Below are 115,343 nucleotides of genomic sequence, written 5' to 3'. Positions count from 1 at the left end.
CGCCCATCTCGATATCCTTGATCGCCTTGCGCAACAGTTTGGCAATCTCCCGCTCAAGATTACGAACGCCGGATTCCCGGGTATAGTGCTGGATCAGCTTGCGAAGTGCCTCATCGTCAACTTTCCACTCTCCAGCTTTGACGCCGTGGTCTTTTAGCTGCTTGGGAATAAGGTGACGAATGGCAATCTGAAGCTTTTCATCTTCGGTATATCCGGGAATACGAATGATCTCCATCCGGTCCAGCAAAGGCTGCGGCATTCGAAGTGAGTTCGCAGTCGTCACAAACATCACATCCGAGAGATCGTAATCAACTTCCAGATAATGGTCATTGAACGTGTTGTTCTGCTCTGGATCAAGCACCTCAAGCAAGGCAGAAGACGGATCGCCACGCCAGTCATTCCCAAGCTTGTCAATCTCATCAAGCAAGAAAAGCGGGTTTGAAGACTTGGCCTTCTTCATCCCCTGAATCACCTTGCCTGGCATCGAACCAATATAGGTCCGGCGATGTCCGCGAACTTCGGATTCATCCCGTACACCACCAAGGCTCATTCGAACAAAGTTCCGGCCGGTCGCCTGGGCTATGGATTTTCCAAGAGAGGTTTTACCGACACCCGGAGGTCCTACCAGGCAAAGAATAGGGCCCTTGACCTTCTGCATCCGCTGCTGCACAGCAAGATACTCAAGGATACGTTCTTTAACCTTCTCCAGACCGAAATGTTCTTTATCCAGAACCAGCCCGGCATTGGGAATATCTTTCTTGATCTTTGTACGCTTTTTCCAGGGAATCGAAAGCATCCAGTCGAGATAGTTCCGAACAACGGTCGCCTCGGCTGACATTGGACTCATATTGCGGAGTTTTTTCAACTCGGCAGTCGCCTTTTCCTTGGCTTCCTTGGTCAGCTTGGTTTTGGCGATCTTCTCCTCGATCTCCGCCAGCTCATCACGCCCGTCTTCCCCCTCGCCCAGCTCTTTCTGAATCGCCTTGAGCTGTTCATTGAGGTAATACTCGCGCTGGGTCTTCTCCATCTGGCGCTTCACGCGGTTACGGATACGCTTTTCAACCTGCAACACCCCGATCTCGCCTTCCATGAAGCCGTAGATCTTCTCCAGCCGCTCGGCAATCGTCGCGCACTCAAGCAGTTCCTGCTTCTCGGCAATCTTCAGTGTCAGATGCGAAGCGACTGTGTCTGCCAGCTTGCCAGATTCATCAATCTGATTGATCGAGACAAGAACCTCGGGTGGAATTTTCTTGTTGAGCTTGATGTATTGCTCAAACTGCGAAACCACACTGCGAGAAAGCGCATCGAGTTCCTTCTCATCGCCCTCGCTATCATCAAGCGGAACAGCTTCTGCCTGGAAAAACTCGTCATTTTCCGAAAATTTGGTAATGCGGGCCCGTTTGGCCCCCTCCACCAGAACCTTTACAGTACCGTCCGGCAGCTTCAGAAGCTGAAGCACAGTTCCTATAGTACCAACACTATAGATATCAGACGGGCTTGGATCATCCTGTGATGCGTTTTTCTGTGTAACAAGCAGAATCTGCTTGTCATCTTTCATCACGTCTTCCAGTGCCCGGACCGATTTATCGCGGCCAACAAAAAGAGGCACAATCATATGTGGGAAAACCACAATGTCGCGCAGGGGGAGAACGGGATAAACATCACCGTGAGAAATTTCTAACATGTATCCTCACAAGCACACTGGCTTAAAAGCAGGTTCGGGGGATGAAACAATCACCCCCCAATAAAACAAAACAAATGATAGATATGAAACCTTCCTTTATCTTCAAGTCCCGACGAACGGCACCCATGAAGACAAATCAGGAATCTGTTCCGGTATCTTCCTTGCTGTCGCCATAGATGTGAAGCGGCTTGGCTTTACCCACAACAACCTCACTATTAATGACGATTTCCTCGACGCCCTTCAAACCAGGGAGCTCATACATCGTATCGAGAAGGATACTTTCCATGATCGAGCGCAGTCCGCGTGCTCCGGTTTTCCGATCGATTGCCTTCTTTGCAATCTCGAGCAAAGCCCCATCCGAGAAGCTAAGATTTACATTCTCCATTTCAAAGAGGCGCTTGTACTGCTTGACCAGCGCGTTCTTTGGCTGAGAGAGAATTTCGATCAGAGCATCAGCATCCAGATCTTCCAGAGTAGCAACAACAGGCAACCTTCCGACAAACTCGGGGATCAACCCGAACTTGAGCAGATCTTCCGGCTCGATTTCCCGCAGGATATCGCCCATACGACGCTCGTCAGGTCCCTGAACATCAGCACCAAATCCAATTGACGATCCCTTGCCGCGTGTCGAGATAATCTTGTCGAGACCTGCAAAGGCTCCACCACAGATAAAGAGAATGTTCGTGGTGTCGACCTGGAGAAACTCCTGTTGCGGATGCTTGCGCCCCCCCTGAGGAGGAACAGAGGCAACAGTCCCTTCCATAATCTTCAGAAGCGCCTGCTGGACACCTTCCCCCGAAACATCCCGGGTAATCGAAGGGTTATCAGACTTCCTGCTGATCTTGTCGACCTCGTCAATGTAAACAATACCCCTTTGGGCACGTTCAACATTATAATCCGCAGACTGCAGCAGCTTGAGAATAATGTTTTCAACATCTTCTCCAACATAACCTGCTTCTGTCAGGGTCGTTGCATCTGCCATGGTAAAGGGCACATCAAGAATACGGGCAAGCGTCTGGGCCAAAAGCGTTTTACCGCAACCCGTCGGACCAACCAGCATGATGTTTGACTTTGCCAGTTCCACATCGCCAGTTTTATTCCCGTGCGCCAGTCGCTTGTAGTGGTTATGCACCGCGACCGAGAGAACTTTTTTGGCGTGCGTCTGACCAATGACATAATCATTTAACACATCACAGATATCCTGAGGCGACGGCACGCCGTCACCTGATTTTACCAGTGATGATTTATGTTCTTCACGAATGATATCCATACAAAGTTCGACACACTCGTCACAAATAAAGACGGTGGGTCCCGCAATAAGCTTGCGAACTTCATGCTGGCTCTTGCCACAGAAGGAACAGTAGAGAGTATTTTTCGAGTCGTTACCGCTCGATTTTGACATTACGTTTGAGCCTCGAAATCAATTCCCAACAAGGGTATGTTGACAGACAGATCCGACCCACACAATGGTAAATTGTCCATAATCAAAGCAAATTTCGGATTAAAACCCTTCACATTCGCCTTCTTTCCCAAAGGATAACAAACCTTCGTTAATGAACTCTTCCCAAGAGGGAATTCACCATGCTGCGTATCGGATCCGCACTTATCAGGATGAAGAACCTTCACTCTCCACATCAGCCTTCCGGTGTGAAACCACCTCATCAATCAGACCGAATGCCAAAGCTTCTTCCGGAGACATGAAGTTATCACGCTCCATACCAGCCTCGATTTTCTCAATCGGCTGTCCTGTGTGTTTGGCGTACAGGTCATTCAGACGGGATCGCGTCTTGATGATTTCCTTGGCATGGATCTCAATATCTGTTGCCTGCCCCTGGAAGCCGCCAGATGGCTGATGGATCATCACTTTGGCGTTTGGCAGGGCAAAACGTTTGCCCTTGGCCCCGGCCATCAGCAGAAGAGAACCAGCAGAAGCGGCCTGACCGACACAAACGGTCGACACCTGCGGCTTGATGTACTGCATCGTGTCATACATGGCCAAGCCAGCCGTCACAACGCCACCGGGAGAGTTGATGTAGAAGGAAATATCTTTTTTGGGGTTCTCGGACTCCAGAAACAGCAACTGAGCGCAAATCAGACTCGCTACCTGATCATGAACCTGACCAGTCAGAAAAATAATACGCTCTTTTAGAAGCCGGGAGTAAATATCGTAAGAACGTTCCCCTCTGCTCGTTTGCTCAACGACCATGGGGACAAGTGTATTCATAAATATATCGCGGGGATCACTCATGGCTTCCTCTTAGAAATACGCGTGTCTTGGACAACTTAACTCTATGTCTCAGAAAGTAATATGGGTTGCGCGATAGATTCGCACAACCCATACAAACACGTTAGCTTTCAAAAGCAGAATTCTTATGCTTCCGCGTCAGCCTTGGCTTTCTTCGCAGCAGGCTTTTTAGCCGGAGCTTTTTTTGCCGCTGCTTTCTTTGCAGGTTTTTCTTCTGAAGTCGAAACACCTTCAGCTTCAAAGGCCTTGCGCAGCTCGTCAGGAGACATTGATTTCTCGGTTACCTTGGCGAGATCTACAATGTAATTGACAACCTTGTCTTCAAAGACAGGAGCACGCAGATTGGCAATTGCCTGTGGGTTCTTCTGATAGAATTCAAAGACAGCCTGCTCTTGACCAGGATAGTTACGGGCTTCCTGCAGCAGTGCAGAGTTCAGCTCATCCTGCGTCACTTCAATCTGGTTCTTTGTGCCAACTTCGGACAACAACAGACCAAGGCGCACACGACGAACGGCAATCGCCTGATATTCTGCCTTCAACTCGTCATCTGATTTGGCAGCATCTTCTTCATCAAGCTTGCCCTGATCCTTGTCGGATTCAATCTGGCGCCAGATGCCTTCAAATTCAGACTCAACCATTGATTCAGGAACGCCAAAATCATGGCTTTCAGCAAGCTTGTCGAGCAAATCACGCTTCAGACGGGAATGTGCTACGCGGTCATATTCACCTTTAATCTGCTCGGCAACACGGGCTTTGAGCTTCTCAAGGTTTTCTTCGCCAAGCTTTTCGGCAAGGGCATCATCGATTTCAGCAGCAGCTGTTTCTTCGATATCCTTGACCTTCACTTCGAAAATCGCGTCTTTACCAGACAGTTTTTCGTTACCATAACCCTCTGGGAAGGTCACATTAACAGTCACGTCATCATCGACGTTCGCACCGACAACCTGGTCTTCAAAACCGGGAATGAACTGGCCGGAACCAAGCTCAAGCTTGAAATCATCCCCAGCCATGCCAGGAAGTGCTTCACCACCGACAGTTCCCTTGAAATCAATGGTAACAATGTCGCCTTCGCGCGCCTTGCGTTTGCGCTTAAGGGCCACGGTAGTCTTGTGGTTTGCTGCGATCCGCTCCAGCGCCTCATCAACTTCAGACGCAGGAACCTCAACAGAGATTTTTTCCAACTTCAGTGTCGAGAAATCCATTGGCTCAACATCAGGAATGATCTCGAAAGCGATTGTGTACTCAAGATCTTTTCCTTCATCGAAGGAAGTCACTTCGATTTTTGGCTGCATTGCTGGACGCAGGCTGCGCTCGGAAATAATATTCTGGGAAGTTTCATTCACCAGTGCTTCAAGCACTTCACCCATTACGGATTTCCCGTAACGCTGTTTGAGCATTGTCATGGGTACTTTACCTGGACGGAACCCAGGGAGCTTAACTTGTGAGCTCAACTCAACCAGACGGCTATCGATTTTTGCGTCGATGTCCGTGGCGGGTACGACCACCGTGAATTCGCGTTTCAGATTGTCCGCGTTAGTCTCAGTTACCTGCATTTGCCGGCGACGCCTTTCATAATATTCATGGCAATAACCTGAAAGGCGCAAAAGCAAGCTGCCCGGGCAGCGCTGGCCTTCCAGGGTCTTAACAATAATTTTCGAATGGTGCGGGAGAGAGGACTTGAACCTCCACGCCTCTCGGCGCCAGAACCTAAATCTGGTGCGTCTACCAATTCCGCCACACCCGCGCTCTTTTCGATTTTGGGGGTTTAATACATCCCCGCAGACTGCGCAACCAAGACTTTTCAGTTTTCAGACATTTTTTTCTGATTACTGGCCTCAAGAAAAGAAATTCAATTCGATATCTATATTTATCAGTATGTTAACAGGAATATCAAATGTAGCCGTCAGTTCTGACCAAAGACTTCCTGCAACAGCTCCGTTGTTCTGGCCGCCGGATTCTGGCGAATCTGCTCTTCCTCTTTTGCCAGGTAATAAAACAACCCTTCAAGAGCCTTTCCCACTGTATAGTCAGTCAAATCATCGGTAATGTCCGGTACAAAAGGAATAGTTTTATAATCCGAAATCATTGCGTTGTAAGTCTTTAGGGCCCCTACGTCGACCAGACTTTCACTGACAACCGGCTTGAATTTCTCAGTAAGTAACGGTGTCATTTTTTGCTGAAAATACCGGGTTGCTGCATCCTTTTCCCCTTCGTAAATGCGCTGAACATCTTCCATCGTCATTGCTGAAATCGCTTCAACAAAAAGAGACTGAGCCTCAAGGGCTGCCTTTTCCGCCCCCTGATTGAGCTTGGCTTCAAGTTCATCAGCCATTGCGCCTTGCCCAATAGCCTGCAAAGCCGTTTTGACGGTCTGAAGATTTTGAGGAAGAGGAATGTGAATAGCAGGGTCTGCAGTATAACCACCGACCTGACTGATCTGGTCGACAACTTTCCCGGAACCGATACGCAATGCTTCTTTGAGACCAGATGATACTTTTTCAGAGGAAAGTTTTGCCCCACTCTGTTCTGCCCCTGTATCCCCAGTGAAAAGCTTAAGCCCCTGATCAAGAAGATTTCCCTGCGCCAGGGCGATCTGAAATGTCAGTAAAGAGAAAAACGGAAAAAGTATAAATCCACGCAGCATGAACCCCTCCTGATAGTCAACATGAGAGGATCAGACACCCCTCTTTGTTCAGGAGGGATAGCGACTTTCCACAACAAGCGAAAGGTATCTGTTAAAAACAGAGGTTTCCCGGGTATGGGGTGGCTTTCTCGCACCGATTCAAGCAAGAGAGGATAGGATTGAAGGCTGACTTAAACGGCCTGGCGATAGCGCTCGGAGAAACTTGATATTCCAAGTGTCCGGTAATCCTCAAAGCCGGTCAGATGGTCCCCGTCCACAGAAATGGAGAAATGCACATGGGGTATACCAAAGGTATCCACTTGAACCTTCAAGACCTTTGCCGTCTCGATGACCCGATGAGGACCAATATAACGGTAACTTCCACCGACTTTTACCTCGTCAGAATTACGCCTTACCTTACGGATGCTATCTATAAATGACATGACTTTACCTGTAGCAACAAACACACTTCATCAAAACGTTGCACCAAGAATGACAGAAAGCAATTAATTAAAAGTAAATAGAAAGATCAAATACTTGGGAATTTTTCTATTAATACAAACCACAACTAACACGAGACAATAAGAAGTATTATTTATTAAAAAATCCGGCAGATACTTCTTTTATGGCAAAAACCAGATCTTCTGCGAGCATCCCCCTGCCGGCAAATTTGGCGGCCTCACCATGAAACCAGACAGCGGCAGCAGCAGCCTCGAATGCAGGCACCCCCTGGGCCAGTAATCCGCAAACCATTCCCGCCAGAACATCACCGGTTCCCCCTTTTGCCAGCCAGAAGGGGGCATTAGTGTTGATCACCAGACGTCCGTCTGGTGCCGCAATCAGACTGTCCGCCCCCTTGAGCACAACAATACAGCCTGCTCGCCGGGCTGCAGTTCGAATGTTTTCGATTCTACTCTGCTTCAGATCCGGGAAAAGCTTTCTGAACTCACCATCATGTGGAGTAAGAACTGTTTTACTGTGGCAAAGCGCAAATAATTCGTCAGGATCTTCTGAAAAAATGCTCAAGGCATCAGCGTCCAGCACGACAGCCCGATCCGGATCGGCAGCAGAAGAACGCACTTCGGCAATAACCTCTCCTGAACTTCCGGCCCCTGGCCCGACAAGAACCGCATTTTTCCGCTTATCCATCAAAAGCGTTTCCAGCGCGCCACTTTGCTCCCTCCCCTCAACAATCAGACTTGGAGAGGTCAGGGCATAAATCTGCCTGTCTGCCAAAGGACAGGAGACCGTGACAAGCCCGGCTCCCACACGGAGCGCTGCCAAAGCAGCAAGGCGTGCTGCACCGGACATCTCACCCCCATAGATTACCGCATGCCCGAAATGATATTTATGCTTATCAAAACTGACGTCCGGCAATACCCGCTGCCATAGAGCTGGAGAGTTCTCGGCCACTTTCGGCTCCAGGGTATCAAGGCAGCTTTTATCTATCCCGATATCAGCCAGGATCATCTCACCACAATGTGCTCTTGCTGGAAAAAGCAGATGTCCGGTTTTTTTTCTGAAGAATGTCACCGTCCTGGAGGCCACAAATGCACCCGCACCAATCACTTGCCCTGTATCTCCGCTAATGCCGCTTGGCATATCAACCGAGACGACTTCTTTGCCAACCGACCAGGCAGCAAAATCACGGAATCGTTTTTCCAAAGGTCGCGACAACCCTGCACCGAACAAGGCATCAACAACCAACGCACTTTCATTAAAATCCTGCTGGCTCAGAGAATAAAGAATGCTCCCAGACCAACGCTCAGCCATAAAAGATGCATCGCCGCTCAACTTCTCCTGCTCAATCGACAGAAATAGCTTCACCTCCCGGCCACTTTCTTTAAGAAGCCTGGCTGCGACAAAACCGTCTCCACCGTTATTGCCAGGACCACATAATACAAGAACCTGCCCCTCGCAGCGGCAGGACTGCACAACCTCTGCCACTGCTGCCCCGGCCCGTTCCATCAGCGTCCTTCCAGAAACTCCGCCCTGAATCGCAAAACGATCCGCAAGATACATTTCCTCCACAGAAAGAAGCGGTGTTTTGTTCCAGCTCATTTTCAAGGTTCCTGATTACGGTAGGAGAACTATATTACGGTCGGGAAACTATAATGCGTGTATCATGCGCCACGGAATACAAGCCCTGGATCTCTATCATATTCTATCGACGGGGATTTGGCTTTGGTTTTGCTGCAACATCACGATCGTTCCCCCCGTATCGGCGAGGATTGCGCAAAGGAATAGGCGCCATCTCGTCCAGAGAGGCAATCTCCTGCTCCCCGGCCATCTTCTCCGTAATCGTCATGGCAGGCTGATCCGATGCGGTAGAGTGGCCAGGGCTTACAGCAGGACTGCCTGACAATACCTTAGCGGCTGCATCATCCAAAGCGGTATCAGCCCCAGCCACTGAAACAGTTGTTTCAGATTCTCGCTGCAAGACAGTAAGCTTTTCGCCGCCATCCTGTAGAGCAGGCAGATTTTTTTCTTTGGGTTTTATCTTGTCTACCAGCGCCAGACGGTCAAGCATCTGCTTTGCCCTGGAATCCCCGGATTCAAGAGCAAGCTGATACCATTTCTCCGCCTGTTTCTGATCAGGAGGAACAGTTATTCCCAGTCTGTACACCTCACCGAGGGCAAACTGGGCGCCAGATTCATTGCCGTTCGCAGACTGGTGGAACCAGAATACTGCCTGGGTTAAATTCCGCGGAACTCCCTCGCCCCGTAAATAGGCCAACCCCAGATTATATTGCGCCATGGCATGATCAGCCTGCGCAGCTTTTTGCCAGTATTCAACCGCCTTTTCTTGACTTGGAGCAAGCCCCTTCCCCTGGGCATAAAGCCGCCCCAGATTATTCAAGGCAGCCACAACATTCTGATCCGCTGCCTTTTGATACCAGTGGATCGCTTCCTGATAGTGCGGCGTCACATCCGCTCCCTCAGTTTCAAAAAGCTTCCCCAGGCTGTACTGCGCACGGGCATCTCCCGCCTCAGCCAAGGGCAGCCAATAGGCGGTCGCCGCAGACAAGTCACCACTTTCGTAAGCACCTACCCCCTTCAAATATTCATCAGACATGGCCGAAGAAAAGGTAAAGAGAATAATACCGCATGCTGATGCGATGCCTAAAAGGGCCTGTTTCATTGCTTCATACTCTGATAAAACGAACTGCTTCATCAGAGTTTATATGCAGAAACAATATGGCTCAACCAAGGCCTTATTTAATCTACAGCCGGTTTTAATCTACAATCGGCTTATTTAATCTGTGCCGGAATATCCTTGTCAGGATATAGCGCAAGGCAAGTGTACTGCAGAAGCTTCTCTCGATCGCCGGAAGACATGATCACACGCACGCCGATCTGATCCCCTCTGTGCCACATAACCTCTCCCTTGAATTCTCCAGCGATCGAATGGGTCAGGGTTACCTGCTCACCAACTTCGGCAAATTCATCATTACTCTTGAGGCAGAACCCGCCAAAAGAAAGGTCAGCGATCGTCGTAATGACCACCTTCCCTTCCCGGTCGACCACTTTCAAAGAGATGGGATCAGAAGCAGGAAACCGGGGAGCCATTCGACGTTCTTCGGCTGAAAGCCCGTTGTTTTCCATTACCCTTAGCCTTTTCAAAACGATATTGATCCCCAGCAGGATAAATCGAAACTGACTAAATAGTCGTTAACCAGAACCGTCAGGCAATCTGCCAATTCTGACGACCACCATAAAACCCCGCAATAAAACAGGGAAACGGGATATCTGATACAAAAAAACGCGGCGCCTGAGGCTGCCGCGTTTTTTAGAAATCATGGGGTGGCTGAGGGGACTTGAACCCCCGACCCCCGGTACCACAAACCGGTGCTCTAACCAACTGAGCTACAGCCACCATAAGATCATTGCTCACCGAAACAAGTTCGGCTGATGAGCGCGTTTTATACACAACAGACAAAGGCGTCAAGCACAACTGCGCTCCAGTTTTAAAATTCTTGATTACTGGCTTTTTCCAATAGAGATCAGCCAGAAAGAATCGAAAACCCAGGCCCGCTTGATGATGAACCACAAAACCCTTCAAGACCCAAAACATAACGTCAATGAGCTGCTATTCGAATCCTGACCTGTCTTTAACAGAACGACCCAACCTTGATCAGCTGATGACGATCGAGCCAACCCGTGTCTTCTGCACAAAAATAATCATACCGCCTATTTATTCTACATATTATGTCTATTTTTTAAGCACCCGGCGCGTAACAGGCTTATAAAGCTGATAATTTCCGGAAAAGAAAAGTTGGCATACATCCTGCAGTACTATGTACAAAATAGAAATGGACGAAAGAGCCACCCCCTCTTGCTGCTGGAGCATTCGGACAGATGAAAAAGATCGAAGCGATCATTAAACCCTTTAAACTCGATGAAGTGAAGGAAGCTCTTCATGAAGTCGGAATCAAAGGGATCACCGTAACCGAAGCCAAAGGTTTTGGACGACAGAAAGGCCACACAGAACTCTATCGCGGTGCCGAATATGTTGTCGACTTTCTTCCAAAGGTCAAAGTTGAAATCGTTATCGAAGACGAACTTGCAGAACGTGCCACAGAAGCCATCCAACAGGCTGCACAGACAGGTCGTATCGGTGACGGCAAGATTTTCGTCAGCACAATTGACGAAGCCATCCGTATCCGGACAGGGGAACGCGGCAGAGATGCCATCTGATCCTGCCTCCTGAATCATCAAAAAAATACCTATCAAAACAAAGGAAAGAGTTTATGTCTGACGTGCAGAGCGTCCTTGACATGATCAAGGAAAACGAAGTCGAGTTTGTTGATTACCGGTTTACTGACCCACGCGGTAAATGGCACCACATGACCATGTGTGCATCCGCTGTTGGCGAAGATGAACTGGATGAAGGGATCCTGTTCGACGGTTCCTCCATCGAAGGCTGGAGAGCGATCAACGAATCAGACATGATCATCAAGCCTGACCTTACCTCCGCCGTGATGGATCCTTTCTCTGCACAGGCACAGATCATTCTTACCTGTACTGTGTACGAGCCCGATTCAGGCCAGCTTTACAACCGTGATCCTCGCGCAACTGCTGTTCGTGCAGAAGCCTATCTGCAGTCAACCGGCATTGGTGATACTGTATATTTTGGCCCGGAAGCCGAATTCTTTGTTTTCGATAACGTTCAGTTCGACACCAACAGCCATCACAGTTTCTTCAAGCTGGATGACGAAGAGTCACCACACATGAACCGTGCAGAGCAGGATGGTGGCAATTGTGGTCACCGCCCGCGCGTCAAAGGCGGCTATGTTCCAGTAGGCCCTGTAGATACAGGGATCGACTTGCGTGCAGAAATGGTTACTGTCCTGAAAGCCATGGGCGTTACTGCTGAAAAACACCACCACGAAGTTGCTCCTTCTCAGCACGAACTTGGTGTGAAGTTCAATACGCTTGTGCGCGCCGCTGACGAAATGCAGATCTACAAATATGTGGTTCACAACGTTGCCCACGCCTATGGCAAGACCGCAACCTTTATGCCAAAGCCGATCTCCGGCGATAACGGCTCAGGCATGCACTGTCACCAATCGATCTGGAAAGACGGCAAGGCAATGTTTGCTGGCGAAGGCTATGCCGGTCTTTCTGAAACCTGCCTCTATTACATTGGCGGCGTTATCAAACATGCCAAGGCCCTGAACGCCTTCACCAACCCTTCAACAAACAGCTACAAGCGTCTGGTTCCCGGGTTTGAAGCTCCTGTTCTGCTGGCCTATTCAGCAAGAAACCGGTCTGCTTCCTGTCGTATTCCACACGGTTCGAACCCAAAAACCAAACGTGTTGAAGTGCGTTTCCCTGATCCCGTAGCCAACCCGTATCTGGCCTTCTCTTCCCTGCTGATGGCTGGCCTGGACGGTATCCGCAACAAGATCCACCCGGGCGAAGCCATGGACAAAGATCTCTATGATCTCCCGGCAGAAGAACTCAAGGACATTCCAACTGTTTGCGGTTCTCTGCGCGAAGCTCTCGAAGCTCTCGAAGCTGATCACGAGTTCCTTTTGGCCGGCGATGTCTTCTCCAAAGACCAGATTGATGCCTACATCAACCTGAAATGGCACGAAGTACAGCGCTTTGAAATGGCGCCACACCCGATCGAATTCGATATGTATTACAGCGCTTAAGACTGTTTGACTGATTACTTTCGGTTTCTGTAACACCCCTGCAAGGCACAGAAACCAGAGTATCAAGAAACTATAAAGCCCCCCGAAGCGTTCGGGGGGCTTTTTTCTGTTGTCGAGCACTCCCCTTGTACAGGCGACTTCTGCCAACCACAAAACAAGGGGTTGGCCCTATCAAGGCCAACCCCTTTTTATTCAGGCAGACAAGGGAGCCAGGCTTCCTTGAGAAGTAATTAGCCATACGGTCCTTTGAGCCCGAGCTTTTCAACCAGCGTGATGTAGCGGTTGCTGCTCAGGGTTAGCTGGGCACCATAGCGCTCGACCAGATCCTGACGACGATCAGCATCCTTGGTTACAGACAAGGCACCCCAGATTGCAACCATGTCTTCGGTCAGCTTGCGAAGTTCTGCGGCGGCCTCATCATCAGCGGCAACAGCAACAAGAGCATTTGGCGTAACTTTACCAACCCCGTTCACCGTTGTTGCCCCGGCATCACTATAGCCTGCTGGCAGATCACCCTTGAGGTTCATTACAGACTTGAACTGGATCACATCAAAAATCTGATCAACAGCCTGTTTTGCTCCCTGGACACGGGACATGTGTTCAGTATCCGCTGCGGCATGCGGCAGGAGCTCAAGCTTGTCCCCATGGCGTTCAACCAGATCAAGATATGGAACCATTGGCCCGCTCAGGCTACCATTTTCTGCATTTTTGAACAGATCTGCATCAATCGCAGCGTAACGAACCTTGCCGGAAGTCAGGGCCGCATCAAGTGCAGGTACATTAATCACTTCACCGCGGTCATAGTTCACGATGACAGCCCCGTCATTGAGCATCGAGAGAACAGATTCTCCGACCAGACTGTCATTGGCAAATTTGCCAGTTGCAGCATTTAAAGCGCCAAGCCCTGTATGCGGGCTGAGAACATCCGCTCCCTTGGCGGCTTCTTCTGCAGTTTCCGCATAGATAAAGCCTTCTGATTCAATCCAGGCTTTGTGGTGTGGACGGGCATGAATTGCCACTTCCATACCAAAAGCCTTGCCCAGATGCGCAAGCTCACGCCCGATATTACCATAGCCAATCACAGCCAGACGCTTGCCTTCAAGCTTCTCTGTCGGGAACTTGCAAAGATCCTTACCGGTATCGAAATCACCCGCAATAACCAGCTTGTGCATTTCGTTCACAGGCAGATCAGGCATCACTTTCAACAGGGCCTTCATCGCCATCTGGGCTGTCGCCCGACTGTTAAAGCTCGGTGTGTTCATCAAAGGTGCCTCACCGCCGACACCGTTACCACCGCCCCAGGAATCAGATCCCATATTGCCTGTACCTGCGCCGATACGCACACCACCATGCTTGAAAACAGACGCTTTTGGCAGGAAAGTCGCTGCAACGATCGTTGCATCATACTGCCCCTTGTCAGTCTGTGGCAGCAGTTCTTCTTCCCTGCTCAGGTCTGGCTGATAAGAGAAGTGAATTTTGCCAGATTCAAGCTTGGCATCAGGGGCAATAGGTCCCTCATGAAACACACCGCCTTTGGCTTCGATATACCGACGCACTTCAGAGTGATCCGGCTTGCCTTGAGCATCGAATTTCAATCCGACCAGATCCGCAACGAGCACTTTATAGGCCTTGTCCGGATCATCCTGACGCACTTTGACATTGGCACTGGTTGCGGCAGCGGCTTCGAAAGTCACGCCCTGCTCGGCAAGAATCTCTTCCAGAACAACGATCTTGGCCCGGTGATAGGCATACTCAAGGTTCTCGAGCAGCGCCACAACATCAGCCGCAGGGCGAATTCCGCCAATCCAGGCACGATAATCACCCGGTGTTCCCGGAAAAGCATTCACATAGCGCGCAACATCAAGACCTTTTTCATGCTCACCATTAGGGTGTGTCAGGCCTTCATATCCAAGTATCTGCTTGGAACGGGCAATGATTCGGGCGTGCAGCTCCGGATCAGCCGTATTGCCTTCAGTGACCTTGAGCAATGTAACCGCAGCCCCGCGGTTATCCGGATCAGCGACACCGAGCTCCAATGTTGGATTGTTATCAATCCACTCATTGATCTTTTTCCGGTTTTCAATAGAGCGTTTGTTCATTTCCCGGACAGAACCAATTGATTTTTCGGCCCGGAGCAGCCCGAATGTTGTCTCGGCAAAAGCAAGCGTGGAATAGGTATTGATAATACCTCCCAACATCTTGTGCTCGGCCGGATCATATACGGGTCCGAGAGCAAAGGTTTTCTCACTGCTCAAAGGATGTCTGGCATCCTTGGGAACAGCGATCTTCAACTGACGTGGAATGGCCCAGGAAGGATCTTTCTGGTTCGCATCGATCAATGCCATTGCTTGCGGGGTATAGGATGCAATGAAATAGCCGGAAATCCCACCGATTGCCTTCTGGAACGGCATGAACATACAGCACTTGTCAAGAACAGCGGAAACAACCTCTTCAGCCCAGGGCATGGCGCCCAGCATGGAAGTACTGTCGATGATTGCATGATGTTCTGCCGGATTGCGATCAATCCATTCGAGCAGGTTTTTAATTTCGGATTCTTTGTAAGTCGTCGCCCCCGTGGTCTCATGACCAACACCGACAAAAATCTTGGTCCCCAGCGCCACCAGTTCGTCAGCTGTCGGAATAGAGCCCTCGCCATCGCTAAAGCTGATACGATTTACATCGCCTTTTGCTGCGAACTGCTGCAACTCGAGGATCTGGGATCCCCAGGACTGACGGAAAAACCCACCAGCTTTGGCTTCTTCGGATTCAGGACGAGGCGTATCAACATACAACCGCTGGCTCTCGTCATTGGCATTCATCAAATGCAGAATGGAAACCGTAAAACCGCTGTGGCCGCCCCCCAGGCCAATAGCCATCTTGTTTTTCTTCGGGAATTCGAAATAGCGATGAATTTCACGGGCCATGTCCAGCAACACCTTGTCGGCAGGGTATCCCCGGTGCATGCTGCGACCAATTTCCGAAGTGGTGAAACTGCCGATACGATTGCCGCGATCATCAACCTTGGCGTAGTTGCTTTCCAGCCAACTGTCGAACTGAAAACGCAGACGGCGACCATCTACCTCATCAGAGGTCATGTCTGTAATCGGCCCTACACCAAAGAACTGGTTCGATGTCCTTTTGGGTGCTCCGTTCGCTGTAATTACCATTGACGCTGCGCGTTGGGCCTTAAGGTCATCAATCGTAGGCATGGCTTTAGTTCCCCTGTATTTTCATTGGCTTTTGTGGTGTGGCCTGTAGGTATATAAGACCCCTTGTTCTGTTCCTAATCCAAGAAACAAAACACCTGATCCGCTATTGAAATCAATCGAGATCTAGGTTCTTTTTCGACAACATTTCAGCTGCAGAAAAACCTGGGTAATCCCGATGCCTCTATCCAGGCTGTTCAATGAATATATATACTTCCCAGTCGCACGCCGGATGTCGCTGAAAGCGCAGCCTAATGTGGCAAATACGACCAAGCCCTCTTAAAAATGGCGCAGTTCTGGGTGTTTCACCCATATTTTGGCCACAACCACGACAGAGCAACCGGGCTATTCAGATCAGCAATCTGCAAACAAATAATGCAAGACCAGACTTGATGTCGCTCTATTTTCAGCTTGTTAGCAGGCGACAGAAAGTCTTGATCTTCACCTTGAAATTTTATCAGGCAATCTTCTTGTTCCACAGAGGATCAAGACATTTTAACCCTGTGACAAGGTCTCGGTATCAAGACCGGCAGTAAAATAAAGTCGCACAAGATCAGGCAGGCTCCTCGCTTCAAGCTTTTCCATTATTCTGGCCCGGTGAACCTCAACTGTACGGGTACTGATGCTCAGTTCATAGGCAATGATCTTGTTCTGCAGTCCCTGAACCAGTTTTTTAAGCACCTCGGTTTCTCGCGGTGTCAGCTTTGCCAGAATTTCCTCGGCATTCTGACGCTGGTTAGCTTCTTTTTCATGGCTCAGGCTATCCTGTAAAGCCTCAGAGACCACAGAAATGATTTCCGTATCCGAGAAAGGTTTTTCAACAAAACCGAAAGCCCCCGCCTTCATTGTTTCGACGGCTTTGGGGATATCACCATGTCCGGAAATCATTACAACAGAAAGACTGCTGTTGGCCTCGCGAATTTTTTTGAGCACCTCGACCCCGTTCATCCCCGGCATACGGATATCCAGCAAGACACATCCCGATGTCGCCAAAAGATCTTCGGCAAGAAATTCCTCACCGGAAGAAAAGGTGCTGGTCGCGGCCCCTAATCCCGAAGATTGTAGAAGCATCTGCGTAGATTCACGTACAGCATCATCGTCATCAACAATGTATATATACATCTATCAACCTTTTACATTTCACATTGCCCTGTAAATCAAACAACCGGGTAACTCAAACAACCGGGTGGATCAAATAACCGGGCCATTCAGATGACGGGAAATACTCCCGACCTGCCAAAGGGCTTGATCATACAGGGCTTCCTGCAGCCAACGAAACCTGTGTACAAGAATGTGTTGCTTCTATTTACTCTGCTATACAACACATGAAAACGTTGCATGGTACTAAGCACATGACAAGGTAGATCAAAAGGTATTTCAGTTCAATCTCATGAGGAAGAACAACCCAGCTCTTGCGTTCCTAATGCGACATCTGACATTGAGCCGCTTTCTGGTTCTTATCGTCATGACGACGGTCTTTGTCCGCTTTTATGATCCCTGGCCATTGCAACTCTTGCGCCTGAATATCCTCGACAGCTATCAGCAAATCAGCCCCAGACAAACAACTTCTGATCAGATCGTTCTGGTACAGATCGATGAAAAAAGTCTGATGACCCTCGGGCAGTGGCCCTGGCCCAGAGATCTCCTGACAGAACTGATTGAGCAGATCATCAGGCAGAAACCGAAAGCTTTGGGGATAGACATCCTCTTTCCCGAAGCGGACAGAAGTTCACCGGAACAAATCGCCCTTTCAAATCAGCACCTGCCAGATAATTTGAAACAGCAACTGGCTCTCGTCCCTTCCAATGATCAGAAATTAGCAATCAGCATTACAGGGCATCCGGTTGTTCTCAGCCTGGCTGCAGGATTTGGTCCGGAAAGTAACATCCCCTCTCCCAACCTGAACAAAATGGTCATGATTGGCAAAGATGGTCGAAGAGTACTCCCGGCAGTCAGTAATCTCCTGCGCAATATCCCTCTTCTGGACGAAGCCGCTACGGGCCAGGGGATCTCCAACCTAGCTCCAGACCAGGATGGGCTGATCCGGAAAATTCCACTGCTCTATAACATCAATCACAGCCTGATCCCCTCATTTGAAACAGAAATACTTCGCGTTGCCTCCGGGACTGTATTCGGGGAAACCCTTATGACAGAATCCGAGGTTAAAAAAGTCAGGATTGGCCCCTACAACATTCCAACAGATCAACATGGCCATGCCTGGATCCATTTTACGCCAAACAGCAACATCCAACATGTTTCAGCCTGGCAGGTTCTCGCTGGAGAAACAGCGGACAACCTCTTTTCGGACAAGATTGTTCTGCTTGGCGTGACGGCAGTGGGCATTGCCGATTATACACTCTCTCCTACCGGCGAAAATCTGTCCGGCCTGTCTTTTCACGCTCAGGCTCTCGACAGCATTCTGACCAATTCCCTGCTCGTCAGCACGCCAGCCGTTATGGCAATTGAACTGGGATTGTTCCTTGTGATCGGTCTTTCATTGATTTTTATTGCCCTGCGTTACAGTGCACTGGAACTGACAGTCACCTTCGCCGTTCTTGGCTGGACGACGGTATTGCTTTCCTGGGGCGGATTTTATTTTCACGGCTTCCTCATTGACCCGACACTGCCCTTTTTACTTATCCTGGTAATGTTTCTCGTATCAGCCACGTCAGGGTTCATTACGGAACAGCGCCAACGGCACTTTGATGCTCTCGAAGCCGCCAAACGCGAACGCGAAAAGGAATCCCGTATTCGTCGGCTGCAAAATGAACTCATGCACACCATTGGTAAAAGTTCCGTCCAGAAACTCTCCTCCTCAATTGCGCATGAGATGAACCAGCCTATGGCAGCGATTTGCAATTACACAAACACTGCCAAAAGACTTCTTGAAAATGCTCAAGCTGATCCAGAAACACTAAAACCGGAATTGCTTAAAACAGTGCTCGAAAAAATTCTGGCTCAAGCCCACCGGGGCAACGACATTCTCAAGAGCATCAGAGAAGTCGCCGAAACCGGCAGCACGACAGTCAGGGCCGTTGATATCAACCAGATTATCCAGGAAGAGATTGAGCTCATTCGTGATGTCGGAAGCAGTGATCTGGTGACACTGTATTTCGAAAGAACCCCTGAACTTCCTGCAGCCAGCGCAAACGAAATCCAGTTGCACCAGGTCGTGATGAATCTGATCCGTAATGCCATGCAGGCCATTATGGAAAGTGGTCAACAGGGGAATATAACCGTTCGAACAAGTCTGACAGAAAACGACATGATCCTGGTTTCCATCAGAGACACAGGACCTGGCCTGAGCAAGGCTGAAATAAAGAACCTTTTCAAACCCTTCTATACCACCAAGATGCACGGGATGGGTCTGGGACTCTCGATTTGCCGCTCAATCATCGAGGCTCTTGGCGGGTCACTCTGGGTGGAAAAGAACAATGAAGTGGATCAGAAAGATAAAAGGGGAGCCGTCTTTCTCTTCACCCTCCCCCTCGATCAGGAAAAAAGCTGATCACTTTTCCCCACTGTATTTTGGCACGATGTGTTTTTATCTCAGAACCATTACGACCCGACGGTTCAAAGCCCGCTGGTCAAGCCCTTCGTCAGCCGCAAGCGGACTGTCTTCACCAAGAGATTTGATATCGATCAAAGAAGAAGGAATCCCATTATCAACCAGCTTCTGACGCAACGTATCTGCCCGCTTCAAGCCAAGCTCACGGTTATACTCAATTGAACCGGTTGAATCGGTATGCCCGATCAGACTTATATCCACCGTCTCACGCGTTTTGATGTTTTCCAGAACCCGGGTAAAGATCACATCAGAATCTCCGGTAAGTTCTGTGCTATCAAAGCCAAAAAAGAAAATGAAGTTCAGAGGTTTGGGAGGCTGCGCCGCTTCGGTTTCCGCAGTCAGCTTTGCCACGGTCTCCGCTTTGAGCTCTCGCGCCTTCTTTGGTGCTTTTTGACGGGGAACTTCGACCACAGAATTGGCCGCCACAAGTGTGGCTTCTCCCTGGGCATTGCTGACACTGGCTTGCCCGACAGTCCCGTCTTCTTCAGCCAAGAGGATAACATAGTTCCCACGAGGGGCCGAACAGGCTGCCAACAATAACAATGACAGGGGAAACAGGAACCTGATAAGGGGTTTATCTAACATCGTAAGCCTCTTCCTTGTCCGTTATTGCTCTGCGTTGATGAACAGTCTTGTCCCGCGGACAGTCACTGTTCCTGCTGGCGTGGTGATCCTCAACTCTTCCTCGGGTTTTTTGGTCAACTTGGCGATCAACCCGGAAATGTAGAGCAAGGTTCCTTCAAACAACTCAACAGCAAAAGCCAGTTGATTATTATCCGGATCGAACTCGAAATTTTCCAATCTCAGCTGACTGCTGCTACCAAGGGAAATCAGGGTATTGTCTCGGAAGGAAACCCCCAAAGAGGACTCTTTACTGGTTTTCAGTATATCTGCTTTGAACAGAGGATCTCCGAGGTTAAGAGGCCGTTCTTCACCTTGCTGTATTGCAATGCAGGTACCGTTGACCACCTTGACGTAAGCGATCGGGCTCTCTTCCGCGCGTACTGAAAAGCAAAACATGTTTGCCAAAATCAAAGCGAAAAGAAAAGAACAGGATATCTGTATTTTCCGGGAAGCTATCGCGGAAGATTTTACAGAGGATGTCACTGACAACACCCTGGATAACATACACGATAAGATCATAGTATCAGAACCTCGGGTTTTGAGTACAGTCGTCTACGATAGTCTAAAATATGTCAAATTTCTTCTTCTGATTGCACCATCAACAGGATCGCGACAACAAACTGGATTATAGTGATACCAAACAGGGAGAAGGCTTTACAACAGAAGAGATCGATTTTCTGTTCGGTTATATCAATTAGATCAATTGTTTATTTTTTTAACTACAACTCCAGTGATTACCTGTTGAAGAGATATTCTGTTCCAGTTCGATGGGAAGAATACAGATTTTCCTGCAAGGTTTACTGGTTGGTGTATTGGCTGGTTTACTGGCAAAAATCCGTCCTGCCTGATCCAGACGTCAGGAGAATAAGGGATTTTAGCAATGATTATCAGAATATTTCCAAATATATCGATTTGGCGTATACTCCTGCCTGCACTTTGCGGCAAAAAGTGTAAAAATTACCAAAATAGCAGCCGAAATATATGGGAAAAGTGGCTTTGGCTGGTCTCTGCTTCAGGGTCGACACCCCACAGATAACCCTGGGAGATAACCCTGGGCATGTTCAAAGAAACCGTTGCCTCAAGAAAAAACACCTATAACGCTACTCACTGAAATAATTTTAAAGACTTACGTGTAAATCAGTGTTATTGGCTTTAGAGTTAATATTTTATTAACCATACTTGCGCCGGGATCACCTGATGTATATCCCCCCTCTTTACACTAGGACGGGAACATTGATTACCCCAGAGCCCCCGCCGAACAGGGGACTGGCTTTCAAGGCTGCAAAAGAGACGGTACTGGAAATACAGGCCACAGACAAATCGTCGAACAGCACAAAAAAACTCCTGCCTCCACCTTCAGATGGGCGTGGCAGTCGGGTTGATATTCTGGTTTAAAAAACAGGGGGCGAGAAAGACTGCCTGGTTATTTATCCGATACGATTATCCCGCAAAAAATCGTCCGTACAACCACCTCTGCCTGAGAAGACTTATATGAAATCCCTCCAGCCTCCGTGAAGGTATCAGGAAAACCACCAGCCAGATTAGGGGGTGAACAAGGTGGGAATATAAGATCCAGATGTTAGATACAACAAAAGCGCGGTCTAAAAGAGCCGCGCCTTTGTTGTATGCCCGCTGTCTTGCAATCAAGACTCAGGCAGCTATAGCTTAAGCAGCAATACCCTCGCGCCAAGCTGTCGAGGACTTGCAGGTTTTGCAAATGCGCTCACCAGGCCATTCGCTCACGAATTTTTCCCGGCACTTCAGGCAGTTACGCTTCTTTTTTTCATACACCCGGTCAGAAACCGGCTTTGTATTGGACTGATCGCTCATTCATCCCTCCGTAGGATCCGGCAACTTACGCCTCTACGAATTGTCGTCAGGGTCATACAGACACAATTCTCATTCCTTCCGAAGAAGAAACAGCCTCCAGGCCCTATCAAGAGCCAACACAAACGATACACAACTCCGACAGAGCAGCGACGTGTAAAACCGAAGAGGATGTGACTAGAAATCCTTTTCGGTTACATATCCGGCTGCGTCAGTGATTGTAGCGATTCCGACAGTAGACCACAAAAACAGCATGCAGATCAATACGGAACGGAGACACACCAAAGGCGCTTTGTGCAATGCACAACTATTAAATAAGGGATGTTGGAAAAAAAATCAACTGCAGTCCTGTTATATCTGCCATGTCTTTTTCAATCCGGGCACAGGATTTTATTCCAGAACAACAATTTTCTCAATGCCACCAAGGCCATGGACCTTGTCATGCGCACGAACAATTACCTGCGTGACCCCTTGGGGTAAAACCACGCCAGACAGAGAGCGGGTAAAGGGTTGCTCGTTCTCATGAGGATGGTGTAGCACACGTGTGCCAAGAACCAAGCCCTCTGGTGAAACTATTTCCCATTTGTCTGCATAGTGGTCCCAGCCTGTGTCATCATGTCGCACAGAAACATTGAATCGCCAGCTGCCTCCCTTCTCTTTTACAGCTTCAACAGACAGCACATCCGCTTCTCCTGCCATAGCGGTTATGGGAAGTACCGGGGCAAAGATAAAAGAAGACAACAGAGAAGCAGTAAAAACAATCAGGTTCCGGCGGTTCAATCTACTCTCCTTTTTCCCCTCAGTCCGCTGGCTTATCCAGCTCTGATGACCTGACAACACTACCTGCCTGATGCCAGAGGTCAAACCGGGATCATCTTGTAATAATCATGCCTTTGCGCAAACCGCTCAAAAAAACGGAGGAAGACAGGTAGCAAAGACCAGCGGCCCCACCTCAAACTGCCGGGATCTGTCCTGGATTGGGCTCCAAAATACAACTAGAATATAACCAGAATATAAGGGGGGGATAGAGAGGGGTACAGAAACAGGAATCGGGGCCAAAATGTAGGCGGGCACCTGGTCAGGAATCTGGCTCTCCCCTCCCGGATAGCGACCTGGTTATCGATGCCACCCTTCTGGCAGAATAAATGATCTATCCCCCACAAGAGCATCTTGCCTTCCTTTTCTCGCCACCACATAATGCGCCCTATGTCAGACCTATTTCAATCCGCCCCACAGACCGATTCCCCCGTTGAATACTCAGCCAAGGATATCGAGGTCCTCGAAGGACTAGAGCCCGTTCGCCATCGCCCCGGTATGTATATCGGCGGCAACGATGAACGCGCCATGCATCACCTTGCCGCCGAGGTGCTCGACAACTCCATGGATGAAGCGGTTGCCGGGCATGCGACCCGAATCGATATCGACCTTGCCGCGGATAACGTCATCACCATCCGCGACAACGGCCGCGGTATTCCGGTTGATCCGCACCCGAAGTACAAAGACAAATCCGCGCTCGAAGTCATCCTGACCACGCTGCATTCCGGGGCCAAGTTCACCCAGAACGCCTACGCGACATCGGGGGGACTGCACGGCGTCGGGATTTCAGTGGTCAATGCCCTGTCCGATGCCATGTCGGTGGAGGTTGCCCGTGACCGCAAGGTCTTCAAACAGGACTACAGCCGCGGTCATCCCGTGACCAAGCTGGAGCTGATCGGCAATACCAACAACCGTCGCGGCACCAGCATCACCTTCCATCCGGATGAAGAGATCTTCGAGGAAGGCAGTCATTTCCGCCCGGCCCGCCTGTATAAAATGGCACGATCCAAGGCCTATCTCTATCGCGGTGTCCAGATCCGCTGGACCTGTGACCCGGCACTGGTCGAGGGCACAAAGACACCCTCGAACGAAACCATACACTTTCCCAACGGCCTGAAGGACTTCATCACGGGTGAGCTGGGCAGCCGTACGGCGATCACCGCCGACAGCTTTGCCGGCGAAGCCAGCTTTCCCGATAACGAAGGCCGGGTCGAATGGGCGATCTGCTGGCCGCGCGACGAAGACGGCTTTGTCAATTCCTACTGCAACACCATCCCGACCCACGACGGCGGCAGCCACGAAAGCGGCATGCGCAGCGGGTTGTTACGCGGCCTCAAGTCTTATGGCGAACTGACCGGAAACAAGAAAGCGGCCCAGATCACCGCCGATGACCTGATCAATGGCGCGATTGCCGTGCTCTCGACCTTTATCCGCGACCCGCAGTTCCAGGGACAGACCAAGGACCGTCTTGCCACCCCGCTGGCGGCAAAGCTGGTCGAGGCCTCGATCAAGGATCACTTTGATCTCTGGCTCTCCAGCAACCCGGAAAGCTCGCGCGTCCTGCTGGAGCGGATTATCGAACGCTCCGAAGAACGCCTGCGCCGACGCATGGACAAGGAAACCAGCCGCAAGACCGCGACGCGCAAGGTTCGCCTGCCCGGCAAGCTGGCCGATTGCAGCAGTGGCAAGTCAACTGACACCGAAATCTTTCTGGTCGAGGGTGATTCCGCGGGTGGCTCAGCCAAACAGGCCCGCGATCGGAAAACCCAGGCAATTCTGCCCCTGCGCGGCAAGATCCTCAACGTGGCCTCAGCCACGGCGGACAAGATCAAGGCCAACCAGGAAATCGCCGACATCATCCAGGCGCTGGGCTGTGGCACCAAAGGCCAGTTTGACAAGGACAAGCTGCGCTATGAGCGCGTTATCATCATGACCGATGCGGATGTCGACGGCGCGCATATTGCCTCGCTGCTGATGACCTTCTTCTATCAGGAAATGCCCGGCCTGATTGAAAGCGGCCATCTCTATCTGGCCATGCCACCGCTCTATCGCCTGACCCAGGGCAGCAAAACCGTCTATGCCATGGACGATCAGGACCGCGAGCGGCTGGAAAAAACCCATTTCGCCGGACGGGGCAAGATCGATGTCAGCCGTTTTAAAGGTCTGGGCGAGATGCCACCGCGCCAGCTCAAGGAAACCACCATGGACCCGGCCAAGCGCACCCTGCTGCGTGTGACCATCCATCACAAGGATGACTTTGACCCGGCAGAAAGCCAGCGCGACGCCGCCGACCGGGTCAACTGTCTGATGGGCAAAAAGCCGGAACTGCGTTTCAACTTTATTCAGGAAAACGCCAGGTTCGTCTCCAACATCGATATCTAGACGCCCCTGATTTCAAACCGAAAACGGACCAGAGATATCCTTCTCTGGTCCGTTTTTTTGTATCGGCTCTGAGGCCTTCCTACGCAGCAAAGCTGTCCAGATGATCCTGCGTCAGCTTGACCAGCCGGGTCTTTTCCGCCGGGGAAATAAAACTGGCCTCAACCGCGTTCAGGGTAAACTGGGCGATCTCGACATGGCTCATCGGGTGAGCCTTGGCGACGGCCAGGAAATTGGCGTTCATATAACCGCCGAAATAGGCCGGGTCGTCGGAATTGATTGTGACACAGAGCCCCTGGCGCAACAGCTCGACAATGTTGTGATCTTCCATCCGCGCGAACACCTTGAGCCGGGTATTGGACAGCGGACAGACCGTCAGCGGCGTGCGATCGGCAATCAGCTTTTGCACCAGATCGGCATCATCAACACAGCGCACCCCGTGATCAATCCGAGTCACCCCCAACAGCTCAAGCGCACCGTGGATGTTACTGGCGGGGCCTTCCTCGCCGGCATGGGCCACGGTCAGGAAGCCCAGCTCAAGCGCCCGGGCAAAAACCCGCTGGAATTTTTCCGGCGGATGGCCAACTTCGGATGAATCCAGCCCGACGCCGATAATCTTGTCCCGGTGCGGCAGCGCCTGCTCCAGCGTCTCCAGCGCGGCGGCCTCATCCAGATGGCGCAGGAAACACAGGATCAGCTGACTGGTAATGCCCAGCTCTGCCCGCCCCTGTTCCAGCGCGCGGTGGATCCCGCCGATAACAGTGTCAAAGGCAATGCCCCGGTCGGTGTGAGTCTGAGGATCAAAAAACACCTCGACATGCAGCACGTTATCGGCCTGACAACGCAGCAGATAGGCCCAGGTCAGATCATAGAAATCCTGCTCCTGGATCAGCACATTGGCGCCTTGATAATAGATGTCGAGGAAAGACTGCAGATTGTGAAAATCATAGGCCGCGCGCACTTCATCGGGCGAGGAAAAGGGGATCTCGACCCCGTTGCGCTTTGCCAGCGCGAACATCAGTTCCGGCTCCAGCGAGCCTTCAAGATGCAGATGCAGCTCGACCTTGGGCAGCTTTTCAATAAACTCTTTTGTGGGAATATCTGTCATGGACTTGCTCTTAACTTGTGTTGATCGAAATCAAGAGCTTTTCAGTCTGCGCGACCCGAATAAAACCATTATCTTAACAACATTCAGGCATACAAAGAGAAAAGCACTTAACGGGCTTTGCTCTTCGTAATCAGAATTTATCGGATCCTGGTAGAAACCCCCGAACCATATTATCGGGGTTATACGAAGTGAAGAAACCGATCCGGCACGCACCGGACTGACCTCAGTCCCCTGTTATATCCCTTTGTCGGACAAAGTTCAAGCAACCCGAAGCCTCCCCCTTCTGCCTGAACTCCAACCACCCCGAACCAGTCCTGAATCAGCCCTCTCTTCAGCGATCGATATGGGTTGCGATGATCACATGGGTCTGGACCCGCCTGACCAGGTCATGGGCGCTGAATTTCTCGGTCACCTCCTGCAGGCGTACGATCGTTGGCACCTGCACGATCAGCGTGGCGTCCAGCTCCCCCGTGGTTGACCAGAACTTCCGGATCTCCGGCATATGGCCAAAGGCCGCCTTGATCTTGCTGCAAAAGGCCCCCGTCAGGGTCAGCATGACCACGGCCTTGATTGTGCTTTGGGGTTCAACGGCTCCGGTACGGATGGTGTAGCCCTCAATCACCCCATCCCGTTCCAGCCGGGCGATTCGCTGGCGAACCGCTGTTGGCGACAGGCTGATGTTTCGGGCCAGTTCACTGATCGCGGTGCGGGAATCAGCTTCCAGTATCGACAGTATTTTTTGATCGCGATCATCAAGCTGATTTTTGGCCATTATGCGGAATCGAACCTTGCCCTGGTGGATATGACATCTTTGCGCAAAACAATGGCGCGATCGCCATATTGAGGAAAGACCTTATTTTCCGGATCATAGTCACCAGTTAACAACCAGGGAAACCCCGCTATGACAGATACAACAGACACGCCCCCGCCAGTCCTCCTGCTTATCGATTGGCAAAAGGGCTTCAGGGACTGGGACTACTGGGGTGGAAACCGCAACAATCCCGCCGCCGAACAGCACGCCGCCGCCCTGTTGGATCACTGGCGCGCCAAAGGCTGGCCCGTCGCCCATGCCCTGCATCACAGCCTCAGCCCGGACAGCCTGTTGCGACAGGAAAAACCCAGCGGAGCAATCATTCCGGAACTGGCACCTTTTGGCGAGGAAGCGGTTTTTGTCAAACGTCAGAACAGCGCCTTTGTCGGCACCGATCTGGATGGATTTTTGCGCCGCGCACAGGCCCCGCAACTGGTGATCGCCGGACTGACAACCAATCACTGTGTTTCAACCACGGTCCGGATGGCAGGCAACATGGATTATAAAGTGCGTCTGGTCGGCGATGCCTGTGCGACCTTCGACCGGACCGGGCCAGACGGCACCCTCTATGAGGCCGCCCTGGTCCATGCCATGTCTTTGTCAGATCTGCACAACGAATTCTGTCAGGTTGTCGCGACAAAGGATCTTTTGACGCCCTGAGGCCCCAATAGCGATAGGGATAGGGACAGGCCTCCCCTCTCCCCGACCGAAAAATCTCCAGAAACTGGAAATGGCGGCCCGGATATCGAGCCGCCATTCTTTCAAAAAGCTTCAACAGCGGGTTACTTAACGAACCACAGGGATCAACAGCCCCCTGTTCCTGCGCCCTGCCTGTCTTTTTGGCGAACGCTGGGCCGGTTACACCCCGCCATCCTAACCGGCACCATGTCCGCCGCTATAGGGTGATGGCTTCGACGGCGTCCAGCCCTCCAGCCGCCCGTCCAGAGGGCGGAACACCTCGACCTTCATCGGGTAACAGGTCGCGGCATCTCCCGAATGGGATGATCCACAATCCCCGCCCGGACAGGCCGACATGCCGCCCAGCAGATCGGTTTCGGCAAAAAATTCCAGATAATCCCCCGGTCGCACCGGGCTGGCTTTCATAAAGTACTGATGCGTGTCTTTGGTAAAGCCGGTGCACATAAAGACATTCAGCACATCATGGACCAGCAGCTCTGCCTCATCCATCGGCAGGGAACAATGCGCCGCCAGGGCGCGGGTCAGATTGGAATGACAGCAATAGTGATAATCCTTCCCCTGCAGCACCGCATGGGTATAGGGATCACAGCGCGTGCCGATCACATCGTGTACCGCACCGCCAAATTCATCAAAACCATACCAGTCCAGCGTGTCACGGGTTACCGTGGCCAGCGGACGCAGATGCGGCAGCGTACTCCAGAGCCGATCTCCGGTGCTGATATGGGTGCCGTGCAGCGCCCGGGTCTTGCCACTGAAAAAGCGCTCGGTCAGATCGTGACGGTTCCAGAAATTCAGATCACCAACCTGCGGTCCTTCAATCGAGACAATACGGACAAAGTGCCCCGCAGGCACCTCGAAACACCGGGCATCCCGCGGTGGAATATAGGTCTCCGCCACCAGTTCCATCCCCTCCCGCGCCCGGTCAAAAAACGCAGGGTCAAAAGCAGGCAAGGTCGTATTGGGATAACAGATCACCGGCGCAACCGCCTTGCGGGCTTCAGCATCTTTCGGGGCGGGATGGTCGTGGATGATTTTCATAAGCCTGTCCTGGAGTTCATTTTTGTTTATCCGGACTGTGACTGAAACTTTCTCGCCGGGCAAGAAACAGTTCTCCGGAAAATCAGACAACGTTCTGACCAGAAGCCCACACTTCTCCGGGTCTCTGGTTTTCCGCGCCTCTGGTTTTCCGGGCCTCTGGTTCTCATGTCTTCCGGGGTCTCAGGTCCTCTGTATCACGACGACACTCCCATTGCGATCACACACTCCCATTCGATCAGAGTGAAAGCGGTGTTCTACTTGGACATCACCGCCCCTTTATAGAGAGCCTTTACATCAATATCCTGCTCAGAAGCACTTTGCCCGTCGATGGTCAGAACTGTTCCTGTCTGCCGGATCCAGTTGTCCTCGATCCGCCCGGAAGTCCCTGCCCCCCAGAAAAGATTATAGGCAATCAGGCTTGGGAAATTATAGGATGATTTCTTGATATAGGTCATCAGGCCAAACAGTGTGACATCTTCTATCCGTGTATCCCTGATTTTAACAACACTGCCGTCTTTGGAAGCCGCGGCAACGCCCACAGATTTTACAAAGCCGCCAATCACATTGACTGTCGAATTCTCTCCCGCGGAAATGGCCTTGTCGCGGACCCCAGTGATTCGCGGGTTCTCGATCCTGCTTTTGGTTCCCGAAAGATCAATCGCATCCCCCCCGATTGTATCAAATTCACTTACAATGATATTGCCGTGAGAAAAATCACTGTCCAGAGCATCCGAACGCATGTTTTCAAATCGGGTGTTCGTCAGGGAAAATCCGGAATTTATGATATTCAGCCCGTCCTCGGCCTCAGAGTTCTTAAAAGCGGTGTTTGTAACCTTCAGCGCTGATTGATAAAACGTCACAGCCCCAGTCAATGTAAGGTATCCGTCTGCGAAAGCCGTAGTATCTGCAATGACAACATTGTCCAGCTCGGACAGGCTGTCAGCGTTATAGACATATATTCCTTTCCAAAGCTGTCCTTTTTGCCCTTGCAAAACAATCGGCGCATCTGGGGTGCCCACAGCAGTCACGGCTCCCTTCACCAGCAGATAGCTATCTGGAGAAAACCGAACCGTGGTTCCCGGTGAGATCATCAGCGGCCCGCCAAGATTAACAGGATAATCAAGCAAATGGACACCTGGTTTAATCTCAAGCACACCGTTCCTGTCGTTAAAAATCTCCGGACTCAGATTGGCAAAATATCCAGAACTGTTTGATAGATTCCCGACCCACAAAGGCTGTTTGATTATCTTTAGATAACTCAAGATCCCATAGTTCCGTATGGCTTCAAGCATCGTCGCCCCTGAAACCGGGGCAGAAAACCCTCTGGAAACAATCGCGGTAAATATAAGAACGGCAGAAAAGCCGGACAGAACGAAGAGTCTGTTGAGTTTCCGTTTTTTAATCATCTCCACTTGGCTTCCCCTCGTGATGTGCTGACGCCTTGTCTCGGGGGGGACGTTAAGCCACTCCGGTTATCACCAACGTGGCTGAAATCTAAATTTTTGTTCATGTTGTTTATTCATCATTTCCCCGTGTTACTATCCGCGCAGCACAAACCGTCACGAAACGCTTCCATTCAGGAAGATCCGTCCGTTACCACCCCAGATATTGATGAAATGAAGTTCAGAAATGCGGGCGCTAATAATAGAAGATGACCTCGAAGTCGCCGACTTTGTATCCCAGGCCCTGAGTGAATCCGGCTTTATCACCGACAGCGTCCACGATGGCCGCGAAGGCCTCTATATGGCTGCGAACGAGAATTATGACATTATCATTCTCGATCGAATGCTTCCCGGTAAGGACGGCCTGTCTGTCTTGCGGACTCTTCGCGCCACCGGAATCACGACCCCGGTCCTGTTACTTTCGGCATTGGGAGAAGTCCGCCACAGAATTGACGGCCTGCATTCCGGTGGGGACGACTATATGGTCAAGCCCTTTTCGGTGGCCGAACTGATCGCCCGGGTTCATGTGCTGCTCAAAAGAACCTTGCCGTCCGGCGGAGAAACAGAACTGACTGTCGGGGATCTGAAAATTGACCTGCTTTCACGCAGGGCCACCCGCGCGGGCAGGATAATTGACCTCAAACCCAAAGAATATAAATTGCTGGAATTCATGATGCGACACGCAGGACAGGTCGTAACGCGGACAATTTTGCTAGAACAGGTCTGGGATTACAATTTTGCACCGCAGACAAATGTCATTGATGTTCATATCAGCAGATTACGCAATAAAATAGACAAGGGCTTCACCATCGAACTCCTTCATACAATCCGTGGCGCAGGGTATTGTATCCGTGAAGATTAAGCTCCCGCATCTCTCCCTCTCGCTTAAATTCGCCCTGAGTATCGGGGGCGTCTTTTTCCTGATCAATTTTATTTTTGAGGGGGTCATTTCTGAAACCTCGGAACACTTTATGGAAAAGGAAATCGACAGCCGGCTTCAAGCAAAAATAAATGATATGAACGAAGTTTATGAACTGGGCGGCATAAAGCTGCTCCAGGCTCTGATTGACCGCCGCGCAAAACAGGAGCTTTCGGATTCAAGGATCTATCTCTTGACCGATCAGACCTACAACAAGCTCTCTGGAAATATCGCCTTCTGGCCAGAAAAAGTACCGAAAATACCTGGTTTTACCGAGGTTGAAGACGACCATCTGAACCCTGTTGAGTTCCGTTTTTTGAGCATGACCCTCGGCGGTCAGTATCACCTGCTGCTCGGCCTGGATACCAGCAAGGAAGAAGAGCTCGAAGATCAGGTCTTTCTGTTTTTTCTGGGTGCTCTGCTCCTGAGTATTTCAGGCGGCACCATTGCCGGAATTATCCTTCATCGCGGCCTGAAAAAACGGCTCTCCCTGATCAACGTCACCTGTTCTGAGATCATGATCGGGCGCTTTTCCAAACGTATTCCTGTCTCCCGGACCAGTGATGAAATCGACGTCATGGCCCATACGCTCAACTCCATGCTTGATCGCGTGGAAAGCCTGATGGACGGGATCCGCCATGTCACTGATAACATCGCCCACGATTTGCGCACACCTTTAACCCGACTGCATGGCCGTCTCGAACGGCTGGTTTCCTTGACCGAAGAGGGCAAGAACCGAAGACTTGTCGAGGCCGCAATCGCCGAAGTCGACCAGCTGCTCGTTACCTTTTCTGCCCTTCTAGGCATTACGCGGCTGGAAACAGGAGAACAGGAAACAAACTTTGCACCAATGCCACTGGGAACGCTGATAGCGGATGCCATCGATATCTATGAACCCATTGCCGAAGACAGGGGACAAAGCATAATCCTGAATGATCACACAAATGATAATGCGGGATATGGCAACATACTCGGGGATCGCGATCTAATAACCCAGTGCTTTAGCAACCTGATCGACAATGCCTTGAAATACGGCCCGGCCAACAGCAAAATCACCATTGATCTTTTCTCCGGTGAAACTGATATAAAAATCGTGGTTCACGACGAAGGCTCAGGCATTCCCGAAGACGAACAATCCAACGTTCTTGAACGTTTTTACCGCGTTGAATCAAGCAGAAACCTCCCGGGCAACGGCCTCGGGCTGTCACTGGTCGCAGCTGTCGTCCGCCTTCACAACGGCCAGCTCAAACTGGAAAACAAAAACGGCTTTCAGGTGATAATCTCCCTGCCAAAACAATAGTCTTTATCAATCCGGATTTCGACCAGCTGATTGATCACCAGCACAACCGTTATACAGCTTCAGCTTCATTTGGGGCAGCATGGTCAGGGTTGGTTTTCATACGGATAAATAAAATATCCAGAATATCAAAGAAAATCATATCAAAGACGCGAAGGCAACTTTGGCTTTGAATTGATCGCTGAAATTTCGACGTTTAGCCTTTTCTGTATCCCTGATTTCATCACGGGATACACCTTAACAGACTGTCCGAGTTTCTAGTATCACTTCAGTTAAAGGACAAAGACCTAAAAAAGGCCAAAGTGATAAAGATTGGGCTGATGAACTTATGAATGACAGATATGGGAAAGGGAATTATTCAAAAGGACCAGCCTCAGAACATAATCGAATTAAAAAATATGGTGATAGGTCTTTCCAATAAATACGAAGAAGAAATTGTCATTATAAAAGTGAGATCAATGATGAAAGAGTTATATATCGTTTATCACGTTGAAGAGGTAGATGAATATCCTGAAAACCTTAAAACTTTAGGAGTGTTTGATAGTAAGGAAAAGGCTGAAGCAGCAATACAAGTATTGAAAATTATGCCGGAATTCGCCGGTCGAGAGGAGGAATTTACTATCGGGGATACTGATCTTAATGCGACTTATTGGCTGAAAGGGTATAGCTCGGCTTTATAAGGCAATGACTTGGTTTTTTGGAGATTTTTTGATGACAACTCTTTATATGCTTTTACACGAATGGTATCCAGAAAAGGGCTACAAAAGTAAAACTCTTATTGGTGTTTATGAATCCCGGACTGAAGTTGAAAAAGGCTTGGGTCTGGTTAAAAATCAACCGGGATTTTCAGACACACCTGATGGCTTTTATGTAAAGACCTATAAGTTGAATGAAATCGCAATTGATAAGGGAGAAATAGTTCTTTAAAGGAGTGCTAAAAATTATGTGTCATTTCAGTAAACTATACAAAACAGGAATGATGCATGTCTGAAATATTTTATTTTTATTTTGAATTTATTGTTAATTCCAAGGGGGCTGTTACCCACCAACGATTTATTCCTGGAGGTGTAATAACAGGATCGCCTAACCAGTCGGTGCCTTAGGAAGAAGTCATGGATGAATTTCTAATAAAACTTTCTTATCGGTATGTAAGCAAGAAATGTAAACTTACCTGGCAGGAAATAATTTTTGCTATCCAATGCAATATTTTCACACCTTATTCTGCTGTAGAGCATGGCGTTTCGCTACTTTTAGCTGATGAGGAGTATTCTGGTTCACTATGTGAATTAGCCTCTCTTAGTGAAGAGGAATCACTACTTAACAATGGAAGTATGGTTTATCCGTTGGTCGATGATTTGATTGCTTCTGAAGAAAAACAGCGGTTGGATTTTATTCGTTCTAAGTGGTTATACTTAACACTTCTTTGGGTGTACGAAAACAAGGATAGGTATAATGATCCTTTAGAAATTGTAGATGAAGTATATGCAGACTTTGATTATCCGCGAAGTATCGAAGCATTTGTAACGTATATGTATTCAGATGAGTCTGATATAGAAAACAAAGAAAGAACGACTAATCATCTTTATGAGAAATGGTCTATGTATCTACAAAACCAAAGTAAGATATTTGATGGAACTTCCGGGGATTAGGTAGTCGTACAAACTGGATAGAGAAGAAAAACAATTTAAGGAGTTAGATCTCCTAGTTTACTCTAGTGTACAGAGATGTAACTGGTAGTATCCGAGCTTCCGTGCAAGGGACCAATTTATGTGTAGAGAGCTTGTAATCGGCTGACAGTTGCCGCTTCTGGCGTAGGGTAATTTAAGCTGCTTTTTTAGATTTTTCCTCCTTTGATTTATTTGGCGGGGTGACCGTCGCAAGCAGCTCGATGGCACCAAATATTTTTAGCGGTGAAAGGATCTTCCTATATAAAACCACCCCTGAATTGGGTGATATACTGGCATTTAAAGGAAAACCAGGTTTTACCTATGCAAAAAGATTGGTTGCTGTGGATGGGGATGAAATATGCTTCAATATAGTAGATTTCATAAGAAATGGTAACCCGGAAAAAACACACCTCGGTGAATTCGAAAACTCGTCCGTTACTTTCAAAATGTATCAAGAATCAGCAGACCAACATTTTTTATTATACGATATACGGACCTCCGTCAGAACAAAGTATGAGTTGCTCTAAAGTCCCCTCAGACGAACTCTTTTTTGTTGGCGACAACAGGTCTCGATCGATTGATAGCAGATTCGAAACTTTTCCAAGAAAACTTGAAAACGATACTTATTATAAACTGTCTTTATATTATTTATTCGGATGACTTAACCAGATTATTCCAATCTGTAAAATAGAAAGAATAAAATAATCAATGATAGATTGCATCTGGATTCCGAACATCAGCCTTGGCCCGTTCAAATTAGGTGAAAAAATTTCTTATTACGAAAGCACGATGGGTATTCTTTTAGATCCTGATCTGGAAGAAGAGTACAATGTACCAAATTCGGAAATTTTCCTATCCTCTGAAAATGGCCTCATTGATATGATTTATAGCTATGAAACTTGCTTCTATAAAGGTACCAATATTATTGGTTTAAGTATCCAAAGTGTGCCGAGATTACTTGGCTGTAATGCGGATGAAGTGGGTAGTGGAGTAGAATATGATGACGGTGATATTCAATATCCCTATGAATTTGAAGATCTAGGCCTAAGGCTCTGGGTAAGAGATAACCGTGTAGTGTCAGCCGCCGTAACTTGTTATCCAGATGATTAATTTGTCTGTATAGAGACCGTAATTTACTGACAGTCAACCGCCCTCTATAAACTCTCCTTTCATTATTATTTCTTCTTGTTACTTATTGATTTAGCGACATAAATTTCTAGGAACTTAATGGTTGTTATAGCCTGAATACCAACAGCTTATTACAAAGGATACAGCCCCCAATATACCTCTGTATTTTCTGTACAGAAAAACCCCTCAAATTTCTCGTTTTGTAAAAACGTTTCAAGCCGTTCTCTTGATGAACAAAGAAAAGTACAATGACTATCCCAATGGGTGGCAATTAAGAATTGGTGATCATGGGTGAAATAACGGGCATGTGGCGGGGCGATTATTTCATCAGCTTTGATAACATCTTCTATTTTATGCAGTTTTCTTTCCAAACCGAATTCATCACCTACCCATAACCACCGATAGCCAAGCTTCTTCATAAGAGTTTCAAATACCAGATTTTCAATGATTACCGACAAATCTCCTGGTTCTGGTGGAATCAGGTTATTCTGGTCACAATAATTCTCGATAACTTCCGCATAAACGGAGTTAGACCTCTCAGGATTTAACGCCCCTATAAGGGTTCTTAGCCCAGTATCAACTTCAGACAGGCTTTTTAAACCGCAGGCACAAAGCACCTCGTTCCATGAACAGGGTTCACAATCAGCAATGATTTCCTTCTTCTTTGGCCATGTATCAGGATAAAAAAGATCGGGGCTGATGGTTCTTGGGCGCATGAAAGGGTGTAGGAGAATAAACACCGCTTCAAATTGACCTCTATAATATTCCAGAACCTTTCCGCCCACCGGACAGGAAGCATAAAGTTCTGGAGCGGGAACAAAATCTCTATCCATTAATTTTCACCTCTTCCTTAAAGAATGCGAATGGAGGTTTAATTTCAGGCCAGTTTCTCATTTGAACAAAGTAATTCTAAAATGGTGGTTCAAATAAAAAGGAAACCCTTATCTATGCCAGCCCCAGTTATTTTTTTGAAGCAAGGACCATAGGCATGTTTGATGATTTAGTGCGATACGAATTTGCAGATAATGTGGTTGAAGCGTTTTTTTATGATTCAACGGCTAAAGTAATCGAATTGTATTATGATTATATTTATGAAGATGAGACTATAGAAAAGCCTTGCAAGCTGGTAATCCGCAATTGGAAAGATGCCCGAAGTAAGCAGTACGGTATAGGAGTTTATAAATCCTTAGAAGCTCATTTGGGAATCATTGACATGATTTTAAATGTAGAGGTCCAAGGTAATAGGGTAGAAATGTTTGTTACTATGCTTGGTGGACGGGATATCATACTGGTTTTTACGTCACCAGAGGTGAAATTAGACTTTGAAAATTTAAAACGCTGAGACAATTAGGAACCAGAATAGCGTCTGTAATCAGTTAATAGTCATCTCCCCCACAAACTCCCCCTGATATAGCCGCTTTTTGGTCACATATGACCTCGTTTTCGGCATAAAGCGCTTCCATCCTCTCCCTGTTGAACAATCAAAAATCCAACCAACAGGGCCGTGTCATGGGTATCTCTCGCTGCGTTTTTCCGTCCGTCTTTGCTGCATCAGGTGTCAACTCCGGGGTGCTTTCGCCCCGATTAACAGGCTTGCTCTCAGGCCTGTTGCTGACAGCGGCTCTCACCCTTCCCGCGACTGCCGTACAGGCCTCAACGCCCCAACTCCCCGCCCAATCCGTGGCGGCGGCACAGGTCAAGGCGGGCGAAGCCACCCGGGGCTCGTTGCTGTTGCAAGGGACAGAAGAAGGCATGATGGTCGAGGCACCGCAGCTGGCGACCTCGGTCGAAATCGACATCAACGGCCCGATCGCCCGGACCAAGGTCACACAGCGGTTTCGCAACCCGACCAACGGCTGGGTCGAAGGCAAATACGTCTTTCCCCTGCCCGAACAGTCGGCGGTGGACAGCCTGAAAATGCAGATCGGCAATCGCTTTATCGAAGGCCAGATCAAACCGCGCGCGGAAGCGCAAAAAATCTATGAAGAGGCCAAGCGCGAGGGCAAAAAAGCCGCGCTGGTGGAACAGCAGCGGCCCAATCTTTTCACCAATGCGGTTGCCAATATCGGCCCCGGGGAAATTGTGGTGGTCCAGATCGAATATCAGGAAACCATCAAACAGTCCGACGGGGAATTTTCCCTGCGGTATCCCATGGTCGTCGCCCCGCGTTATATCCCCAAGGCCCCGCTGGTCGAGACCGTTTCTTTTGGCCAGGAAAAAAACCCGGATACCCCCGATATCCCAAACAACACAGATAACCCAAATAACCAGTGGGGCAGCGTAAATCCAGATCCCGTCCCTGATGCGGCAAAGATCACCGCCCCTGTGCTCGACCCGCGCCTGTCTGCACCAACAAACCCGGTGTTGCTGAACATCCATCTCGCCGCAGGTTTTCCCCTGGGTGAAATCAAAAGCCCCTTTCATGGCGTGACCATAGATTATGACACCCGGGATACAGCCCGTATCAAGCTCAACGACGCGGTGGTGCCCGCTGACCGGGATTTTGAGCTGACCTGGCGGGCAGACAAGGGCGCAAGCCCGCGCGCCGCACTCTTTACCCAAGGCAGTGATCATCTGGCCCCGAACGGCGATCAGGGCGATTTTCTGCTCGCCTTTATCACACCACCTGATTTGGCAAAACTATCGGTCCTGCAGGGCGAGACACCTGTCAAACCGGCGCGCGAGATTATCTTTGTCATCGACAACTCCGGCTCCATGGCCGGACCTTCCATGGTTCAGGCCAAAGACAGCCTGCTCTTTGCCCTTGATCGCCTGAGCCCGCAGGACCGCTTTAATATCATCCGTTTTGATAACACCTATTCTGTTCTCTTTGGCTCTGCCGTCGCCGCCTCTGCCGAAAACCTTGATCAGGCCCGGCGCTTTGTTTCTGCTCTGCAGGCCGAGGGCGGGACGGAAATGCTGCCCGCGCTCAAGGCCGCCTTGCAAGACAGCGATGCGACCAACAGCGATATCCTACGACAGGTGGTCTTCCTGACCGACGGGGCCATCGGTAACGAACAGCAGATGTTCGATACCATTGTCAAACAGCGCGGTCGCTCGCGCATCTTTACCGTCGGCATTGGCTCGGCCCCTAACAGCCACTTCATGTCCCGCGCCTCGGAAATGGGTCAGGGCAGCTTCACCCATATCGGCTCGGAACAACAGGTGCGCGAGCGCATGGCTGCACTTTTTACCAAACTGGAAAATCTGGTCATGACTGACCTGAAGCTGACCTGGGAAGGCCCGACCGCCGCAGCCCGTCACTATGAATTGAGCCCCGCTGTCCTGCCCGATCTCTATAGCGGCGAGCCTCTGGTTATTGCCGCCCGACACAAAACAGGGAAGGAAGACGGGTCCGGCGCTGCACCAGAATACGGTTCAAATTATGGACCAGACGATTTTATGGTCCTTTCCGGTCGCTTTGACGACCAGCCCTGGTCTGTCCGCCTGCCCCTCTCCGGCGCAACCGAGGCCAAAGGCATCGACAAGCTCTGGGCACGGCGCAAGATCGCCGACTACGAGGGGCAGATGTTTCTCAGCAACGATCCGGCAGCGCTGGATCAGCTGATCACCCGCACCGCGCTCGACTTCCACCTGATCAGCCGCCTGACCAGTCTGGTCGCCGTCGATGTTACCCCCAGCCGTCCCGGAGGAGCAGAACTCACCAGCAAGGAAATTCCGCTGAACCTGCCCGCAGGCTGGGATTTCGACAAGGTCTTTGGCCCGCTCGACAACAGACCCGCCCGCTCCGGGGAAACCGGAGGCCCCGCCCCGGCAAATGACAATAACAACAACGGCTTTGAAAACGATCAGGCCGCCCTCTCCCTGATCGCCAGCAGTCCGGTACGCGTGACCAGCCAGAGCGGTGGCAAGAAAGCCATTCCTCTGCCCGCCACAGCAACCGATGCGGAAATCAGAATGCTGATCGGTCTTCTGCTGCTGATCTCAAGCCTGGTGTTCTGGCTGCTCCGCCATCGGCTGGACCTCCTCAGCCGCAAACCGGCCTTTTCCATGACAAAAGCGGTTGGCATCAGAAAGACAGGTGAAACCCAGACCCGGTCCCAGACCCAGCCCCGGACAGGGACAGGGACAGGGACAGGGACAGGAACAGGAGGCCCCTTCTCTTGAGCGGCAGCAGCTTTATGAAAGCCTCCCGACAAAATCAGCGCCAAAACCAGAACCTGAATCAGGCGCCTGACAACAGGAAAAAATGGCTAGGCCTCTGGGCGGGCAAAGCCCTTCCCGCACGGCTCCGCCGTCAGGTTGTGAACCTTCTGCTGTTGGGGGCTTTTCTCGCCGGGGCGATCCTGCTCGGGCAGGGCCTCTATATCAAGGCCAAGGCCGGGTTGGCGCAGGTGCTGTTACAGCAGGCCTGGAACGAGACCCTGCACAGTGGTCACCCGGCCAAAGCCTGGCCCTGGGCGGATACCTTCCCGGTGGCCAGTATCGAAATTCCGGCGATCTCCAGCGGAAAAACCATCGTTCTGAACGGCAGCAGTGGCGAGGCACTGGCCTTCGGTCCGGGGCATCTGGGCAACTCTGCCAGCCCCGGCGAGTTTGGCACCGCCATCTTTGCCGCGCACCGCGATACCCACTTTGCCTATCTCGAACAGGTCAGCAAGGGTGACATCATCACCGTGACCAACAGCCGGGGCCAACGCTTTGACTATGCCGTGGATCAACTTCGCGTCGCGCCCTGGGATGCCTCCGCACTCTATAGCGACGACTACGAGCGCCGGATTGCCCTGGTCACCTGCTGGCCCTTCGACGCCCTGGAACCCGGCCCCTTGCGCTATATCGTCGAAGGACATCTGGTCAATGAACTGTGATTCACAGCTATCAGATTGATGCAAAACCCCCTGTTTTTTTTGGCAGGGGGTTTTTGTTGGTCTAATCTTGCTGTTTGGTTTCTGTTTGTTCACTGTTTAATTCTGGAACGATCAGAGAATCTTGCAGCTTTTTTTGACGTCTGACCTTTGCCAAAATCTTGCGAACTGCTCTTCACAGTTATATTTTTATATTCAATGGATTGATCGAAATACTTAACGTAAAATATCAGAATAATTTCAACCAGTTTTTCAGCGTTTTGTTCACCAGATCAGGCGCTTCAAGATTGGCCAGATGACCACAACTTTCGACAACCAGCAATTCTGACCCGGTAATCCCGGCCTGTATTTCCTCGGCGCAGTCCAGCGGGGTAATCAGGTCCTGACGGCCACAGATGATCTGGGTCGGGCATTTGATGTTGCCCAGCACATCCAGATGGCTTTCGCGTTTGAGGATCGCCGTCTGCTGACGGACAAAGGCCTCCTGCCCCACCTCCTCGGCCATCTGGTATATCGGGCCGGTCAGGCTTTCATCCGTCATGCGGTCCGGGTGGATCAGCAGTGGCATCAGGTGCGGCGTCACCCCTTTGAACCGCCCCTTGTCCGCCAGTGCCAGCAGGCCGCGACGGCGGCGTTGCTGTTCAGCGCTGTCGGCCCGGGCCTTGGTATCGATCAGCGCCAGCCGCTTTACCCGCTCCGGGGCCTGTCGCATGATTTCCAGCGCGACATAGCCGCCCATGGACAGGCCGACCAGATTGAACTTGCCCCTGATCTGCTGCAACACCGAAAGCGCCAGTTCGGGAATGCTGTCCTGCCGCGTCAGATCCGGCACGTTACAGACATAGTCCTCCCCCAGGAAATTGATCTGGGGTCGCCAAAGCCGCTGGTTGCACAGCAGGCCGGGCAGGAAAACAAGGCGCTCTTTATCGGGCATGTTTTTTAACAGTCATTTTTCAGAAGATTGTAGACACAGAGAATATCCCTTCAAGAACGGCGTCCCCCGCTCCTGATCAGAAACATGTCCCGGTATCAGAAACTCATCCCGGTTCAGGCCAGGTTTGGGTTCGGTCCGGGTTTGATCAGGCTTCAGGGTTCAGTCTGCCTTGAGCAACTGCGACAGCGTTTTGAACGCGGGTGTTCCCGCCTCGCGCAGCAGCTCGAACAGCACCATCTCGGCAGAAACCACATCAGCGCCGGAGCGGATCATCCGCTCAAGCGCCAGCTGTTTGTTTTCCGGCGTGCGCGATCCGATCGCATCGGCCACAACAAAGACATCAAAGCGCTCGTCCAGCAGCTCCAGCACCGTTTGCTGGACACAGACATGGGCTTCAATGCCGATGATGATCACCTGCTGACGCCCGCTTTGTTTGAGCTGCGCCATAAAGGGGCTGCAGCCGACCGAGCTGAAAGACAGCTTCTCGAACACATCTCCCGGCGCATAGTATGTCTTCAGCCGCTCGATGGTATGGCCCAGACCGCGCGGGTACTGTTCGGTCACCAGCACAGGCACGTTCAGCTCACAGGCACTTTTCAACACCAGCTCGCTCGCCTTGAGCAGCGATTCCAGTTCATGGATAGCAGGCGCCAGTTTCTCCTGAACATCGATCACCACCACCAGGGCCTTTTGTGCATCAATCAACATCTTTTATCCCGCCTGCTGCTGTTAGATTATCCATTTGTCCTTAAAGCTTACCTGCGAAGAAAACAAACTTAATTCCAGCAAAGAAACCCTACCCAAGTAGAATAACAATAGATTTTACCCGAAAATCAAAGCAGAAATTGACTTTTTCAAAGCTTTACGTATTATGCGCACGTCGCTTCGGGAATTGTTGTGCAGATCACCTGCCTTCCCGCTGCTTTTATAGACTAACGCTCTTGCGTGCTAAGGAATACATGAGCTTTTCTGATCTTGGATTAAATCCAAAGCTCCTGCAGGCCATCGAGGAAGTCGGTTACACGACACCTACGCCTATTCAGGAACAAGCTATCCCCTACGTATTGATGGGTCGTGATGTTTTGGGCTGTGCCCAGACCGGAACCGGGAAAACCGCTTCTTTCACCCTGCCAATGATTGAAATGCTGTCCAGTGGTCGGGCGCGGGCAAGAATGCCGCGCTCCCTGATCCTGACACCTACCCGCGAACTTGCCGCACAGATTTCGGAAAACTTCGAAAACTATGGCAAGCACAGCAAGCTGACCAAAGCTTTGCTGATCGGCGGGTCGTCTTTTGCCGACCAGATCAAACTGCTGGAACGCGGCGTTGATGTTCTCATCGCCACGCCGGGCCGTCTGCTTGATCTGTTTGAACGCGGCAAGATTATGCTGGTCGACACCAAACTTCTGGTGATTGACGAAGCAGATCGTATGCTCGACATGGGCTTTATCCCGGATGTCGAAAAAATTGTTTCCCTGTTGCCACCGCTGCGCCAAACCCTGTTCTTCTCGGCGACCATGGCTCCGGAAATCAAGAAACTTTCTGACAAGTTCTTGAGTAACCCCAAGGAAATTTCTGTTTCCAAACCGGCCTCAACCGCCGTAACCGTGGAGCAGAAAATCATCAAGATCAACGGTGATTCCAAGGACAAACGCGACGCCCTGCGCAAGCTGATGCGCGACGAAGGCGATATTTTGTCCGGCATTCTTTTCTGCAACCGCAAAAAAGACGTCGATATCCTGAACAAATCGCTCAACGTCCATGGTTTCTCGGCCTCCGCGCTGCATGGTGACATGGCGCAGTCCTCCCGGACCGAAACTCTTGAACTCTTCCGCGATGGCAAGGTCAAGCTTCTGGTCTGTTCGGATGTGGCCGCGCGAGGTCTCGATATCCCGGCAGTATCCCATGTCTTTAATTTTGATGTGCCGATCAACGCCGAAGACTATGTCCATCGTATCGGTCGTACCGGTCGTGCCGGACGGGCGGGTAAAGCCTTCACACTGGCGATGATGGAAGATTATAAATCCCTTCGGAACGTGCTCAACATGATTGGCAGTGACATTCCTGTCGAAGGCCTTGAAGGCTTCGAAAGCTGGACCGACGAAGAAGCAGAAGCCAACAAAGGACGGCGGCGCAAGCGCCCAACGCGTTCTGATTCGGCCAAACCTTCCAATCGGGAAAGACCTGCACGCCGCCCGGCAAGGGCCTCTTCGGAAAAACCCGCTGCCGAGCCAGAGAAGGCAGAAATTGCCCTGGTTGAAACCACAGGCACAGAACGTCCAGAACGGAAATCTTCTGCCGCAGGAGATCGAAGAACACCAGCAGCGTCCCGCAGAAGAACAAAACCTTCAGCGGCGATCGGCGAAAGAGAACCTTCTTCAGAGCCGAGCAACCCGACCAGTTCTTTTGGTGATCACACCCCTGCTTTTATTCTTCGTGAAGCAAAAGTGGCTTGATCTCAAAAACTGTTGTATCCGCCTCGAATTTAAGGTGAGATAAAAGAATTGCAAAGGCGGCTGTTTTAGCCGCCTTTTTGCATCCTGACCATTTCTCTATCTGCCACAGGCTTGTTTCAACAAAAAGTTGCAAGCTCTTTACTGAGTGGTAGTTTGTATCTTCTTAACGCCTGTCATCAGCCTCTCCTGCATCGTTATTATTACCTATAGCCAGAGCTCCTGACAGATCCCTATCAGCACGAGGCCATAGTGAAGCACCATTTAGGTACCCCCTACTCTATTTTTTACATCTGTGTTTTTATGATGATGGGGATTGTTCTGCCTTTCTGGCCGCTCTGGCTCAAAAGCCGGGGCATCTCGGAATCAGATATCGGCCTGATCCTTTCCATTGCCCCCTGGATCAAGATCCTCGCTTCCCCGAGCATTGCCTATCTCTCTGACCGCAGTGGGCTACAGAGAACCATTCTTTCGGCGACAGCACTGGTTTCTGCTGCCTGTTTTCTCGGATTTTATTTTTCCAACAGCTTTATTGCTTTTCTGATACTCCAGGCCTGTGCAGCTTCGACCTACCTCTCTCTGATTCCTCTTGGTGACAGCCAAACTCTCCGGGCTGTCCGCATACACAATCTGGATTATGGCCGGATCAGACTCTGGGGCTCCCTCGCCTTCATCCTGACCAGCTTTGGTGTCGGTTATGTACTTGAGCGGGTGGACGTTGACTGGCGCCTCTGGTTTATTCTTATCGCCTTGGTTTGTGTTGCTGGGGCGAGTTGGCTGCTCCCAAGTCTACCAACTGAACCCACGAACAAAAACATCAAACTCCTGCTCAAAAACCCTAAATTCTTACTGTTTACCCTTGGCGCCGGCATGATTATCGGCAGCCACGCGGCCTATTACGCCTTTATATCCCTTTACATGCAGTCACTTGGTTATAGCGAAAGCCTGATCGGCACACTCTGGGCTATTGGGGTCGTTGCAGAAATCCTGCTTTTTGCCTTCAGTGACAAACTGTTCAAAAGCGCCCGCTCTCTTCACCTCATCACACTTGGAGCGGCAGCAGCCGTGCTACGCTGGCTTGGCCTTGGGCTGAGCGAGAGCCTTGTAATCATCATCGCCCTTCAACTGCTGCACGCTCTTACTTTCGGCGCAACACACCTCGGCGCAATGGCTTTTATTTCCCGGCACGCCCCCACAGGTTTATCAGCTTCGGCACAAAGCCTCTATTCCGGTGTTGCCAATGGCCTCATGATGGGGATGGCCATGCTTCTCTCCAGCTGGCTCTACAAAATTCACCCGACCTTTGCTTTTTTTGCAATGGCTGGATTCGCCTCGATCGGCGGCATCCTCACTCTCTATCTTGCAAGCAAGGTCCCCATGAGTTCCAAACGTACAACGGAGAATATCACAGGGCAAGAGCAGCCTTGATTTCACCTGAAACCAACCACAGAAACCCCACATAAACAATTGAATTTAAACAAAAAATACGAATCAACCCTTCATTGAATTATATAAAAAATTTCCCGTTCGAAAAAGTAAGATTTTGTAAGGTTTCTTGACGTTTACTCAATATATTATGAACAACATGTCGAGTTACTCACCCGTGAAATGGCAGACCTTAGCATTAGCTGCTCTTGTTTATATCCTACCGCCTCTACACACAGGCATAGCACAAGAGTCCAAACGCCTGATCAACATGGCCTGCAGTCCTTTTGCCCCATACAAAATCGGAACGGCTGAACAAGGACGTGAGGGAATTGATGTGGAGGTTATGCGCGCTGCTTTTGCGCAAAGCGGCCATGAAATCAGTACGACATTTTACCCGTGGAAACGCTCGGTAAAACTGGTTGAAACCGGCCAGGCTGATGGCCTTTGTGGCTGTTCATATCTGCCTGAACGAGAAGAAGTATTTCGCTTCTCTGACCTTCTGGGAAACCATAGCCAAGGCGTTTTCCTGGCCAAGGGAGTAGAGCTGGAACGTTTTGACTCTCTTGAGGACCTTCGGGGACTGACAGTGGCAGCAGTACGCGGATATGCTCCCCATCAGGAGCTACTTGATCATGGCATCAAGGTACAGGAAGCCACAGATGATCAACAACTTCTTTCGATGCTGCAAAATGAGCGGGTACAGGCGATCTACAGCTATCGTGACATTGTACTCTATACGATGTCTCACCAAGGAGGCTCTGGTAATGTTCAGTACCGTGAACTTAACAGCCAGCCTTATTACCTTTGCTTTTCAGAAGAACTTGAAGATGTCGATGAACTGCTTGAAGACTTCAATCGCGGGTTAAGAGTCATCCGCTACAACGGTACCTATCAGAAAATCTGGAAGAGTTATCAATAAATAGTGTTACTATTGCAGAACCGGGAAAGATAAAAAAGGGCCCCGAAAATCGCGGAGCCCTTTTGAAAAACCTGATGGCTAAAGCACCTGCACCAGACTGGTTATTTCGTTCCATAAATACGGTCACCCGCATCCCCAAGACCAGGCACAATATAGCCATGTTCATTGAGTTTTTTATCAACTGATGCTGTAAAAACAGGCACATCCGGATGCCCTTTATGGAACTCCGCTATTCCTTCCGGTGCGGCCAGCAGGCAAAGGAATTTCAGATTTTTGGCGCCGTCCTTTTTCAATCTCTCAATGGCTGCCACAGCAGTATGGCCCGTCGCCAACATTGGATCGACAACAATAACCTCGCGATCTGCAATATCCGAAGGCACCTTGTAATAGTATTCGACAGCCTCAAGTGTCTCGTGATCCCGGTAAAGTCCCACATGTCCGACACGGGCAGAAGGCAAAAGATCCATCATGCCATCCAGAATACCGTTTCCAGCACGCAGAATAGAAATAAAGCAAGGCTCCCGATCGCGAAGTACAGGAAACATTGCCCGCTCAATCGGTGTTTCAATCTCACGTTCAGTCAAGGCAAGATCGCGAGTTACCTCATAAGCCAGCAAAAGAGAGATTTCCTTGAGCAGGCGACGAAAATCTGAGGAAATCGTCTCCTTCCTGCGCATCTGGGTCAGCTTGACCTGCACCAGCGGGTGATCAACAATGGTAACATTTGCGGGCACGCTTTTGTTCATGAGGCCTACCTTTTCTACAATTTCTGAAACTTGATGATTTAATTGTTACTTACCCTCTTACACTCCGCCTGTCGAGCCCTAGTAAATCCGGAAGAAATCCGGGGTAGCTCCAGAGGAAAGGAGTCTCCGATGACATTGCCCTATTCCCGGTCTCTTATCCTTGGCTGCAGCCTTCGTAACTTTCAGGCAAAATTTAAAGATGCATTTTATAGGCGACAAATAGTCGCGAATAAAATTATGAAATCCCGCTATCTTTTTGGCTAGGCTGGTTTTTCTGACAATCTCCAGCAATAACCGCCCATTAGAGGGATTTCTTGAATCAGAAAAAATTGTTAAAAAGCAGTTGCAATTTGGCATTTTTGAGCTATTTAAAAAATCGGACTAAATTAGTCCAGTATGGAGAAAAGCTATGTTTCGCCTCACCCGGCTGACGGATTATGCCGTTGTTGTTCTTGGACAGATGTCACGGAAAAAAGAACATGTTGTCACTGCACCTCAACTCTCTGAAGAGACAGGACTGCCGCTGCCGACTGTTGCCAAGATCCTTGGCCTTCTCTCCAGACAAGAGCTCATCACTTCGTTGCGCGGTGCCGGAGGCGGATATATATGCCATCAGGATGCGACAGCAATTACCGTAGCCGATATCCTTCAGGCGATAGAAGGTCCTATTGCTCTGACCGCATGCGTTGATGGTGCGGCAGACAACTGCACGGTCGAGAACCTCTGTCCGATGCGGGGCAACTGGAACCGGGTTAACAGTGTCGTCGCAGAAGCTCTGAAAACCGTCACGCTGGCGGATATGATCGACTTCGAAAACAGTTTTATGATTGATAAACAAAAACCGGAAACAAGATCCAAGGGCACTGTCGATGCCTAACAGTTCCGAAAGCAAGAAACACATTCCGGTAGGAGAGTACTAGATATGGCAGCCACATTGGAAACCGTCGAACAAGTCAAATCACTTGAGATGGAGAAGTACAAATACGGTTTCGTTACTGATATTGAAAGCGATAAGGCTCCCAAAGGGTTGAGCGAAGATACTGTCCGCTTTATCTCAGCAAAGAAAAACGAACCGGAATGGCTACTGGAATGGCGATTAAAGGCCTATCGCCATTGGCTGACAATGCCGGAACCGACCTGGGGCAAACTGCAGCATGCCCCAATTGACTACCAGGACTCCTACTATTATGCGGCTCCCAAAAGCAACGAAGACCGTCCTCAAAGTCTGGATGAGGTTGATCCCGAGCTTTTAAAAACCTATGAAAAACTGGGTATTCCGATCCGCGAGCAGGAAGTTCTGGCCGGGGTTGCTGTAGACTATGTTTTTGATTCTGTCTCTGTTGCTACGACTTTCCGCGAGCAACTCAAGGAAGTCGGCGTTATTTTCTGTTCCATCTCTGATGCAGTTCAGGAATATCCTGAACTGGTTAAAAAATATATGGGATCGGTGGTCCCTTACGGCGACAACAAACACGCCTGCTTGAACTCGGCAGTCTTTACCGACGGGTCGTTTGTCTACATTCCCAAAGGCGTCCGCTGCCCCATGGAGCTGTCGACTTACTTCCGGATAAATGAGCTCAACACCGGCCAGTTTGAGCGGACACTGATCGTTGCGGATGAAGGCTCATACGTGAGCTATCTGGAAGGCTGTACCGCCCCAATGCGTGATGAGAACCAACTGCATGCTGCTGTTGTCGAACTTGTCACCATGGACGATGCTGAAATCAAATACTCGACTGTCCAGAACTGGTACCCCGGCGATGCAGAGGGCAAGGGCGGGATTTATAACTTTGTCACCAAACGCGGGATCTGCCGCGGGAAAAATTCAAAGATCAGCTGGACCCAGGTTGAAACGGGTTCGGCAATTACCTGGAAATACCCCAGCTGCATTCTTCAGGGTGATAATTCCGTCGGAGAATTTTACTCTGTTGCCATTACCAATGGACGTCAGCAGGCCGATACCGGCACCAAGATGATCCATCTGGGGAAAAACACCACATCTCGAATTATCTCGAAAGGGATCTCTGCCGGGAAATCCCAGAATACCTATCGCGGTTTGGTCCGGGTGAGTGCCAAGGCAGAAGGAGCCCGTAACTTCACCCAGTGTGACTCTCTGCTGGTTGGTGATACCTGTGGTGCCCATACCGTCCCCTATATCGAAAGCAAAAACCGTTCTGCCCGGCTAGAACACGAAGCCACGACATCAAAGATCAGCGAAGACCAGCTGTTCTACTGCCGTCAACGTGGAATTTCCGAAGAAGATGCGGTTGGCCTGGTTGTGAACGGCTTTTGTCGGGAAGTACTTCAGGAGCTACCAATGGAATTTGCTGTTGAAGCACAGAAACTGGTGAGTATCAGTCTGGAAGGCAGCGTCGGCTAGACGCGCCCTCACCATAAACCAGACTGAATTTTAAAGATTTAAAGAGAAGAGTTAAGCGCTATGTTGGAAATCAAAAATCTTCACGCCGAAGTCGAAGGAAAATCCATCCTGAAAGGTATTAACCTGACCATCAACAAGGGTGAGGTTCATGCCATCATGGGCCCGAACGGATCCGGGAAATCAACGCTTGCCAACGTTTTGGCAGGTCGCGATGACTATGAAGTCACCGAAGGATCAATCTTTTTTGACGGCAAGGATATTTCCGAACTCGAGCCTGAAGAGCGGGCTGGTGAAGGTATCTTCCTGGCATTTCAGTACCCGGTTGAAATTCCGGGTGTGACCAACACAACTTTTCTGAAAGAAGCCCTGAACGCTCAACGTAAATACCGCGGTGAGGAAGAACTTGATGGCATGGAGTTTGTTAAAATGCTCCGTGGGAAAACCAAAGAACTCGGCATCAAGGACGATATGTTGAAACGTGCTGTAAATGTTGGTTTTTCAGGTGGTGAAAAAAAACGTAACGACATTCTCCAGATGGCTGTACTTAACCCCAAACTAGCCGTACTGGACGAAACAGATTCCGGACTTGACATCGATGCGCTGCGCATCGTTGCCGACGGCGTAAACAAACTCCGTTCCGAGAATAATGCTATCCTGGTGATTACCCACTATCAGCGCCTTCTCAACTACATTGTTCCAGATCAGGTACATGTACTTGCCCACGGCGAGATCCGTCGCTCCGGCGGTAAAGAGCTTGCTCTTGAACTAGAAGAGAAAGGCTATGCTGACTATTCCGGTGAGGCAGCCTGATGATGACATCTGCTAACGATCAGGACCTATTCATTGCCCACTTTGATCAGGCAAAAAATCATCTGCCCGGTGCCGATATAGATTGGCTTGCCAATTTGCGCAACAATGGCCTGTCCCTGTTCAAGAAAGTGGGGCTTCCCTCTGCCAAAACAGAACTGTGGAAATTCACAAGCCTGAATCCACTGCGCAAACAGCAGTTTCTCGCACCCGTTACCAAAGCAGAGAAAAGCCTTTCAGTTACCGACTTGCCCCGGTTACTTGATGAAACAAAATCACATCGTCTGGTTTTTGTTGATGGTTTTTATTCAGAAGAACTTTCGGACAAGGGCCTGCCCAAAGGCGTACGATTACAGAGCTTTGCTGCAGCGCTACAGTCAGAACCCGCCGTAGCCAATAAACTTCAGCAAAACCTGAAGCCACGGGATCTTGCGCAAGAGCAGCCACTGGTCGCGCTCAATACCGCGCTGATGACAGATGGATTTATTATTGAAATCGCCAAGGATATTTCTCTGGACAAGGCCATAGAAATTCTGCATTTCGGTAGTGGGACCCCACAGAGTTCCTATCATAATCGGAATGTAATTACGGTCGGAGCAGGCAGCAAGGCTACAATCCTTGAGCAGGTCGCAGACAGGGAATCTCACGTTTATTTTTCAAACTCTGTGACAGATGTAACCCTGTCCGAGAATGCAACACTGCATCATTATCGTATCCAGGAAAGCAACGCATCCGCTTTTCACGTCTCCTCGGTTCAAGCAGATGTCGGCAATGGTTCCAGCTATGACAGCTTTATCCTGAACACTGGCGGTCGGATGGCCCGCTCGGATATTAATGTCAATCTGGTTGCTCCCAACTCGTCCTGCCATATCAACGGCGCGTATATGCTCAAGGATGACCAGCACTGTGATATCACCACCCGGGTTGATCACAAGACACCTCACACCAGCTGCGATGAAGTTATCAAAGGCATTTTGGCTGGTAAGTCACGCGGCGTGTTTCAAGGCAAGATCATTGTTCATGAACAGGCACAGAAAACCGTTGGCAACCAGTCTCACCGGGCAATGCTCCTGTCTGATACGGCAGAAGTTGACGTTAAACCAGAGCTCGAGATCTTCGCCGATGATGTGATCTGCAGTCATGGCTGTACCTCAGGCCAGATCGATGAAGACGCCCTGTTTTATCTGCGATCCCGGGGCTTGAGCAGAGAACAGGCTCAGTCTCTGTTGGTGAATGCCTTTCTCGCTGATGCCGTGGAAGCACTCCAGAACGAAGATCTAAAAGATCTTTTCCTGACAAGAATTGCCTCCTGGCTTGGACAAAACCCTCAATAGCTCTGTTTGTTGGCTGGGGATCAAGTAAGATGAGTATGGATAGCACGATGGACAAACCGACCAAGGCGAACAGAGCAGGAGACAATTCCCTCCTCGCCTTTGATGTGGAAAAAGTACGGGAAGATTTCCCTATTCTTAAACGGGAAATTTATGGTCGTCCCCTGGTGTACCTAGACAGTGCTGCTTCCGCCCAGAAGCCGCGCCAGGTCTTGGATCGCATGCAGGAAGCCTATGAAACCTACTATTCCAATGTCCACCGTGGTGTTCATAGTTTGAGCCAGACCTGCACTGAGGCCTTTGAGTCCGGACGTAACGCAGCCGCCCGCTTTATCAATGCGGAATCTCCTGAGCTTTGTGTTCTGACCAAAGGCGCAACCGAAGCAATCAATCTGGTGGCTCACAGTTACGGCAGGCATTTCCTCAAAGCAGGGGACGAGATCATCATCTCGCATATGGAACACCATTCCAATATTGTTCCCTGGCAATTGCTCAGAGACCAGATCGGTATTGTTATCAAGGTTGTCCCGATTGACGGGGATGCCAACTTTCTGTTCGATGAATACGAGAAGCTTTTTACCCCGAGAACAAAACTGGTCTCCATCACCCATATCTCCAACGCTGTTGGGACTGTAACCCCCATCAGGGACATTATCCGTGTCGCCCACGAACATGGGGCAAAGGTCATGGTCGACGGCTGTCAGGCCGCACCGCATGCAATCATTGATGTCCAGGATCTTGATGCCGATTTCTATTGTTTCTCCGGGCACAAGGTCTATGGCCCAAGTGGTATCGGTGTTCTCTACGGCAAACGAGATCTGCTGAACAGTATGCCTCCCTATCAGGGTGGCGGTGAAATGATCGATCTCGTTACCTTTGAGAAAACAACCTACAAGGACACCCCGCACCGGTTTGAAGCAGGAACGCCGGCGATTGTTGAAGCCATCGGCCTCGGAGCAGCAATTGAATATGTCGAAGCCCTTGGGAAAGAGAATATCTCTGCCCATGAGCACGGCATTCTGGCCTATGCCACTGAACGTCTCAGTCGTATTCCCGGGCTGACAATTATTGGTCGGGCAAAAGAAAAAGCCAGCATCCTGTCCTTTATCATGGAAGAAGCACATGCTCATGATATAGGCACAATCCTTGATCGTCGTGGAGTTGCCGTTCGCGCTGGACACCATTGTGCCCAACCTTTGATGCAGCGTTTTGATCTGCCAGCAACGGCCCGGGCTTCATTTGGAATTTACAACACCCGCGCAGAAGTTGATGCTCTTGCTGATGCCCTGGAAAAAGTTCGGGAGCTTTTCAGTTGATGTTTAATGATGGAAAAACCCTGAGTGACTTCCTGCCAAATGCCGAAGAAGGCTTTATGGCAAAAGCAGGAAGCCCGTTACCAGCAGGCACAGCTATTGCCTCCCAAGCTCAAATTATAGATGCTCTTCAATCGGTTCACGACCCGGAAATTCCGGTGAACATATATGATCTTGGCCTGATTTATAAGCACGACATTGCAGAAAACGGTGACGTGGATATCAGCATGACACTCACCGCACCAGCCTGTCCTGTTGCCGGAGAATTGCCTGGGCAGGTGGCAGAAGCTGTTGCAGCGGTTGAGGGAATTGGAGAGGTAACAGTGGTTCTTACCTGGAGCCCTCCCTGGAATCAAAACATGATGAGCGAAGATGCTCAATTAGCCTTGGGGCTTTTCATGTAGGGAACAGCCCCTACATATAGTAGACTACACTCCAGTTACCTATTGACGAAGAGGCGCCAAGAAGATGATGCCAAAATTGATCACCCTCACAGATGCAGCAGCCGCGCGTGTGAAGAAACTGATCGACCAGAGCCCCGAGGACGGTGTGCTGGGATTACGCGTTGGTATCAGCACAAAAGGCTGCTCGGGCCTGAGCTATGTTGTCGAATACGCCCACGAACAGAAAAAATTTGAAGACGTGGTTGAAGACAAAGGGGTGAAAATTTTTATCGCTCCAACGGCCGTCATGTATCTGATCGGCAGTGAGATGGATTTTGTCGAAGACAAATTCCAAAGCGCTTTTGTATTTAGCAATCCAAATGAAGCAGGGCGTTGTGGCTGTGGTGAAAGCTTCCATGTCGCACCAGAGAGCAATACTGCAGAACTCCCTGTTTGATTTCGCTCCGGTTGATTTCGCTCCGGTTGATTTCGCCCGGCTGAATTCTCTGGGCTGTTTTCTCTGGGCTGTTTTCCCTTCCCCTCTCCGATAAGAGGTGCTTTTATCAGTTACTATTTCTGAAAAAGAGCACCTCATGACCTATATTTTCGAACCTGCTGCTATAACCAGTCTCTCCATTGCAGGAAATGAAAAGCTGTTTCCTGTCCGACGCATCTTTTGTGTCGGCAGGAATTATGCCGAACACACCCGTGAAATGGGCGGGAATCCGGAAACAGAAACCCCGGTTTTCTTTTTGAAACCCGCTGAAGCACTTGTTCCCGAAGGCAGAGATGTTCCCTACCCATCTGCGACAGAAGACTTTCATCATGAAGTCGAACTTGTTGTCGCACTCAAAAGCGGGGGGACAAACATATCTGCCTCAGAGAGCCTGCAGCATGTTTTTGGATTTGCCGTCGGTGTCGATCTCACCCGCCGGGATCTACAGAAAATCTGTAAAGACAACCGTCATCCCTGGGATGTTGCCAAAGCCTTTGAGCTGTCCGCTCCCTGCGGAAAGATCACGCCCTGTGAAAAACATACCAGGTTGCCAGATTCAGCCGAGATTTGCCTTACTGTGAATAACGAGCCAAGACAAAAGGCCCAACTCGGTGACATGATCTGGTCGGTCGAAAATATTATCGTCCACCTTTCCCGTCTCTTCGAGCTTCGCTCTGGCGATATCATTATGACAGGCACTCCTGCGGGAGTTGGCCCCCTTCATAGGGGAGAGATTGTCACGGCAACAGTTGAAGGACTCGAGCCGCTGGTCTTCAGGATCAGCTGAGTTAAGAAGAGAACCAGTTCAAAGATACCGATTGATATATCTGGTTAATGTATCTGGTTGGCGACCTGGATCTCAGGAATACCCGACCGGCCATAAGACGAAAGATATTTCTGCCGGTCAGCCCGGGGAGAAACCCCAAAGCGATTTTTGTAGGCCCTTGAAAAATAGGGTGCAGACGCAAAACCACTGGCAAGAGCCACCTCAAAAACAGACATTGACGTCTGCTGCAACAACTCGCGAGCAGAGCGCAAACGCAATTTTAGATAATAACCGGTCAGGGTATCATTAAGATGTTTACGAAAGAGCCGCTCAAGCTGCCGTCGTGATATCGGCAAATCTTTGGCCAGCTCCTCTATCTCCAACGGAAACTCTATATTCTGCTCCATGATTTCCACGACCTTGATCAGACTCGGTTCATGAACCCGTAACCTCAGACTCACGGTGCGCTTGTCACGCTCGCCATCTCGCAGTGCAAGAACCTGGGGGTGATGAAACTGGTAACCAACTTCTGTCGCCAGACTGGTATCGTATAGATAACCAACAAGCTTGAGCATCATCTCAAGTGTGGCGGTTCCTCCTGCTGAGGAGAACCGCTTGCCATGAATTTCGTAGGGATCATTGGATATGTCTATTTCAGGATACCGCTCCCTCACATGTGCCAGCATTTCCCAGTGAATAGCTGTTGGCGAGTGCCGAATAAGCCCCGAGAGAATAAGCACATAGGACGCACTCTCCACACCGCCGATAACAATACCTTTACGGTCCGCCTTGCGTAACCAGGCTTTGATCGCCGATGTCGTATAGAGGTCAATCTGATAACTGGCGCAGACAATAATCATGTCTGTGTCTGCCATGTCCTCTTCCGACATAATCCTGGTATTATTGATAGAGGTTCCATTGCTTGCCGTAACGGCCCCACCCTGCTCACTCAGAAGCTGCCAGCGAAAGATCTCTCGTCCACTGACCCTGTTAGTCACCCGCATAACATCAATGACCATAGAAGCATCGGTTTGAGGAAACTCCGGCATCAGGAGCACCTTCACATTGATAGGTCGCCCTTCATAACGGAAATCAAGCATTACCACGCCCTGTTAATTCAGAAAAATCCCCTGCCTTATACTATCGTTGAGATAGTTCAGCCTGTTTTATAAAATCGAAAACCCAGACCCTTATCTTGCACCAGAACACCTGAACCTTATCCATAAACGACACTGGGTAAACCAAATTCACGCCTCAGGTTTATAGCCTGCAATTTCCAGTATTCTGTCAATATCAACATGCTCTTCCAGATGGTTTGCCAGGGCATCAAGTGTCGCGTCGATTTCGGCCTCATAAGAGAAATCATGATTTGTCCGGCTTTTTATTCGGCTGAGAAAGCTGTTTCTGAAACCGTCGGAAGAAAACAACCCATGCAGATAACAACCGGAAACCTGCCCGCCCTTGATCAAACATCCCTCTGGTCGATTATCATCTCCCAGATAAAGCATCGGCATCACATTCTCTCCCCCGGAACGAACCGTCGTGACCCCCACATGCATTTCGTACCCTTCCAGAAAAGTATTGCCCGCTGCATCGCAACCAGAAACCTCCATCAGTTTTTTCTCCGGCGTCAATACAGTATCCACCGGCAAAAGTTTCAATCCAGAAACGGTCATGGGCTCTCCTTCGATCCCGTCAGGATCAGAGATCGTCATGCCCATCATCTGATAGCCTCCACATATGCCAACGACATTGCCTCCTCGACGAATATGTGCAGCCAGATCAACATCCCATCCCTGTTCTCTCAGAAAAGCCAAATCCGAAATCGTTGCTTTCGACCCGGGCAAAATCACCAGATCACAATCTGCTGGCAGAACCTCTCCGGGATGAATAAAGCTCAGTTCCACATCTGATTCGGCAATCAGGGGGTCCATATCGTCAAAATTTGATATCCGGGAAATCAGAAGTACAGCAATCCGGATACTTCTTTGGGAAAGCCCTGTCGGTGAACGAGAAGACTGGACTGCAACGGCATCCTCATCCGGCAGTTTGCGTGCGGCTGGAAAAAAGGGAACAACTCCCAGAGAAGGAAAACCACTTTTCTCCTCTATGATTTTCAAACCTGACTCAAATAAAGCAAGGTTCCCCCTGAATTTATTAATCAAGACACCCTGTATCCGGCTACGTTCTTGCAGGGAAATCAAGTGAGCTGTCCCGACAATTGACGCAATGACCCCCCCCCGATCAATGTCGCCGATCAGAATAACAGGAATATCTGCCGCTTCAGCAAACCCCATATTAGCAATATCGCCAGATCGGAGGTTCACTTCCGCCGGGCTTCCAGCACCTTCGACCAGTACAATGTCTGCATCAGATGAAAGACGCTGAAAACTCTCCAGAACAGTTGACATCAATTCATAGCGCTTCTGCCAATAGTTGCCCGTGGTTGTGTTGCCCCAAATCTTCCCCTGTACAATAACCTGTGATCCCAGATCTGTTTGCGGTTTTAACAGTATAGGGTTCATATCTGTCGAAGGTCTGATCCGACAAGCTCTGGCCTGGAGTGCTTGGGCCCGACCAATCTCTCCCCCTTCAGCCGTAACAGCCGCATTGTTTGACATGTTCTGGGGCTTGAAAGGGCGTACTTTGAATCCTCGATTGCTCAATGCCCGGGCCAATCCCGCCACCAGCAAAGATTTCCCAACATCAGATCCTGTTCCCTGAAACATTACTGCACACGCCATCTGACACCTCACTTAACGACCAGAAATCATTTAAGAACTTTGCTTCTACATTGTTTCGAATATTTATCAAAGGCACCAAAAGCGACCAAGGTATTAAGCCCCAGTCGGACTAAGCTTACATCAGACTCCACACAATAACTTCGGTTTAATATAAAATTTTATATACATACAATACAAAAGTATTTGCAATTATCTTTACTTCAATAAAAAACACTACTTAAATATAGATAAAATGTATTCTATAAAAAATCACAGCACTTAACTTTATTTACTATTTGTTAATAAGTAAGTGTCAATATGATCGCAGGTTTTCGAGAGGAACAGGAGCCCCGAACATGACTAATATGATGAAAAAATTTCTGAACGACGAAAGCGGTGCAACCGCGATCGAATATGGCCTTATTGCCGCTCTGGTATCTGTTGCAGCAATTACTGCGTTAACTAGCATGGGTGAGTCTCTGGAAGGTATCTTTACTTCTGTTGACACAACACTTAAATCCGCAACAACAACCCCTCCTCCTGCTGGAACATAAACTTAAGTATCAGAATATATTCTGCTACAATTATCATAGACTTAAAGTAAAAAAACTGGCTCTTCTGAGCCAGTTTTTTTACTTTAAGTCTATGATAATAATCCATTTCATTTTTTTGTATTTACGAAGCATTTACCCTATTCAAATACGATGACCTCATGATGGCACGCAGAATACTTCTTATCCTCATAGCGCTCCTGTTAAGTGCGGGAACAGCCTTTATCGCCAACAACTGGTTGAAGGCAAACCGCATGTCTGCGCAAACGGCACAGATCACAGCAGAAACAGTACAGGCTGATGTTCATATACTGGTTGCCCAAAGCTCTATCCCTCTGGGGAAATTTGTCAACGAATCCGATTTTTCCTGGCAACCCTGGCCTGGAAAATTTGCGACAGACCAGCACCTGACAAAAGAAGACTTCAAAATGGAATCCCTTAATGGGAGAGTATCCAGATCTAACATTGATGCAGGTGAGCCTATCCTTCTCAGTAAATTTGTCAGTCCGGGAGAAAGAGGTTTTCTTGCTGCGGTTCTCAAGCCTGGACAACGCGCAGTATCAATCGGAATATCAAGTGATACTGGTGTAAGCGGACTTGTGTTCCCCGGAGATCGCGTTGATCTCATCCTTACTCAAAATTTGCAAAATTCTGAAGATGCAACTGATCAGCGTAAGGTCAGTGAAACAATCCTTACCAACGTCCGCGTTCTGGCCCTCGGCACTGATCTGCAGACCGAAGAAGGCCAGACAAATGCCAATGCCAAGACGGTTACTTTGGAAATGAACCCTGCTCAGGTCGAGATTGTCGCGGTATCAACCAACCTTGGTCGCATCTCTTTAAGTCTTCGGCCTCTGGCAAAAAATGAAGAGGAAATGCAAATCATTATTGAGACCGGATCTGCCGTCATAGAAGAAGAAACAGTAAAAGGCGATAGTTACACTTGGGATTATGAAGCAAGCAAGGTCCTCTCCAAAGGGAAGACTCCGGCTGGTGGAGGTGGTCTGGTTGTCTCCCGCGGAAACAGTTCTGTCATCGTAGGTGGACAATGATCCAGTCACTCAAGAAATCCCTGTTTATTATTTCACTTATCTTTTTCGGATTTCTGTCTACCACAGCTTTATCGCAACAAAGCGTCCAGACAATCGAAGCTGACTCTGAAGCTATCAAAATAGAGATCGGTGAAGGTAAATTAATCAAACTCCCCCGGGCCGCATCCAATATTTTCATTGCTAACCCCGCTGTAGCTGATCTCAATGTAAAGTCAGCTCGGTTAGTCTATGTCTTTGGTATAAAATCAGGAACAACATCACTTTTTGCTGTTGATGGTGCTGATCAGGTCATCGCCAGCATTCCGATCAAAGTCTCACACAATCTGGCAGCACTTGATGAAGCGCTAGAAAAGGCTATTCCAGGCAACAATATAGAGGCAACATCAATCACAAGCGGAATTCTTTTGACCGGTGAAGTCAAAAACCTGGTCGATGTCGATAATGCAGGTCGCATAGCAGCACGTTTTATCGACCCGGAAACAGAACGAATTATTTCGCAAATGAATATTGCAGCATCCGATCAAGTCCATCTGAGAGTACGAATTGCTGAAGTAAGAAATGAGGTCATAGATCAGTTCGGTTTCAACTGGTCCCTTACAAGCTTTAACGACGGCACGACCACGATCCCCCTAACGACAACAACATCAACCGTTCTTGCTACAACCCCACCAAACTTTCTCGGGATCACCTCCACTGTAGGAAAGTATTTCAACCTTGATGTTCTAATTGATGCTTTGGCACAGGATGAGTTGGTGACCATTCTCGCCGAACCAAACCTAACCGCCGTTTCGGGAGAAACCGCAACCTTTCTTGCAGGAGGGGAGTTTCCGGTTCCTGTCGGTCAGGAAGTTGACGAAGGCAATCGGGTAATCACAATTGAATTCAAAGAATTTGGGGTCAGCCTCGCCTTTACCCCCACCATTATTGGAGAGAACAGGATCTCCCTTCGGGTGAGACCTGAAGTCAGTCAACTATCATCGGATGGCGCTGTCATTCTTGGCGATCTGGAGATCCCTGCCCTTTCAACCCGAAGAGCAGAAACGACAGTAGACCTTGGTTCTGGCCAAAGCTTTGCCATTGCAGGCCTGATTCTGAACAATCAAACTCAAGTCACCAGCAAAGTTCCTGGGCTTGGAGATATCCCAATTCTCGGTCGATTATTTAAAAGCGAGCGATTTCAGAACAATGAAAGTGAACTTGTTATCGTGGTTACCCCTTATTTGGTAACCCCCTCGAACAGACCGATTGCCCTGCCAACGGATCCCTACACAAAGGAAAACGTGTTAACCGAAGCTCCATCACGGCTGGCGGGGCCTTCAACTAATGCCCCCACTAATGGAGGGGAAGACAGAGAAGAAACCAACCTGTTTCACTCAGAACCCACTTTTATTGTGGAGTGACCGATGTTTATTAAAGCTCACCTACCCGTTATTCCTCTCTCTTTTTCTGCGTTAGCAGTCACCCTTCTGTTCGCCTGCACTTCTGAACAGGGCTATCAAACGATTTCTCCTGAGAAACAAATCGTCCAGGCTGGAACAAACTTCATGGATACCGGGCGATGGCGCCCACTACCCTCCCCCCAAAGAGCCAAGAGCTATAGCTATATCGCCTCAGAAGGTTTTTTTATTCCTGCGCAAGATCAAATCAATATTACTCGACTGCAACAAGAACTTCAGGACGTTGTAAGAAGATATAACATTACCAGTGCGGATGAACTTGTGCTTGACGGGCTGTACAATACCAAGGGCAAAAAAACCCCTGAATCCCAACAGGCGATTTCCATTATTTCTCGATCTTTAACAGAAATGGGGCTCAACAGCTCTACGACCAGCAGGCCAGTAGCCATTCTTGACCCCATTCGTTATAACAGTGCGATTCTGATACATCGAAAAATTATTGTCGCCCCAGATTGTCATGTCCCGGTTCCTCCCGAGGGGGCGCGGCCTCACAGAGGTACTTTTGGCTGCAGTCAGGAAGCCAACTTGGCAAACATGGTCGTTTCTCCTGAAGCCCTGGACGGTTCAAGGCCGTTGTCTTCTCCTGATTCAACATCTGTAACACTCGGAATAGATCGCTACCGCCGAGGTGAAGTCAAAGCCTTGACTTCTGATCTTGCGACGACCAGTGGGACTTCTCTTGGAGGGCAGAGCAACAACAATGCCAGCCAGTAAAATTGACGATATTTTTAACGATCTGGATACAGAGCCCGTTTCGGCACCTGAACTGGTTGCATTCGTTGGCGATGGACAGACCCATGATGTCACCTTGTCAATCTCAAGACAGCTTGGTTACCCTGCCGAAGTAAGAGACGGGGAATGTCATGACGCGATGTCCTATCTGGCAGACAACCCTGCGCCGAGATACCTCGTCATAGATATTGGCAACGATGAACTTTCTGCCGCAACATCAATTTTCTCCCTGGTGGCCGCTCTCCCCGAAGGAACCAAGGCGATTGCAGTAGGCGCGATCAATGATATCGGCTTTTACCGCGAAATGATTGAAATTGGTCTCACGGACTACCTGCTTAAGCCTCTCACAGAAAAAACCCTGCTCGCGGCGTTCCACAAGGCCGAAAGAGCGGAAGAGGCCAATCGGGATCGTGAAAACAGCCTTCAAGTAACCGGAAATAACAATAAAACAGTTGTTATTGGTGCCCGTGGGGGCGTCGGCGCCAGTACTATAGCCGTTAATCTTGCCTGGGTATTATCTGATCAATTAAACTGTAAAACAGCCCTGCTTGATATGGATATAGAATTCGGCACAATTGCTTTGGCACTTGATGTAGAGCCAACACGCGGTTTACGTGAGGCACTGGAAAAACCTGAACGTCTTGACAGCCTCTTCATTTCCAGCACGACAGCCAAGCTATCAGATAATCTTGCCGTTATGGCTACAGAAGAGAACCTGACAGAAGACATCTCGTTTTCTCCTGATGGTATTGCCATTTTGATGGAGGCTCTCGCCAGAGAACACAGCCAACTGATTATCGACGTCCCCCGTACAGCCGTAAAGCTGAGGAAAAGCATATTATCTGAAGTCGGTACAATTATTCTTGTAACAGACTACAGTCTCCCCAGCCTCCGCGACTGTATCAGGACACAAAGTGCAATCAAAACAATCAATTCCAGCTGTAAGCTGTTAATTGTCGCCAATAAAACAGGGGGCCCTGTAACTGCGATGCCTCCAGCTGAATTCGAAAAGGCACTTGGCACAAAAATTATCGCCAACATTCCCGATGATATAAAACTGTCAATCAAGGCAGCCAATACCGGGAAACCGGCCGTTGCAATTGATACAAAATCAAAGATGTCCAAGGCACTCTTTGCTCTTGCCAAAGAAATTGCCCCTGACGTGTCGGCCAATAATAAAAAAACATCCTGGTTTAAAATGGTGGGACGAAAAAAATGAATCAGGAAAACGTTACAGTCAATCACAGCGACGAGGACCAGGATGGAATACTGAAAGAGCTGTTGTTATCAATACTTCCACAACAATCAGCCACAGAGATGTCCCGCCCCGAGCTAAGCCTGAAGATTGGGCAGATAGTGACCGAAGAGCTGGAAAGCAAGAAAAGTCATCTCAATCTTCTTCAACGCCGCGCCTTGATAACGGACTTGATTTCCTGGTATCTCAAAAACTCTCAGACAAAAAATGAAATCACTGCAGAAGCCGAACAAGTTCCTGTTCCTTCTCTTACCAATTTCGAGCAAAGACCTCACCCCTCAACGCGCCCGAAACCATCCGGAAAACGCAACGAATCCAAGGCCAGTTCAGCTTCTGATACTGTCGAAGAAGCAAAGAAAATTATCCAGCCCAAAGTCATGGATCGTCTGGACATTTCCGCAGCGTCACGGTTACCCAGAGATGAACTGACAAGCCAACTTGGTGAGATCGTCAGTGAGATTCTTTTTGAGGATAAAATCACCCTCAACGCGCCCGAAAAGGCTGCAGTAATAGAATTGATCCTGGCAGATATGCTTGGTCTCGGTCCCCTTGAACCGCTTCTGGCCGATGAAGGTATTACCGATATTATGGTCAATGGCCCTTATCAGGTTTACATTGAAAAGGGCGGAAAGCTCCAACTTACGGACGTGAAGTTTCGTGACAACGATCACGTCATGAATATTGCCCGCCGTATTGTTGCCCATGTTGGCCGCAGAGTTGATGAAACCACACCGCTTTGCGATGCCCGACTCGCAGATGGAAGTCGTGTCAATATTATCATCCCGCCTCTGGCTATTGATGGTTCTTCGATTTCCATCCGGAAATTTTCCGCAAAAAGCATCACGCTCGATATCATGCGAAAGCAGAACAATATATCTCCGAGCATGGCGACGGTGATGAAAATCGCTGCCCGATCCAGGCTGAACATCTTGATTTCGGGCGGAACTGGCTCTGGGAAAACCACCCTGCTCAATGCGCTTTCTCAACTGATTGACCATGGTGAGCGCATTGTCACGATTGAGGATGCCGCTGAACTGCAACTTCAGCAGCCACATGTGGTACGCTTGGAAACACGACCGCCCAATCTAGAAGGCGAAGGCGCAATAACGATGAGGGATCTGGTTAAAAACTCACTGCGTATGCGGCCTGACCGGATTATACTTGGCGAGATCCGTGGATCTGAAGCTGTTGACATGCTTCAGGCCATGAATACAGGCCACGATGGATCCTTGGGAACCATCCATGCAAACAGGCCCCGTGAGGCTTTAACCCGTCTCGAAAACATGATTGGCCTTGCTGGTATCAACCTTCCGGCCAAAGCAGTACGCACCCAGATTTCTGATGCTCTGGATATGGTTATCCAGGTATCGCGTATGCGGGACGGTATGCGTCGCATTACCCACATTACCGAAATCATTGGTATGGAAGGCGATATTGTTACGACCCAGGATCTCTTTACCTTCGAATTTAAAGGCGAAGATGAGAATGGTAATCTTTATGGGGAATTCACCTCTACCGGATTACGGCCTTACTTCATGCCTAAAGCAGAATATTACAACCTCGGCAAACATCTGATGGAAGCTATGGGATGAATGAATTCCTGACACAGATCCTAAATGGTCAGGTATCTGATATCGCGCTCCTTACCTTGCTGTCCGGGGTAATGTTTGTTCTGTTAATCATTCTTTTTTTTATACTGAAGCCATCAAGTGATATTTCCAGGACAAGGCTGGAAAGAGTAATACACAAGGCAGCTGATGGACGCTCAACCGCGGCTGCCAATATCAGTATAAGAAGGAACATGGGCGGCAGCGGCAATCCAACTCTGGACAAAATCGTTCAAAATCTGACACCACGTCCGGAATTATTGAGAGCAAAAATGCAAAAGGCTGGCCTGGAACCAAATCTGGGCCGACTGTTACTTATCTCAATTATGCTAACGATTTCTGCAATTGCCGTTATAAACGTTTTTTCATCTCGCCCTCTTATATTCAGTATATTAATGGGGTTTGCAATTGGTTTTGGTTTCCCCCATTTCGTACTCTATGTCATGAAAAACAGGCGGCAGAACAAATTTCTGGAACTATTCCCGGATGCAATAGATCTGATGGTTCGCGGCCTGAGAGCAGGTCTGCCCATAACCGAAGCGATCAAAAATGCAGGAGACGAAATTTCTGCACCGGTCGGATCGGAATTGGCAGCTGTTACCGACGGTGTAAAATTAGGAGGCAAACTCCCCCAAGAGCTGGAGCGAGCTCAATATCGTATTGGTTTACAGGAGTTTCAGTTTTTTACAGTCGCCCTGTCAATTCAGACCGAAACCGGGGGGAATCTAGCTGAAACTCTTGCCAATCTTTCAGATATCCTCCGTAAAAGAAAACAGATGAAGCTGAAAATCAAGGCACTTTCCTCAGAAGCAAGAGCCTCGGCATATATTATTGGTTCCCTGCCCTTTATCATGTTTGTAATCATTTATCTGATGACCCCATCCTATGCAATCGAACTGTTTACAGATCCCAGAGGACAGGCAGCAGTCGCTTTTGGTCTTTTCATGATCGCATTGGGTAGTGGTATTATGTATAAAATGGTGAAATTTGAGATATGAATCTGTCTGATTTCATACCTGCCGGATTTACCGAAGACGAGTTCATCGTTCTCGGGGCGTCTCTTTCCGTCCTGACAATCTTTTTAGCGCTCTGGTTCTCTTTGATTGAGAAAGATCCAAGCAGCAAAAAAGCAAAAGAGCTATCTGATCTGCGCAAAGCAATGCGCGGAGATTACCTGACCCCCACACAACGCAAACGAGGTAATGAAAATTCAGCTACCTACATGAAGAAGGTCGTCGAATTTTTTAAGCTGTTAAAAAATGAACAGGCCAGCAAATACGCATTTCAGCTTTCCCAGGCAGGAAGGCGAACCCCGGAGGCACTTTATCGCCACCTATTTTTTAAGTTGATTGCCCCCCTTTCCAGTGCGACTCTGGCCTATTTTTATATCTACGTACTTAAAGCAGTAGATTTTCCTCCACTAGGAAACAATTTTGCCTTGCTAACGGTCACCTTAATCGGGGCAAAAATACCTGATATCCTGTTGAAGAATGCAATAATCAAGCGCCGGGAATTGGTAAAAAAAGCCCTGCCAGATGCACTGGATTTAATGGTAATCTGCACCGAAGCAGGACTCAGCCTTGATGCAGCATTTAATCGTGTAGCTCGTGAAATGATTACAGCTGCCCCAGAACTTTCGGACGAGCTCAGCCTGACGTCTCTGGAGTTAGGTTTTCTACAAGAAAGGCAAAAAGCCTTGATGAATTTGTCCCTTAGGATAGAAATCCCCATGATGCGAAGCCTGGTAAACGCATTGATTCAAGCAGAAAGATATGGAACCCCTCTCGCCCAGTCATTACGGGTGATGAGCTCTGAACTTCGACAGGAAAGATTGCTAAAAGCGGAAGAAAAAGCGGCAAGACTGCCAGCAATTATGACAGTTCCAATGATCATATTTATCCTGCCACCACTGATGATCGTCTTGCTAGGACCAGCCGTTATGCGGACAATTGATGGCTTGGGTGGAATGTAACTTTATGGCTTGATCATAAAAAAAGAAGCAGGCGCGACAAACTGTCAAGACACATACAAAGCTAATTTGGTAGAGGTTCTGACTCAATCGCCTCGACAGTAACGGCCAATGTCGGGTGCTTTTTACTCGTACTTTCTGAAGGGTTCAGGCTGCCAAAATATCGCATGCGCTGAGCAACATCTGCATCATCCATATCAATACGCGAAGTTTGTTCTGCTGCTTCCAGATCACCGGCAAGAGTATAAGCCATCGCCAGCATCTGACGATGTGCGATAGTTGCTCTGGGTTCTTTTGAAACAGCATAGAGCAGTGTTATCGCCTCGTTGTGCTGTCCGGCATGTGCAAGGGACAGCCCGAGATTGCTGCGTAATGTCAAATTATCCGGATCCATCTCAAGCCCTTCCCGGTAATATTTCTGGGCTGTTTGCCGTTCTTCTTTTTTATCGTAAGCCACGCCCATAACATTCAGGAGCTTGCTGTCTTTTTCAATTGCCAAGCCCTCAGAGAACTGCTCAATCGCAAGATCAACCTGCCCCCGGCTGAGAAAAGAGACACCCAGGCCACGCTTGGCCTCAGTATTCTTCGGTTCAACAACCAATGCCTGTCGATAAGCCTGACCAGCAGCAAGATGTTCACCCTGCCTGATCAGAATCTCTCCTATCCGGATCATCGGCCTCGGGTTGGAGGGATCCAGTTCAAAAGCGCGTTGATAAAGACCAATCGCCGTTCTGATATCGCCTCTTTTATAGGTTTCTTCTGCAATATTATAGACTTCGGCTGTTGCTGGATCGACGTCATCTTCATGTGAAGTTACGGTGCTGCCCTCCTCGGGAGAAGCCCCCTTTTGAGTCATCTCCTTGAAAGCCAGGGAAATATCATTCATCACCGAGCAGCCGCTTAATGCCAGCATCGCGGAGCCAAGAAATATTGTCCGTTTAAAAGAACAGAGATCCATAAACATAGCCCCACTGGTACCAGAAAAGATAATTCGTACTACCTTAACGAGGATCCTGTTAAGTATTGGTTAAGCATCGGATATTATCAACACACGGATCTATGCTTGGGGCCACCATTATTTTTCTTGTGTAAATCCTATAGTTTCTCCTCGGGGAAAAAAGAAACTACCGACCAAATGCTTTAAATCATAGTCCGGATCTATTTCTGGTCTGGGTGCAATATCCCAGATCCACTGCACCCCTTGCGAGGTAAGTTCAATATCGTAAAGAGCATTGTCCCGAACGACCTGGTTCTTTTGTTTATTTACAGGAAAAAGGAGGCGCTCCAGATCCGTTACGAGCAACACTGACGCATTAAAACAGGGAAGCCAATCGAGGTGGCTGGTAATGACCTGCCGACAATAGTCGTCCAGTGCCGGATTTTCCTGTTCTCCAGCCTCCCCGGCAAGATGGTTTCTGATTTGAATGGGGAGCTGGGATAAAAGATTACAGGAAATAACCAGATCTGTGGAAACGAGAAGCTTTTCAGGAGGACGGGGCAGAGGAAACTGATCCCGTTTCACACCTGGCTTTAACGAAGTAATTCTGTTGGCAAGCCCCGTAACATCCTCTTCAACCAGATTCAAATTAGACGTTTTTTGTGCAAGTTTCCTCAAGGGCTTAAGAAAGACAACATCGACAAGAACAACCTGCCTGAATTCACGAAGCAGATAGTCCAGCGGAATATCATGCGCCGCCCCTGCTCCGAGAATGACTATTCGTTGACGTCCCTCGGTTGCCTCAACAGCTTTTTGAATCTCCAGCTTTGTTTTGGACAGATGTTCATGCCAGCTTTTTTGACATCTCCTGTAACGGGCATCGATGGCAATGGCTTCATGAAGGTAACCAAGACGTTTGAAATCTTTACGACACTCCGTAAAAAAATATTCAAACGCCTCGCGCAGCATTATTGCTGTTCCTCGAAGAAAATATCATCAAAGCATTTACGGATAATCACAACGATCGCCGATAGCCTGCATAAAACCACGTGCACCGGCTTTGAGTGTAAAGCGATATTCCGAGCCATTGACGACGACAGATTTATGTAAGGGTAATTCTCCGGAAACCTTCACCTGTTCTCCGCCAAGAAGCGTAAAGATAACATCAATTGGCTTCGCCGGATCATACCAGGCTTCAACTTTACCATCAGAACTATAAGCAGATTCACCCTGGGCGGTTATTGTCACACTGCCCCGCGCATAATCGATATTGTCATGAGCTCCTGTATAAAAGGGTGTATTGACAAAGAAACGCTTTTCAATCGGATCATTATCACAGCTTTGAGTTTTGGCCGCTGTGCTGATCAGAAATTTAATCCGGTCTAATGAAACACCATTTTCAAGCTTGTTATTAATTTCATTTACCAGAATTTTGATTTCCCCGGTCGGGACATCATTCTGATAACGGCTTTCCAGTTCCGCGGAAACCTGCTTTGTTTCTTCGAGCTCAAGATTAAGCTGATCACGCAGCCCCATTAACTCCTGAACAGTTTGATCAAGCTCTCTGTTTTTGTTCTGAAGCTTGCTGACTTCCTTGTTTGCAAGATCATTACCGATCAAATAGGAATACCATCCAGCAGCCCCGATCATTATCAGGGCAATAAGCCACTTGAGCAAAGTCCAGCGAAAAGTTTGGGAACGACGACGGCGGGTTTCACGCAGACCAAGAGACATCTAGATTTCTATCCATTTATTTAACGTTTTACTTCAAGTCTATTAACTGGGCAGTAAACAGACACAGGGCTTGATATACATTAACAAAACATGATGGCAACTTTAAATTACAGGCTTCTCTGTTCAAGTAAAATCCTAGAAATCCAGAGAGCTGAAACAAGTTGATAAGGACCACAGATTTATCATGATAACCAAGATGGAACGATACTGACTCGATTATCTTATCAGATAAAAAGAAAAATATGGGGTAGTTGTGACTATTCCGTGGCAGAATGCAAAGATACATAATTTTATATCTCTGTAATCACACCGAAAGCAGAAACAGATGTCCGATGAACAGATCAGGGACAAGGTTATTCAGGACCTGAAAAAACTTCGTAGTAAACTTGATCCCGAGGTGCTCAAGGAGGTTGAGCTGCGTATGAACGGACAGGTTCCATATGACAAGAAATCTGCCCGAAAAACCGTAGAGCTTTTCCTCAGAGACCGCCACGATCAGGGAGCTTTTGCCGAAAAAGTTCTCAAGGCACTGAAAGACAAGCCTGAATAGCAGGACCTGCCTGACAGCAACCTGTCGGTAAAAAGATCTTCACATCATATTAGAAACTGGTCATTGATATGCCATAAGGCTATAACGCCTTATTCGCAGGAGAGAAAAGTGACCAAAAATTCCCGAAACGTCGCGATTATTGGCGGTGGTCCGGCTGGACTGATGGCAGCAGACCAGCTTTTGTCACAGGGATATCAGGTAACATTATACGAAGCCAAACCTTCACTCGCCCGTAAATTTCAGCTGGCGGGTCGTGGGGGCCTTAACCTGACACATAGCGAGCCTCTTGAAGACTTTGTGAAAAAATATGGCGAGCATGCTGTTTTTTTTGAGCAGATTATCAAGAATCATTCCCCGGCAATGCTACAGGATTTTTGTAAAAATCTGGGTCAGGACACATTTGTCGGAACCAGTGGTCGTGTTTTTCCTGTCAAATTCAAGGCAACTGAATTGCTCCGGGCCTGGATCAATGATCTTGTAACCCGCGGTGTTATCTTGAAGTTGCGCCATCGGTGGTTGGGTTTTGGTCCCGGGCAAAGTATCTCTGTTGCCATTCCGGATGGCTCTGTAGAGCAATTCAGCCACGATGCTGTAATCCTTGCTCTTGGCGGCGGCAGTTGGCCAAGAATGGGATCAGATGGATCTTGGGTGGAAATTCTCAAATCGCACAACATCAGAGTTAATCCGCTCAAGGCAACCAACTGTGGTTTTGAGACAAACTGGCCCTCGTCCTTTTCGCCTGATCACTTTGGTAAGCCTCTAAAAAACATCGAAGTCTGCCTCGGAGATTGTCACGTAAAAGGGGAGATAATGATTGCGTCTTATGGCCTTGAGGGTGGGGCAATCTATGCCTTGAGCAAAGAGATAAGAACCCGGATTGAAGAAGAAAAAGTTGCCCAGATAACAATCGATCTGAAACCCTTGCTGTCTCTGGAGGGAATCACACAGAAACTTCTGGAGCGCAATATTTCCAGTTCTGTAGCTGCAGCTTTGAAACAGAGTTTAAAGATTCCTCCCCCCGCTCTTGCTCTCCTCAAGGCCTTTACGACAAAAGAAGAGTTTAACTCGCCCGCATTACTGGCGCAGAAAATCAAACGGCTTCCCATAAAACTTGCAAGACCTCGCCCCCTTGACCGAGCCATTTCAACAGCAGGTGGCGTTCCTTTCACAGAGTGTGATGAGCAGCTTATGCTGAAAGCTCTTCCTGGTGTTTTCCTCGCCGGTGAAATGCTGGACTGGGAGGCTCCAACAGGTGGCTATCTGCTGCAGGGCTGTTTTTCGATGGGTGTACATGTCGCAGCAGGCATAGATACATACCTGGCCACAAAAAAATGACCATAAAAAACCGGCCCCAAATCGATGGAGCCGGTTTCTCTCATTGATTGTATAAAACCAGAGATCAGCTCAGGTCACCCTGTACAGCTTTACACAGGATTGCAGCATATTCTGCAGCAGTAAACTGGATAGGATTTCCACCAGCAGATGGATCCTGGGTTGCAAGAACTCCGATTTCATCTGCGCGGTCAAGATCAATTCCGATTTCTTTCAGGGTATTCGGAATCTGCAGGGTTGACCGCAGATCAAGAACCCAATTCAGGAAAGCATCGAAAGTTGCACTCTCCAGATCCAGGCAACGCGCCAGATAGCCTGCACGCTCTTCAATAACAGAGCGGTTCGCAATCAGAACGTAAGGCATTAGCACAGCATTAAGCATCCCGTGGTGGGCGTCATAGATCCCGCCCAGAGGATGAGCGAGAGCATGCATACCGCCAAGACCTTTCTGGAAAGCCGTTGCACCCATGCTTGAGGCAATCATCATATCAGAACGGGCAACAAGGTCGCTTCCGTTCTGAACAGCCTGTACCAATGACTTCTGGATCAGCCGAATACCCTCAACTGCGATACCGTCTGCCATTGGGTGATACCCTGGCGCACAGAAAGCCTCCAGATTATGTGACAACGCATCCATACCTGTTGCAGCAGTCAACTTTGCAGGAAGGCCAACAGTCAGTTCTGGATCATCGATCACCACGGATGGCATCATTTTGGGATGGAAGATAATTTTCTTAAGGTGAGTTTCTTCCTGCGTGATAACCGAGGCTCGGCCAACTTCAGAACCTGTACCTGATGTTGTCGGAACAGCGATAATCGGTGCAATCTTGGAAGCATCAGCCCGTGCCCAGTTGTCACCAACATCCTCAAAGTCCCAGAGCGGGCGGCCCTGACCGACCATGAGAGCAACAGCTTTCGCTGCATCGAGACCGCTACCGCCACCAAAGGCGATCACGCCGTCGTGCTTGCCTGCCTTATAGAAGGCAACACCGTCATCAACGTTTTTACCAATCGGGTTTGGTTTGATTTCACTGAAGACACCACAGCCAAGACCATCAGCTTTACAACGGGCAACGAGATCAGTGACCATTGGTAAAGCAGCAAGTCCCGGGTCAGTAATCAGAAGCGGATTTTTCATGCCAAGGCCTTTACAGACAGAGGCAATCTCCTGGATCCGGCCAACACCAAAACGGACGGTGGTTGGATAATTCCAGTTCCCTTTCATATTCTCGATTTTATTGCTCACGGTTATTCTCCGTTTGAATTGGAAGGCGTTACGTTTTGTACGCATATTGTTCATAGACCGGACATACATATCCGATCGCAGATTTGTATGACAAAATCTGCGAGAACACCAATAAATAATCACCCGGGAAATCTCATCTGGTGCCGAAAAACACTTATCAAATCAGGATGTGACTGTGTCTTTCAGCACCAGATCGTGTCTGTGGCAAAAGCCACCACGGGTTATTGTTTGATTTTCTGCATTTCCGGATCATAAAGCGGTTTGAATTGAATAGAACAGCCAAACAGTTCGGTACCAACTTCCAGCTGATAGGAACCAGACTTCAAGTAAGCCATGTCGACACCATCCTTGCAGCGAACATACCCATAGCCAATGTTCTTCTCAACGGTGAAGCCATAACCGGCGGAGGTCAGCCACCCCACACGTTGGCCGTTGCGGTAAATCGTTTCCCGACCAAGCAATACCACATTCGGGTCATCCACCGTAAAACAGCACAACCGCTTTTTAACACCGTTTTTGATCTGCGCTTCCAAAGCACTGCGCCCCTTGAACGCCATGTCACCCTTCAACTTGCAGGCCCAGGACATACCTGCTTCAACCGGGGTATGATCAGGCCCGATGTCTGACGCCCAGGCACGATAGCCCTTTTCAAGTCGCAAGCTTTCAATCGCGCGATAGCCTGCATTACGCAAGCCAACTTCCTCACCAGCCTTGCTCAATGACTCAAAGACTGAAGCGGCAAACTCAGTTGGAATATGTAACTCCCAACCCAGTTCTCCGACATATGTCACCCGGAGTGCCATGACCGGAGCTCCGGCAATACCAATGGTCCGCATGGATCCAAAAGGAAAATTGTCATTATCCAGTTTATCTTCAGTGATTTTCTGCAACAGCTTTCGGGCATTGGGCCCCATAACTGAAAGTACAGCAAAGCCGGAAGTGACATCGACCAGGTGAGCATTCAGACCTTCTGGTATATTGCGTTTTATCCAGTCAAAATCATGGGTCGCATAACCGGTTCCCGTGACAATATAAAACGCGTCTTTCGCCAGTCGAACAACCGTGAGATCACACTCGACCCCTCCCCGGTCATTGAGCATCTGGGTATAAATCAGACTGCCTGTTTTTTTGCTGACATCATTGGCACAAATCCAGGAAAGGGCCTTCTCGGCATCAGGTCCGACGATTTTGAATTTCGCAAAAGAAGATTGGTCAAAAACCGTCACAGCTTCGCGTGTTGCTCTATGTTCTTCCCCGACATTTTCAAACCAGTTTTGCCGCTCGAAGCTATATATGTCCTTAGGCTCCTGCCTTTTTTTAGCAAACCAGTTTGGTCTTTCCCATCCCAGCTTTTCACCGAAACAGGCGCCCTGTTCTTTCAAGCGATCATAGAGAGGTGAACGACGGTTCGGCCGACCTGTTTTATGTTCTTCGAACGGCCAAGCCATGGTGTAATGCTTGCCATAGGCTTCCAGCGTCCGTTTCCGGACCCAATCCGTATCAAAATGAGCTTGTCCGAACCTGCGAATATCCGCAGGCCAGAGATCGTAGGGCGGCTCCCCATTCACGACCCATTCTGCCAGTGCCATACCTGCACCGCCCCCTGCTGCAATACCAAAAGCATTGAAACCTGCACCAACAAAATAGTTCTTCAATTCGGGAGCCTCACCCAGAATGAAATTTCCATCCGGAGTAAAACTCTCAGGCCCGTTGATCAATTCACGGACACCCGCGCTTTCCAGAGCCGGAACACGCCCCAGCGCCAGTTCCATCAACTGTTCGAAATGATCCCAGTTTGAATCCAGCAAGGAGAAGTGAAACTTCTCGGGGAATCCTTTAACTGCCCAGGGAATACCATTCGGCTCATAGCCTCCCATGACCAGCCCACCCACATCTTCTTTATAATAGGTCAGACGATCCGGGTCTCTCAGGGTTGGAAGATCCGGGGTAATACCTTCGATTTTCTCGGTAATCATGTACTGGTGCTCAACAGAAACAAGTGGCACGTTAACCCCGACTTTTTTTGCCTCTTGCCGCGCCCATTGCCCGCAGCAGTTCACGACTTTTTCGCAGGAAATACGGCCCTTATTCGTCAAGACACCTGTTATCTTTCCATCTTCAACCAGAACTTCCAGGACTTCGGTGTCTTCCATTATTGTCACCCCCTTCATTCTGGCTCCCTTGGCCAGAGAAAGGGTGATATCTGAAGGGTTTGCCTGTCCGTCTGTCGGTAGAAATGCTGCCCCGACAACATCATCAACATTCATCATTGGCCAAAGATCTTGCGCCTCCTTTGGCGTAAGAAGCTGCATGTCCAGTCCAAAGGAATGGGCTGTGGTTGCCTGACGTTTGACTTCTGTCCAACGTTCCTGATTACAGGCCAGGCGCAATCCGCCATTCATTTTCCAACCGGTCGCCTGCCCCGTTTCGGCTTCAAGGGTTTTATAGAGATCGACAGAATAACCAAGCAACTGGGTGATATTGGCATTCGATCGCAACTGGCCCACAAGTCCGGCGGCATGGAATGTCGTTCCAGAGGTTAACTTGCCCCGTTCAATCAAAACGGTATCGCTATATCCCATTTTCCCAAGGTGATAGGCCGTCGATGCCCCGACGATCCCTCCCCCGATAATGACAATTTTGGCATCAGATAGAAGCTCGGTCATTTTATTTACTCACTTTTTGGAAGGCAAGAAGCTGCTGTTTGAATTTCACCAGATTGTCTCTGGTGTATTGTCGAAAATCAAAATCGATATCTGAATGAACCTCGGAAACCATGCTCCAGAGGGTTTCCCTTAAGAGCGATGCACATTTCATTGCCGCATATTTCCGGTAAAGCTCATCAGTTACGGGCTGTTCAAAATACTGTTCAAGCAACCAGTTTTCACTGTCACTCCCCAGACCTGAATTGGATACCAGTCCTCCCAAATCAAACAGGGGTGAATTATATCCGGCATAGTCCCAGTCAATGAGCCAGAGACGCTTTCCATCATCCATGAAATTAGCGGCAAGAAGGTCATTATGGCCAAAAACCAGATCTATCTGTCCGACAGCAGTTTCCAACTCTGCCGCCATCTCCAGCAGCCATCCCAATTCACCTGCCCCATGAGGCTGGTGTTTTGCCCTTCTTAGAGTTGCCACGTAATCCCGGATGACATGAAACACCCAGAATACCAGGGCTGGCCCCCGGAAGTAATTGGGCAGCTCCCGATGTACCCGTTTGAGTAAAGGCAAGATCCGTTCAAGATTATGTTGCTGCCGGACTGCGACTTCATCGAAGCAGATGCCCTCGATAAAACGCATCACCAGAATTCCTTGCGAGTTAAAAACTACCTCGGGAGAAATTCCTGCTTCAAAAGCAGCATGACTGGCGGCCAATTCGTTAAAACGCATGACATGGTGGACGGGGATATCCTCGCCAAAGCGAACGACGTACTTCCCGCTCTGATCCTCAACCACATAATTGTGGTTGGTTATTCCTCCTCCGAGTGGTTGGGGATCCACTGCCCCCTTCCAACAGGGCAAACGGCGTATTTTATCCATACTATTGGTCATCGTATTTTATCCCAGCCCCAGGCATTTTCTGGCTTTTGCAGATCCCGCAGCAATCATCCGGTCAGCGATGATGGCGATGAAGGCAATCGCAAGACCCGCAACAATTCCGCGTCCGGTATCCGCCTTGGTCAGAGCAATATAAACTTCCTGACCAAGATCACGTGTCCCGACCAGCGCTGTAATAACCAGCATCGACAGCGCCAACATAATGGTTTGGTTAAGTCCAAGCAGAATTTCCGGGAGTGCCAGAGGTAGCTTGATTTTCCATAACAACTGACGTTTGGTACAACCAGAGGTGATACCTGCCTCGATCAGCGCAGGAGGGATTTGCTTTATTCCATGAACGGCGTAACGAACTGCCGGTGCTATGGCGTAAAGAACCACTGCAACCATGGCCGAGAAATCTCCAACCCTGAAAAGCATGACGACCGGGATCAGATAAACAAAGCTGGGAAGGGTTTGCAGGGTATCAATAATCACCTGAACAATCCGGCCAAGACGTTCATTCTCAGCAGCAAGAATTCCCAAGGGAACACCCAGCAGAGTTGCGATTACAACTGAAACACCGCAAAGATAGACCGTTATCATGGCTTTTTCCCACATCCCGGTCATGACAATGAAAAGACTGAGGCACAGGGTCAGAGCAACCAGTCGAATACCGCCAAGCTGCCATGACACAACACTCAGCAAAAATATGCTCCAGGCCCATGGCATCTTCAACAGGACCAGTTTTACCGGCACCATGAAATAGATCAGAACAACCGTCTTGTAGCTTTCCAGAACATCAAAGAATGTAATATTGATCCATTTTACGGCTTCGGCTAAGGATTCCCCGATCCCGATCTCGAGACTTTCCGGATAGCTTTGTACAGATGGCACAAACATTCCCAAAACGAATGTCCCTATCGTTACGGCAACGACTGTGGTTAACCAAGGGTGGTTCTGGACAAAAGAACCCGTTCTTTCGCGGTAGGTCGGGCTCCCGCGCTGTGAAAAAGCCTGACTAAGACGATCAAGGGCAATTGCCAAAACCACTATGGCAATTCCTGCTTCAAGACCGCCCCCCAGATCAAGGCGCCGGAGAGAGGAAAGCACATCATATCCCAGCCCGCCTGCACCAATCATTGATGCAATGATGACCATGTTGAGAGAGAGCATAATCACCTGATTTACACCGACCATCAATCCAGGCATGGCCGAAGGAACCAGGACCTTCCACATTAACTGGCGTCTGGTGCAGCCTGCCATATAGCCAAAATCAAGTATCTCGCCAGGAACCCCCTTAAGAGACATAATCGATATCCGGATCATCGGCGGCATGGCATAGATCACTGTTGCAATCATGGCAGCAACAGGACCAAAGCCAAACAGAAAGAGGATCGGCACAAGGTAAGCAAAAACCGGCACGGTCTGCATCAGGTCAAGGAGGGGAGAAATGCTTCTTTCAAAAGCTGGCCAGCGATAACCCGCAATACCAATTAACAGCCCTGCTGCAACACCAAAAGGCACAGCAATCACAATTGAAGCCAGCGTTATCATTGCACTGTCCCACTGTCCGAACACTGCCAGATAAAGAAAGCACCCCCCTACCAGTGCTGCCAGCTTCCAGTTCCTGGCGTAATAGCCCATGGCAACAACAACAGTGACAACCGAAAGCCAGGAAAGCGAAGGGAGGATCTGAACGGCTTGACTTCCCTGCCCCTCCAGAAATCCTGACGACAGCAGGCTCGTTGCAAACGAAAGCGGCCACTCCAGAAGTTCTGCAATCCCCCTGGTCATTTCCTTGAAGGTGAAAAGGCCGAAACTGGCGTCTACTGTCAGCCAATTCATGAAGTCGGAAATATAATCTTTAACAGGCCACTGCCATTTTCGTGGCAGGGAAAACATCCATTTTGGCAACAGCCCCTTGCCTTCTATATAAAAGAAGACGGATATGACAAAAGCACTAACCCAAAACCCTTTGATACCGATAAAATTCCGGATCTCGGGTTTAAAATTCCGAACAGCAAGGATCATGCTGTTACCTCGCGACCAACCAGAACATCCAGCACTCTCTTCCGGCTGATGAGTCCGATTGATTTACCCTCGGTGTCAACAACGGCAAAAGGTTTGCTCGATTGCTCAACTTTGTCGGCAATATCGGCAATTACCTCATTAAACTGAATATTTCCTGCCGTCTGAGCATTCTCATCAAAAGCTTCCTTAACCAGCCCGGCTGTCAAAACCTTGGCTCGAGGAATATGACGGGTAAATTCAGCCACATATTCGGTTGCCGGATTCATCACCAGTTCTGCCGGAGTCCCGATCTGGATAATCTTGCCATCTTTCATAATGGCAATGCGATCAGCCAGGCGAATGGCTTCGTCAAAGTCATGCGTGATAAAAACGATCGTCTTGTTGAGAACATTCTGCAGACGGATAAACTCGTCTTGCATCTCCCGCCTGATCAAAGGGTCCAATGCAGAAAAAGGCTCATCCAGAAACCAGAGTTCCGGTTCAACGGCAAGGGATCTTGCAATACCAACGCGCTGTTGCTGCCCCCCTGATAACTCACGGGGGAAATTGTTTTCTCTTCCCTTCAAGCCAACCAGTTCAATAACATTCCGGGCCTGTGCTTCGCGTTTTTTTAAAGGAACGCCCTGAACCTCAAGAGGAAACGCCACATTACCCAAAACAGTAAGATGGGGGAGCAGAGCGAAATTCTGGAAAACCATTCCCATCTTGTGGCGTCGGATCTCGATCATCTCCTTATCACTTGCTTTCAGGAGATCCTGACCTTCCAGAATAATCTCTCCACCAGTCGGTTCAATCAGACGTGAGAGACAACGCACCAGGGTTGATTTGCCAGAACCGGACAGCCCCATGATGACAAAGATTTCACCCGTGTAGATTTCAATATTTGCATCGCGAACACCACCAATAAGCCCAGCGGATTTCAGATCCTCCGACCCCGGTGCATTGTTATGTGTTTTGAGGAATGATTCAGCATTATGACCAAATATTTTCCACACGCCTTTGCAGGCCAACTTGACGGAAGAAGCCATCGAGAGGATCCATTTAATTACCGAAACGTGTCTTGTTCATGATTTAAAAGGGAACAGCATCAATCAGAACTCTGTTGAACTGTTCCCTGCATCACCCTATTGCCCGCTCCAGCCCTGCCAGCGGTCTTTATTGGCATCAACCCAACTGGCCACCACGGCGTCGATTTCCTTGCCGTTGAGATCAACTTCAATAATCATATCAGACATCTCGTCATTCGAGATGGTGAACCCCTGAATGGCTTTATAGGCACCTGGCCATTTGTCCTTCACACCGGACCAGGCCACTTTCCAGATCGGACCGGTCGGTTTGCCACAGTCATAGGCAGCATCAGGGTTGGAACCCCAGGATGGGTCCGTATAACATTCACTGGTATATTTGGGGAATTCGACCCACTCGCCCTCAAATTTTGCCGGGGCCCAATGTGGCGCATAAACCCACAGCAAAACTGGCGCTTTACGTTGGTAGGCTGATTCCAGCTCGGCGAAAAGAGCAGCATCTGTCCCGGCGTGCACAACCTCGAAATCCAGTTCCAGAGCTTCAACCCGTTCGTCATCAAAGCCACCCCAGGTAACAGGCCCCCCAAGGTACCGTCCTTTCGGAGCTGTTTCCGGCGTGGCGAAAGTCTCGGCACAATCGTTCAGGGCCTGCCAATCCGGCAACCCTGGACAGACGTCCTTCATATAGGAGGGATACCACCATTCCTCGATTGCCTGCATACCGGTTTCACCAAGATTCTCCACAGTGCCTGAGGCAACGGCCTCATCCATCGCTTCACGCCCGGTTGTCTCCCAGATTTCCATCGCGACATGCAGATCACCATTTTTCAATCCGGCGAACTGGGCAATGTAATCAGCCTGAACGTATTCGACATTATATCCTGTGCTCTGAAGAACACTGCCCATAATTTTTGTCGTCAAAAGCTGGCCAGTCCAGTCATGCAACGTCAATTTGATCGGATCATTGGATTCCACATCAGCCTGAGAAGCGGTTCCGTTGAGCGTAGAAAGTGCAAGGCTACCTAACAAGGCAACAGCAAAACGAGATGTCTTGTTCATAGATATTTCCTCCCTGAGGATTATTTTGAGGATTATTTTGTTTTTGGCATTTGATCGCACCATATTTCCATGGCAGAAACGATATCAACAAATACCCACGAAAGTCAACACATATCCAACAAAATCATTGCAACAAGGACCGCACCCGCAAAGATTGTGGCAATCACTGAAGGCAAGCCATAACAACACGACAATTTAGTCGTGCAAGATATATGAAAAGGAAAAGAAAAGCAGAAGCCTGGGATGTTTCTGAGAGGTTATCGGTACGAAAAAACTAATCTCTTTGCTCAACCATCATCGCCGGGACTGTTTGCTAGCGGGCTATAATAACCTTGACCTCTGCTTCTCGCAAACAACGAGACAATGCTTCGTCCGGTTCAGCATCTGTAATCAGCAAGTCAATCCCCTCTAACGGGCCGATCTTTACCAATCTGGCGCGATTGAACTTGCTTTTATCAGCCACAACAATCGTTTTTTGCGCCTGCGCCATTACCGTACGGGAAAACTCAGCTTCGGCCAGATGATCAACCATCAAACCGCGAACAGGATCAATTCCACCAAGAGACAACACGGCATACTTCACATCGAATTGCTCGACGAATGAAATTGCTGACGGGCCAAAAGCTGCAGCATCATCCGCGCGCAGCTCTCCCCCTGCAATATAGACACGATTGCCATTCCGGGTAGCCAAAGCCCGCGCGGTTTCTACAGAATTGGTAACGACAAGCAGATTGGAGTGCTCTCTCAAGGCATGAGCAGCAAAAGCAGTTGTGCTCCCTGTATCAAAGATCAGAGAATCCCCGTCGTGAATGATTTTGGACAGAGCCTGACCAATTCTTTTTTTGGCCTCCTGATTTTCAACCATTCGCCGTTGAAAAGGTGCTTCATGCTCCTCGTCTGGCACGATAATGCCGCCGTGGACTTTTTCAATTAATCCAGATGACACCATCGGCTTTACATCTCGACGGATAGTCTCATCCGAAACAGAAAACTGTTCAGCCAATTCAAGAATGGTACAAAGCCCCCTGCTTCGCACAGCTCTCAGTATTTCTTTTTGTCGTGTGGTTGGATGCATGAAATCCACAAATCTCCAAATTCAATACCTAGGAATAAGATACTTTCGACAAGAAATCAAATACTGCTCTGGCTGAACGGGCCGCTTATTCCTGTTTATTCATATGCTTTTTTATTCTGGTTGTCGGTTCTGCCTCCAGCGGATCATCCGGCCAATAGTGCCGGGGATAACGTCCTTTCATATCTTTTTTCACTTCGTGGTAAGAATTCTGCCAAAACCCTGTCAGGTCGCTTGTTACCTGAAGGGGACGTCGAGCCGGAGAAAGCAGATGTAAAACCAGTGGTACCCTTTTCCCCATAATTGCGGGTGTTTCTGACAGCCCGAACATTTCCTGGAGACGAACCTCCAGCACTGGCATTTCCGGATTTTCATAATTAATCCGATGGGTCTGTCCGCTCGGCACTCGATAACGCTCGGGAGCCTCCCGCTCCAGATACTGGTTTTCCTGCCACGACAATTGCGACAGAAGAATCTGTTTCAAGTCGAGCTTTACCAGTTGAGAGAGCGAAGTGATATTTTCAAGATATGGCGCCAGCCACTGCTCCAGTTCGCGAAGCAGAGCGGGTTCTCCCCAGTCAGGCCAAAGATCTTCTCCTTCAAAATGACGAAGGCAGGCCATTCTCTGGCAAAGCTGGGCAAAGGAGTCTCCCGGCTCAAGCAAAGCCAGCCCTTGCCTGGTGATCCTGCCCAACAGCTCCGCAACGACAACATTTGGTTCCAGCTGTTTTATCCGCTGCGCGGAAAGGACCAGGGCTCCCAGATTATCTCTCAACTCTCCTTGCAGCTGTGTCTGCTGTTCGTTCCACCGTACCACTCGTTCACTGACAATATTTTCCTGGTGCAGATCCCGGATCTGCCCTTCACTCAAGGCTGCAGCCAGATAGATTTTTGCATTAGCCCCCATCCCCCCGAGGTGGGCGATGGTAAGGTAGAGTTCCGTCGCCAGACGGTCCAGTTCATCAAGCTCCGCCCCCTTTCCTCCAGAAAGTTTATACCGTCCAGATGAAGCAGGACGCAGCTGGGCAATTCGATCTGGATAAGCAAGTGACAAAATAGCCCCAGCCATCCCTAACTCTACAGGACTGTTTTCCTTCACCCTGACTAGGCGGGCGTATTGCCCTGCGGACATTCTGACTCTTTTCAGGCGTGAGCGATCAACGTGATACCCCTTGCCATGATCAACACCAAGCAGCACCTCTAGACGCAAAACGAGGTCTGCTGCTGTTCCCGAAGTGCCTGCTTTGAAGATATCTCGCTCATCCAGTAACGCCGCCAGAAGGCAGGCAAGCCACCCCTGACCCAAGGCTCTGGCCCGAAGGAGCATATGGGCGAAGCGGGGATGAAGAGGCAGAAGCGCCATTTCCCTGCCTTGGGATGTGATCCGGCTTTCTTGATCTAACGCCCCCAGTTTCTGAAGCAACTCTGTAGCCTGTTGCCAGGCTGCCCGTGGTGGCGCATCACACCAGTTAAGCGTTTCAGGCCCTGAAGTCCCCCAATTCTGAACCTCAAGGACGAGGGAACAGAGATCTGCTTCAAGTATTTCCGGTGTACTGTGTTGAGAAAGAGAACCGTTTTGGGATTCCGGCCACAGACGATAACAGACGCCAGGTTCAATACGCCCTGCCCGTCCGGCCCTTTGGTCTGCCGAAGCTTTCGAGACCCGAAGGGTTTCAAGGCGCGTCATCGCACTTGAAGGATCAAATCGTGGACTGCGCATATAACCGCAGTCAATGATAACCCTTACCCCGTCAATCGTCAGGCTGGTTTCTGCAATTGCAGTCGCGAGTACAATTTTCCTGCGTCCCGCCATCGAGGGAGAAATAGCCCGACGCTGATCCTCCAGCGACAGATCTCCAAACAAGGGAAAGAGATCAACATCGGCAGGCAGGTTCGCTTGCCTCAACTGTTCGACCACAGAACTGATTTCACCCACTCCAGGCAGGAATACCAGGAAACTGCCACTTTCTTGCGGGAGAACTTCAACAATTTTGTCTGCAACAGCAAAGGCAATTGAACGACGTGGCGTTTCCTCTCCGTATACCAGCTGTACCGGGAAGCTCTTCCCCTCGCTGGTCAGGATCGGTACCTCTCCCATAATCCGGGATACTTTTTTCCCGTCCAGGGTTGCCGACATAACCAGCAGTCGCAAATCGTCTCGCAAGGCCGATTGTACTTCCAGACAGAGCGCCAGACCCAGATCAGCCTGCAGGCTCCGTTCGTGAAATTCATCAAAGACCACAAGGCCGATACCCGGTAATTCAGGATCCTTTTGAAGCAGACGCGTTAAAACCCCTTCCGTAACAACCTCAATCCGGGTTTGGGGACCTACCCTGCTTTCATGCCGTATTCTATAGCCAACCGTTTCCCCAAGTTTTTCACCAAGAATTTCAGCCATCCGGGCCGCAGCAGACCGCGCAGCAAGTCTTCTTGGTTCCAGAACGATAATTTTTTGACCAGCAAGCCAGTCAACATCCAGAAGCCCCAGTGGTACACCCGTCGTTTTCCCTGCTCCGGGCGGGGCCTGTAACACAAGGGAAGGCTGTTGCTGCAAAGAAGCAATAATTTCAGGCAGAAGAGGATCGATGGGCAAGCTTGTCATCTGTGCGTTATATCATCACAGTAAAAACAACATCCAGATGAATAGTGCTCCCGTTGAACAAAGCACTTAAAAACTGGTCCCGCTGGTCCCGCTATACCTACACCCTACGGCACCTAGCCCCGAGTCACGTTACAGTTAACCCGTCCGTCCGCCTTGCATTGAAACCTTTGTATCGCCTCGTCCCCCTTCAGGCGGACTTCTTCCGCAATGCATTTTGACCAGTTATCCAGATTTTCCAGATAATAGTTCACTTCACGTTTGCAGTTGTCGTAATCCTCGGAATCAGAAAACTGGATCTCGATATATTGTTTGGTACACACCGGGGGCGTATAGCTTGGCTTCTTGCAATCAGCTATGGCTGGGGCAGACAAAAACATGCCTCCGGCTAAAGTCACAAAGAAGAGGGTGGATAATGATTTTCTGGTCATATTTTGATCTCAAGCTACAGCGATTGCCTTACAGCACAATAAAATGCACCTGTATTCCTGTTTTCCAGAAATAGCCTGAAAGAGTAAAATAAACTCTAATATACTCTGATCAAAAGAGATTATTTTAAAACAGAAAAGGCAGGCTGGAGATCACCAGCCTGCCTTTTGGATAGTATGAAACAGATCAATTCATTTACCCGGCCCCGGTTTATTTCCCGCCAGGTTTTTCACTAAAGAATTTTTCGTATTTCCCGCTTACACCGTTAAATTCGTCAGCATCAGAAGGCGCTTCGCCCTTTTCTGTTATATTTGGCCAGATCTCGGCAAACTTTGTGTTCATCTCCAGCCATTTTTCTGCTTCAGGGTCCGTATCCGGTAAAATTGCCTCCGCCGGGCATTCCGGCTCGCAGACACCACAATCGATACATTCATCAGGATGAATGACGAGGGTATTTTCCCCTTCGTAGAAGCAGTCAACCGGACAGACTTCAACACAGTCCATATATTTGCATTTGATACAGTTATCCGTCACGACATAGGTCATAACACACTCCTATTGATGTCCCGTATTAATCCAGACCTGCATTGATCTGGAGCGGACACCTGATCTTCCTGAACACCCTTTCAGGATGCCTCGTCGTAGCCCAGTTCCTTGTGACTATCGAGTAATCTGCGGCGCAAGGAGGAAGCTGTTTTCTCCCCGTCAGCTGCCGGCTGGTAATACACATTCACATCAGCCGTTTTATTGCGGCTCATGGACTTTAATGCTGTTTCACTGGTCACTTCAAAAGCATCAAACCCGCAGCGGCGCATCAACTGGATCTGGTCAAACAAGACATTCCCGACAGCCCGAAGCTCACCCTTAAAGCCATAACGTTCACGCAATATCCGCGCATAGGAATAGGCCCGGCCATCGCCAAAGGAAGGAAAATTCAGGGCAATCAGTGACAGTTGCAATAAATCCTGTTCAATCAGTTCTGGTGACTGATCACTTTCCAGGCGAAGACCGACAAATCGTCCGGCCGAGAAGAGTTTGTCTTTTTCCGACTGCCAACGGGCCAGAGAAACCACGACATCACCCGTGTCTGGCAGCGCATCTTCATCAGCAAGAAAAATCCAGCTATCTGTTACCTGAAGTCCATCTTTAATGAGTGCCATATCACCCTCTTCTTTCATTTCGTGGCCCACTTGACGGCCACCTTCTATTTCAGCCCAACGGCTTGTATGTTATTCCTGAACAGTCCGAGCAGCTGCATCACCGATGAAGTGAATACCGCATTCTGTCTTGTCCTGATTCTTCCATCGACCACTGCGCGGGTCATCGCCAGGGGCCACCTTGTCGGTACAAGGCATACAGCCAACTGATGGGTACCCATCAGCCTCCAGGGGGTGACGTGGCAGATTATGGCGGTCGAAATAGGATGTAATCTCGTCCCGCTCCCAATAGGCCAATGGATTAATCTTGATCCTTGTTCCTTCTGCCTCAACCATTTCCAGTCGGGCCCGGGTCACAGCCTGAAAACGTTTGCGACCGGAGATCCAGGCCGAAAGTCCATCGAGGGCTCTGTTCATCGGCTCGACCTTACGCACCCAGCAGCACATATCCGTGTCTTTGGTCCAGAGAATCCCGTCCGGGTCTTTGCCGGCAAGCCTGTCCGGATCGGGCAAGATCTGTCGCACATCTGTTAGCCCCAAGAATTCTGTCAACTGCCGGCGATATCTTTGTGTTTCGCCAAACAGCTTGCCCGTATCCATAAAAATTACCGGGGTCGACGGATTTACCTGCGCCACCAGATGCAGAAGAATGGCAGACTCTGTTCCAAAAGAGGAAACCAGCGCAACTTCCCCTTTGAATTCATCTTCGATGAGGCGAACCAGAGCATCATGTGTCGACAGGTTTTTTACTGCTTCAAGCAGCTCTGTCGCGCGGGATCTGGTTGTCTCAAGCCGTTCTTTCGCATTGGGCTCCAAAGGCAACACTGCAGAAGCACTAGGCATATAACCTCTCCTTGAAAGGTGCCAGACCAACCCGGTTATAGGCATCAAGGAAGCTTTCCTCTTTGCCATTCCGGATCTCGAGGTAAGTGTTCACCACGGTTTCCACCGCATCGACGATGTTGTCGTAGGAGAAGGAAGGGCCAACAATTTTGCCGATTGCGGCATTCTCGTTCGCATTGCCGCCAAGAGTGATCTGGTAGTACTCTTCTCCCTTACGATCCACACCGAGAATACCGATATGACCGACGTGGTGATGTCCACAGGCGTTGATGCAACCTGAAATTTTCAGTTTGAGTTCGCCGATATCAAACTGACGTTCAATGTCGGAAAACCGCTTGCTGATAGCCTGGGCCACAGGAATGGAACGGGCATTGGCCAGGGCACAATAGTCCAGGCCAGGGCAAGCAATCATATCCGAGATCAGGCCAAGGTTGGCAGTAGCAAGTCCTGCTGCACTCAAGGTACTGTACACTTCGAACAGATCATCAAGCTTTACATGGGGCAGAACCAGATTCTGCTCATGTGTCGCTCTGATTTCATCAAAACTGTATTTCTCGGCAAGATCTGCAACGACTTCCATCTGGCTATCGGTGATATCGCCAGGTGCTTCACCTTCCGGCTTCAGCGAAATATTGGCAATGGCATAACCCGCCTGGCGATGCGCCACAACATTGGCCTTGACCCAGTTGGCAAAACCCCGATCCTCAAAGCGCTTTACTTCAAACAGGCGCGACGTTGCATCAAGTTTTTCCCAGGCCGGAGCCGCGAAGTAATCATTGATCCGCTCAACCTCTTCCAGTGGAAGTTTCAGGGCACTGTCCTTGATCCGTTCCCACTCAGCTTCAATCAGGCCCCGCAGTTCTTCAATGCCGGTTTCATGAACCAGAATTTTAATACGCGCCTTGTATTTGTTATCCCGGCGTCCAAGCTGGTTATAAACCCGCAAAATGGCTTCAAGGTAACTCAGCAGATGTTCCTTCGGCAGGAAGTCACGCACCGCTTTGGCGATCATCGGGGTGCGTCCTTGTCCACCACCGACATGAACTTCGAAACCAACTTTACCTTCAGCGTTCTTCTTGATTGCAAGACCAATATCGTGAACACGGATCGCAGCCCGGTCAGTGGTCGCACCTGTTACCGCAACCTTGAATTTACGCGGCAGGAAAGTGAATTCAGGGTGCAACGAGGACCACTGACGAATGATTTCGCAATAGACCCGAGGATCTTCGATTTCATCGGCGGCAGCGCCAGCATACTGGTCAGAAGTCGTGTTTCTGATGCAGTTACCGCTGGTCTGGATCGCGTGCATCTCAACGTCAGCCAGTTCCTCCAGAATGGTCGGGATATCTTTCAGTACTGGCCAGTTATACTGCACGTTCTGCCGCGTGGTAAAATGGGCATAACCCTTATCATATTTGCGGGCAATATGGGCCATCTTCCGCATCTGAGCAGAATTGAAGGTACCATAGGGGATGGCAACACGCAGCATATAGGCATGCAGTTGCAGATACAGGCCGTTCATCAGACGCAGAGGCTTGAACTCGTCTTCGGTCAGGTCTCCGGCAATACGGCGCTCTACCTGATCACGAAACTGTTCGACGCGCTGCTGTACGAAGTCGGAATCAAATTCATCATAACGATACATGTTTTCTACTCCTTACCGCGCCTGCTTGCCCAGGTCATAACGGACTGTAGGCCCTTTGGCCCTGATCTCTTCCTTGACGGACAGTGTGTGAATGCCAGAAGCATCGCGTTTGACCTTCATCAGATAGGCCCCGACAATCTTCTGGCTGGCTTCAGCTGTTTTTGCAGCAGCCAGAAGGCTTGCCTCGCCGTCAGCATCTTCAACAGTCATTGCCCCGGATACATTCTCGATCCATTCGGCGTTCTCGCCGAAATAGACCACTTCGCCATCCAGCAGGCGGTTCGCTGTTATAATCTGTAGTGCCATCGTTTTTCTCTCCTCGACGTCGCGGCTCAAAGCCTGGCGACAGCCACTTCTCTCTCGCTGGAGGAAGCCTTGTTATTTTCAAGATATTCAGTCGCAAACTGGCGCAGGTCCTGTTGACGGGCAAACGCGGCCACCGAGCCGATAACAATCAAGGCCGGCCCCGTAATCGCGCTGTTTTCTGTCAGCTCTCCCAAACCGGAGAGTTTTCCAGGAAGCACCCGTTGATCTGGTCGAGTACCGTTTTCGATGATTGCAACCGGCGTTTCACCCGAAAGGCCGTTCAACATCAGCTTGGCTGAAATATTGTTTGCCTTGGAAACACCCATATAGAAAACCAGTGTCTGCCGGGAATTGGCCAATCCGCTCCAGTCTGCTTCGGCAATGCCATCGCCATTCTGTCCGGCAACAAATGTCACCATCGATGCATGGTCCCGATGTGTCAGAGGTACAGCCGCAGCTGCGGCACAGCCAATTGCAGCTGTAATACCAGGGACGATATCGACTTCGATCCCAGCAGCTTGCAAAACTTCCATTTCCTCGCCACCACGGCCAAAGACAAAGGGATCGCCGCCCTTCAACCTGACCACACGCAGACCTTTACTGGCCTCTTGCACCAGAATGTCGTTGATTTCGTCCTGGGTCTTGCTGTGGTTCCCCGGTCCTTTGCCAACATAGATCCTGTCGGCATCCCGGCGGACATAATCCAGGATCTCATCACTGATCAGGCGATCATAGACCACGACATCAGCCTGCTGCATAAAGCGCATGGCCCGAAATGTCAGAAGATCCGGATCTCCAGGACCAGCCCCAACAATTGCAACATGGCCAGCAGCGTTCTTTTCTTTCCAGTTCAGGTTTATCAGGCCAAGCATCCGTTCCCGGGCAAAAACCTCACGGCCTGCAAGAACGGATTCCGCAACAGGGCCATCAAAAAAGTTTTCCCAGAACCTGCGGCGATCACCGCCACTGGTGATCGTGCCTTTTACGGCTCCGCGAAAGCTATCAGCAAAAGAGGCAAGACGCCCCAGTGCAGGCGGCAAGAGTCCCTCAATCTTTTCGCGGAGATTCCGCGCCAGGATCGGGGCGGATCCACCACTGGATATACCAATTACAATTGGGGACCGGTCAACAATCGCCGGCATAATAAAATCTGAAAGCTCTGGTCGATCCACCGCATTCACCTTGACACCACGCTGACGCGCAGCCTGGCTAACAGCTGTATCGACTTCTTCAATATCCGTCGCGGCAAAAACCAGGGACGCACCGTTCAGATCTTCGTCCTTGAACTTCCGTTCCTGATAACCGACAACGCCCTGCTCGACCAGTTCAAGAATTTCTGTGCAAGCGGAGGGAGCAATCACGGTAACAGCTGCTTCTGCTTTTCTCAGCAGGCGCAATTTTCTGGTCGCGAGTTCTCCCCCGCCAACCAGAATGACCCTCTGCCCCTTCAGGGACAGGAAAATCGGAAAGTGATCCATAGTACCCTCTCACACATTCAACACAAAAATATGGTGTTATTTTTTCTATACCACATCATGTCACTGGTAAATAAATGACACGTTTCCAGAAAAATACAAGAGGGCGTGATAAAAAATTATTTATTTACACATATATATTGTTGTATATGAGGTTCAATAAAATAAACTGCAAAAACTTCACAGGAATTAAAACGAGAAACCAGAACAAACAATTGATATAATTGTATTATATGTAATTTGAATTTAGAGATTTTTTTAAAACATTTTTCTGTGCACACGTGTTTTCTGCTCTTTCATCTCAGAAATCAGTGGCTAAAACACAATCATATCACACAATTTTAAGTGTGAATAAATCGCCACTTTTAAATATACACTTATAATTTGTTATTAAATTCAACTCCGCTGAACCCGACGCAGTTGTCTGCTTAAGGATAGCATAAACTGCTGTTACTGCCCGTTGAGCAGCAACCTCGACAGCGTCACCTTTCAAGACCCAGCCAACCAGTATTGATGCAAAAAGGTCACCTGTACCGGAAAAATGCTGATCAAAAAGCGGGGTCTCTAATAACCAGGCGCTGTTCTTTTTAATCACAAGAACCGCCGTTCGACCTTGCTGACCACTTTCTGTATTTCGCCCCTCCTCAACAGAGGCATTCGCTGACGTGATAACGACACAGTTAATGGACTGGGCAATCATCAAGGACCGGGCAAGAGAAATCATTTCAGGATAACCCGCCGCCTTTGCACCAACCAGAATTTCAAACTCAAATTTGTTCGGGGTAATGATATCCGCCAGCGGAAGGAGTTGATCAGCAATCAAATCGGGAATGCCCTCCCGGACAAAGAGCCCGCTCCCCTGATCCCCCATTACAGGATCAAGAATATAGACCCCCTTTGGATTTTGTTTTTTGTAATCCTTCAGCGCCCTGACCAGAACATCTCCGTTTGCCACTGAAGTAAGATAACCGCTTAATAGTCCAGAACTTCTGGCAAACGCCCCGCGCTCGGACAGACCTTTCAATAGATCTTCCAGTAATTCGGCCTCTATCTCACGTCCGTAAACACTCGGATGCGCCGGATGGTTGGACAGCAATGTTGTCGGCACAGCGTGCACATCAATTCCAAGAAGCTGCAGGGGAAAAGTTGCTGCCGAATTTCCAACATGACCGAAACAAACCTGGGACTGGACAGATATAAGTGACGGCATATTTTCTCCAAAAACTCAGTACCCACAAAACAACTTCGGGCAGATCTTGTAAAACATTACTTGAGCATCAATCCCAACTTCTCTGTTTGCGCAGCAGCCTCTATAATTATCCGGCTGTCAGGATAACCATATTCCTTTTGATAATCCGGGCAGTATTCAGAAAACCAGCCTTGTACCGGCTTGAGAGCCTCATAGGACAATGCTTCGGACAGTAAACGCAGAACCCTTGGCAGATGCTTCAGATATCCTGGCTTGGAATCTCGGGCGTACAGCCTGGAAAACAGACCAGCGACCTTGGCATGGCGTTGCGCAGCCAGAATTCGATACCAGCACATAAAATTCTGACGGCTTTCATCACTGGAATACTCATCCCCCATAAGGGTGAAATAGCGGGCAATCATCTGCTCTCTCAGATCAAGACTGATATCTCTACGGGCATCCTCAACCAGCGACATCAGGTCATAAGGGGGCGAGCCAATCCGCGCAGTTTGAAAATCCAGAAGCCCGCAACTCTTAACACCTGAACGCCCCTCAAGGATCATGAGATTATCAACATGAAAATCGCGAAGGACGAGTGTCTCTGGCAATGCAGCAGGTCCCAGGATAACTTCTTTCCATGCATCCACATAAGCCTGGCGAGCTTTTGAAGACAAGCCCGCCCCCATAACAGCCGGCAAATACCAGTCCGCCATGATCAATGCCTCTCGCACCAGAAAGTCCAGATCATAGGGCGGCATGTTAATCTCTGTTATTTCCGGTGCAGAATGCATGGTTGCAAGGACCTCAACCGCCAGCTCATAAAGCCGGACCTCATCGGCACCGGATTGCAGAAGCCTGGCATAGGTCAGATCTCCAAAGTCTTCCAGCAACAAAAAACCCTGTGCAATATCTTCACGATAAATAACCGGCGTGGAAATACCGCACATCAGCAAGTGGCGAGCCACCTGGGCAAAGACCTCGACGGGTTCCGCTATTCCAGGCGGTGCATCCATAAGTATCGTGGTTTCCTGCGCCTGTTCCGGCCCCTTTGCTCGTGACAGCCTGTAATAGGCTCTGGCCGAGGCATCAACTGGCAGGGGCACAATCCGGGCATCTGCCCAACCCGCGTCAGCGACAAATGCGATTCTCTGTTTTTTTCTTTCTTTTGATTCCTGAATCACGCCAACCCCGGTCTAGATAAATAGTGATTATTACAGCGACTTAACAACCTTAACAGTTTTCATACTATCCCCCAAAACACCAGCAAATTTCACCCTCTTGACAAGATGTATATACAAGTTAATTTGTACAGACATAATGTGGAGCTGAAATCATGAAAAAAAATACGCGCACCATCCGCGCCCCTCACGGCACAGAACTTTCTTGCCAGAGCTGGTTGAGCGAAGCCCCGCTTCGCATGCTGATGAACAATCTGGACCCTGACGTCGCTGAACGCCCGGAAGATCTGGTTGTCTACGGTGGTATCGGACGTGCTGCGCGAAACTGGGAATGTTATGACAAGATAGTTGAAAGCCTGCAAAACCTTCAGGATGACCAGACACTTCTGGTACAATCCGGTAAACCTGTCGGCGTCTTTCAGACCCACGAAAACGCCCCGCGCGTTCTGATTGCCAACTCCAACCTGGTACCAAACTGGGCAAACTGGGAGCATTTCAACAAACTCGATAAAGCCGGTTTGATGATGTATGGCCAGATGACCGCTGGTTCCTGGATCTATATTGGCAGCCAGGGCATTGTTCAGGGAACTTATGAAACATTTGTCGAAGCTGGGCGTCAGCACTTTGGCGGTGATTTGTCTGGACGCTGGATCCTGACTGGCGGCCTTGGCGGCATGGGGGGTGCCCAACCTCTGGCTGCGACGATGGCTGGAGCCTCCATGCTCGCCGTTGAATGCCAGGAAAGCCGGATCGATATGCGGCTCCGTACTGGCTATCTCGACAAGAAGACAGCAAGCCTTGATGAAGCTCTTAAGATGATCGACGATGCCGTTGCCAACAAAAAAGCCGTTTCTGTTGGTCTTCTGGGCAACGCAGCTGAAATCTTCCCGGAACTGGTGAAACGCGGTATCAAACCTGATATTGTTACCGACCAGACTTCGGCTCATGATCCCCTGAACGGATATCTGCCACTTGGCTGGAGCTGGGCAGAATACTGTGAGCGTTCGGTTAAAGATCCCAAAGGCACGACCTCTGCTGCAAAAAAATCCATGGCCATTCAGGTTCGTGCCATGCTCGATTTCCATGCACAAGGTATCCCGACTGTCGATTACGGAAATAATATCCGTCAGATGGCACTGGAAGAAGGAGTGGAAGACGCCTTTGACTTCCCTGGCTTCGTTCCGGCCTATATCCGCCCGCTCTTCTGTCGGGGCGTCGGTCCTTTCCGTTGGGCTGCTCTATCTGGCGATCCCGAGGATATCTACAAAACCGACCAGAAGGTAAAAGAGCTCATTCCCGATGATCCTCATCTACACAACTGGCTCGACATGGCGCGCGAACGCATTCACTTCCAGGGTCTGCCTGCCCGCATTTGCTGGGTTGGTCTGGGCCAACGACACAAGCTCGGCCTCGCCTTCAACGAAATGGTGCGCAATGGTGAGTTGTCAGCCCCGGTGGTTATTGGTCGTGACCACCTTGATTCAGGGTCTGTTGCCAGCCCGAACCGGGAAACCGAAAGCATGATGGATGGTTCCGATGCCGTCTCCGACTGGCCTCTGCTCAACGCCATGCTCAATACGGCGAGTGGTGCCACTTGGGTTTCTCTGCATCACGGCGGCGGTGTCGGCATGGGCTTCTCCCAACATTCCGGCATGGTGGTCTGCTGTGACGGTAGCGAAGAAGCCGACAAACGGGTTGGACGTGTTCTCTGGAATGACCCGGCTACCGGCGTGATGCGTCATGCCGATGCCGGTTATCAAATTGCCAAAGACTGCGCCCGCGAACATAACCTCAACCTGCCAATGGAGTCAGGTAAATGAAAACACTGGTCCTGAAACCCCGTCATCTGACTCTTTCTCTCTTGCGCGCCGTGACCTTTGATCAGGTACAGATCCAGCTTGATCCCAGCTGCAAGGATAAGATGGATGCCTCGACAGAAACCGTCCGTGCCGTCTTGCGTGATGGCCGAACAGTTTATGGCATCAACACCGGTTTTGGCCGTTTGGCCCAGACCAGAATTGACGATGCCCAGCTCGAAGAACTGCAAAGCAACCTGGTTCTCTCCCACTGTACGGGCATGGGCCCCCTGCTGAATGACGAAGCCGTACGGTTGATCCTCGCCCTAAAAGTAACCTCGCTCGCTCAGGGTTTTTCTGGCATTCGCCAGGAAGTTCTTGATTATCTGATCGCCTTCTATAACGAAGGGCTCTACCCTTGCATCCCCTCAAAAGGATCAGTTGGGGCATCTGGGGATTTGGCTCCTCTTGCGCACATGTCCGCACCGATCATCGGCTCGGGAAAAGTGCGTTACAAAGGAGAAATCCTTCCAGCAACCGAGGGTCTGGCAAAAATCGGTCTCAAGCCAATGGTTCTGGGTCCCAAGGAAGGTCTCGCCCTTCTCAACGGCACACAGGTCTCGACAGCCCTTGCGCTCCTGGGTCTCTTCCGTACAGAAAACCTGATGACAGCAGCGACCTTGGCTGGTGCTTTGAGTGTTGAGGCAGCCAAAGGATCTCATGTTCCTTTTGATCCCCGCATTCAAGAAGCCCGCGGGCAGGTCGGCCAAACCGATATAGCCGCTGTCTTCAGAGATATTCTCTCAAACAGCCCAATCAAACAAAGCCACGCCGATTGTGACAAGGTTCAGGACCCCTACTCCCTGCGCTGCCAGCCACAGGTACTGGGGGCCTGTCTGGACCATATGCGCTTTGCTGCTACTATTTTTGAACGCGAAGCCAACGCTGTCTCTGATAACCCGCTCGTGTTTTCTCTGGAAGGCGACATTCTCTCTGGTGGAAATTTCCATGCTGAACCTATCGCCATGGCATCTGACGTTCTGGCTTTGGCCATTGCTGAAATCGGGGCGCTCTCTGAACGACGAATTGCTCTCTTGATGGACAGTTCCATGTCCGGCCTTCCCCCCTTCCTGGTCGCTGGCAGCGGCCTGAATTCCGGTTTCATGATCGCACAGGTAACCGCAGCAGCCCTTGCTTCCGAAAACAAATCCCTGGCACACCCTGCATGTGTTGACAGCCTTCCAACATCAGCCAACCAGGAAGATCATGTCTCCATGGCAACCTTTGCTGCGCGCAGGTTGTCTGATATGGCTCTGAATACAGCAGGCGTACTGGCGGTTGAGCTGCTTTCAGCTGCTCAGGGAATTGATTTCCACAAACCGTTGAAAACCTCGGCGGTTCTCGAAGGCGTCATGGCCCGCATCCGTGCAGACGTTCCCTTCTTCGAAAAAGATCGTTATTTCTCGGGGGACCTGGAACTGGCTTCGGACCTGATCTGGAATGGCGAACTAAACGGCCTGACAAAGGTAGATTACCTGCCAAGCCTGACAAGCTGAGGCCCGTAAAAGGCTCGTAAAAGGGGACTGTAACAATTTCGCAGAGCGCCGCTCTGGACAACTTTGTGTGGTTTGATTTTGGTATAGAATGAAAAGATACAGTGTATTTTTGGCAGCTTTTTGAAATATTGCTGGAAATACACTGTATTCCTATGCATTAAATACCAGAAATAAATAATATAAACGCAACTTAAAGCGTGGGAACACCAGTATGTCCATTGGGAGCGAAGAAAAGAAGGTCCCTCTTTACCAGAAGGTCAAGGACCTCATTATCCAGCATATTCAGTCCGGTGACTGGAAACCCGGATTTCAGATTCCGTCTGAAAACGAACTCACAGTCAGTCTGGATATGTCTCGCATGACCATTCACCGTGCCCTTCGGGAACTTACGGCTGATGGCTGGTTGATGCGGGTACAGGGGGCAGGAACCTTTGTTGCCGAGCCCAAACCGCAATCCGCTGTTCTGTCCCTGCGCAGCATTGCCGAAGAAGTACGCTCTCGAAATGGCAAATATTCGAGCAAGCAAATCCTCATGTCAGAAGAAAAAGCAACGGCATACATTGCCGGTATGCTGGAAGTCGAATTGGGAAGCAAAGTATTTCATTCCACTATTCTCCACCTTGAAAACGGGATACCAATCCAGCTTGAAGACCGTTATGTTAATCCGGCAGTTGCCCCGGATTATCTTGAACAGGATTTTCGGGATATTACACCCTATGACTACCTGATCAAAGCAGCACCCTTGAGCAACGCCGAACACACCATTACTGCAATCGCTCCAGAAGCAGATCAGGCCGTCTTGCTGGGTATCCCGGTACAAAGTCCCTGCCTTTTACTGCGCCGAAGAACCTGGTCCGGGGGCAAGACCGTCACCTATGCAAGGCTCCTGCACCCCGGGGATCGATACAGTCTGGGGGGAACCTTTCAGGGGTAGCCTTGATCACTCTCTTCACTGATCCTTTATCTGGTCGCGTTTAAGTTCCCGTATTGTAAAACGCCCCGGATGCACAGCCGTCATAAAAGTTTCGGGGATCGGGGAAGTACCACGACAAATAAGGCCTGTCAGGTAATCCGCCATCATCGGTGCTGTGACGAACCCCCTGGAGCCATATCCAGCTGAGACATAAAGGTTCGGGTAATAAACAGGCTCTGGCCAGTCTCTGCCAGCAGCCCCATTTTTCAAGCCAGCATAGAATTTCAGGTAATCTTCGTAGACTGGCAATGGCCCAACAAAGGGGAAGCGGTCCATCGTCGTTGCCCTTACCGAGGTTCTGCCCTGAAGTTCCCCAACAGCCACCTCTGCTGCAAAGCCAGGAATCATCTCGCTGATCAGCGCAAGATTCTGTTCATGTCTTTCCGGGACGATCCGTCGGTCCTCAGCTTCGGCAAAGGTTTCAAGCCTTTCAAAACTCGCCCCAAGGACATGTTTTCCTTCGATCAGCGGCGTTATATAGCCCGACCCGCTGACAATACATCTGATATCAGGACTGAACTTCGCCGCAGGAGTGACTGTCACCTGCCCCCGGTTCATGTAGATCTGCAATTCCTGCGCACAGGAAAACTTTCGCACCTCAAAAGCATTGGCCAGAACAACAACATCAAACTCCAGATCCCTGCTGTGCCCTGCCAGTTGTAGGAACCATTTGCCTTCCGGGCCACTCCCCCCCTGTTTCAGACCGATAACTTCTGTTCCCAATCTGACAGTCACATTCGCCGTCAAAGCCCGCGCAAGTGTCACCGTGTCCAGACAGCCTGCTTCTGGGTACCACAAAGCTGGCTTCGTGATTTCTATTCCAGCAAGTTTTGAAGCCTCGGCGGCAGTGACCAGAGAAAAATACTTCTCGGGCAATTCATTCTGCGGCTCAAAGGACTGCCTGCGCAGCAGCTCTTTCTCATCGGGAACAAGATTGAGTGCACCACATTGATGGTGCCATAACCTTTCGCCACTTTCTTGTTCCAGCGCCCGATAAAACCGGGAGGCGTAGAGATAAGCCGAGGAAAGGTATTGCCCCAATAGAGTCCCGGGCCGCATCAGTTTCGGTTCAAAAATTGCTGCTGGGTTACCAGAAGCTCCCTGAGCCAACTCGGCTTGTCTGTCAAAGAGGGTTACCTCTATCCCAGCTTGGGCCATATGATAAGCAAGGGTATTCCCGGCAATCCCCCCGCCAATCACAGCAACAGTTTTCGAGAGTGAATCATGCTTGGGCAGGCTGAACCAGGGCGTTGGACTTTTTGTTTCTGCTGTCGTCGCGCTCTCGGGAAAGATACCGATCAGACGCTCACGTTTATGAGCAAATCCCTTGACCTTCTCCATCGCGAACCCGGTTTCTGCCAACCCGCGCCGGACATGCCCAGCTGCCGTGAAGGTCGCTAAACGCGTCCCTGGTCTTGCAGTACTGGCCACCAATTTATACAGCTCTTCGTTCCAAAGTTCCGGGTTCTTTTTGGGGGAAAACCCATCCAGATACCACGCGTCAACCTTACCATGGAATTGGGGAAGAATCTCTTTAGCCTCCCCAAACAAAAGCAAGAGGGAAACCCGCCCGTCATCGAATTGCAGATGGTGGAATCCCGGGGCGACTTCCGGATAGACATCCAGCAATGCCTTACTGAATATATCCAGCTCTTGCCAACTGGAATGAGCCTGCGCCAGCTGCGCCCGTTGCAGTGGATACCCTTCAATGGAAATAAACTGAAGCCTTTGGTGCGGGGTTGAGGTTTTCCGCCACGCCTGCCATGTGGCAAGAAAATTTAACCCTGTACCAAATCCGGTTTCGGCAATAACAAAACTGGATTTATCTTTCCATGCATCTGTCCCACCAATGCCGCCCAGAAAAACGAAACGGCTTTCCTCCAGACCATTCCCCAGCGAAAAATATATATCATTAAATTTTTTAGATACGGGTATGTGCTTGTCCCGCCATTCAAGCTCAGCTGATATAAGATCGGTCATTATAGGGTTACCTGAATCTGTTCAGGCTGTTTGTACCCAATCAAACCGATTTTGGAAAGATTGCCTGCTCCATCCTGATAACTGCCCAGCTCTTCTAATCGGCCAGTGCCCGTAAAAAAAGACCGACACCCCCAAAGGAATATCGGCCTTTATTCCAGACAGGACCTGTCTAGTTACCAAAGAGACCTTTCAGCACTTCTTTTGGCTTTTCCAACACTTCTGGTGCGATGGTTTCACCACCATCGCCCAAGGGGATTTTCGGCAGTTCTACTCCACCTTCTCCACCTGTTACGTTCTCAATCAGTTTCGATGGATCAGAAAGCTGGTCAGTCAGGGCTCCCGCAAGGTCCGGTGCAATTTGAGGGTCATTCCAGGAACCTGTAATAAGAAGCGGCACCGCCAATCCTGCAGCATTACCATCGCCCCCCTGCCCTTCAATATCGCCCACTAGCTTTGGCTCAACCCGGTAATCAACCGTTTTCGGAGGTAGCGGAACTGTTCCTTTTCCGGTCAGACGGAACAGGGGCGCAATCATGCTCAGGTCCTGATTATCAACTACGCCGTTGGTAATCTTATAGGTGCCTGACAACTCGGCAAAATCGGTCTGCTCTGCATCGTCAAAGGATTTGTTCAAAGCATCCAGGGAAATATTTCTGATCAGACTGGCAATATTGATCCCCTTGACCGCACCGTCTTTGAACAGGAAATCCCCCGCACCGTTTAGGTTGGATACCAGTTGCATTTCACTGGCGCCTTGTGTGGTCAGATTTGCTGTCGCATTCAGGGTGCCAAGAAGCTTTTCGAAATCAGCACTGTCCCGCAGTAAAGGTTCAGCCTGTACACCCGAGAGAACAAAGTCCACCTGGCTGGCAGGAGTGGCTGATGCAGCGTTGAGGACAACCTTGCCCTTTGCCATTCCGTCGTAAAGCGACAATTCATTGAGATCAGCCGTCAGCTTTCCATCCTTCAACAGGATAGCCAGGTCGCTGGCTCCAATGGTGATTTTTCGGACGATTACACCTGCGGATTTAAGCGACAGATCTGCATTGACAGTCTGAAGCCCAGAAAAATCAATCGGCTCGTTACTCCAGCCCTGATTTCCTGAAGAGGCAGGTGTCTGACTTGGCGTGGTCGAAGCTGTATCAGAAGAACCGCTGCTATTTTCAGTCTCTGCCGGCAGATAAGGTGTTACATCCAGCACACCGGTGGAAAGGGATGCACGAATATCAGGCTTTGCACCAGAGGCATCAATCCGCAAACCGCCTTCCGCAGACAAGGCATCAAAATTAATTGCAACATTTTCAAAAGCGATAACAGCACCCTTCAGATCCAGATCGCCTTTAACCGATAACTTCTCAAATGTATTTTCGCTCTGACGTTCCAGAGGAACTCCTACCCAACTGGTCAAGCCAACAACAGATGGGACATCCAGATTAAGTGCTCCAGCAAGGGCAAATTCAGAACCCTGAGCCACAACACCTTTAAAATCAAAATTGACCGGGTCAGAGGCAATACTGGCCTCAAGATCAGAATTGCCCCCATCAATCAGGTTTTGCAGATTGGCAATTCCTGCTGTGAGCGCAATGGTTTGGGCTTTCCAGTCAAGTTTTCCGTCGAGGGACAGAGGCTGGTCCAGGGCTTTAAGGGCAATTTCCAGATTGATCGCACTCAGATCTTCAGAAGCACCGGAAGCGAGATCTACATAATGCAACTCTCCGTCAACAATACGGACATCACCAAGCGAGAGACCTCCAAGAGAGATTCCCTCATCACTACCGCTTTCTGCCGTTCCGCTATCCGTTGCCGGCGCAGATGGAGTTGCCGCTTGTTCGAAAACCCAATTGGGTTTTCCGTCTTTGTCTACCTCAAGATTGATCACCGGCTTAACCAGAACAAAACGGTCAATCACGATTTCTTGTGACAACAGAGGCATCACCTGGAGTTCCAGAGCCATCTGATCCAGAGAGACCATTTCCTTGTTTTGCCCCTGTGCATAGTTGGACAGGGAAACACCATTTATTTCAATTGCCACACTCGGGAACAGGCTCAGAGAAATCTCTCCACCAATTACCAAGTCCCGACCAGTTGCTTCTTTCACCTTTTCAGCAACAAGAGGCTTTTGATCTTCAAGCGAGATAAACATCGGCACAATTAACAGTGCCGCAATGACAAGAACAACAAGCCCGCCAACAATGATCAGAATTTTCTTCATTTCGACCTCCCATACGCAGCATGAATCAGCACACCACGCAGCCTCACAATCAATTTTAAAGATTCAAGGCGGTGCCGACACCCTGTCGATACCGCCTTGAAATGGTTACTGATCCAGAATCAGTTGACCTTCTTGTTATTTGACGAGGGTAACAACCACACGACGGTTTTTAACCTCGGCAACACCGTCGCCAGTATTAACTGCCGGCGCATTTTCGCCGAGAACATGGCTCTGGATGTGATCTGCAGAAACACCATGGCCTGTCAAGGCAGCAGCAACAGCAGCAGCACGCTTTCCAGCAAGCGTCTGGTTGTAATCCGCATCACCAGATGTGTCAGCATGACCCGCGACAATAACCTTGGAAGGAGAAAGCTTCTGGATTGTCGCTGCAATCACGGAGGTCTCAACCTGTGCATCGTCGGTCAGATCGGCAGAATTGAAATCAAAGTAAATGAAATATGGATCAGGCATGGCAACCGGAGCCGGAGCTGGCGCAGGGGCCGCTGCTTTAGGTGCCAAAGCGGCATCCACTTTTTCCATTGCAGCCAGGAATCCATCACGACATCCTGCAATGTGATCCGGCTGGATGTTTTCTTCCTGTTCCTGAATCCAGCAGTCGAACATCACCTGTGCATGCGCAGCAGAAGTCGGAGCCTGATCCGCCGCGCCGTTATTCAGCGCATTCATCAAACGTCCCCGTGCGGAGCCCAGTTCATCAATAAAGGCCGCATCCAGATCCCAGTTTGCCAGTTCTTCAGGCGCAACGGCGTTGCCGTCAGCTGCAGCAAGAGCCTTGTTGGCAAAAAGATCAGAATCAGTCCAGTCCTGCTCGGCACGTTCATCGCCAGCAAGGCCGACATACCCTTTGTAGAGTTCACGGGTAAAAGAAGAACCAGTAGGTTCTGCATTCGAAGCATCTTTGTATAAATCAGCACAAGCCGAGAGAGTAACGGATGCTACACCAGCGACCAGAATAAATTTTAAACCCTGCATTAGATCCTCCATAGAAGGTTTTGACATCAGTAGAACACGAGCCAAATGACAACCAGACCAAAACAATAGTGTTCCAAGCGCATCCACGGTTAGTTGAAAATAGTAGCACAACCTGACATCGCTCTGTTACCGTTTTCTTTGATGAAAACAAAAAGAACACATTCCCATTACAGCTTCAAAAACAACAATCAAGATTTTAAAACAAACACTTAAAAGAAGAAAACTATCCTTGTTTTTCTTCCTCTATGACCATCTGTCGATACATCAAAGTTGCTGTTCGCCCGTAAAACCACCCTTGGTAGCTAAACGTAAGCTTATATTAACGTAGTGTTAACAATAATACATCACTTGTTTGAAAGGTCATCTTCGTATAACTACTTATTCTCATCCATTTGATTTAAATGCATTTATTTTCATTTATCTCAAACGGTTCGCCCCCCCCTTTTTCCTTTACACCGCATTGAAACAAGAGGTCTTGCCGCCCGATCTTGTTAGGGTATGCTGTAACTCATTTCGTATTTTAACAATGAGTGACCCGTTTCATGATCCGAATTTCCAGTAATTTCGATGCTGGTAACATCCGTTGCCTTGCCTGTGACACTTCAACAGATATCCAGTTGGAAATAGAAGCGGACAGCAACTCCCATTTTTATCAATGGTTCTACTTCAGATTAACCGGTGCACAAGACCAGAGCTGTCATTTGAAAATTCTCAATGCCGGTGGCGCGGCCTACCCTGCAGGTTGGGAGGGGTATCAGGCAGTTGCCTCCTATGATCGGGAAACCTGGTTTCGTGTTCCCGACACAAGCTTTGATGGGCAAATCCTGAGCATCGAAATCACTCCGGCCTATAACTCGATCTATTTTGCCTATTTTGCTCCCTATTCTATGGAACGGCACGCCGATCTTATTGCTGATGCCCAGCATTCCGGCGTTGCCTCTCTGGATATCCTGGGAAAAACGATTGATGGTCAGGACATTGATCTTTTGACCGTCGGCGAGAGTGACGGGGATAAAAAATCATGCTGGATCATCGCTCGCCAGCATCCAGGCGAAACCATGACAGAATACTGGATGGAAGGGTTTCTGGACCGTTTGCTGGATGAAAATGATCCCGTCGCCCGGGAGTTGCTCAAAAAGGCAACCTTTTATATCGTTCCAAATATGAACCCGGATGGCAGCCGCCGCGGCAACCTTCGTGTCAATGCAAGTGGTGCCAATCTCAACCGGGAATGGCAAGCTCCTTCCCCGGAAAAAAGCCCTGAAGTTTACTATGTCCGCAAACGGATGATGGAAACCGGGGTCGATTTTCTTTTTGATATCCATGGGGATGAAGCAATTCCGCACAATTTCATTGCTGGTACCCATGGAATCCCGTCTTTCGATGATCGGCTTTTGAATCTTCTCGATCGTTTCAAGGCCTGTTACAGGGAGGCAAATCCTGACTTTCAGATTACCCACGGTTACCCTCAAAACGCCCCGGGTCAGGGTAATCTCACCATGTGCGGGAACAACACAGCAGAAACGCATGACTGCCTGGCAATGACACTGGAAATGCCCTTCAAAGATACAGCTGACAATCCCAACGAGTTTGAAGGCTGGTCTCCTGATCGGTCGATCAAACTCGGAGCAAGCAGCCTTGATCCGCTCTATCATTTGATAGATGATCTAAGATAGCCACCGGGGTTTTCTGATAGAATAACGACAATTTCTGGGTGATGGTTTGAATAACGAAAGCGCACTCTCCTCCACAGGTGGAGCTAGCCCGAGAACCCAGCAGAAACAATGAGGGCAGAATGAAATCAAGATCAGGGCTGCAAAAATTATTTCTTGTCGCCACCAGTATAGCCGCTCTGTTTTTCCAGGCCGTAGCGCGTGCTGATAGCTACCACTCTCCTGTTGCAGATTTGTCCTCTATTGCCTTCAAGGAAACACCTAGCCTGCTTGACCAAGTTGCCAGCGGAAAACTTCCCCCAGTGGCTGAACGTCTGCCCCTGACCCCCTTTGTCGTGAAACAAAGTCATTCCTGGGAACCGGGCAAACATGGCGGTACAATCAACAGCCTGATTGGAAAAGCCAAGGATGTCCGGCTGTTCGTTGTTTATGGTTATGCTCGTCTTGTTGGCTACACCCCCGAGCTGGAATTCACGCCTGATATCCTCGAAAAAATGGAGGTAGAAGACGGTCGTATTTTCACGATGACGCTTCGCAAAGGACATAAATGGTCTGATGGCGCCCCCTTTACTTCGGAAGATTTCCGTTACTTCTGGGAAGATGTAGCCAATAATGCAGAGCTACAGCCCTTTGGTCCTCCGGCAGAACTTATCATTGACGGCCATCTGCCGACCGTCGAGATCATTGACGAAATTACAGTCCGGTACAGCTGGCCAGTCCCCAATCCGTTTTTTTTACCTCAACTGGCCTCGACAGCCCCGCTCTTTATCTATCAGCCTGCCCACTATATGAAGCAGTTCCACGCTCGCTATAATCCACCAGAAGAGCTGGAAAAGAAGGTCCAGAAGGCCGATGCACGAAACTGGGTGCAACTGCACAACCGTAGAGCCCGTCAATACAAATATACCAACCCCAAACTCCCTTCGTTGCAGCCATGGATCAACACAGTCAAGCCCCCCTCCACCCGCTTTGTTGGTGTACGTAACCCTTTTTATCACAGGATAGATGAACTGGGGCAACAGCTTCCCTATGCAGATGAAATGGTTCTCTCTGTCGCAGGGGGGGGGTTGATACCTGCCAAGGTTGGTTCAGGCGATGCCAATATTCAGGCCCGGGAGCTCAGTTTTTCTGACTACACTTTTCTCAAACGTGGTGAAAAACAGAACAATTATCTCGTCAGATTATGGAAGACTGTTCGCGGCTCTCACTATGCTCTTTATCCCAATCTGAATGTAAATGATCCGGGGTGGCGAGCTCTTAACCGCGACAAACGTTTTCGGCACGCTCTTTCTCTTGCGGTAAACCGGCGCGAACTGAACCAGGTCCTCTTTTACGGCCTTGGACTTGAAGGCAACAACAATGTTCTGCCAGACAGTACTCTCTACAAGGAAGATTATTTTAAACGCTGGACCAGTTTTGATCTGAAACAGGCCAACCTTCTGCTTGATGAAATTGGCCTGACCTCCCGTAATGACGAAGGCCTGCGCCTTCTTCCCGATGGTCGCCCCATGCAGATCATCGTTGAAACTGCTGGCGAGAGCAGTGAAGAAATCGATGCTCTTGAGCTTATCCATGACTCCTGGCTCAAAATTGGGATAAAGATATATCCCAAACCCTCACAGCGCGAGGTTCTGAGGAACCGGATTTTTGCAGGAGAAACGATCCTGTCACTCTGGTTTGGCAATCAAAATGCCCTGCTCACCCCTCATTCTTCCCCGGAAGAGTTTACACCGCGCATGCAGCAGTCATTCCAATGGCCAAAATGGGGTCAGTTTGTTGAAACCAAGGGCAATGCCGGAGAAGAAGTCGACATACCGGAGGCCCTGGAACTTAATAACCTCTATGTCCTTTGGTTAAAATCTCATAGCAGTGCGGAGAAAAGAGCTATCTGGAACCGCATTCTGGAGATCAGCTCCGAAGAAACCTTCTCCATCGGTCTGGTCGCAGAAATCCCTCAGCCCGTGGTATTGTCAGCAAATCTCAAAAACCTGCCCCTGGAAGGTTTCTATAACTGGGAACCCGGATCGCTTTTCGGGGTTTATAAACCAGATGGTTTCTGGTTTGAGTAAGATCTAATAATAAAGGCGGTACCTTGTAGCACCGCCTTTATTATTTTTTTGTTCATCGCAGTTTAACACTCGATGATCAAACCATCATACCCCGGCTCAACACCTTCGGGACATTTTGAAAGCAGGTCGTCATAATCCACCTGCTGATTTAGATGCGTCAACACTGCCCGCTCAGGTTTAAGCCTCTCGATCCAGCCCAGAGTTTTCTCAAAGTGCGCATGAGATGGATGTGGTTCATACCGCAAGCAGCCGACAATCCAGTATTTGATGCCAGCCAGGGTTTCAAACGCCCGCTCATCCAGATCAACAACATCGGTTGAATAGGCAAAATCACCAAAACGAAAACCAAGTGACTGTACAGATCCGTGATCTTGATAAAACGGAATAATATCGATTGCCCCAACCGAAAACGGTCCCTCGATCAATTGATCGTTCATCATGGGCGCATAACTGCTTTCCGGATCACAGGAAGAGGTAAAGGCATAAGGAAAACGTTTGATAATCGTATTCCTGTCTGCCTCGTCCATATAGGTCTCTATCGGCCCGCCTGCCTTGTAGGCAAGATACCGGAGCTCATCAAGACCGTGAGTATGATCAGCGTGGTCATGCGTATAGAGGACAGCATCAATACATTCCACCCCGGAATCAAGTAGCTGGACTCTCAGGTCAGGGCCTGTATCAACCAGAATAGTCGTTCCCTCGTGTTCAACCAGGATTGAAACACGACGACGGCGGTTCTTTGGATTATTCGGGTTGCAGTTGCCCCAGTTCCCCCCAGGTGTTCCAGAACAGATCGGAACCCCTCCGGAACCGCCACAGCCGAGCATTGTGATTTTCATAGGATCAGTCAGTCGTTGGTCGTTTGGCCTTTGTAAACAGGCGATAAAAATTGTCCGTCGTCGCAGAATGTATTTGTGACAAGCTCACGTTTTTCACATTCGCCAGTGCTTCAGCTGTATGGCGAACGTATGCGGGTTCGTTCCGTTTCCCCCGAAAAGGGATCGGCGCCAAATAGGGACTGTCGGTTTCTATCAAGAGTCTGTCAAGAGGGGCTTCCGCAACTGTCTGCCGTATTTGCTCCGCCGATTTGAAGGTAATAACCCCCGACAGGGAAATATAGAACCCCATCTCCAGAGCCGCCTTGGCCAAATCCGGACCTGCAGTAAAGCAGTGGATCAAAGCCGGATATGCCCCTTTTTCATATTCATCACGCATGATTGAAACAGTATCATCATCAGCGTCACGGGTGTGCACCACCAGTGGTAATCCGGTCTCTCTCGCGGCAACAATATGGGCCCTGAAACTTTTGGCCTGCTCCGCACGTGGAGCGTGATCATAATAATAATCAAGACCGCTCTCCCCCAGCCCGATTACCTTGGCATGTTGCGCTTTTTCAATCAGAATATCAGGTGAATCAAGTCCTTCGGTACCTGCTTCGTGCGGATGTACCCCAACAGTGCAATAGATATCATCATGCGCCTCGGCAATCGACTGGATTGTCTCAAAAGTCGAGATCTTGGTGCCAATGGTCACCATACATCCGATACCAGCATCGCGGGCCCGATCCAGCGTTTCTGCCAGATCTCCATCTCGAAGAAAATAATCAAGATGGCAATGAGAATCGACAATCATCACTCTTCTTCCACATACCTTGGGAAAATACCCTCTGGTTTGCTTATCTCTGTACCTGAAACCAGAGGAATTCCCAGTGTTTGAAACCCTCTTTGATCCACAGACAAGCTTAACTGATCAAGCATCTTTTCCATAGACTGGGGCATCACCGGTTGAAGCAAAACAGCAATCTGTCGAATGACTTCACACAAAACATACAAGACTGTGCCCATACGGGGAGGATCAGTTTTACGTAGTGTCCAGGGTGCCTGTTCATCAACGTATTTATTCGCCAAAGAAATGACTTCCCAAACAGATTCAAGTCCACGATGGAAACTCTGTTTGTCAAAATCGTTCCGCATTTTTTCCAACAACCCACCCGCTTTTGCGAGAAGTTCCTGGTCTTCAGCAGTAAAAGCACCATGATCTGGAATTTTACCATCACAGTTTTTGAAAACCATAGAAAGGACACGCTGGGCAAGGTTACCAATATCGTTGGCAAGGTCCCCGTTCACACGGGAGATCATCGCTCTGGTCGAGTAGTCGCCATCCTTACCAAAAGGCACTTCCCGCAGCATAAAGTAACGAACCTGATCCAGACCGAACTGCTCGATCAGTGCCAAGGGGTCAATCGTATTACCAAGGGATTTGGAGATCTTCTGCCCTTCATTGGTCCACCAACCATGGGCAAAAATCCTCTTCGGCAAAGGCAGATCAGCCGCCATCAGGAATGCGGGCCAGTAAACCGCATGGAACCGTACAATATCCTTCCCGACCATATGAAGATCGGCGGGCCAGAACTTCTTATAGGCTGCAGTACCTTCGTCTGGATAACCGACAGCTGTCAGATAGTTTGTCAGGGCATCCAGCCAGACATACATAATGTGTTCGTCGTTTCCGGGAACTGAAACGCCCCACTTGAATGTCGTTCGGCTGACAGACAGGTCTCTGAGACCACCTTTTACAAAGCTGATAACTTCATTGCGTCGGCTATCTGGGCCAATAAAATCTGGCTGTTCCTCATAAAGCTTCAGCAAGGGTTCTTCAAAAGCAGACAGCTTGAAGAAATAAGACGGTTCCTCTACCCATTCAACTTCTGCACCCGTTGGTGCGATAAACTTGCCATCAGCAGATTTTGTTAATTCTGTCTCGGTGTAGAATGCCTCATCCCGGACAGCATACCAGCCCGCATAGCTGCCAAGATAAATATAGCCCTTATCTTCAAGGACCTTCCACAACTTCTGACAGGCAATCTTGTGCCGTTCTTCTGTTGTCCGAATGAAATCATCATTCGAGTAATTACAGATCTGGGTCAGATCACGGAAATTTTGTGAAACACGGTCAGTGAAAAGCTGTGGATCTATCCCTGCTTTCTCGGCAGAAGATTCAACCTTCTGGCCATGTTCGTCTGTTCCGGTCAGAAAATTGACGTCAAAACCGTCCAACCGCTTGAAACGCGCCAAAACATCACAGGCAAGCGTTGTGTAAGCGTGACCAATATGTGGTTTATCATTCACATAATAGATGGGGGTCGTAATATAAAAGGCCCCTTTGTCAGATCCGCTCATCAATAACTCCTGATACCAGCACAGCCGGCCACACAGGAGTTTATCAGGACAGGTGGGATTGGAGCTCCATAAAGGTTGTCACAACCACTTGCTTCTTGTCCAGATTAGCACGTGTGGCACGGGCATAATTCGTCGAGCACTTCTCCCACAGGCCGAGCCATTGCGCAAGACCATGCCTTTCAATTAATGACGCGATCAGTTTCTCTTCGCCAGGCAATACCATTTCAGCAACTTTGCCCTTTCCGGCAAGCTTGATCAATCGGGCCAGCCACCAGAGAAAAAGTTCCATACCTGTTTTGAAAGCAAGAGGATCCGCAACGGACAGTTTATCTGCAAAAGCATAGAGGCGTGCAATATCAAGCCGCGGCAGGGTTCCCAACAACTCGATCATCTCGCGATAAAAATCCAGCCCCCCACTCTGCCATAGATCCAGAGCCTTCCCGACACTTCCTTCCGAAAGTCGCGCAAGCTGCAAAGCATCTGAGTCAGAAATTTCGGATGCTTTCTCCTGTAACAACACAATAACTTGTTTTTCATCAAGAACTGTAAGAGGCAGATGGCAGCAGCGAGAGTGTATGGTTTGCAAGATCTGCCCAGGTAGATGACTGACCAAAAGCAAAACAGTTTTTTCAGGAGGCTCTTCAAGAACCTTGAGCAATGCATTAGCCGCGCTGTTATTCATTTCCTCAACAGCATCGACAATCACAACTCGCCACCCCCCTTCTATTGAGGTTTTATGGGTAAAGTTGACAATCTTTCGCACATCCTCAACAGGAATATTTGAGCGCATTTTCCCTTTGTCATCCGGACTGAGCTCCAGTGTGACAAGATCACCATGAGATCCCGTGGAAACCCGTCGCGATACAGGGCTCTCTGCATTTACACCAAGAGATGTTGGAGCAGCACTTCCTCCAAAAAGCTCTCCGCCGCCCGCGTCAGGATTCTCATTCATTAGAAAGCGGGCGAAACGATATGCCAGGGTTGCCTTGCCAATCCCCCGGGGGCCAGTCAGCATCCAGGCATGGGGCAAACGCCCCGAATTATAGGCCTGTAACAACACCTCTTCTGCGCCACTGTGGCCGAAAAGCTCATTGCTGTTACGGGGATGAAGGGGGGACGGGCCTGTATCTTCCGGGCGGGGTTTGGCAGATTTGGCCACAGATCAACTCTCCAGTTCAGGATTGGCTTTTGCTGTTTTGGCGACGACTGCATTCCAGATATTTTCAGCAACAACCTCGGCTGATGTTGTCGCATCAATCACTGTACAACGTTCAGGGTTCGCCCTGGCAATAGAGAGAAATCCCTGACGCATTCTTTCGTGAAACGCAACGTCCATCCCCTCAAACCGGTTTTCCCCAACCGCGTGACCCTCAGTTCTGGATAAGCCTACTGAAACAGGCAGATCCAAAATCAGCGTCATGTCAGGTTGAAAACCCTCCAGAACCCACTGATTTAAGGCCGCAATCCTGTCAATTCCAAGACCGTGCCCAATACCCTGATACGCCATGGAGGAATCGGCAAATCTGTCGCAAAGTACCCACTGCCCCCTTGCCAGGGCAGGCTTAATAACCTCCTCGACATGCTCTTGTCGGGCAGCATACATCAAAAGAGCCTCGGTTTTGGGGGTCCAGCGGGCCGCATCGCCCCGAACCAGAAGATTTCTGATTTCTTCTGCTCCGGCCGTACCGCCGGGTTCACGTGTGCAGATGTTTTTGATTCCTGTTTGCGACAAACGATCCGACAGCCTGCGCAACTGAGTGCTTTTCCCTGCCCCTTCGCCGCCTTCAAGCGAGATAAAAATCCCCTGTCGCATCCCTAAGACTTGCCAAAGATCAAATAATTCAAAGCAGACATAATTCGGCCAAAGCCACCTTGTCTGTCGACAGAGTTTGCCGCAACCAAAGGAATTTCAACGGGTTCAATATCTGCAGCCTCGATGCGAAGTGTCGCCAGACGTTCTCCTTTTTCGATCGGAGTCTGGATAGGACCGAGATAGCTTACGGTCGCCTTCATACTGTTTTTGGCATTCCGGGGCAATGTAAGCAAAAGGTCTTCCTGGGGAACCAGATCAATACTCTCTTCCTTGCCCAGCCAGACATCTGCGGTCTCAACCACTTCACCAGCACTAAACAGATTAAAATTATCAAACTCACGAAATGCCCATGATACCAGGCGCTCAGATTCCTCCGCTCTTTCTTTCAGGCTCGACAGGCCATTCACAACAAGAATAATCCGTCGATCCCCCTGCACAGCAGATGCCGTCAATCCGTATCCGGCTTCTTCTGTATGGCCTGTTTTCAGCCCATCCGAACCGATATTCTTATAAAGAAGCGGATTGCGATTTCCCTGGGTTATTCCGGCCCAGGTGAAGGATTTTTCCGAATAGACGTCATAATATTCAGGAAAATCCGTAATAATCCGATCAGCAAGTGTCGCCAAATCCTTGGCAGTCATACGCTGATCCGGATCTGGCCAGCCTGTGGCGTTCACAAAAGTACTGTTTTCCAGACCGATCTCTCTGCCCTTTGTTGTCATTTCCGCCGCAAAGTTCTCTTCTGTTCCTCCAAGCCCCTCAGCGACAACGATACAGGCGTCATTACCGGACTGAACAATTATCCCGCGCAGAAGGTCATGGATCGAAACCTGATTACCGACTTCAACAAACATTTTCGATCCGCCCTTGCGCCAGGCTTTTTCACTGACAGCAAGCTTGTTATCCAGGGATAAGCGACCATCTTTCAGACGTTCGAAAACCATATATGCCGTCATGATCTTGCTCATAGAAGCCGGCGGCATCGACTGGTCACCATTTTTATCAAGCAACACTGTTTTGGTTGTATAATCGACCAGATAGGCTTCTCGTGCCAAGGTGTCGATTGCCTGCCCAGGCTGGATTGCAGCAAGCAAGCAGGCCGATCCCAGCAACAGAGACTTCATCGCACGACGGAAATTGATTTTGTGGAAATTTGTTCTGTTTTTCATGAGCACAGTTAGCACCTGATATTTTGAAAGTCCGACCAATAGAGAATCAATCTCTCGATCATCAATAATGAGAAAATATGCCGTGAATAGGGCCGATATCAATGGTTATTATTATTCGACAACAACCCGCGCATCGGTATAGCCGTTATCGTGTAAAACCTGAAGCAACTTGTCTGCTTCATCCACCGTTGTCAGTGGCCCCAGCCTCACCCGGTAAAATGTCTGTTGGTTAACCGCAGCATTGGCGACCTGAGCAGTTCCAAGTGAAGAAAGTTTCACACGGAGACGGTCCGCATTGTGTAGCTGCAAGAAAGATCCCGCCTGAACAAAAATTCCGGTCTCTGCGACCGGAATTTGTGTAACAACTCCATCAGGGTTATAGGCGGAATTATAAGTAACTGGCTCGGCTTGTATCCGGGGTGGTGAGGGCGATAAAGGTTGCTGTACAGCCGCTCCTCCTGAAGAAGGAGCATCAAGTGGCTCGGCAATGACCGTTTCTGTCGGCGCTCCGCGTGTCGACGTTTCACTTGAAGCAATCTCTGCTTTATAAGCTGTAAGATCTTTATCCTGGGAAAGAGCAGCAAGCTGACGGCTTTCCTCTTCCAGGATTTCAACCCGAACCTTCGCTGTCCCAGCCAGCTCAAAGCCTAACAGCTGAGCTGCACGGCGAGAGACATCAAGAATACGGCTGTTGGAAAAAGGCCCCCGATCATTAACCCTGAGTTTGATCGATCGCCCGTTACCGAGATTCGTAACCCGGATCAATGATGGCATCGGCAGGGTACGATGTGCCGCGGTCAGGGCCTCCTGATCGTACTGCTCGCCATTTGCTGTCAGTTTGCCATCAAATCCGGGACCATACCAAGAAGCAATACCTGTTTCGCTGTAATCATAGTCCACCGCCGGATAGTACCAGAGGTTTTTTACCTGATACGGCGATCCAACCTTATAACGTCCGGCTGGCTTACCTTCATCAGGCTTAGCAATCTGTTTTGTTGCATGTGATGCCAGTTCAATCTCAGCACACCCTGCAAGGCCTATTGCCAGAGCAACAAAAAAGGCACTTATGATGTGTAATTTAGCAAAGCGCATTGAGCCCCCCGTAACACTGCAATTCTTTTGTCAGTTTTCATCACTTCCATTCAGCCCAGACTGACGTCTTCATCAGTCTGGCATAGTTGAGTTGTTTTTTAAACCGTCCAACTGTCATGAAGCCCGAAGCTTGTTTAACAGTTCTTCATCTGGATAGCCATCCCCGGGAAGACCAACCTTTTTCTGGTATGCCCGAATCCCCTCGCGGGTTTTTTGTCCGACAATACCGTCGGGTTCGCCGACATCGAACCCCAGTTTCGCCAATAAGCTTTGAATTTCCTCGACTTCACTCCGGTGCAATGCCCGCTCATCCTGCTGCCGAACCGTTTGCAAGGGACCTGCTCCTGCAATTCTGTCAGAGAGGTGCCCAACAGCTATGGCGTAAAGTATTGACCGGTTCCAGTTCAGTATCTTTCTATAATTGCTGTACACAAGGAATGCAGGCCCTTTATGCCCTGCAGGGAGGATCAAAGAGGCTTCAATCATGGCGTCAGGCAAATTCGTTCCATCAATACTTCTCACTCCCTGAATCTGCCACTCCGCAAGAGGTAAATTTGTTTCAAGTCCGGCAAGATCCCAGTTAAAATCAGAGGGTAATTGTACCTCCCTGCCCCAGGTGTACTTATCCGTCCAGCCAATTTGTCCAAGATAATTCGCTGCAGATCCAAAAACATCGGGTAAACTTTGCCAGATATCCTGACGTCCATCCCCGTTCTCATCAACGGCATATCTGGTATAGGTCGAAGGAATAAATTGCAGGTGTCCCATTGCTCCGGCCCAGGATCCCGTCATCCTGTCTGCCGAGATATGCCCTGCTTGAACAATTTTCAAAGCTTCCAGTAACTGCGTACGGAAAAACTCACTTCTGCGGGTGTCATAGGCCAGGGTCGCATTTGCCGCAATGACAGAAAACCCTCCGGTATGTTCTCCAAAATTACTTTCAAGCCCCCAGAAGGCAAGCAAGAAACGTTTTTGAACGCCGTATTTCTGGCTGATCTGATCCAGCAATACTCTGTGTTTTTGTTCCAGTTCCTGGGCTTTTTTTATTCGGGTCGGGTCCACAGCCCGGTCAAGGTATGACCAGAATGTTCGCGTGAATTCGGGCTGCCGACGATCGTACTCGATAATTTGGGGGATTGGCTGGACCCCTCGAAAACTTTCCTCGAGCGTCTTGTCGGATATTCCTTTTGTTCTGGCTTCACTTTTGAATTCGGTCAGCCATTGCTCGAATGACTGTGCCTGAACAGATTCAGCCACAGGAACTGCAGGAGAAGTTCCTTCAGCACAAACCGCCGTCGACAGGACCAGAGATATAAAAAACCCGCCTGAGATTACAGGACGGATAACATGACGCAAGGTTGGAAACAAAACAGGCTCCGAATCGCAGAAAGTTGCTGACAATAGATCTTCGACGGGCCAACCATAGACGATTGTGTCAGGTAAATTCCATCATGAATTACCCGAAGCATTCCCAAAAGATTGTGTCAAAATTATATCAGCTTGTGAAAAACCTGGCAGTTTGATGTCCCCTGGGACTTGAACAGGTAAATCCGGTCCTTGTCCGCGAGGTTTTTTGGGTCATGAATCATGTTCGGGCGATAAAGTGCCGCGCCATATTTTCGCCCGTCAACAACAGCGATATATTGCATCTCCTTGACCTGCAGAAAACGTCCCCGCTGACATGCCCGGCTGAGACCGGCATCATTAATAAAAATATTATCCAGGGTATCTGTCGTTTTATAAAGCAGTCGGCTCCCCAGATAAGGTTCCCTTTTAGGAAGAGATGAACTGAGTCCCGGCTTCAGGAGCGGTTTTCTGACAATGCTATTGGGTGTCATATAGGCTGACTGGGCATAGGAAGCCGCCGGCACAGCTAAAACCAGAGCACAGAGCAGAGCAGCCACCCGTTTTTTTGTCATTTTTGCAACCATAATACCACAGCAACCATAAACCCGAACGAGCATCGAGGATAACAGGGAAAAACAAACATACGGTTAAGAACTTGTTTTCTCTTTTGTGAGACTTTAGGACTGACAATTGAACAAAGCCTCTATCGCTTACTCTTAAGGATCAACCTCAGCATGATCAAAACCCTGCTGGATAAGCTCTTCGGAAAACCGGAAGTCAGGCGTGAAGGGCGTGAATTTGGCTTGATAGGCCATATTACGCTGGATGGTTATACCTACGTCCTCGAAAACTGGAGCTCAAGTGGCTTTGCCGTTACAGGTTACCGAGGTCCCCTTTTACGCGGAGACAGGCCGAATATTGAGTTTCACCTACAACTTGATGATACCACAATAGACTTCCAATGCAGCGCCATCATCGTTCGTGTTGACGAGGAAAAACAAATACTTGCAGGTGCATTTGTCGAGATGGACAAAGAAACCCGTGTGAAACTTGCTAATTATTTTGATAGCTAACTGCTTGAAGCAAGCGTATCCTGTAAAACGTTTCAGATCACATAGTTAGAGAGCTCGCTTTATGCCCGGCGAAGAAACCACAAAAAATTCAGTCGATGATGTCCGCAAAAATCCCTCGGACACCGAGCCTCCCGCAATCCACGGCGTCGGGCTGGAAGTTTCAGCCATACTCGGCACAGCACAAATGCCGGTCAGCCAGCTGTTGAAAATGGGTCGAGGTGCCGTCGTCGAGCTGGACAAATATATTGGTGATACCATTGACATAAGTATCAACGACCAAATGATTGCCCGCGGCGAAGTCATGATCAAAGACGATCGTCTTTGTGTCGAGATCACTGAAATGATCAAGCGTACCGGAAACAAGCGTCAGAAAAAAACTGCCGAGAAATCTGCAAACAAATAATCTTCAGGCTTGTAAAACAAAACGGCCCTGGTCTTTCCTAAAAAAATAATCGCTTTTTATCATCTAAGCATTTGACAGGCGAAGTGAATAAAGATAATTCAATGCCCGACGAAACAAGATTACCCCTGACTCAATTGTCGGACGTGATCTAACTGTTTCGACAGACGAATGACAAATTGTCGTTCATATGCGGAAGGTTGGCAGAGCGGTTGAATGCACCGGTCTTGAAAACCGGCAAGGGTGCAAGCCCTTCCAGGGTTCGAATCCCTGACCTTCCGCCACTCTTTTCCCAAACACGTTTGTCAGCGATTTTTTCTGAACACTTATTCTCCAAGTGCAACTCCCTGTTGACGTTCATCTTCTGCCTACGTCAGCTGTTTTAACAGAAATTCATTTGACCAAGGGCAAATTTTCACAAGCTCAAATTGTAACAGCAATGCAATCCTCGTCTCTTCTTCATTTAAAATTTGGGAGATGAGCCATGCGTAAACTCAATTATTTTCAGGTTATGAAAATAAGAGACCAGTTTGTCGAAGAATTTTTTCAACTCTGTGAAAAAGGGGGAGATGATTTTGAAAATCGCTGTGCGTTATACATGCAGGAAATTCAACGTCTCAACCTGAAGTTAAAAGCTGAAACGCCTTTTCGGCAAGTGAGTAACAGCAGATAAAAAATGGCTCCATAATTAATCAAGGAGCCATAAACTTTATCAAATAGAAATCAGTGCTGTCGCATTCCGGCGGGCTTACCTGCCGGAATGCGCAGAGAATTGTCTTGCTTACTTTTTATGAAGATCAACCAGATATCCTGCCCCTGCCCCAACAGCACCACCGATAACAGCACCACAGGTAACACAGCCCCCTGTCAGAGCAGTTCCGGCGACACCAACCCCAGCTCCGATAGCACCACCACTCAATACTCGTTGCTGGGTCTTGGACATATCACTGCACGCTCCCAGCAAAAGGGCGATCGTAATTACAACTGGAAAAAGGGAAACTCTCTGGCGCATTTTAAAGCCTCAATGGTAAATCATTGCAAAGACAATACCCTGGACCACGACATCTCAGTTGTAGTTTATTTGTGGTAAACAATCTGTATCAACGAAGGAGCCACCGCTCTCACCTGAGATAGTTCTCAACGACAAAAGCCCCGCTTTCCGTCTGGAATGCGGGGCTTTTGGTTATCAGAACCAGCCTTCAGGATAGGGCAAGGTCTGGCCCTAGTGTTCGATACCGAGGTCCTTGCCGGATACGGCGTCTCCCCGGGCCCGGGCAGCCAGCAGCTCATCGAGCCAGTCG

104 protein-coding genes, 3 tRNA genes, 1 pseudogene and 1 riboswitch (1 of these 109 running past the window's edge) are annotated in these 115,343 nt (G+C 49.4%); of the genes and pseudogenes, 48 read left to right on the top strand and 60 right to left on the bottom strand.

Annotated elements, in window-relative coordinates; translation table 11 throughout:
* The 11 genes from lon to O4H49_RS14425 all read right to left on the bottom strand — a co-directional run.
* Positions 1–1,684, bottom strand: the 5' portion of a protein-coding gene (gene lon / locus O4H49_RS14475; protein WP_269424154.1) for an endopeptidase La. 716 nt of this gene lie to the left of the window's left edge; only the first 1,684 of its 2,400 coding nucleotides appear in the window; its start codon is at positions 1,682–1,684; its stop codon lies off the left edge, out of view.
* Positions 1,685–1,820: 136 nt separating this feature from the next.
* Positions 1,821–3,086: an ATP-dependent Clp protease ATP-binding subunit ClpX gene (gene clpX, locus O4H49_RS14470; RefSeq protein ID WP_020593651.1), complete on the bottom strand. Its 1,266-nt coding sequence runs from the start codon at positions 3,084–3,086 to the stop codon at positions 1,821–1,823.
* A 204-nt stretch (positions 3,087–3,290) separates the two neighbouring features.
* On the bottom strand, positions 3,291–3,932 hold the full coding sequence (gene clpP / locus O4H49_RS14465; protein WP_269424153.1) for an ATP-dependent Clp endopeptidase proteolytic subunit ClpP: 642 nt from the start codon (positions 3,930–3,932) through the stop codon (positions 3,291–3,293).
* Between the two features lie 122 nt (positions 3,933–4,054).
* Positions 4,055–5,482, bottom strand: a complete 1,428-nt coding sequence (gene tig, locus O4H49_RS14460) for a trigger factor (protein WP_269424152.1) — start codon at positions 5,480–5,482, stop codon at positions 4,055–4,057.
* Positions 5,483–5,588: 106 nt separating this feature from the next.
* A tRNA-Leu gene (locus O4H49_RS14455) sits at positions 5,589–5,673 on the bottom strand.
* Between the two features lie 159 nt (positions 5,674–5,832).
* A complete protein-coding gene (locus tag O4H49_RS14450) occupies positions 5,833–6,573 on the bottom strand; it encodes a DUF4197 domain-containing protein (RefSeq protein WP_269424151.1) in 741 nt (246 codons plus the stop codon).
* Positions 6,574–6,743: 170 nt separating this feature from the next.
* Positions 6,744–6,995 carry a hypothetical protein gene (locus O4H49_RS14445; RefSeq protein WP_269424150.1) on the bottom strand — a complete coding sequence of 84 codons (252 nt, stop codon included), beginning with the start codon at positions 6,993–6,995 and terminating at the stop codon, positions 6,744–6,746.
* A 148-nt stretch (positions 6,996–7,143) separates the two neighbouring features.
* On the bottom strand, positions 7,144–8,613 hold the full coding sequence (locus O4H49_RS14440) for an NAD(P)H-hydrate dehydratase (protein ID WP_269424149.1): 1,470 nt from the start codon (positions 8,611–8,613) through the stop codon (positions 7,144–7,146).
* Between the two features lie 103 nt (positions 8,614–8,716).
* Positions 8,717–9,694, bottom strand: coding sequence for a tetratricopeptide repeat protein (locus O4H49_RS14435; RefSeq protein ID WP_269424148.1), 978 nt, complete (start codon positions 9,692–9,694; stop codon positions 8,717–8,719).
* A 110-nt stretch (positions 9,695–9,804) separates the two neighbouring features.
* Entirely contained in the window at positions 9,805–10,158 is a 354-nt protein-coding gene (locus O4H49_RS14430) for a PilZ domain-containing protein (protein ID WP_269424147.1), read from the bottom strand.
* Positions 10,159–10,352: 194 nt separating this feature from the next.
* Positions 10,353–10,429: transfer RNA gene (locus tag O4H49_RS14425), tRNA-His, on the bottom strand.
* A 482-nt stretch (positions 10,430–10,911) separates the two neighbouring features.
* Between O4H49_RS14425 and O4H49_RS14420 the strand changes: the two genes are divergently transcribed.
* The gene (locus O4H49_RS14420) at positions 10,912–11,250 is read left to right on the top strand and encodes a P-II family nitrogen regulator (RefSeq protein WP_020593643.1); all 339 of its coding nucleotides are present in this window, start codon (positions 10,912–10,914) and stop codon (positions 11,248–11,250) included.
* Between the two features lie 53 nt (positions 11,251–11,303).
* On the top strand, positions 11,304–12,713 hold the full coding sequence (glnA, locus tag O4H49_RS14415; protein WP_269424146.1) for a type I glutamate--ammonia ligase: 1,410 nt from the start codon (positions 11,304–11,306) through the stop codon (positions 12,711–12,713).
* Positions 12,714–12,943: 230 nt separating this feature from the next.
* Here glnA and O4H49_RS14410 read toward each other — a convergent pair whose 3' ends face one another.
* Positions 12,944–15,922: an NAD(P)-dependent oxidoreductase gene (locus tag O4H49_RS14410; RefSeq protein WP_269424145.1), complete on the bottom strand. Its 2,979-nt coding sequence runs from the start codon at positions 15,920–15,922 to the stop codon at positions 12,944–12,946.
* A gap of 492 nt (positions 15,923–16,414) precedes the next feature.
* Entirely contained in the window at positions 16,415–17,041 is a 627-nt protein-coding gene (locus O4H49_RS14405; RefSeq protein ID WP_269424144.1) for a response regulator transcription factor, read from the bottom strand.
* 301 nt (positions 17,042–17,342) lie between these two features.
* Between O4H49_RS14405 and O4H49_RS14400 the strand changes: the two genes are divergently transcribed.
* A complete protein-coding gene (locus O4H49_RS14400) occupies positions 17,343–19,427 on the top strand; it encodes a CHASE2 domain-containing protein (RefSeq protein WP_269424143.1) in 2,085 nt (694 codons plus the stop codon).
* A gap of 36 nt (positions 19,428–19,463) precedes the next feature.
* On the opposite strand, the gene O4H49_RS14395 is transcribed toward O4H49_RS14400, so the two are convergent.
* Positions 19,464–20,072: an OmpA family protein gene (locus O4H49_RS14395; protein ID WP_269424142.1), complete on the bottom strand. Its 609-nt coding sequence runs from the start codon at positions 20,070–20,072 to the stop codon at positions 19,464–19,466.
* 21 nt (positions 20,073–20,093) lie between these two features.
* Positions 20,094–20,507 (bottom strand): FecR family protein, encoded by a 414-nt coding sequence (locus O4H49_RS14390; protein ID WP_269424141.1) that lies wholly within the window; start codon positions 20,505–20,507, stop codon positions 20,094–20,096.
* An 801-nt stretch (positions 20,508–21,308) separates the two neighbouring features.
* On the opposite strand from O4H49_RS14390, the gene O4H49_RS14385 reads away from it, so the two are divergent.
* Positions 21,309–21,506 carry a hypothetical protein gene (locus O4H49_RS14385; protein WP_269424140.1) on the top strand — a complete coding sequence of 66 codons (198 nt, stop codon included), beginning with the start codon at positions 21,309–21,311 and terminating at the stop codon, positions 21,504–21,506.
* A 270-nt stretch (positions 21,507–21,776) separates the two neighbouring features.
* Here the strand turns inward: O4H49_RS14385 and O4H49_RS14380 are convergent, their stop codons facing one another.
* Positions 21,777–21,941 carry a hypothetical protein gene (locus O4H49_RS14380; protein WP_020593633.1) on the bottom strand — a complete coding sequence of 55 codons (165 nt, stop codon included), beginning with the start codon at positions 21,939–21,941 and terminating at the stop codon, positions 21,777–21,779.
* A 387-nt stretch (positions 21,942–22,328) separates the two neighbouring features.
* Positions 22,329–22,718, bottom strand: coding sequence for a hypothetical protein (locus O4H49_RS14375; protein WP_269424139.1), 390 nt, complete (start codon positions 22,716–22,718; stop codon positions 22,329–22,331).
* A 426-nt stretch (positions 22,719–23,144) separates the two neighbouring features.
* Here O4H49_RS14375 and parE point away from each other — a divergent pair, with 426 nt between their 5' ends.
* Positions 23,145–25,136, top strand: a complete 1,992-nt coding sequence (gene parE / locus O4H49_RS14370) for a DNA topoisomerase IV subunit B (RefSeq protein WP_269424138.1) — start codon at positions 23,145–23,147, stop codon at positions 25,134–25,136.
* 79 nt (positions 25,137–25,215) lie between these two features.
* On the opposite strand, the gene O4H49_RS14365 is transcribed toward parE, so the two are convergent.
* Both O4H49_RS14365 and O4H49_RS14360 read right to left on the bottom strand, forming a co-directional pair.
* Positions 25,216–26,241 (bottom strand): adenosine deaminase, encoded by a 1,026-nt coding sequence (locus O4H49_RS14365; protein WP_269424137.1) that lies wholly within the window; start codon positions 26,239–26,241, stop codon positions 25,216–25,218.
* 107 nt (positions 26,242–26,348) lie between these two features.
* A riboswitch (purine riboswitch) is annotated at positions 26,349–26,448 on the bottom strand.
* A 124-nt stretch (positions 26,449–26,572) separates the two neighbouring features.
* Positions 26,573–27,013 carry an Lrp/AsnC family transcriptional regulator gene (locus O4H49_RS14360; RefSeq protein WP_269424136.1) on the bottom strand — a complete coding sequence of 147 codons (441 nt, stop codon included), beginning with the start codon at positions 27,011–27,013 and terminating at the stop codon, positions 26,573–26,575.
* A 129-nt stretch (positions 27,014–27,142) separates the two neighbouring features.
* Between O4H49_RS14360 and O4H49_RS14355 the strand changes: the two genes are divergently transcribed.
* On the top strand, positions 27,143–27,712 hold the full coding sequence (locus tag O4H49_RS14355; RefSeq protein WP_269424135.1) for a cysteine hydrolase family protein: 570 nt from the start codon (positions 27,143–27,145) through the stop codon (positions 27,710–27,712).
* A 213-nt stretch (positions 27,713–27,925) separates the two neighbouring features.
* On the opposite strand, the gene O4H49_RS14350 is transcribed toward O4H49_RS14355, so the two are convergent.
* Positions 27,926–28,789: an urea carboxylase-associated family protein gene (locus O4H49_RS14350; RefSeq protein ID WP_269424134.1), complete on the bottom strand. Its 864-nt coding sequence runs from the start codon at positions 28,787–28,789 to the stop codon at positions 27,926–27,928.
* A 254-nt stretch (positions 28,790–29,043) separates the two neighbouring features.
* Positions 29,044–30,195, bottom strand: a complete 1,152-nt coding sequence (locus tag O4H49_RS14345) for a hypothetical protein (protein ID WP_269424133.1) — start codon at positions 30,193–30,195, stop codon at positions 29,044–29,046.
* Positions 30,196–30,418: 223 nt separating this feature from the next.
* On the opposite strand from O4H49_RS14345, the gene O4H49_RS14340 reads away from it, so the two are divergent.
* The 8 genes from O4H49_RS14340 (at position 30,419) to O4H49_RS14310 (ending at position 35,224) form a co-directional block, all read left to right on the top strand.
* Positions 30,419–31,093, top strand: a complete 675-nt coding sequence (locus O4H49_RS14340; protein ID WP_269424132.1) for a response regulator transcription factor — start codon at positions 30,419–30,421, stop codon at positions 31,091–31,093.
* Positions 31,083–32,450: a HAMP domain-containing sensor histidine kinase gene (locus tag O4H49_RS14335; RefSeq protein WP_269424131.1), complete on the top strand. Its 1,368-nt coding sequence runs from the start codon at positions 31,083–31,085 to the stop codon at positions 32,448–32,450. The genes O4H49_RS14340 and O4H49_RS14335 overlap by 11 nt, the downstream gene beginning before the upstream one ends.
* Before the next feature lie 329 nt (positions 32,451–32,779).
* Complete coding sequence (locus tag O4H49_RS14330) at positions 32,780–33,127, top strand: DUF7336 domain-containing protein (RefSeq protein ID WP_269424130.1); 348 nt, start codon at positions 32,780–32,782, stop codon at positions 33,125–33,127.
* A 31-nt stretch (positions 33,128–33,158) separates the two neighbouring features.
* Positions 33,159–33,374: a hypothetical protein gene (locus O4H49_RS14325; protein WP_269424129.1), complete on the top strand. Its 216-nt coding sequence runs from the start codon at positions 33,159–33,161 to the stop codon at positions 33,372–33,374.
* A gap of 185 nt (positions 33,375–33,559) precedes the next feature.
* On the top strand, positions 33,560–34,096 hold the full coding sequence (locus O4H49_RS14320) for a DUF2247 family protein (RefSeq protein WP_269424128.1): 537 nt from the start codon (positions 33,560–33,562) through the stop codon (positions 34,094–34,096).
* Positions 34,097–34,314: 218 nt separating this feature from the next.
* Entirely contained in the window at positions 34,315–34,641 is a 327-nt protein-coding gene (locus tag O4H49_RS14315; RefSeq protein ID WP_269424127.1) for a S26 family signal peptidase, read from the top strand.
* The gene (locus tag O4H49_RS20650; protein WP_419715229.1) at positions 34,628–34,774 is read left to right on the top strand and encodes a S26 family signal peptidase; all 147 of its coding nucleotides are present in this window, start codon (positions 34,628–34,630) and stop codon (positions 34,772–34,774) included. Before O4H49_RS14315 ends, O4H49_RS20650 begins: the two co-directional genes overlap by 14 nt.
* A gap of 48 nt (positions 34,775–34,822) precedes the next feature.
* On the top strand, positions 34,823–35,224 hold the full coding sequence (locus tag O4H49_RS14310; RefSeq protein ID WP_269424126.1) for a hypothetical protein: 402 nt from the start codon (positions 34,823–34,825) through the stop codon (positions 35,222–35,224).
* Between the two features lie 149 nt (positions 35,225–35,373).
* On the opposite strand, the gene O4H49_RS14305 is transcribed toward O4H49_RS14310, so the two are convergent.
* Entirely contained in the window at positions 35,374–36,075 is a 702-nt protein-coding gene (locus O4H49_RS14305) for a DUF2711 family protein (RefSeq protein WP_269424125.1), read from the bottom strand.
* A gap of 1 nt (position 36,076) precedes the next feature.
* On the opposite strand from O4H49_RS14305, the pseudogene O4H49_RS20645 reads away from it, so the two are divergent.
* The 4 genes and pseudogenes from O4H49_RS20645 to O4H49_RS14290 form a co-directional block, all read left to right on the top strand.
* Positions 36,077–36,172 (top strand): annotated as a pseudogene (locus tag O4H49_RS20645) (IS1595 family transposase); the annotation flags it as partial.
* 58 nt (positions 36,173–36,230) lie between these two features.
* On the top strand, positions 36,231–36,584 hold the full coding sequence (locus O4H49_RS14300; RefSeq protein WP_269424124.1) for a hypothetical protein: 354 nt from the start codon (positions 36,231–36,233) through the stop codon (positions 36,582–36,584).
* A 167-nt stretch (positions 36,585–36,751) separates the two neighbouring features.
* Positions 36,752–39,370 carry a marine proteobacterial sortase target protein gene (locus tag O4H49_RS14295; RefSeq protein ID WP_269424123.1) on the top strand — a complete coding sequence of 873 codons (2,619 nt, stop codon included), beginning with the start codon at positions 36,752–36,754 and terminating at the stop codon, positions 39,368–39,370.
* On the top strand, positions 39,367–40,071 hold the full coding sequence (locus O4H49_RS14290; protein WP_269424122.1) for a class GN sortase: 705 nt from the start codon (positions 39,367–39,369) through the stop codon (positions 40,069–40,071). Before O4H49_RS14295 ends, O4H49_RS14290 begins: the two co-directional genes overlap by 4 nt.
* A 226-nt stretch (positions 40,072–40,297) precedes the next feature.
* On the opposite strand, the gene O4H49_RS14285 is transcribed toward O4H49_RS14290, so the two are convergent.
* On the bottom strand, positions 40,298–41,002 hold the full coding sequence (locus tag O4H49_RS14285; protein WP_269424121.1) for an alpha/beta fold hydrolase: 705 nt from the start codon (positions 41,000–41,002) through the stop codon (positions 40,298–40,300).
* A 159-nt stretch (positions 41,003–41,161) separates the two neighbouring features.
* Positions 41,162–41,710 carry a hydrolase gene (locus O4H49_RS14280; RefSeq protein ID WP_269424120.1) on the bottom strand — a complete coding sequence of 183 codons (549 nt, stop codon included), beginning with the start codon at positions 41,708–41,710 and terminating at the stop codon, positions 41,162–41,164.
* 251 nt (positions 41,711–41,961) lie between these two features.
* Here O4H49_RS14280 and O4H49_RS14275 point away from each other — a divergent pair, with 251 nt between their 5' ends.
* The 3 genes from O4H49_RS14275 to O4H49_RS14265 all read left to right on the top strand — a co-directional run bounded on the left by O4H49_RS14275 (position 41,962) and on the right by O4H49_RS14265 (position 45,802).
* Positions 41,962–43,458: a DEAD/DEAH box helicase gene (locus O4H49_RS14275; RefSeq protein WP_269424119.1), complete on the top strand. Its 1,497-nt coding sequence runs from the start codon at positions 41,962–41,964 to the stop codon at positions 43,456–43,458.
* Between the two features lie 249 nt (positions 43,459–43,707).
* The gene (locus O4H49_RS14270; RefSeq protein WP_269424118.1) at positions 43,708–44,883 is read left to right on the top strand and encodes an MFS transporter; all 1,176 of its coding nucleotides are present in this window, start codon (positions 43,708–43,710) and stop codon (positions 44,881–44,883) included.
* Between the two features lie 157 nt (positions 44,884–45,040).
* The gene (locus O4H49_RS14265; protein WP_269424117.1) at positions 45,041–45,802 is read left to right on the top strand and encodes a substrate-binding periplasmic protein; all 762 of its coding nucleotides are present in this window, start codon (positions 45,041–45,043) and stop codon (positions 45,800–45,802) included.
* 101 nt (positions 45,803–45,903) lie between these two features.
* On the opposite strand, the gene upp is transcribed toward O4H49_RS14265, so the two are convergent.
* Positions 45,904–46,548 carry a uracil phosphoribosyltransferase gene (gene upp, locus O4H49_RS14260; protein ID WP_020593608.1) on the bottom strand — a complete coding sequence of 215 codons (645 nt, stop codon included), beginning with the start codon at positions 46,546–46,548 and terminating at the stop codon, positions 45,904–45,906.
* Between the two features lie 409 nt (positions 46,549–46,957).
* Between upp and O4H49_RS14255 the strand changes: the two genes are divergently transcribed.
* From O4H49_RS14255 to O4H49_RS14220, 8 genes are all read left to right on the top strand, one after another.
* Positions 46,958–47,425 carry an SUF system Fe-S cluster assembly regulator gene (locus O4H49_RS14255; RefSeq protein WP_269424116.1) on the top strand — a complete coding sequence of 156 codons (468 nt, stop codon included), beginning with the start codon at positions 46,958–46,960 and terminating at the stop codon, positions 47,423–47,425.
* A 45-nt stretch (positions 47,426–47,470) separates the two neighbouring features.
* Entirely contained in the window at positions 47,471–48,928 is a 1,458-nt protein-coding gene (sufB, locus tag O4H49_RS14250) for a Fe-S cluster assembly protein SufB (RefSeq protein ID WP_020593606.1), read from the top strand.
* Between the two features lie 60 nt (positions 48,929–48,988).
* Positions 48,989–49,738, top strand: a complete 750-nt coding sequence (gene sufC / locus O4H49_RS14245) for a Fe-S cluster assembly ATPase SufC (RefSeq protein WP_269424115.1) — start codon at positions 48,989–48,991, stop codon at positions 49,736–49,738.
* On the top strand, positions 49,738–51,069 hold the full coding sequence (sufD, locus tag O4H49_RS14240; RefSeq protein WP_269424114.1) for a Fe-S cluster assembly protein SufD: 1,332 nt from the start codon (positions 49,738–49,740) through the stop codon (positions 51,067–51,069). Before sufC ends, sufD begins: the two co-directional genes overlap by 1 nt.
* 47 nt (positions 51,070–51,116) lie before the next feature.
* Positions 51,117–52,382: a cysteine desulfurase gene (locus tag O4H49_RS14235; RefSeq protein WP_269424291.1), complete on the top strand. Its 1,266-nt coding sequence runs from the start codon at positions 51,117–51,119 to the stop codon at positions 52,380–52,382.
* Entirely contained in the window at positions 52,382–52,783 is a 402-nt protein-coding gene (locus tag O4H49_RS14230; protein WP_269424113.1) for a DUF59 domain-containing protein, read from the top strand. The genes O4H49_RS14235 and O4H49_RS14230 overlap by 1 nt, the downstream gene beginning before the upstream one ends.
* 64 nt (positions 52,784–52,847) lie before the next feature.
* Positions 52,848–53,219 (top strand): HesB/IscA family protein, encoded by a 372-nt coding sequence (locus O4H49_RS14225; RefSeq protein ID WP_269424112.1) that lies wholly within the window; start codon positions 52,848–52,850, stop codon positions 53,217–53,219.
* Positions 53,220–53,355: 136 nt separating this feature from the next.
* Entirely contained in the window at positions 53,356–54,045 is a 690-nt protein-coding gene (locus tag O4H49_RS14220; protein WP_269424111.1) for a fumarylacetoacetate hydrolase family protein, read from the top strand.
* A gap of 44 nt (positions 54,046–54,089) precedes the next feature.
* Here the strand turns inward: O4H49_RS14220 and O4H49_RS14215 are convergent, their stop codons facing one another.
* Positions 54,090–55,073 (bottom strand): GlxA family transcriptional regulator, encoded by a 984-nt coding sequence (locus O4H49_RS14215; RefSeq protein WP_269424110.1) that lies wholly within the window; start codon positions 55,071–55,073, stop codon positions 54,090–54,092.
* A gap of 198 nt (positions 55,074–55,271) precedes the next feature.
* Positions 55,272–56,768, bottom strand: coding sequence for a cobyric acid synthase (locus O4H49_RS14210; protein WP_269424109.1), 1,497 nt, complete (start codon positions 56,766–56,768; stop codon positions 55,272–55,274).
* 335 nt (positions 56,769–57,103) lie between these two features.
* Between O4H49_RS14210 and O4H49_RS14205 the strand changes: the two genes are divergently transcribed.
* From O4H49_RS14205 to O4H49_RS14170, 8 genes are all read left to right on the top strand, one after another.
* A complete protein-coding gene (locus O4H49_RS14205; protein WP_269424108.1) occupies positions 57,104–57,301 on the top strand; it encodes a Flp family type IVb pilin in 198 nt (65 codons plus the stop codon).
* Between the two features lie 158 nt (positions 57,302–57,459).
* Entirely contained in the window at positions 57,460–58,350 is an 891-nt protein-coding gene (gene cpaB, locus O4H49_RS14200; protein WP_269424107.1) for a Flp pilus assembly protein CpaB, read from the top strand.
* Entirely contained in the window at positions 58,347–59,750 is a 1,404-nt protein-coding gene (locus O4H49_RS14195) for a type II and III secretion system protein family protein (RefSeq protein WP_269424106.1), read from the top strand. The genes cpaB and O4H49_RS14195 overlap by 4 nt, the downstream gene beginning before the upstream one ends.
* A gap of 3 nt (positions 59,751–59,753) precedes the next feature.
* A complete protein-coding gene (locus tag O4H49_RS14190) occupies positions 59,754–60,521 on the top strand; it encodes a CpaD family pilus assembly lipoprotein (protein WP_269424105.1) in 768 nt (255 codons plus the stop codon).
* Positions 60,508–61,758: a P-loop NTPase gene (locus tag O4H49_RS14185; RefSeq protein WP_269424104.1), complete on the top strand. Its 1,251-nt coding sequence runs from the start codon at positions 60,508–60,510 to the stop codon at positions 61,756–61,758. The genes O4H49_RS14190 and O4H49_RS14185 overlap by 14 nt, the downstream gene beginning before the upstream one ends.
* Positions 61,755–63,386, top strand: a complete 1,632-nt coding sequence (locus O4H49_RS14180; protein ID WP_269424103.1) for a CpaF family protein — start codon at positions 61,755–61,757, stop codon at positions 63,384–63,386. The genes O4H49_RS14185 and O4H49_RS14180 overlap by 4 nt, the downstream gene beginning before the upstream one ends.
* Positions 63,383–64,399, top strand: coding sequence for a type II secretion system F family protein (locus tag O4H49_RS14175; protein WP_269424102.1), 1,017 nt, complete (start codon positions 63,383–63,385; stop codon positions 64,397–64,399). Before O4H49_RS14180 ends, O4H49_RS14175 begins: the two co-directional genes overlap by 4 nt.
* The gene (locus O4H49_RS14170; protein ID WP_269424101.1) at positions 64,396–65,373 is read left to right on the top strand and encodes a type II secretion system F family protein; all 978 of its coding nucleotides are present in this window, start codon (positions 64,396–64,398) and stop codon (positions 65,371–65,373) included. Before O4H49_RS14175 ends, O4H49_RS14170 begins: the two co-directional genes overlap by 4 nt.
* Positions 65,374–65,434: 61 nt before the next feature.
* Here O4H49_RS14170 and O4H49_RS14165 read toward each other — a convergent pair whose 3' ends face one another.
* From O4H49_RS14165 to O4H49_RS14155, 3 genes are all read right to left on the bottom strand, one after another.
* Positions 65,435–66,328, bottom strand: a complete 894-nt coding sequence (locus O4H49_RS14165) for a tetratricopeptide repeat protein (protein WP_269424100.1) — start codon at positions 66,326–66,328, stop codon at positions 65,435–65,437.
* A 117-nt stretch (positions 66,329–66,445) separates the two neighbouring features.
* Positions 66,446–67,276 carry a hypothetical protein gene (locus tag O4H49_RS14160; protein ID WP_269424099.1) on the bottom strand — a complete coding sequence of 277 codons (831 nt, stop codon included), beginning with the start codon at positions 67,274–67,276 and terminating at the stop codon, positions 66,446–66,448.
* Positions 67,277–67,312: 36 nt separating this feature from the next.
* Complete coding sequence (locus tag O4H49_RS14155) at positions 67,313–68,041, bottom strand: hypothetical protein (protein ID WP_269424098.1); 729 nt, start codon at positions 68,039–68,041, stop codon at positions 67,313–67,315.
* A 325-nt stretch (positions 68,042–68,366) separates the two neighbouring features.
* On the opposite strand from O4H49_RS14155, the gene O4H49_RS14150 reads away from it, so the two are divergent.
* Together O4H49_RS14150 and O4H49_RS14145 are read left to right on the top strand one after the other, a co-directional pair.
* A complete protein-coding gene (locus O4H49_RS14150) occupies positions 68,367–68,591 on the top strand; it encodes a hypothetical protein (protein ID WP_020593584.1) in 225 nt (74 codons plus the stop codon).
* A gap of 108 nt (positions 68,592–68,699) precedes the next feature.
* Positions 68,700–69,926, top strand: coding sequence for a TIGR03862 family flavoprotein (locus O4H49_RS14145; protein WP_269424097.1), 1,227 nt, complete (start codon positions 68,700–68,702; stop codon positions 69,924–69,926).
* 64 nt (positions 69,927–69,990) lie between these two features.
* Here the strand turns inward: O4H49_RS14145 and O4H49_RS14140 are convergent, their stop codons facing one another.
* The 17 genes from O4H49_RS14140 to O4H49_RS14060 form a co-directional block, all read right to left on the bottom strand.
* Positions 69,991–71,169 (bottom strand): iron-containing alcohol dehydrogenase, encoded by a 1,179-nt coding sequence (locus O4H49_RS14140; protein ID WP_269424096.1) that lies wholly within the window; start codon positions 71,167–71,169, stop codon positions 69,991–69,993.
* Positions 71,170–71,390: 221 nt separating this feature from the next.
* On the bottom strand, positions 71,391–73,835 hold the full coding sequence (locus O4H49_RS14135) for a GcvT family protein (RefSeq protein ID WP_269424095.1): 2,445 nt from the start codon (positions 73,833–73,835) through the stop codon (positions 71,391–71,393).
* A gap of 1 nt (position 73,836) precedes the next feature.
* Entirely contained in the window at positions 73,837–74,724 is an 888-nt protein-coding gene (locus O4H49_RS14130) for a choline kinase family protein (RefSeq protein WP_269424094.1), read from the bottom strand.
* A gap of 6 nt (positions 74,725–74,730) precedes the next feature.
* Positions 74,731–76,740, bottom strand: coding sequence for an ABC transporter permease (locus O4H49_RS14125; protein WP_269424093.1), 2,010 nt, complete (start codon positions 76,738–76,740; stop codon positions 74,731–74,733).
* On the bottom strand, positions 76,737–77,768 hold the full coding sequence (locus O4H49_RS14120) for a quaternary amine ABC transporter ATP-binding protein (protein ID WP_269424092.1): 1,032 nt from the start codon (positions 77,766–77,768) through the stop codon (positions 76,737–76,739). Before O4H49_RS14120 ends, O4H49_RS14125 begins: the two co-directional genes overlap by 4 nt.
* 96 nt (positions 77,769–77,864) lie before the next feature.
* Positions 77,865–78,824 carry an ABC transporter substrate-binding protein gene (locus tag O4H49_RS14115; RefSeq protein WP_269424091.1) on the bottom strand — a complete coding sequence of 320 codons (960 nt, stop codon included), beginning with the start codon at positions 78,822–78,824 and terminating at the stop codon, positions 77,865–77,867.
* A 313-nt stretch (positions 78,825–79,137) separates the two neighbouring features.
* Positions 79,138–79,899 (bottom strand): DeoR/GlpR family DNA-binding transcription regulator, encoded by a 762-nt coding sequence (locus O4H49_RS14110; RefSeq protein WP_269424090.1) that lies wholly within the window; start codon positions 79,897–79,899, stop codon positions 79,138–79,140.
* An 85-nt stretch (positions 79,900–79,984) separates the two neighbouring features.
* Complete coding sequence (gene hrpB, locus O4H49_RS14105; RefSeq protein ID WP_269424089.1) at positions 79,985–82,498, bottom strand: ATP-dependent helicase HrpB; 2,514 nt, start codon at positions 82,496–82,498, stop codon at positions 79,985–79,987.
* A gap of 113 nt (positions 82,499–82,611) precedes the next feature.
* Positions 82,612–82,875 carry a hypothetical protein gene (locus tag O4H49_RS14100; protein WP_269424088.1) on the bottom strand — a complete coding sequence of 88 codons (264 nt, stop codon included), beginning with the start codon at positions 82,873–82,875 and terminating at the stop codon, positions 82,612–82,614.
* Between the two features lie 259 nt (positions 82,876–83,134).
* Positions 83,135–83,470, bottom strand: a complete 336-nt coding sequence (gene fdxA, locus O4H49_RS14095) for a ferredoxin FdxA (protein WP_269424087.1) — start codon at positions 83,468–83,470, stop codon at positions 83,135–83,137.
* Positions 83,471–83,550: 80 nt separating this feature from the next.
* Positions 83,551–84,084 carry a DUF934 domain-containing protein gene (locus O4H49_RS14090; RefSeq protein ID WP_269424086.1) on the bottom strand — a complete coding sequence of 178 codons (534 nt, stop codon included), beginning with the start codon at positions 84,082–84,084 and terminating at the stop codon, positions 83,551–83,553.
* Between the two features lie 69 nt (positions 84,085–84,153).
* Positions 84,154–84,924: a phosphoadenylyl-sulfate reductase gene (locus O4H49_RS14085; RefSeq protein ID WP_269424085.1), complete on the bottom strand. Its 771-nt coding sequence runs from the start codon at positions 84,922–84,924 to the stop codon at positions 84,154–84,156.
* Positions 84,917–86,569: a nitrite/sulfite reductase gene (locus tag O4H49_RS14080; protein WP_269424084.1), complete on the bottom strand. Its 1,653-nt coding sequence runs from the start codon at positions 86,567–86,569 to the stop codon at positions 84,917–84,919. The genes O4H49_RS14085 and O4H49_RS14080 overlap by 8 nt, the downstream gene beginning before the upstream one ends.
* Positions 86,570–86,581: 12 nt before the next feature.
* A complete protein-coding gene (locus O4H49_RS14075; protein WP_269424083.1) occupies positions 86,582–86,875 on the bottom strand; it encodes a DUF2849 domain-containing protein in 294 nt (97 codons plus the stop codon).
* A 26-nt stretch (positions 86,876–86,901) separates the two neighbouring features.
* Entirely contained in the window at positions 86,902–88,353 is a 1,452-nt protein-coding gene (gene cysG / locus O4H49_RS14070) for a siroheme synthase CysG (protein WP_269424082.1), read from the bottom strand.
* A 328-nt stretch (positions 88,354–88,681) separates the two neighbouring features.
* A complete protein-coding gene (gene pdxY / locus O4H49_RS14065) occupies positions 88,682–89,560 on the bottom strand; it encodes a pyridoxal kinase (protein WP_269424081.1) in 879 nt (292 codons plus the stop codon).
* Between the two features lie 56 nt (positions 89,561–89,616).
* On the bottom strand, positions 89,617–90,720 hold the full coding sequence (locus O4H49_RS14060) for an aminoglycoside phosphotransferase family protein (RefSeq protein WP_269424080.1): 1,104 nt from the start codon (positions 90,718–90,720) through the stop codon (positions 89,617–89,619).
* A gap of 152 nt (positions 90,721–90,872) precedes the next feature.
* Between O4H49_RS14060 and hutU the strand changes: the two genes are divergently transcribed.
* The 3 genes from hutU (at position 90,873) to hutC (ending at position 95,003) form a co-directional block, all read left to right on the top strand.
* Complete coding sequence (gene hutU, locus O4H49_RS14055; RefSeq protein WP_269424079.1) at positions 90,873–92,537, top strand: urocanate hydratase; 1,665 nt, start codon at positions 90,873–90,875, stop codon at positions 92,535–92,537.
* Positions 92,534–94,069, top strand: a complete 1,536-nt coding sequence (hutH, locus tag O4H49_RS14050) for a histidine ammonia-lyase (RefSeq protein ID WP_269424078.1) — start codon at positions 92,534–92,536, stop codon at positions 94,067–94,069. The genes hutU and hutH overlap by 4 nt, the downstream gene beginning before the upstream one ends.
* A gap of 211 nt (positions 94,070–94,280) precedes the next feature.
* Positions 94,281–95,003, top strand: coding sequence for a histidine utilization repressor (gene hutC, locus O4H49_RS14045; protein WP_269424077.1), 723 nt, complete (start codon positions 94,281–94,283; stop codon positions 95,001–95,003).
* A gap of 15 nt (positions 95,004–95,018) precedes the next feature.
* Here the strand turns inward: hutC and mnmC are convergent, their stop codons facing one another.
* The 3 genes from mnmC to O4H49_RS14030 form a co-directional block, all read right to left on the bottom strand.
* Positions 95,019–97,022, bottom strand: coding sequence for a bifunctional tRNA (5-methylaminomethyl-2-thiouridine)(34)-methyltransferase MnmD/FAD-dependent 5-carboxymethylaminomethyl-2-thiouridine(34) oxidoreductase MnmC (mnmC, locus tag O4H49_RS14040; protein ID WP_269424076.1), 2,004 nt, complete (start codon positions 97,020–97,022; stop codon positions 95,019–95,021).
* A 169-nt stretch (positions 97,023–97,191) separates the two neighbouring features.
* Positions 97,192–99,234: an AsmA family protein gene (locus O4H49_RS14035; protein WP_269424075.1), complete on the bottom strand. Its 2,043-nt coding sequence runs from the start codon at positions 99,232–99,234 to the stop codon at positions 97,192–97,194.
* A 135-nt stretch (positions 99,235–99,369) separates the two neighbouring features.
* Positions 99,370–100,227: an OmpA family protein gene (locus O4H49_RS14030; protein WP_269424074.1), complete on the bottom strand. Its 858-nt coding sequence runs from the start codon at positions 100,225–100,227 to the stop codon at positions 99,370–99,372.
* A gap of 542 nt (positions 100,228–100,769) precedes the next feature.
* Here O4H49_RS14030 and O4H49_RS14025 point away from each other — a divergent pair.
* Positions 100,770–101,903, top strand: a complete 1,134-nt coding sequence (locus tag O4H49_RS14025; RefSeq protein WP_269424073.1) for a M14 family metallopeptidase — start codon at positions 100,770–100,772, stop codon at positions 101,901–101,903.
* A 119-nt stretch (positions 101,904–102,022) separates the two neighbouring features.
* Positions 102,023–103,969 (top strand): ABC transporter substrate-binding protein, encoded by a 1,947-nt coding sequence (locus O4H49_RS14020; protein WP_269424072.1) that lies wholly within the window; start codon positions 102,023–102,025, stop codon positions 103,967–103,969.
* 62 nt (positions 103,970–104,031) lie between these two features.
* Here O4H49_RS14020 and O4H49_RS14015 read toward each other — a convergent pair whose 3' ends face one another.
* The 9 genes from O4H49_RS14015 to O4H49_RS13975 all read right to left on the bottom strand — a co-directional run bounded on the left by O4H49_RS14015 (position 104,032) and on the right by O4H49_RS13975 (position 113,141).
* Positions 104,032–104,808, bottom strand: coding sequence for an MBL fold metallo-hydrolase (locus tag O4H49_RS14015; protein ID WP_269424071.1), 777 nt, complete (start codon positions 104,806–104,808; stop codon positions 104,032–104,034).
* 4 nt (positions 104,809–104,812) lie between these two features.
* Complete coding sequence (locus O4H49_RS14010) at positions 104,813–105,601, bottom strand: TatD family hydrolase (RefSeq protein WP_269424070.1); 789 nt, start codon at positions 105,599–105,601, stop codon at positions 104,813–104,815.
* Positions 105,601–107,151, bottom strand: coding sequence for a methionine--tRNA ligase (gene metG / locus O4H49_RS14005; RefSeq protein WP_269424069.1), 1,551 nt, complete (start codon positions 107,149–107,151; stop codon positions 105,601–105,603). The genes O4H49_RS14010 and metG overlap by 1 nt, the downstream gene beginning before the upstream one ends.
* 40 nt (positions 107,152–107,191) lie before the next feature.
* Entirely contained in the window at positions 107,192–108,307 is a 1,116-nt protein-coding gene (locus O4H49_RS14000) for a DNA polymerase III subunit delta' (RefSeq protein WP_269424068.1), read from the bottom strand.
* Between the two features lie 3 nt (positions 108,308–108,310).
* Positions 108,311–108,961: a dTMP kinase gene (gene tmk, locus O4H49_RS13995; protein ID WP_269424067.1), complete on the bottom strand. Its 651-nt coding sequence runs from the start codon at positions 108,959–108,961 to the stop codon at positions 108,311–108,313.
* Between the two features lie 2 nt (positions 108,962–108,963).
* On the bottom strand, positions 108,964–110,130 hold the full coding sequence (locus O4H49_RS13990; RefSeq protein WP_269424066.1) for a D-alanyl-D-alanine carboxypeptidase family protein: 1,167 nt from the start codon (positions 110,128–110,130) through the stop codon (positions 108,964–108,966).
* Between the two features lie 111 nt (positions 110,131–110,241).
* Positions 110,242–111,222 carry a septal ring lytic transglycosylase RlpA family protein gene (locus O4H49_RS13985; RefSeq protein ID WP_269424065.1) on the bottom strand — a complete coding sequence of 327 codons (981 nt, stop codon included), beginning with the start codon at positions 111,220–111,222 and terminating at the stop codon, positions 110,242–110,244.
* A gap of 114 nt (positions 111,223–111,336) precedes the next feature.
* Positions 111,337–112,590 carry a lytic murein transglycosylase gene (locus tag O4H49_RS13980; RefSeq protein WP_269424064.1) on the bottom strand — a complete coding sequence of 418 codons (1,254 nt, stop codon included), beginning with the start codon at positions 112,588–112,590 and terminating at the stop codon, positions 111,337–111,339.
* Positions 112,591–112,712: 122 nt separating this feature from the next.
* Positions 112,713–113,141: a hypothetical protein gene (locus O4H49_RS13975; RefSeq protein WP_269424063.1), complete on the bottom strand. Its 429-nt coding sequence runs from the start codon at positions 113,139–113,141 to the stop codon at positions 112,713–112,715.
* 162 nt (positions 113,142–113,303) lie between these two features.
* On the opposite strand from O4H49_RS13975, the gene O4H49_RS13970 reads away from it, so the two are divergent.
* The 4 genes from O4H49_RS13970 to O4H49_RS13955 all read left to right on the top strand — a co-directional run bounded on the left by O4H49_RS13970 (position 113,304) and on the right by O4H49_RS13955 (position 114,715).
* Positions 113,304–113,642, top strand: coding sequence for a hypothetical protein (locus O4H49_RS13970; protein ID WP_269424062.1), 339 nt, complete (start codon positions 113,304–113,306; stop codon positions 113,640–113,642).
* 61 nt (positions 113,643–113,703) lie between these two features.
* On the top strand, positions 113,704–114,045 hold the full coding sequence (locus O4H49_RS13965) for a FliM/FliN family flagellar motor switch protein (RefSeq protein WP_269424061.1): 342 nt from the start codon (positions 113,704–113,706) through the stop codon (positions 114,043–114,045).
* A 191-nt stretch (positions 114,046–114,236) separates the two neighbouring features.
* Positions 114,237–114,326 (top strand) — tRNA-Ser (locus O4H49_RS13960).
* Between the two features lie 200 nt (positions 114,327–114,526).
* Complete coding sequence (locus O4H49_RS13955) at positions 114,527–114,715, top strand: hypothetical protein (RefSeq protein WP_020593546.1); 189 nt, start codon at positions 114,527–114,529, stop codon at positions 114,713–114,715.
* Between the two features lie 108 nt (positions 114,716–114,823).
* Here O4H49_RS13955 and O4H49_RS13950 read toward each other — a convergent pair whose 3' ends face one another.
* On the bottom strand, positions 114,824–114,985 hold the full coding sequence (locus O4H49_RS13950; protein ID WP_269424060.1) for a hypothetical protein: 162 nt from the start codon (positions 114,983–114,985) through the stop codon (positions 114,824–114,826).
* Positions 114,986–115,343: the final 358 nt, after the last annotated feature.

The sequence above is a fragment of the Kiloniella laminariae genome (assembly GCF_027214005.1).
In the GTDB taxonomy this organism is placed as follows: Bacteria; Pseudomonadota; Alphaproteobacteria; order Kiloniellales; family Kiloniellaceae; genus Kiloniella; species Kiloniella laminariae_A.
This window is presented reverse-complemented; position numbering and strand designations above follow the sequence as displayed.

Coding starts and splice junctions, on each gene's coding strand:
- O4H49_RS14075 (WP_269424083.1), bottom strand. CDS start 86,875: ATGGCACTACAGATTATAACAGCGAACCGCCTGCTGGATGGCGAAGTG.
- O4H49_RS14165 (WP_269424100.1), bottom strand. CDS start 66,328: ATGGATCTCTGTTCTTTTAAACGGACAATATTTCTTGGCTCCGCGATG.
- O4H49_RS13955 (WP_020593546.1), top strand. CDS start 114,527: ATGCGTAAACTCAATTATTTTCAGGTTATGAAAATAAGAGACCAGTTT.
- O4H49_RS13965 (WP_269424061.1), top strand. CDS start 113,704: ATGCCCGGCGAAGAAACCACAAAAAATTCAGTCGATGATGTCCGCAAA.
- O4H49_RS14435 (WP_269424148.1), bottom strand. CDS start 9,694: ATGAAACAGGCCCTTTTAGGCATCGCATCAGCATGCGGTATTATTCTC.
- O4H49_RS13970 (WP_269424062.1), top strand. CDS start 113,304: ATGATCAAAACCCTGCTGGATAAGCTCTTCGGAAAACCGGAAGTCAGG.
- hutU (WP_269424079.1), top strand. CDS start 90,873: ATGAAAAAAAATACGCGCACCATCCGCGCCCCTCACGGCACAGAACTT.
- O4H49_RS14410 (WP_269424145.1), bottom strand. CDS start 15,922: ATGCCTACGATTGATGACCTTAAGGCCCAACGCGCAGCGTCAATGGTA.
- O4H49_RS14115 (WP_269424091.1), bottom strand. CDS start 78,824: ATGAACAAGACATCTCGTTTTGCTGTTGCCTTGTTAGGTAGCCTTGCA.
- O4H49_RS14170 (WP_269424101.1), top strand. CDS start 64,396: ATGAATCTGTCTGATTTCATACCTGCCGGATTTACCGAAGACGAGTTC.
- O4H49_RS14330 (WP_269424130.1), top strand. CDS start 32,780: ATGACAGATATGGGAAAGGGAATTATTCAAAAGGACCAGCCTCAGAAC.
- O4H49_RS14130 (WP_269424094.1), bottom strand. CDS start 74,724: ATGACCAATAGTATGGATAAAATACGCCGTTTGCCCTGTTGGAAGGGG.
- O4H49_RS14395 (WP_269424142.1), bottom strand. CDS start 20,072: ATGTTAGATAAACCCCTTATCAGGTTCCTGTTTCCCCTGTCATTGTTA.
- O4H49_RS14125 (WP_269424093.1), bottom strand. CDS start 76,740: ATGATCCTTGCTGTTCGGAATTTTAAACCCGAGATCCGGAATTTTATC.
- O4H49_RS14325 (WP_269424129.1), top strand. CDS start 33,159: ATGACAACTCTTTATATGCTTTTACACGAATGGTATCCAGAAAAGGGC.
- hrpB (WP_269424089.1), bottom strand. CDS start 82,498: ATGACAAGCTTGCCCATCGATCCTCTTCTGCCTGAAATTATTGCTTCT.
- O4H49_RS13990 (WP_269424066.1), bottom strand. CDS start 110,130: ATGAAAAACAGAACAAATTTCCACAAAATCAATTTCCGTCGTGCGATG.
- O4H49_RS14350 (WP_269424134.1), bottom strand. CDS start 28,789: ATGAAAATCATCCACGACCATCCCGCCCCGAAAGATGCTGAAGCCCGC.
- O4H49_RS14275 (WP_269424119.1), top strand. CDS start 41,962: ATGAGCTTTTCTGATCTTGGATTAAATCCAAAGCTCCTGCAGGCCATC.
- O4H49_RS14345 (WP_269424133.1), bottom strand. CDS start 30,195: ATGATTAAAAAACGGAAACTCAACAGACTCTTCGTTCTGTCCGGCTTT.
- O4H49_RS14405 (WP_269424144.1), bottom strand. CDS start 17,041: ATGTATATATACATTGTTGATGACGATGATGCTGTACGTGAATCTACG.
- O4H49_RS14080 (WP_269424084.1), bottom strand. CDS start 86,569: ATGTATCGTTATGATGAATTTGATTCCGACTTCGTACAGCAGCGCGTC.
- O4H49_RS14295 (WP_269424123.1), top strand. CDS start 36,752: ATGGGTATCTCTCGCTGCGTTTTTCCGTCCGTCTTTGCTGCATCAGGT.
- O4H49_RS14225 (WP_269424112.1), top strand. CDS start 52,848: ATGATGCCAAAATTGATCACCCTCACAGATGCAGCAGCCGCGCGTGTG.
- O4H49_RS14030 (WP_269424074.1), bottom strand. CDS start 100,227: ATGCAGGGTTTAAAATTTATTCTGGTCGCTGGTGTAGCATCCGTTACT.
- fdxA (WP_269424087.1), bottom strand. CDS start 83,470: ATGACCTATGTCGTGACGGATAACTGTATCAAATGCAAATATATGGAC.
- O4H49_RS14230 (WP_269424113.1), top strand. CDS start 52,382: ATGTTTAATGATGGAAAAACCCTGAGTGACTTCCTGCCAAATGCCGAA.
- pdxY (WP_269424081.1), bottom strand. CDS start 89,560: ATGCCGTCACTTATATCTGTCCAGTCCCAGGTTTGTTTCGGTCATGTT.
- O4H49_RS14110 (WP_269424090.1), bottom strand. CDS start 79,899: ATGCATCCAACCACACGACAAAAAGAAATACTGAGAGCTGTGCGAAGC.
- O4H49_RS14280 (WP_269424120.1), bottom strand. CDS start 41,710: ATGTTGATTGATGCACAAAAGGCCCTGGTGGTGGTGATCGATGTTCAG.
- O4H49_RS14440 (WP_269424149.1), bottom strand. CDS start 8,613: ATGAGCTGGAACAAAACACCGCTTCTTTCTGTGGAGGAAATGTATCTT.
- O4H49_RS14015 (WP_269424071.1), bottom strand. CDS start 104,808: ATGAAAATCACAATGCTCGGCTGTGGCGGTTCCGGAGGGGTTCCGATC.
- upp (WP_020593608.1), bottom strand. CDS start 46,548: ATGAACAAAAGCGTGCCCGCAAATGTTACCATTGTTGATCACCCGCTG.
- O4H49_RS14355 (WP_269424135.1), top strand. CDS start 27,143: ATGACAGATACAACAGACACGCCCCCGCCAGTCCTCCTGCTTATCGAT.
- O4H49_RS14285 (WP_269424121.1), bottom strand. CDS start 41,002: ATGCCCGATAAAGAGCGCCTTGTTTTCCTGCCCGGCCTGCTGTGCAAC.
- hutH (WP_269424078.1), top strand. CDS start 92,534: ATGAAAACACTGGTCCTGAAACCCCGTCATCTGACTCTTTCTCTCTTG.
- tmk (WP_269424067.1), bottom strand. CDS start 108,961: ATGCGACAGGGGATTTTTATCTCGCTTGAAGGCGGCGAAGGGGCAGGG.
- O4H49_RS14380 (WP_020593633.1), bottom strand. CDS start 21,941: ATGAGCGATCAGTCCAATACAAAGCCGGTTTCTGACCGGGTGTATGAA.
- O4H49_RS14430 (WP_269424147.1), bottom strand. CDS start 10,158: ATGGAAAACAACGGGCTTTCAGCCGAAGAACGTCGAATGGCTCCCCGG.
- O4H49_RS14210 (WP_269424109.1), bottom strand. CDS start 56,768: ATGGCGTGTGCAGTAATGTTTCAGGGAACAGGATCTGATGTTGGGAAA.
- O4H49_RS14180 (WP_269424103.1), top strand. CDS start 61,755: ATGAATCAGGAAAACGTTACAGTCAATCACAGCGACGAGGACCAGGAT.
- sufB (WP_020593606.1), top strand. CDS start 47,471: ATGGCAGCCACATTGGAAACCGTCGAACAAGTCAAATCACTTGAGATG.
- O4H49_RS14300 (WP_269424124.1), top strand. CDS start 36,231: ATGTTTGATGATTTAGTGCGATACGAATTTGCAGATAATGTGGTTGAA.
- cysG (WP_269424082.1), bottom strand. CDS start 88,353: ATGGATCACTTTCCGATTTTCCTGTCCCTGAAGGGGCAGAGGGTCATT.
- O4H49_RS14150 (WP_020593584.1), top strand. CDS start 68,367: ATGTCCGATGAACAGATCAGGGACAAGGTTATTCAGGACCTGAAAAAA.
- O4H49_RS14445 (WP_269424150.1), bottom strand. CDS start 6,995: ATGTCATTTATAGATAGCATCCGTAAGGTAAGGCGTAATTCTGACGAG.
- O4H49_RS13975 (WP_269424063.1), bottom strand. CDS start 113,141: ATGACAAAAAAACGGGTGGCTGCTCTGCTCTGTGCTCTGGTTTTAGCT.
- O4H49_RS20650 (WP_419715229.1), top strand. CDS start 34,628: ATGAGTTGCTCTAAAGTCCCCTCAGACGAACTCTTTTTTGTTGGCGAC.
- O4H49_RS13950 (WP_269424060.1), bottom strand. CDS start 114,985: ATGTCCAAGACCCAGCAACGAGTATTGAGTGGTGGTGCTATCGGAGCT.
- O4H49_RS14365 (WP_269424137.1), bottom strand. CDS start 26,241: ATGACAGATATTCCCACAAAAGAGTTTATTGAAAAGCTGCCCAAGGTC.
- O4H49_RS14100 (WP_269424088.1), bottom strand. CDS start 82,875: ATGTTTTTGTCTGCCCCAGCCATAGCTGATTGCAAGAAGCCAAGCTAT.
- O4H49_RS14085 (WP_269424085.1), bottom strand. CDS start 84,924: ATGCCTAGTGCTTCTGCAGTGTTGCCTTTGGAGCCCAATGCGAAAGAA.
- O4H49_RS13985 (WP_269424065.1), bottom strand. CDS start 111,222: ATGCGCTTTGCTAAATTACACATCATAAGTGCCTTTTTTGTTGCTCTG.
- sufD (WP_269424114.1), top strand. CDS start 49,738: ATGATGACATCTGCTAACGATCAGGACCTATTCATTGCCCACTTTGAT.
- clpX (WP_020593651.1), bottom strand. CDS start 3,086: ATGTCAAAATCGAGCGGTAACGACTCGAAAAATACTCTCTACTGTTCC.
- O4H49_RS14190 (WP_269424105.1), top strand. CDS start 59,754: ATGTTTATTAAAGCTCACCTACCCGTTATTCCTCTCTCTTTTTCTGCG.
- O4H49_RS14235 (WP_269424291.1), top strand. CDS start 51,117: ATGGACAAACCGACCAAGGCGAACAGAGCAGGAGACAATTCCCTCCTC.
- O4H49_RS14120 (WP_269424092.1), bottom strand. CDS start 77,768: ATGGCTTCTTCCGTCAAGTTGGCCTGCAAAGGCGTGTGGAAAATATTT.
- O4H49_RS14360 (WP_269424136.1), bottom strand. CDS start 27,013: ATGGCCAAAAATCAGCTTGATGATCGCGATCAAAAAATACTGTCGATA.
- O4H49_RS14025 (WP_269424073.1), top strand. CDS start 100,770: ATGATCCGAATTTCCAGTAATTTCGATGCTGGTAACATCCGTTGCCTT.
- sufC (WP_269424115.1), top strand. CDS start 48,989: ATGTTGGAAATCAAAAATCTTCACGCCGAAGTCGAAGGAAAATCCATC.
- O4H49_RS14090 (WP_269424086.1), bottom strand. CDS start 84,084: ATGGCACTCATTAAAGATGGACTTCAGGTAACAGATAGCTGGATTTTT.
- O4H49_RS14310 (WP_269424126.1), top strand. CDS start 34,823: ATGATAGATTGCATCTGGATTCCGAACATCAGCCTTGGCCCGTTCAAA.
- O4H49_RS14010 (WP_269424070.1), bottom strand. CDS start 105,601: ATGATTGTCGATTCTCATTGCCATCTTGATTATTTTCTTCGAGATGGA.
- O4H49_RS14215 (WP_269424110.1), bottom strand. CDS start 55,073: ATGCCGGAGTTTCCTCAAACCGATGCTTCTATGGTCATTGATGTTATG.
- parE (WP_269424138.1), top strand. CDS start 23,145: ATGTCAGACCTATTTCAATCCGCCCCACAGACCGATTCCCCCGTTGAA.
- O4H49_RS14020 (WP_269424072.1), top strand. CDS start 102,023: ATGAAATCAAGATCAGGGCTGCAAAAATTATTTCTTGTCGCCACCAGT.
- O4H49_RS14390 (WP_269424141.1), bottom strand. CDS start 20,507: ATGTTTTGCTTTTCAGTACGCGCGGAAGAGAGCCCGATCGCTTACGTC.
- O4H49_RS14340 (WP_269424132.1), top strand. CDS start 30,419: ATGCGGGCGCTAATAATAGAAGATGACCTCGAAGTCGCCGACTTTGTA.
- O4H49_RS14135 (WP_269424095.1), bottom strand. CDS start 73,835: ATGACCGAGCTTCTATCTGATGCCAAAATTGTCATTATCGGGGGAGGG.
- O4H49_RS14160 (WP_269424099.1), bottom strand. CDS start 67,276: ATGCTGCGCGAGGCGTTTGAATATTTTTTTACGGAGTGTCGTAAAGAT.
- O4H49_RS14185 (WP_269424104.1), top strand. CDS start 60,508: ATGCCAGCCAGTAAAATTGACGATATTTTTAACGATCTGGATACAGAG.
- O4H49_RS14320 (WP_269424128.1), top strand. CDS start 33,560: ATGGATGAATTTCTAATAAAACTTTCTTATCGGTATGTAAGCAAGAAA.
- O4H49_RS14265 (WP_269424117.1), top strand. CDS start 45,041: ATGTCGAGTTACTCACCCGTGAAATGGCAGACCTTAGCATTAGCTGCT.
- cpaB (WP_269424107.1), top strand. CDS start 57,460: ATGATGGCACGCAGAATACTTCTTATCCTCATAGCGCTCCTGTTAAGT.
- O4H49_RS14450 (WP_269424151.1), bottom strand. CDS start 6,573: ATGCTGCGTGGATTTATACTTTTTCCGTTTTTCTCTTTACTGACATTT.
- O4H49_RS14195 (WP_269424106.1), top strand. CDS start 58,347: ATGATCCAGTCACTCAAGAAATCCCTGTTTATTATTTCACTTATCTTT.
- O4H49_RS14255 (WP_269424116.1), top strand. CDS start 46,958: ATGTTTCGCCTCACCCGGCTGACGGATTATGCCGTTGTTGTTCTTGGA.
- mnmC (WP_269424076.1), bottom strand. CDS start 97,022: ATGACCGATCTTATATCAGCTGAGCTTGAATGGCGGGACAAGCACATA.
- clpP (WP_269424153.1), bottom strand. CDS start 3,932: ATGAGTGATCCCCGCGATATATTTATGAATACACTTGTCCCCATGGTC.
- O4H49_RS14400 (WP_269424143.1), top strand. CDS start 17,343: ATGCGACATCTGACATTGAGCCGCTTTCTGGTTCTTATCGTCATGACG.
- O4H49_RS14035 (WP_269424075.1), bottom strand. CDS start 99,234: ATGAAGAAAATTCTGATCATTGTTGGCGGGCTTGTTGTTCTTGTCATT.
- O4H49_RS14385 (WP_269424140.1), top strand. CDS start 21,309: ATGTATATCCCCCCTCTTTACACTAGGACGGGAACATTGATTACCCCA.
- hutC (WP_269424077.1), top strand. CDS start 94,281: ATGTCCATTGGGAGCGAAGAAAAGAAGGTCCCTCTTTACCAGAAGGTC.
- O4H49_RS14420 (WP_020593643.1), top strand. CDS start 10,912: ATGAAAAAGATCGAAGCGATCATTAAACCCTTTAAACTCGATGAAGTG.
- glnA (WP_269424146.1), top strand. CDS start 11,304: ATGTCTGACGTGCAGAGCGTCCTTGACATGATCAAGGAAAACGAAGTC.
- tig (WP_269424152.1), bottom strand. CDS start 5,482: ATGCAGGTAACTGAGACTAACGCGGACAATCTGAAACGCGAATTCACG.
- O4H49_RS14305 (WP_269424125.1), bottom strand. CDS start 36,075: ATGGATAGAGATTTTGTTCCCGCTCCAGAACTTTATGCTTCCTGTCCG.
- O4H49_RS14155 (WP_269424098.1), bottom strand. CDS start 68,041: ATGTCTCTTGGTCTGCGTGAAACCCGCCGTCGTCGTTCCCAAACTTTT.
- O4H49_RS14205 (WP_269424108.1), top strand. CDS start 57,104: ATGACTAATATGATGAAAAAATTTCTGAACGACGAAAGCGGTGCAACC.
- O4H49_RS14220 (WP_269424111.1), top strand. CDS start 53,356: ATGACCTATATTTTCGAACCTGCTGCTATAACCAGTCTCTCCATTGCA.
- O4H49_RS14175 (WP_269424102.1), top strand. CDS start 63,383: ATGAATGAATTCCTGACACAGATCCTAAATGGTCAGGTATCTGATATC.